Annotated in this window: 100 protein-coding genes, 1 tRNA gene and 1 pseudogene (1 of these 102 only partly in view); 69 read left to right on the top strand and 33 right to left on the bottom strand. The window is 63.8% G+C overall.

Going from position 1 to position 115,001, the window contains the following annotated elements:
- Positions 1-2,844, bottom strand: partial view of an FAD-binding and (Fe-S)-binding domain-containing protein gene (locus HXS65_RS01020; RefSeq protein WP_176492911.1) — the 5' portion only. It extends 384 nt beyond the left edge of the window; the window shows 2,844 of its 3,228 coding nt (coding positions 1-2,844); its start codon is at positions 2,842-2,844; the stop codon falls past the left edge of the window.
- A 350-nt stretch (positions 2,845-3,194) separates the two neighbouring features.
- On the opposite strand from HXS65_RS01020, the gene HXS65_RS01025 reads away from it, so the two are divergent.
- The 5 genes from HXS65_RS01025 to HXS65_RS01045 all read left to right on the top strand — a co-directional run bounded on the left by HXS65_RS01025 (position 3,195) and on the right by HXS65_RS01045 (position 9,593).
- On the top strand, positions 3,195-4,052 hold the full coding sequence (locus HXS65_RS01025) for a pyrroline-5-carboxylate reductase (RefSeq protein ID WP_077371804.1): 858 nt from the start codon (positions 3,195-3,197) through the stop codon (positions 4,050-4,052).
- Between the two features lie 206 nt (positions 4,053-4,258).
- The gene (crcB, locus tag HXS65_RS01030) at positions 4,259-4,636 is read left to right on the top strand and encodes a fluoride efflux transporter CrcB (RefSeq protein WP_176492912.1); all 378 of its coding nucleotides are present in this window, start codon (positions 4,259-4,261) and stop codon (positions 4,634-4,636) included.
- Between the two features lie 135 nt (positions 4,637-4,771).
- Complete coding sequence (serS, locus tag HXS65_RS01035; protein WP_077371807.1) at positions 4,772-6,049, top strand: serine--tRNA ligase; 1,278 nt, start codon at positions 4,772-4,774, stop codon at positions 6,047-6,049.
- 604 nt (positions 6,050-6,653) lie between these two features.
- Complete coding sequence (gene cobA, locus HXS65_RS01040; protein WP_255304421.1) at positions 6,654-7,451, top strand: uroporphyrinogen-III C-methyltransferase; 798 nt, start codon at positions 6,654-6,656, stop codon at positions 7,449-7,451.
- Positions 7,452-7,763: 312 nt separating this feature from the next.
- Entirely contained in the window at positions 7,764-9,593 is a 1,830-nt protein-coding gene (locus tag HXS65_RS01045; RefSeq protein WP_176492914.1) for an acyl-CoA dehydrogenase C-terminal domain-containing protein, read from the top strand.
- Positions 9,594-9,758: 165 nt separating this feature from the next.
- Here the strand turns inward: HXS65_RS01045 and HXS65_RS01050 are convergent, their stop codons facing one another.
- Together HXS65_RS01050 and HXS65_RS01055 are read right to left on the bottom strand one after the other, a co-directional pair.
- Complete coding sequence (locus HXS65_RS01050; RefSeq protein ID WP_205632710.1) at positions 9,759-10,304, bottom strand: DUF962 domain-containing protein; 546 nt, start codon at positions 10,302-10,304, stop codon at positions 9,759-9,761.
- Between the two features lie 232 nt (positions 10,305-10,536).
- On the bottom strand, positions 10,537-10,989 hold the full coding sequence (locus tag HXS65_RS01055; protein ID WP_077371816.1) for a hypothetical protein: 453 nt from the start codon (positions 10,987-10,989) through the stop codon (positions 10,537-10,539).
- Between the two features lie 216 nt (positions 10,990-11,205).
- On the opposite strand from HXS65_RS01055, the gene HXS65_RS01060 reads away from it, so the two are divergent.
- Both HXS65_RS01060 and HXS65_RS01065 read left to right on the top strand, forming a co-directional pair.
- A complete protein-coding gene (locus tag HXS65_RS01060) occupies positions 11,206-11,532 on the top strand; it encodes a YnfA family protein (protein ID WP_077371819.1) in 327 nt (108 codons plus the stop codon).
- Positions 11,533-11,864: 332 nt separating this feature from the next.
- Positions 11,865-12,131, top strand: a complete 267-nt coding sequence (locus tag HXS65_RS01065; protein WP_136938304.1) for a hypothetical protein — start codon at positions 11,865-11,867, stop codon at positions 12,129-12,131.
- Positions 12,132-12,509: 378 nt separating this feature from the next.
- Here HXS65_RS01065 and HXS65_RS01070 read toward each other — a convergent pair.
- The 6 genes from HXS65_RS01070 to bioB all read right to left on the bottom strand — a co-directional run bounded on the left by HXS65_RS01070 (position 12,510) and on the right by bioB (position 17,696).
- A tRNA-Leu gene (locus HXS65_RS01070) sits at positions 12,510-12,594 on the bottom strand.
- 90 nt (positions 12,595-12,684) lie between these two features.
- A complete protein-coding gene (gene bioD / locus HXS65_RS01075; protein ID WP_077371825.1) occupies positions 12,685-13,476 on the bottom strand; it encodes a dethiobiotin synthase in 792 nt (263 codons plus the stop codon).
- A 38-nt stretch (positions 13,477-13,514) separates the two neighbouring features.
- A complete protein-coding gene (locus tag HXS65_RS01080; protein ID WP_176492915.1) occupies positions 13,515-14,342 on the bottom strand; it encodes a methyltransferase domain-containing protein in 828 nt (275 codons plus the stop codon).
- Between the two features lies 1 nt (position 14,343).
- Positions 14,344-15,165: a hypothetical protein gene (locus tag HXS65_RS01085; RefSeq protein WP_176492916.1), complete on the bottom strand. Its 822-nt coding sequence runs from the start codon at positions 15,163-15,165 to the stop codon at positions 14,344-14,346.
- Positions 15,162-16,511 carry an 8-amino-7-oxononanoate synthase gene (locus HXS65_RS01090; RefSeq protein WP_255304384.1) on the bottom strand — a complete coding sequence of 450 codons (1,350 nt, stop codon included), beginning with the start codon at positions 16,509-16,511 and terminating at the stop codon, positions 15,162-15,164. The genes HXS65_RS01085 and HXS65_RS01090 overlap by 4 nt, the downstream gene beginning before the upstream one ends.
- Before the next feature lie 6 nt (positions 16,512-16,517).
- Positions 16,518-17,696 carry a biotin synthase BioB gene (gene bioB, locus HXS65_RS01095; RefSeq protein ID WP_176492917.1) on the bottom strand — a complete coding sequence of 393 codons (1,179 nt, stop codon included), beginning with the start codon at positions 17,694-17,696 and terminating at the stop codon, positions 16,518-16,520.
- Positions 17,697-18,024: 328 nt separating this feature from the next.
- Between bioB and HXS65_RS01100 the strand changes: the two genes are divergently transcribed.
- The 6 genes from HXS65_RS01100 (at position 18,025) to HXS65_RS01125 (ending at position 23,124) form a co-directional block, all read left to right on the top strand.
- Positions 18,025-18,642: a ComF family protein gene (locus HXS65_RS01100; RefSeq protein WP_139345415.1), complete on the top strand. Its 618-nt coding sequence runs from the start codon at positions 18,025-18,027 to the stop codon at positions 18,640-18,642.
- 215 nt (positions 18,643-18,857) lie between these two features.
- Positions 18,858-19,841: a serine/threonine protein kinase gene (locus HXS65_RS01105; protein WP_373996117.1), complete on the top strand. Its 984-nt coding sequence runs from the start codon at positions 18,858-18,860 to the stop codon at positions 19,839-19,841.
- Between the two features lie 269 nt (positions 19,842-20,110).
- The gene (gene folE, locus HXS65_RS01110; protein WP_077371842.1) at positions 20,111-20,662 is read left to right on the top strand and encodes a GTP cyclohydrolase I FolE; all 552 of its coding nucleotides are present in this window, start codon (positions 20,111-20,113) and stop codon (positions 20,660-20,662) included.
- A gap of 86 nt (positions 20,663-20,748) precedes the next feature.
- Positions 20,749-21,174: a dihydroneopterin triphosphate 2'-epimerase gene (gene folX / locus HXS65_RS01115; RefSeq protein ID WP_176492918.1), complete on the top strand. Its 426-nt coding sequence runs from the start codon at positions 20,749-20,751 to the stop codon at positions 21,172-21,174.
- 35 nt (positions 21,175-21,209) lie between these two features.
- The gene (locus tag HXS65_RS01120) at positions 21,210-21,575 is read left to right on the top strand and encodes a hypothetical protein (protein WP_084209171.1); all 366 of its coding nucleotides are present in this window, start codon (positions 21,210-21,212) and stop codon (positions 21,573-21,575) included.
- Between the two features lie 91 nt (positions 21,576-21,666).
- Positions 21,667-23,124, top strand: coding sequence for an NAD-dependent succinate-semialdehyde dehydrogenase (locus HXS65_RS01125; protein WP_176492919.1), 1,458 nt, complete (start codon positions 21,667-21,669; stop codon positions 23,122-23,124).
- 607 nt (positions 23,125-23,731) lie between these two features.
- Here HXS65_RS01125 and glsB read toward each other — a convergent pair.
- A complete protein-coding gene (glsB, locus tag HXS65_RS01130; protein ID WP_254696424.1) occupies positions 23,732-24,730 on the bottom strand; it encodes a glutaminase B in 999 nt (332 codons plus the stop codon).
- Positions 24,731-24,941: 211 nt separating this feature from the next.
- On the opposite strand from glsB, the gene HXS65_RS01135 reads away from it, so the two are divergent.
- Both HXS65_RS01135 and HXS65_RS01140 read left to right on the top strand, forming a co-directional pair.
- Positions 24,942-25,181 carry a DUF2061 domain-containing protein gene (locus tag HXS65_RS01135; RefSeq protein ID WP_077371853.1) on the top strand — a complete coding sequence of 80 codons (240 nt, stop codon included), beginning with the start codon at positions 24,942-24,944 and terminating at the stop codon, positions 25,179-25,181.
- Positions 25,182-25,243: 62 nt separating this feature from the next.
- Entirely contained in the window at positions 25,244-26,335 is a 1,092-nt protein-coding gene (locus HXS65_RS01140) for an amidohydrolase family protein (protein WP_176492920.1), read from the top strand.
- Between the two features lie 110 nt (positions 26,336-26,445).
- On the opposite strand, the gene purH is transcribed toward HXS65_RS01140, so the two are convergent.
- From purH to dsbD, 8 genes are all read right to left on the bottom strand, one after another.
- Positions 26,446-28,023: a bifunctional phosphoribosylaminoimidazolecarboxamide formyltransferase/IMP cyclohydrolase gene (gene purH / locus HXS65_RS01145; protein WP_077371859.1), complete on the bottom strand. Its 1,578-nt coding sequence runs from the start codon at positions 28,021-28,023 to the stop codon at positions 26,446-26,448.
- A 62-nt stretch (positions 28,024-28,085) separates the two neighbouring features.
- Positions 28,086-28,382, bottom strand: a complete 297-nt coding sequence (gene fis / locus HXS65_RS01150) for a DNA-binding transcriptional regulator Fis (protein ID WP_043331993.1) — start codon at positions 28,380-28,382, stop codon at positions 28,086-28,088.
- Positions 28,379-29,413, bottom strand: coding sequence for a tRNA dihydrouridine synthase DusB (dusB, locus tag HXS65_RS01155; RefSeq protein WP_077373125.1), 1,035 nt, complete (start codon positions 29,411-29,413; stop codon positions 28,379-28,381). Before dusB ends, fis begins: the two co-directional genes overlap by 4 nt.
- Before the next feature lie 168 nt (positions 29,414-29,581).
- Positions 29,582-30,496: a 50S ribosomal protein L11 methyltransferase gene (gene prmA, locus HXS65_RS01160; RefSeq protein ID WP_176492921.1), complete on the bottom strand. Its 915-nt coding sequence runs from the start codon at positions 30,494-30,496 to the stop codon at positions 29,582-29,584.
- Between the two features lie 184 nt (positions 30,497-30,680).
- On the bottom strand, positions 30,681-32,021 hold the full coding sequence (gene accC, locus HXS65_RS01165; protein WP_077371866.1) for an acetyl-CoA carboxylase biotin carboxylase subunit: 1,341 nt from the start codon (positions 32,019-32,021) through the stop codon (positions 30,681-30,683).
- A 19-nt stretch (positions 32,022-32,040) separates the two neighbouring features.
- Entirely contained in the window at positions 32,041-32,511 is a 471-nt protein-coding gene (accB, locus tag HXS65_RS01170) for an acetyl-CoA carboxylase biotin carboxyl carrier protein (RefSeq protein ID WP_077371869.1), read from the bottom strand.
- A gap of 166 nt (positions 32,512-32,677) precedes the next feature.
- The gene (gene aroQ, locus HXS65_RS01175; protein ID WP_077371872.1) at positions 32,678-33,115 is read right to left on the bottom strand and encodes a type II 3-dehydroquinate dehydratase; all 438 of its coding nucleotides are present in this window, start codon (positions 33,113-33,115) and stop codon (positions 32,678-32,680) included.
- A 284-nt stretch (positions 33,116-33,399) separates the two neighbouring features.
- The gene (dsbD, locus tag HXS65_RS01180; RefSeq protein WP_255304385.1) at positions 33,400-35,430 is read right to left on the bottom strand and encodes a protein-disulfide reductase DsbD; all 2,031 of its coding nucleotides are present in this window, start codon (positions 35,428-35,430) and stop codon (positions 33,400-33,402) included.
- 355 nt (positions 35,431-35,785) lie between these two features.
- Between dsbD and HXS65_RS01185 the strand changes: the two genes are divergently transcribed.
- Positions 35,786-36,889, top strand: a complete 1,104-nt coding sequence (locus HXS65_RS01185) for a DUF2333 family protein (RefSeq protein ID WP_077371875.1) — start codon at positions 35,786-35,788, stop codon at positions 36,887-36,889.
- Between the two features lie 169 nt (positions 36,890-37,058).
- On the opposite strand, the gene ppa is transcribed toward HXS65_RS01185, so the two are convergent.
- Positions 37,059-37,589 (bottom strand): inorganic diphosphatase, encoded by a 531-nt coding sequence (ppa, locus tag HXS65_RS01190; protein WP_176492922.1) that lies wholly within the window; start codon positions 37,587-37,589, stop codon positions 37,059-37,061.
- 329 nt (positions 37,590-37,918) lie between these two features.
- On the opposite strand from ppa, the gene HXS65_RS01195 reads away from it, so the two are divergent.
- Complete coding sequence (locus HXS65_RS01195) at positions 37,919-39,646, top strand: bifunctional protein-serine/threonine kinase/phosphatase (RefSeq protein ID WP_077371878.1); 1,728 nt, start codon at positions 37,919-37,921, stop codon at positions 39,644-39,646.
- Positions 39,647-39,795: 149 nt separating this feature from the next.
- Here HXS65_RS01195 and HXS65_RS01200 read toward each other — a convergent pair whose 3' ends face one another.
- Positions 39,796-41,058 carry a 6-phosphofructokinase gene (locus HXS65_RS01200; protein WP_077371881.1) on the bottom strand — a complete coding sequence of 421 codons (1,263 nt, stop codon included), beginning with the start codon at positions 41,056-41,058 and terminating at the stop codon, positions 39,796-39,798.
- Positions 41,059-41,250: 192 nt separating this feature from the next.
- On the opposite strand from HXS65_RS01200, the gene mpl reads away from it, so the two are divergent.
- From mpl to HXS65_RS01215, 3 genes are read left to right on the top strand one after another with little or no spacing between them, the layout of a single operon-like run.
- Complete coding sequence (mpl, locus tag HXS65_RS01205; RefSeq protein WP_176492923.1) at positions 41,251-42,693, top strand: UDP-N-acetylmuramate:L-alanyl-gamma-D-glutamyl-meso-diaminopimelate ligase; 1,443 nt, start codon at positions 41,251-41,253, stop codon at positions 42,691-42,693.
- A complete protein-coding gene (locus tag HXS65_RS01210) occupies positions 42,690-43,343 on the top strand; it encodes a flavin prenyltransferase UbiX (RefSeq protein WP_077371887.1) in 654 nt (217 codons plus the stop codon). Before mpl ends, HXS65_RS01210 begins: the two co-directional genes overlap by 4 nt.
- 42 nt (positions 43,344-43,385) lie before the next feature.
- Positions 43,386-44,015, top strand: a complete 630-nt coding sequence (locus tag HXS65_RS01215) for a LysE family translocator (protein WP_077371890.1) — start codon at positions 43,386-43,388, stop codon at positions 44,013-44,015.
- Between the two features lie 157 nt (positions 44,016-44,172).
- Here HXS65_RS01215 and HXS65_RS01220 read toward each other — a convergent pair whose 3' ends face one another.
- The 4 genes from HXS65_RS01220 to HXS65_RS01235 all read right to left on the bottom strand — a co-directional run bounded on the left by HXS65_RS01220 (position 44,173) and on the right by HXS65_RS01235 (position 48,489).
- Complete coding sequence (locus tag HXS65_RS01220) at positions 44,173-45,051, bottom strand: DMT family transporter (protein ID WP_084209164.1); 879 nt, start codon at positions 45,049-45,051, stop codon at positions 44,173-44,175.
- Positions 45,052-45,134: 83 nt separating this feature from the next.
- A complete protein-coding gene (locus HXS65_RS01225) occupies positions 45,135-46,589 on the bottom strand; it encodes a bifunctional DedA family/phosphatase PAP2 family protein (protein WP_240704178.1) in 1,455 nt (484 codons plus the stop codon).
- Positions 46,586-47,548 carry a diguanylate cyclase domain-containing protein gene (locus HXS65_RS01230; RefSeq protein ID WP_176492924.1) on the bottom strand — a complete coding sequence of 321 codons (963 nt, stop codon included), beginning with the start codon at positions 47,546-47,548 and terminating at the stop codon, positions 46,586-46,588. The genes HXS65_RS01225 and HXS65_RS01230 overlap by 4 nt, the downstream gene beginning before the upstream one ends.
- Entirely contained in the window at positions 47,548-48,489 is a 942-nt protein-coding gene (locus HXS65_RS01235) for a hypothetical protein (RefSeq protein WP_141392698.1), read from the bottom strand. Before HXS65_RS01235 ends, HXS65_RS01230 begins: the two co-directional genes overlap by 1 nt.
- Before the next feature lie 291 nt (positions 48,490-48,780).
- Between HXS65_RS01235 and HXS65_RS01240 the strand changes: the two genes are divergently transcribed.
- The 12 genes from HXS65_RS01240 (at position 48,781) to lipA (ending at position 60,772) form a co-directional block, all read left to right on the top strand.
- Positions 48,781-50,064, top strand: a complete 1,284-nt coding sequence (locus HXS65_RS01240; protein ID WP_077371902.1) for a glutamate-5-semialdehyde dehydrogenase — start codon at positions 48,781-48,783, stop codon at positions 50,062-50,064.
- A 194-nt stretch (positions 50,065-50,258) separates the two neighbouring features.
- Positions 50,259-50,894 carry a nicotinate-nucleotide adenylyltransferase gene (gene nadD / locus HXS65_RS01245; RefSeq protein WP_077371905.1) on the top strand — a complete coding sequence of 212 codons (636 nt, stop codon included), beginning with the start codon at positions 50,259-50,261 and terminating at the stop codon, positions 50,892-50,894.
- Positions 50,895-50,986: 92 nt separating this feature from the next.
- Positions 50,987-51,346: a ribosome silencing factor gene (gene rsfS, locus HXS65_RS01250; RefSeq protein ID WP_077371908.1), complete on the top strand. Its 360-nt coding sequence runs from the start codon at positions 50,987-50,989 to the stop codon at positions 51,344-51,346.
- Positions 51,347-51,505: 159 nt separating this feature from the next.
- Entirely contained in the window at positions 51,506-51,973 is a 468-nt protein-coding gene (rlmH, locus tag HXS65_RS01255; RefSeq protein ID WP_077371912.1) for a 23S rRNA (pseudouridine(1915)-N(3))-methyltransferase RlmH, read from the top strand.
- Between the two features lie 42 nt (positions 51,974-52,015).
- Positions 52,016-53,968, top strand: coding sequence for a penicillin-binding protein 2 (gene mrdA / locus HXS65_RS01260; protein WP_084209161.1), 1,953 nt, complete (start codon positions 52,016-52,018; stop codon positions 53,966-53,968).
- Positions 53,955-55,106: a rod shape-determining protein RodA gene (rodA, locus tag HXS65_RS01265; protein ID WP_371861119.1), complete on the top strand. Its 1,152-nt coding sequence runs from the start codon at positions 53,955-53,957 to the stop codon at positions 55,104-55,106. Before mrdA ends, rodA begins: the two co-directional genes overlap by 14 nt.
- Positions 55,107-55,179: 73 nt before the next feature.
- Complete coding sequence (gene mltB, locus HXS65_RS01270; RefSeq protein ID WP_077371920.1) at positions 55,180-56,220, top strand: lytic murein transglycosylase B; 1,041 nt, start codon at positions 55,180-55,182, stop codon at positions 56,218-56,220.
- Positions 56,217-57,245, top strand: a complete 1,029-nt coding sequence (locus tag HXS65_RS01275; protein WP_176492925.1) for a septal ring lytic transglycosylase RlpA family protein — start codon at positions 56,217-56,219, stop codon at positions 57,243-57,245. The genes mltB and HXS65_RS01275 overlap by 4 nt, the downstream gene beginning before the upstream one ends.
- Positions 57,246-57,343: 98 nt before the next feature.
- Complete coding sequence (locus HXS65_RS01280) at positions 57,344-58,546, top strand: D-alanyl-D-alanine carboxypeptidase family protein (protein WP_084209159.1); 1,203 nt, start codon at positions 57,344-57,346, stop codon at positions 58,544-58,546.
- Between the two features lie 163 nt (positions 58,547-58,709).
- Positions 58,710-58,997 carry a YbeD family protein gene (locus HXS65_RS01285; RefSeq protein ID WP_077371930.1) on the top strand — a complete coding sequence of 96 codons (288 nt, stop codon included), beginning with the start codon at positions 58,710-58,712 and terminating at the stop codon, positions 58,995-58,997.
- 57 nt (positions 58,998-59,054) lie between these two features.
- Positions 59,055-59,780: a lipoyl(octanoyl) transferase LipB gene (gene lipB, locus HXS65_RS01290; protein WP_084209158.1), complete on the top strand. Its 726-nt coding sequence runs from the start codon at positions 59,055-59,057 to the stop codon at positions 59,778-59,780.
- Positions 59,780-60,772, top strand: coding sequence for a lipoyl synthase (gene lipA / locus HXS65_RS01295; RefSeq protein WP_077371936.1), 993 nt, complete (start codon positions 59,780-59,782; stop codon positions 60,770-60,772). Before lipB ends, lipA begins: the two co-directional genes overlap by 1 nt.
- Before the next feature lie 87 nt (positions 60,773-60,859).
- Here the strand turns inward: lipA and HXS65_RS01300 are convergent, their stop codons facing one another.
- Positions 60,860-61,849 carry a LysR family transcriptional regulator gene (locus HXS65_RS01300; protein ID WP_077371939.1) on the bottom strand — a complete coding sequence of 330 codons (990 nt, stop codon included), beginning with the start codon at positions 61,847-61,849 and terminating at the stop codon, positions 60,860-60,862.
- A 186-nt stretch (positions 61,850-62,035) separates the two neighbouring features.
- On the opposite strand from HXS65_RS01300, the gene HXS65_RS01305 reads away from it, so the two are divergent.
- The 6 genes from HXS65_RS01305 to HXS65_RS01330 all read left to right on the top strand — a co-directional run bounded on the left by HXS65_RS01305 (position 62,036) and on the right by HXS65_RS01330 (position 68,686).
- Positions 62,036-63,451: an acetyl-CoA carboxylase biotin carboxylase subunit gene (locus HXS65_RS01305; RefSeq protein ID WP_176492926.1), complete on the top strand. Its 1,416-nt coding sequence runs from the start codon at positions 62,036-62,038 to the stop codon at positions 63,449-63,451.
- A gap of 69 nt (positions 63,452-63,520) precedes the next feature.
- Positions 63,521-65,359, top strand: a complete 1,839-nt coding sequence (gene oadA, locus HXS65_RS01310) for a sodium-extruding oxaloacetate decarboxylase subunit alpha (RefSeq protein ID WP_176492927.1) — start codon at positions 63,521-63,523, stop codon at positions 65,357-65,359.
- 118 nt (positions 65,360-65,477) lie between these two features.
- A complete protein-coding gene (gloA, locus tag HXS65_RS01315) occupies positions 65,478-66,029 on the top strand; it encodes a lactoylglutathione lyase (RefSeq protein WP_077371949.1) in 552 nt (183 codons plus the stop codon).
- 211 nt (positions 66,030-66,240) lie between these two features.
- The gene (locus tag HXS65_RS01320) at positions 66,241-66,993 is read left to right on the top strand and encodes an SDR family oxidoreductase (protein ID WP_176492928.1); all 753 of its coding nucleotides are present in this window, start codon (positions 66,241-66,243) and stop codon (positions 66,991-66,993) included.
- A 67-nt stretch (positions 66,994-67,060) separates the two neighbouring features.
- Positions 67,061-67,750 (top strand): prephenate dehydratase domain-containing protein, encoded by a 690-nt coding sequence (locus HXS65_RS01325; RefSeq protein WP_176492929.1) that lies wholly within the window; start codon positions 67,061-67,063, stop codon positions 67,748-67,750.
- 183 nt (positions 67,751-67,933) lie between these two features.
- Positions 67,934-68,686, top strand: coding sequence for an isochorismatase family protein (locus HXS65_RS01330; protein ID WP_218015031.1), 753 nt, complete (start codon positions 67,934-67,936; stop codon positions 68,684-68,686).
- Positions 68,687-68,907: 221 nt separating this feature from the next.
- Here HXS65_RS01330 and HXS65_RS01335 read toward each other — a convergent pair whose 3' ends face one another.
- Positions 68,908-69,381: a methylglyoxal synthase gene (locus tag HXS65_RS01335; protein WP_077371960.1), complete on the bottom strand. Its 474-nt coding sequence runs from the start codon at positions 69,379-69,381 to the stop codon at positions 68,908-68,910.
- A 79-nt stretch (positions 69,382-69,460) separates the two neighbouring features.
- Positions 69,461-70,930: a pyruvate kinase gene (gene pyk, locus HXS65_RS01340; protein WP_077371963.1), complete on the bottom strand. Its 1,470-nt coding sequence runs from the start codon at positions 70,928-70,930 to the stop codon at positions 69,461-69,463.
- Between the two features lie 607 nt (positions 70,931-71,537).
- Here pyk and topA point away from each other — a divergent pair.
- The 3 genes from topA to HXS65_RS01355 all read left to right on the top strand — a co-directional run bounded on the left by topA (position 71,538) and on the right by HXS65_RS01355 (position 75,152).
- Complete coding sequence (gene topA, locus HXS65_RS01345; protein WP_077371966.1) at positions 71,538-74,180, top strand: type I DNA topoisomerase; 2,643 nt, start codon at positions 71,538-71,540, stop codon at positions 74,178-74,180.
- Complete coding sequence (locus tag HXS65_RS01350; RefSeq protein WP_077371969.1) at positions 74,180-74,659, top strand: DUF6586 family protein; 480 nt, start codon at positions 74,180-74,182, stop codon at positions 74,657-74,659. The genes topA and HXS65_RS01350 overlap by 1 nt, the downstream gene beginning before the upstream one ends.
- A gap of 253 nt (positions 74,660-74,912) precedes the next feature.
- Positions 74,913-75,152, top strand: coding sequence for a hypothetical protein (locus HXS65_RS01355; protein ID WP_103751365.1), 240 nt, complete (start codon positions 74,913-74,915; stop codon positions 75,150-75,152).
- Positions 75,153-75,282: 130 nt separating this feature from the next.
- Here HXS65_RS01355 and lexA read toward each other — a convergent pair whose 3' ends face one another.
- On the bottom strand, positions 75,283-75,912 hold the full coding sequence (lexA, locus tag HXS65_RS01360) for a transcriptional repressor LexA (RefSeq protein ID WP_077371975.1): 630 nt from the start codon (positions 75,910-75,912) through the stop codon (positions 75,283-75,285).
- A 563-nt stretch (positions 75,913-76,475) separates the two neighbouring features.
- Here lexA and HXS65_RS01365 point away from each other — a divergent pair.
- From HXS65_RS01365 to HXS65_RS01390, 6 genes are all read left to right on the top strand, one after another.
- Positions 76,476-77,153 carry a TetR/AcrR family transcriptional regulator gene (locus tag HXS65_RS01365; protein ID WP_077371978.1) on the top strand — a complete coding sequence of 226 codons (678 nt, stop codon included), beginning with the start codon at positions 76,476-76,478 and terminating at the stop codon, positions 77,151-77,153.
- The gene (locus tag HXS65_RS01370) at positions 77,153-77,695 is read left to right on the top strand and encodes a L,D-transpeptidase (RefSeq protein WP_176492931.1); all 543 of its coding nucleotides are present in this window, start codon (positions 77,153-77,155) and stop codon (positions 77,693-77,695) included. Before HXS65_RS01365 ends, HXS65_RS01370 begins: the two co-directional genes overlap by 1 nt.
- Positions 77,696-77,897: 202 nt before the next feature.
- Positions 77,898-78,992, top strand: coding sequence for a beta-N-acetylhexosaminidase (gene nagZ, locus HXS65_RS01375; RefSeq protein ID WP_084209151.1), 1,095 nt, complete (start codon positions 77,898-77,900; stop codon positions 78,990-78,992).
- 47 nt (positions 78,993-79,039) lie between these two features.
- Complete coding sequence (locus HXS65_RS01380; protein ID WP_240499577.1) at positions 79,040-80,431, top strand: mechanosensitive ion channel family protein; 1,392 nt, start codon at positions 79,040-79,042, stop codon at positions 80,429-80,431.
- Positions 80,412-80,993 (top strand): hypoxanthine-guanine phosphoribosyltransferase, encoded by a 582-nt coding sequence (locus HXS65_RS01385; protein ID WP_077371987.1) that lies wholly within the window; start codon positions 80,412-80,414, stop codon positions 80,991-80,993. The genes HXS65_RS01380 and HXS65_RS01385 overlap by 20 nt, the downstream gene beginning before the upstream one ends.
- Positions 80,994-81,244: 251 nt before the next feature.
- On the top strand, positions 81,245-81,982 hold the full coding sequence (locus HXS65_RS01390) for an S-methyl-5'-thioinosine phosphorylase (protein ID WP_176492932.1): 738 nt from the start codon (positions 81,245-81,247) through the stop codon (positions 81,980-81,982).
- A gap of 115 nt (positions 81,983-82,097) precedes the next feature.
- On the opposite strand, the gene mfd is transcribed toward HXS65_RS01390, so the two are convergent.
- Positions 82,098-85,625 (bottom strand): transcription-repair coupling factor, encoded by a 3,528-nt coding sequence (mfd, locus tag HXS65_RS01395; protein WP_176492933.1) that lies wholly within the window; start codon positions 85,623-85,625, stop codon positions 82,098-82,100.
- A gap of 548 nt (positions 85,626-86,173) precedes the next feature.
- Between mfd and HXS65_RS01400 the strand changes: the two genes are divergently transcribed.
- From HXS65_RS01400 to HXS65_RS01450, 11 genes are all read left to right on the top strand, one after another.
- Positions 86,174-87,622, top strand: a complete 1,449-nt coding sequence (locus HXS65_RS01400) for a glyceraldehyde-3-phosphate dehydrogenase (RefSeq protein ID WP_077371996.1) — start codon at positions 86,174-86,176, stop codon at positions 87,620-87,622.
- Positions 87,623-87,963: 341 nt separating this feature from the next.
- Positions 87,964-89,313, top strand: a complete 1,350-nt coding sequence (locus HXS65_RS01405) for a Na(+)-translocating NADH-quinone reductase subunit A (protein WP_084209148.1) — start codon at positions 87,964-87,966, stop codon at positions 89,311-89,313.
- A complete protein-coding gene (locus HXS65_RS01410; RefSeq protein ID WP_077372002.1) occupies positions 89,313-90,545 on the top strand; it encodes an NADH:ubiquinone reductase (Na(+)-transporting) subunit B in 1,233 nt (410 codons plus the stop codon). Before HXS65_RS01405 ends, HXS65_RS01410 begins: the two co-directional genes overlap by 1 nt.
- Before the next feature lies 1 nt (position 90,546).
- The gene (locus tag HXS65_RS01415; RefSeq protein ID WP_077372005.1) at positions 90,547-91,329 is read left to right on the top strand and encodes a Na(+)-translocating NADH-quinone reductase subunit C; all 783 of its coding nucleotides are present in this window, start codon (positions 90,547-90,549) and stop codon (positions 91,327-91,329) included.
- 2 nt (positions 91,330-91,331) lie between these two features.
- A complete protein-coding gene (locus tag HXS65_RS01420; protein WP_077372008.1) occupies positions 91,332-92,000 on the top strand; it encodes an NADH:ubiquinone reductase (Na(+)-transporting) subunit D in 669 nt (222 codons plus the stop codon).
- A 1-nt stretch (position 92,001) separates the two neighbouring features.
- Positions 92,002-92,622, top strand: a complete 621-nt coding sequence (gene nqrE / locus HXS65_RS01425; RefSeq protein WP_077372011.1) for an NADH:ubiquinone reductase (Na(+)-transporting) subunit E — start codon at positions 92,002-92,004, stop codon at positions 92,620-92,622.
- A gap of 25 nt (positions 92,623-92,647) precedes the next feature.
- Positions 92,648-93,880: an NADH:ubiquinone reductase (Na(+)-transporting) subunit F gene (nqrF, locus tag HXS65_RS01430; RefSeq protein ID WP_077372013.1), complete on the top strand. Its 1,233-nt coding sequence runs from the start codon at positions 92,648-92,650 to the stop codon at positions 93,878-93,880.
- Between the two features lie 3 nt (positions 93,881-93,883).
- Positions 93,884-94,957, top strand: coding sequence for an FAD:protein FMN transferase (locus HXS65_RS01435; RefSeq protein WP_240499576.1), 1,074 nt, complete (start codon positions 93,884-93,886; stop codon positions 94,955-94,957).
- Between the two features lie 183 nt (positions 94,958-95,140).
- Entirely contained in the window at positions 95,141-95,392 is a 252-nt protein-coding gene (gene nqrM, locus HXS65_RS01440; RefSeq protein WP_077372016.1) for a (Na+)-NQR maturation NqrM, read from the top strand.
- A 131-nt stretch (positions 95,393-95,523) separates the two neighbouring features.
- Positions 95,524-96,915, top strand: coding sequence for a Si-specific NAD(P)(+) transhydrogenase (gene sthA / locus HXS65_RS01445; protein ID WP_077372019.1), 1,392 nt, complete (start codon positions 95,524-95,526; stop codon positions 96,913-96,915).
- Positions 96,916-97,031: 116 nt separating this feature from the next.
- The gene (locus HXS65_RS01450) at positions 97,032-97,397 is read left to right on the top strand and encodes a YrhK family protein (protein ID WP_084209146.1); all 366 of its coding nucleotides are present in this window, start codon (positions 97,032-97,034) and stop codon (positions 97,395-97,397) included.
- A 49-nt stretch (positions 97,398-97,446) separates the two neighbouring features.
- Here HXS65_RS01450 and HXS65_RS01455 read toward each other — a convergent pair whose 3' ends face one another.
- From HXS65_RS01455 to HXS65_RS01465, 3 genes are all read right to left on the bottom strand, one after another.
- A complete protein-coding gene (locus tag HXS65_RS01455) occupies positions 97,447-98,316 on the bottom strand; it encodes a DNA replication terminus site-binding protein (RefSeq protein WP_176492934.1) in 870 nt (289 codons plus the stop codon).
- Positions 98,317-98,518: 202 nt separating this feature from the next.
- Positions 98,519-99,439 (bottom strand): carbon-nitrogen hydrolase, encoded by a 921-nt coding sequence (locus HXS65_RS01460; protein ID WP_176492935.1) that lies wholly within the window; start codon positions 99,437-99,439, stop codon positions 98,519-98,521.
- On the bottom strand, positions 99,439-100,500 hold the full coding sequence (locus HXS65_RS01465) for an agmatine/peptidylarginine deiminase (protein WP_176492936.1): 1,062 nt from the start codon (positions 100,498-100,500) through the stop codon (positions 99,439-99,441). The genes HXS65_RS01460 and HXS65_RS01465 overlap by 1 nt, the downstream gene beginning before the upstream one ends.
- 245 nt (positions 100,501-100,745) lie before the next feature.
- Between HXS65_RS01465 and HXS65_RS01470 the strand changes: the two genes are divergently transcribed.
- The gene (locus HXS65_RS01470) at positions 100,746-101,990 is read left to right on the top strand and encodes a lipoprotein-releasing ABC transporter permease subunit (protein WP_077373141.1); all 1,245 of its coding nucleotides are present in this window, start codon (positions 100,746-100,748) and stop codon (positions 101,988-101,990) included.
- A gap of 52 nt (positions 101,991-102,042) precedes the next feature.
- Positions 102,043-102,765 carry an ABC transporter ATP-binding protein gene (locus HXS65_RS01475; RefSeq protein WP_176492937.1) on the top strand — a complete coding sequence of 241 codons (723 nt, stop codon included), beginning with the start codon at positions 102,043-102,045 and terminating at the stop codon, positions 102,763-102,765.
- Positions 102,766-102,870: 105 nt separating this feature from the next.
- Here HXS65_RS01475 and HXS65_RS01480 read toward each other — a convergent pair whose 3' ends face one another.
- A complete protein-coding gene (locus HXS65_RS01480) occupies positions 102,871-103,452 on the bottom strand; it encodes a DUF2062 domain-containing protein (protein WP_176492938.1) in 582 nt (193 codons plus the stop codon).
- A gap of 168 nt (positions 103,453-103,620) precedes the next feature.
- Here HXS65_RS01480 and HXS65_RS01485 point away from each other — a divergent pair, with 168 nt between their 5' ends.
- From HXS65_RS01485 to murB, 9 genes and pseudogenes are all read left to right on the top strand, one after another.
- On the top strand, positions 103,621-106,458 hold the full coding sequence (locus HXS65_RS01485) for a ComEC/Rec2 family competence protein (protein WP_176492939.1): 2,838 nt from the start codon (positions 103,621-103,623) through the stop codon (positions 106,456-106,458).
- Positions 106,459-106,578: 120 nt separating this feature from the next.
- Positions 106,579-107,163, top strand: a pseudogene (locus HXS65_RS01490) (MotA/TolQ/ExbB proton channel family protein); the annotation flags it as partial.
- 194 nt (positions 107,164-107,357) lie between these two features.
- Positions 107,358-107,783 (top strand): biopolymer transporter ExbD, encoded by a 426-nt coding sequence (locus tag HXS65_RS01495; RefSeq protein ID WP_176492940.1) that lies wholly within the window; start codon positions 107,358-107,360, stop codon positions 107,781-107,783.
- A 28-nt stretch (positions 107,784-107,811) separates the two neighbouring features.
- The gene (msbA, locus tag HXS65_RS01500) at positions 107,812-109,560 is read left to right on the top strand and encodes a lipid A export permease/ATP-binding protein MsbA (RefSeq protein ID WP_254696427.1); all 1,749 of its coding nucleotides are present in this window, start codon (positions 107,812-107,814) and stop codon (positions 109,558-109,560) included.
- Positions 109,557-110,546 (top strand): tetraacyldisaccharide 4'-kinase, encoded by a 990-nt coding sequence (gene lpxK, locus HXS65_RS01505; RefSeq protein WP_077372052.1) that lies wholly within the window; start codon positions 109,557-109,559, stop codon positions 110,544-110,546. The genes msbA and lpxK overlap by 4 nt, the downstream gene beginning before the upstream one ends.
- A 52-nt stretch (positions 110,547-110,598) precedes the next feature.
- Positions 110,599-110,793 carry a Trm112 family protein gene (locus HXS65_RS01510; protein WP_077372055.1) on the top strand — a complete coding sequence of 65 codons (195 nt, stop codon included), beginning with the start codon at positions 110,599-110,601 and terminating at the stop codon, positions 110,791-110,793.
- The gene (gene kdsB, locus HXS65_RS01515; protein WP_077372058.1) at positions 110,793-111,599 is read left to right on the top strand and encodes a 3-deoxy-manno-octulosonate cytidylyltransferase; all 807 of its coding nucleotides are present in this window, start codon (positions 110,793-110,795) and stop codon (positions 111,597-111,599) included. The genes HXS65_RS01510 and kdsB overlap by 1 nt, the downstream gene beginning before the upstream one ends.
- A complete protein-coding gene (locus HXS65_RS01520; protein ID WP_176492941.1) occupies positions 111,592-112,134 on the top strand; it encodes a low molecular weight protein-tyrosine-phosphatase in 543 nt (180 codons plus the stop codon). The genes kdsB and HXS65_RS01520 overlap by 8 nt, the downstream gene beginning before the upstream one ends.
- Entirely contained in the window at positions 112,131-113,192 is a 1,062-nt protein-coding gene (gene murB / locus HXS65_RS01525; protein ID WP_255304386.1) for a UDP-N-acetylmuramate dehydrogenase, read from the top strand. The genes HXS65_RS01520 and murB overlap by 4 nt, the downstream gene beginning before the upstream one ends.
- Positions 113,193-115,001: the final 1,809 nt, after the last annotated feature.

The raw sequence follows: 115,001 nt of genomic DNA on the forward strand, positions 1-115,001 counted from the left end.
CTTGCGCAGGCTGATCAGCCACTCCTGAAGCAGCAGGACATCCGGCACGGCGTCCGGGCCGAGGGTCTTCACGTACTCCTGACGATAGGTCAGGGTCATCGCCGGGTCGATGCCGACCAGCGGCACGCCGAAATCGGCGATCGCCTTGAGACGCTTGGCCTGGGCGCGCGCGGTGCGCTGGAAGGCGCCGGTGAAGCCCTGTACCTGCAGCGGCTTGCCATTGGGGGCGAAGGGCGCGACGAACACCCGAATGTCGAGTCGTGACAGCAGCTCGATGATGTCCATCACCAGCTGGGCCTCGAAGTGGCTGGTGAAGGCGTCCTGCACCAGGATCACGCTTCTGGCCTTCTGGGACTCGGTCAGGCGGCCGAGCTGGGTCGGGGTCGCCTCCGAGACGCCCCAGCTCTTGAGCTGCTTGCGCAGACTGGCGCGCGACAGGCGTGGGGCATCGACCATGCCGATCGGGCCTTCCAGCAGACGACTGACCAGGCGATTGGACAGCAGGCCGTTGTAGAGCGGCGTGACGCGCTCGGCCCACGGCAGCACGAACTCGAGGCTGCCGATCAGGTAATCGCGCAGCGGACGCTGATAGCGATGGTGATAGACCTCGAGGAAGCGGCTGCGGAAGTCCGGCACGTTGACCTTGATCGGACACTGGCCCGCGCAGGACTTGCACGCCAGACAGCCGGCCATCGCCTGATAGACCTGCTGATCGAAGCCGGCCTCCTGAGCGCCAGTCTGCGTCTGTCCACCACGACGCGCCTTCAGCGAAGCGCCGATACGCGCCGGCAGACGCGCCAGCCACAGGCCGGCCCCCTTGAGGCCCGGCGTCCGGGCGGCCTGCGCCTCGGCGATCACGTCCCGTCCGGCATTGCCTTCCAGACGCAGCCATTCACGCATCAGGCTGGCGCGCCCCTTGGGCGAATGGATGCGCTGACGCGTCGCCTTCCAGGACGGGCACATGGCGTCGTTGGGGTCGTAGTTGTAGCAGGCACCGTTGCCGTTGCAGTAGACGGCGCTGGCGTATTCCTGCCACACGCGTTCATCGATCTGGCGATCGAGATCGCCGCGCATGGTCACGTCATCGATGCGCATCAGGTGGGGGTCGAAGGCCTCGACGGCGCTGTCAGCGTGATCACGCTTGTCGCTCTCGCTCTCGCTCTCGCTCCCACCTTCGCTGGCGCCAGCGTCATCGACCAGCGTCACTGACAGGCGGGGCGAGGTGATCTTGCCCGGGTTGAGCTGATTGCGCGGGTCGAAGGCCGCCTTCACGTCCTGCAGCGCACCATAGAGGCTGCCGAAGAAGCGGGGGGCATATTCCGAGCGCACGCCCTTGCCGTGTTCGCCCCACAGCAGGCCACCGTACTTGTGGGTGAGGGCGGCGACCTCGTCGGAGATCTCGCGAATCATCGCCTGCTGGGCGGGGTCCTTCATGTCGAGTGCCGGGCGTACGTGCAGCACGCCGGCATCGACATGCCCGAACATGCCATAACGCAGGCCGCGGGCATCGAGAGCGGCGCGGAATTCGGCGATGTAGTCCGCCAGATGCTCCGGCGGAACGGCCGTGTCCTCGACGAAGGGCAGCGGACGGGCTTCCCCCTCGACATTGCCCAGCAAGCCCACCGAGCGCTTGCGCATGCCATAGACGCGACTGATCTGCGCACGCCCACGCGCCTCGGTGAAGCCGAGGCGCTCGACGCTGGTGTCACTGGCCAGATGCTCGCTGAAGGCGGCCACCTTGGCGTCCAGTGCCGCTTCGCTGTCGGCATTGAATTCAATCAGGTTGATGCCGCCGATGGCCGGGGAGCCCTCGGCACTGGCCGGGAAGAATTCCTCGACGCTGTCCCACACGAAATCCTGCATGGCCAGGTTGAGCACGGTGTCATCCACCGTCTCGATGGAAGTCGGACGGTTGCCCTCGACCGCCATCAGCGTCTTGGCGTCGCGCAGCGCGTCCATGAAGCTCGCGTAGCGCAGGTTGATCAGCGTCGAGCAGGGCGCGATGGGCAGGGCATTCAATTCGGCCTCGACCACGAAGCCCAGCGTGCCCTCGGCGCCGCACAGCAGACTGTTGAGGTTGAAGCGCCCATCGGCCTCGCGCAGGTGGGCGAGGTCGTAGCCGGTCAGGCAGCGATTGAGCGGCGGGAAGATGTCGGCGATTTCCTCGGCACGCTCATCGGCGATGGCGCGCGCGGTGCGGTAGATTTCACCGACGCGATCCTCACGTGCGCACAGTGCCTCGAGCTCGGCATCGTCGATGGCATGGCTCGCCAGTCGCGTGCCATCCAGCAGCACGCTGTCGAGCGTGATCACGTGGTCACGAGTCTTGCCGTATTCACAGCTCCCCTGGCCGGACGCATCGGTATTGATCATGCCGCCGATGGTGGCACGATTGGAGGTCGAGAGTTCCGGGGCGAAGAACAGTCCATGCGGCTTGAGCGCGGCATTGAGCTGATCCTTCACCACCCCGGCCTCGACCCGTACGCGACGCTTCTCGACATCGATCTCGAGAATGCGGTTCATGTGGCGCGACACATCCACCAGCACACCATCATTGAGTGACTGGCCATTGGTGCCGGTACCGCCGCCACGTGGTGCCAGGGTGACCGCCGCGAAGCGGGGGTCGTTGGACAGCCGCGCGATGCACTGGATGTCCTCGGCATGACGTGGATAGACCACGGCCTGAGGCAGTACCTGATACAGTGAGTTGTCAGTCGACAACACGGTACGGTTGGCGTAGTCCGGACTGATGTCACCGGCAAAGCCTGCATCGCGCAGGGCGGCCAGGAAGTCCAGGTAGAGGGCATCGACGGGGGCAGGCGTATCCAGCAGGCGTTCGGTCATGATCTCGCTCGGGCAGTGAGTCGCGTCAGGCAGGCCACGTGGGCCGATGTGCCTAAGCTTACCTGAGCTGAAGGCGTGGCCCCAGCCTCAAGGGGCATCCTGCGCTGTTCCGTCAGGATAATCCGGTCATCCGAGTCAGGACTGACTACGCTAGAAAGGGGCTAGATCGCCGGGAAGTTCCCGCCACGTCTCGTTGTGGCACGCCCCTTCATGCGGGAGCTTCTCGAGGCAATCCCCCTTGCCGCATCCTCTGCCGTGAAGGAGCTACCGATGCAGGATATCGGCAGAGGCACCATCGACCGACACCCTTGTGGTTTGCTCGTTTCCTTTCTCTCAGCAGGAGCCGTTCCATGGCATCGTCATCCTATCCCTCGACCTCCACCTGCCATCGCGAATCCCGTCAGCCTCCTACGCGATTGGGGGTGCTGGGCGTGGGAGAACTGGCGGAGTCTCTTCTGGTCGCGCTGGCGCGAGGCTGCCTGCGCGATGGGCGCTCGCGGCATGATCTGGAGTTCCACCTCTCGCCGCGCAATGATGTCCGCAGCCACCGCCTGGGCTGGCGTTTCGGTGCCGTCCGCCACGCCAGCAACGTCGCGGTGTGCGAAGCCAGCCTCTGCGTGCTGGTCGGGGTCCGACCGCAGCAGCTGGAAGCGCTGGCCATGGAACTGCGTGAAAGCCGCGCTCTGAGCAAGGACCATCATCTGATGGTGATGGCGGCCGGTGTCTCACTCGCCAACCTGCAGCGCTGGTTCGCGCCGGCCAGGGTGGTGCGCGTGATGACGGGGCTGGCGGTATCCGAGGGGCAGAGCGCGCTCACGCTCTATCCGGAAGACCCCCTCACGCGGGACCTGCTCAGTCCGGCAGTCCGGCAGGTGATTGCCTTCGAGGAAGAGGCCGCCTTCGAGGCCAGCATGCTGGCAGTCTGCGTGAATGCCTGGCAGCTGGCCCAGCAGCAGGCGCTGCTTGACTGGTTCCAGACCGTCCCCGGCATCACCGGGCCGCAGGCCCGCCAGTTGTTGATGACCCAGATGCGTGATGCCCTTGCCCTGATGGAAGCCCATCCCGATACCCCGCCGGGCGAGCTTGCCTCGCGCATCGGCACGCCCGGCACCTGGACGGCACGCGGGCTTGAGCAACTGGGCGGCAAGGACGGTGCCCACCATCGGTGGCAGCAAGTGCTGGATGGGCTGAGAAGCGAGCTGAACTGATTCCATGGCCGTCGGTCATCACGGGCGGCGAGTCATGCTTTGCTGAACCCGTCTTTCCCGTGACCCGAGTTCCCCGCGTCCCGCGATTTTCTTACACTGGCAGTCAATGACATGCCTCAGGTGCGGCTGCGTACCTGAGGCATGGTCTTGTATTTCGACAGCTGGACGAGCCGTTGGCGGCTCATGACATGAGGCAGATGCGAGACATGGGAACCTGGTTGGCAGTAGCAGCGGGCGGCGCCATCGGCGCTCTTGGACGTTATCTGGTCAGTGGCTGGATCACGGGAACGGCGGGTCGAGGGTTCCCCTGGGGGACGCTCGGGGTCAATCTCCTCGGCAGCTGCCTGATGGGCTTCCTGTTCATCTGGGTCACCCAGGAGCTCAAGCTTGCGCCTGTCTGGCAGGCGATCATGGTGGCCGGCTTCACCGGCGCCTTCACCACCTTTTCCACCTTCGCCCTCGAAGCGCTCAATCTGATGATCAGCGGGCGCATGCTGGCAGGGCTGATCTACGTCGCGGTGAGCGTGGTGGCCTGTCTGGGCATGGTGGCGCTCGGCATGAAGCTCGCCCGCGTCCTGCTGTGAGCGACGGCCTGCCCCCGGGTGGCTGCCTCGGCATTGCGGCGGCTGCGAAGCGGGGCGTGGCTGAGGTAGACTAGTGCGCATGACCTTACCGTGCCGCGATGCGGCCTGAGTGAACTGACGAGAGAGCCTTCCCACATGCTGGACCCGAAACTTCTGCGCGCCGATCTTGACGCGACCGCCGAGCGCCTCGCACGTCGTGGCTATCAGCTGGATACCGAGGCCTTCGCCGCCCTGGAAGCGCGTCGCCGTGATCTGCAGATCGAGACCGAATCGCTGCAGAACGAGCGCAACACTCGCTCCAAGTCCATCGGCAATGCCAAGGCTCGCGGTGAAGATATCGCACCGCTGCTGGCGGAAGTCAGTGATCTGGGCGAGCGCCTCGACGCCGCCAAGAAAGAGCTCTCCGAGCTGCAGAGCAAGGCGGAGGCCATGGCCGCCAGCATCCCGAACCTGCCCAACGCCGACGTGCCGGAAGGCGCCGACGAGAATGACAATGTCGAGCTGCATCGCTGGGGCACCCCGCGTGAGTTCGATTTCGAGGTGCGTGATCACGTTGACCTCGGGGAACTCAAGGGGCAGCTCAACTTCGAGCTCGCCGCCAAGATCACCGGTTCACGCTTTGCCATCATGCACGGCTCCATCGCACGCCTGCATCGTGCGCTGGTGCAGTTCATGCTCGACAAGCAGACCCTCGAGCACGGTTACGAAGAGTTCTACGTGCCCTACATCGTCAACCGTGATTCCTTGATGGGCACCAGCCAGCTGCCCAAGTTCGAGGAAGACCTGTTCAAGCTCAATGACGATCGCGAATTCTTCCTGATCCCGACCGCCGAAGTGCCGCTGACCAACATGGTGCGCGACGAGATTCTCGACGCCAGCGACCTGCCGCTCAAGTTCACCGCGCATACGCCGTGCTTCCGCAGCGAGGCGGGTGCCTATGGTCGCGATACCCGCGGCATGATTCGCCAGCACCAGTTCGACAAGGTCGAGATGGTGCAGGTGGTCGAGGCGGACAAGAGCTATGACGCGCTGGAAGAGATGCGCGGCCATGCCGAGGCCATCCTGCAGGCGCTGGAGCTGCCGTACCGTGCCGTGACGCTGTGCACCGGCGACATGGGCTTCGCGGCGGCCAAGACCTATGACCTGGAAGTCTGGCTGCCGAGCCAGAATACCTATCGCGAGATTTCCTCCATCTCCAACTGCGAAGACTTCCAGGCACGTCGCATGCAGGCACGCGCCCGTGTCGAAGGACAGAAGAAGCCGCAGCTGGTACACACACTGAATGGCTCCGGCCTGGCGGTGGGACGTTGTCTGGTCGCGGTGCTCGAGAACCATCAGAATGCGGATGGTTCCATCAGCGTGCCGCAGGCGCTGCGCAGCTACATGGGCGGTGTGGACACCCTCAACGTCTGAGGCCCGCCGCGCAGCTCCGCTCGCGCCCCGAACCCCCGCTTCCTGCCGGAAGCGGGGGTTTTTCGTCTGCGGCTCTGCTACAACGTGCCTTCGGGGTCGTTATGCTTATTGGTTATTTTAGAGAGTGTTTCTTATGCTCTAAAATGCCGTTCATCGAAGGCTGCTACCCAGCCTCGCCCCGTTTGTGGATATGCCCATGGAATTTCTCAATCTCTCTTGTGATCCTTCACGACTCCAGCTGTGCCTGATCGGCGGTGGCCAGGAGGCGCTGGCGCTGGCCGAGCGCTTTGCCGGCCTGGGGACGGATCTGTGTGTCTACGGCGATGCCCGAATGCCGGCGCTGGAGAGACTGTGCGGTCAAGAGGGTTGGGAAGTGGCCGATACGCTGTTGCCGGTGCCTGCACCCGGCCAGCTGTGGCTGGTCGTCACGGGCAGCGAGGGCCGGGACCGCGGTATCCTGCGCCACGCGCGTGAGCAGCATGTCATGGTGTTTGCGCCGCGTCATCCGGCGGACTCCAGCGTGCGTCTTCCGCCCCGGCTGGTCGCGGGCGAGGCGGTGTTGCCGGTGAAGGAGGAGGATCGCTTCACCGGCACGCATGGTCAGGTGGCGCTGGTCAGCGCCGGCCCCGGCGACCCGGAGCTTCTGACCCTCAAGGCATTGCGTCATCTGCAGCAGGCCGATGTGATCATCCATGACCGGCTGGTGAGTCACGAGATTCTGGCGCTGGCCAGGCCTGAAGCCCGCCGGCTGTATGTCGGCAAGGCGCGCAGTGACCACAGCGTGCCCCAGGAAGGCATCAATCAGGCACTGGTGGACTATGCGCGCGCTGGCCATCGTGTCGTGCGCCTCAAGGGCGGTGATGCCTTCATCTTCGGGCGTGGTGGTGAGGAACTCGAGACGCTGGCGGATGCCGGGATCAGTTTCGAGGTGGTGCCAGGTATCACCGCGGCCTCCGGTTGCGCCGCCTACGCCGGGATTCCGCTGACCCACCGCGATCATGCCCAGTCGGTGCGTTTCGTCACCGGGCACCTCAAGGATGGCAGCTGTGACCTTGACTGGGAGGCGCTGGCACGCCCCGCCCAGACCCTGGTGTTCTACATGGGGCTGGGCAGTCTGGCGCTGATCTGTGAGCAGTTGATCCACCATGGTCTGGCGGCCAGCACGCCGATCGCTCTGGTGGAGCAGGGCACTACTGCGCGTCAGCGCGTGCATGTGGCGACTCTGGCGGAGATGCCGGCACAGGTGGCGGGGCAGGGGCTCAAGCCGCCGACGTTGATCATCGTCGGGGATGTCGTCAGCCTGCATGATTCCCTCAAGTGGTTCTCGCCGACGGCTGACAGCAGCCTTGGCTGGGAAGATGGCAAGCACCCGACGCCGCTGGCCCAGGTGAACACTGCCTGAGAGAGGTGAGGCTTCGAGCATTCAAGTAATCAAGTATTCAAGACGCCGCCCCGGTTCCTGCCGGGGCGGCGTCTTGCGTCATGAGGCCCCGTGGCGCGCAGCGAGCGTCGCGCGGTACGCCTTGGGCCAAGGTCGAGATGACGCAGACAGCGATTGCGCCTATTGTTTCAAGCAATCGTTTGAATCGCGGGTCGGACCCTGTCAGCGCTCCAGCGGCGCAGTGTCACGACGGAAGGCTCGCGGCCGACAGTACGCCATCACGAACCACGCCGTTGCAAGACGTCGTCGGAAGAGACCTGCAAGGAGAGTCACATGGCCAAGTATCAGGCACCGCTCAAGGATGCACGTTTCGTGCTCAACGAGGTATTCGCGGCCGAGCAGGAATGGGCGACCATGGAGGCCACTTCCGAGGTGAATGCGGAACTGGCCGAGGCGATACTCGAGGAAGGCGCGCGCGTGACCCAGGCAGAGCTGCTGCCGCTGAACCTGAGTGGTGACGCCGAGGGCGCGCGCTTCGAAGAGGGGCGTGTCACCACGCCCAAGGGCTTCAAGGAAGCCTATCGGGTGCTCGCCGAGGGTGGCTGGATGGGGTTGGGCGGCAACCCTGAATACGGCGGTCAGGGCATGCCAAAGATGCTCACCGTGGCCTTCGAGGAAATGCTCTACGCCACCAATACCAGCTTCGCGCTCTACCCGGCACTGAATGCCGGGGCCTGTCTGGCGATGGACAGCCATGCCCCTGAATCCGTCAAGCGGGTCTTTCTGCCGCGCATGTACGCCGGCGACTGGCTGGGCACCATGTGTCTGACCGAGCCTCACTGCGGGACGGACCTGGGCATGATCCGCACTCGTGCCGAGCCCCTCGAGGGTGATGACCCACTGCTGGGGCTGCCACGTTATCGCATTACCGGCACCAAGATCTGGATCACCGGTGGCGAGCACGACATGGTCGACAACATCGTGCATCTGGTGCTGGCCAAGCTGCCGGATGCGCCTTCCGGCACCCGCGGCATCTCGCTGTTTCTGGTCTCCAGGCAACTGCTCGATGCCGAGGGACAGCCCGCGGCATCGAATGCGGTCAGCTGTGGGTCCATCGAGCACAAGATGGGCATCAAGGGCAGCGCGACCTGCGTGATGAACTTCGATGGTGCCGAAGGGGTGTTGATCGGCGAGCCGCACCAGGGGCTGGCGGCGATGTTCACCATGATGAACTACGAGCGCCTCTCCATCGGCCTGCAAGGGCTGGGGCTGGGGGAAGTGGCCTATCAGAGTGCGATGGATTTCGCTGCTGAACGTCTGCAGAGCCGCGCACCGACGGGCGCACAGGCACCAGACAAGCCGGCTGATCCGATTCTGGTTCACCCTGATGTTCGCCGCATGGCGCTGGAAACCCGTGTCTGGAATGAGTCCGGACGGGCCTTTGCCGTCTTCGTCGGTCAGCAGCTGGATCGCGTCAAGTATCACGCCGATGAAGCGGTGAAGGCTGATGCGGATGCACTGGTGCAATTCCTGACGCCGATCGCCAAGGCGCTGCTGACGGATCGTGGCTTCGATGCCACCGTCATGGCGCAACAGCTCTATGGCGGCAATGGTTATTGCGTGGAGTGGGGTGCCGAGCAGTACGTGCGCGATGCCCGCATCGCGATGATCTACGAAGGCACCAATGGGATCCAGGCGATGGATCTGGTCGGACGCAAGCTCTACCGCAATCGCGGGGCGTACGTGGCACGCTTTGCCGAGCAGGTCAGGGCCGAGCTTGAGGGGCAGGATGACGACGAGCGGACCCGGCCGTTCGCCAAGGCCTGCCAGCAGGAACTGGCGCGTCTGGAGCGTGTCGCCGAGCAGTTGCTGGCCCGCGCGGATGACAATCCCGAGGAGCTGGGGGCAGCGGCCTGCGATTTCCTCGACCTGGCCGGGCTGTGTGTCTACAGCTATCTGTGGTTGCGCATGGCACGCGCCGCGGTACAGGGATTGGCGACATCGGGTGCCAGCGGGGAGGATTTCTATCGTCGCAAGCTGGCCATGGGCAACTACTTCGTCCAGCGGGTCTTGCCGCGCGCCGTCGCGCTGGAAGCCCAGATCGCGGCAGGTGCTGCACCGCTGATGGCCTTCCGTCTCGAGGATTTCGATCCGGCGCAGTGAGCCGTGCCGGTACGGCGAGCCATGCGATGATTCGGGCAACGGCTCATTCGTGACACTCTGAAACGCAAACGCCCAGCGATCCTTCCGGATCGCTGGGCATTTACGTTTCAGGCCTTTGCGTTTCAGGCCTTTGCATTGCAGACCTTTGCATGGCAGAGGGCGGACTCAGGCGTCGTCAGAGGAGGATTTGGATGCGAGAAGCCAGTCACGCAGGTCGGGAAACAGTTCGACAAGTACGAACAGCGGGCCGATGAGAAGCTGGCGCAGGTCATCGAGAAATGCGGGTTTTCGCCCCTCGAGACGGTGGCCGATGATCTGACCGACCCAGGCAAGCAGGAAGATTGCCACCATCAACGGGACCACTGGCCAGCGTAGGCCCAGCATCGCGAACATCGCGGCAAGACTGATCAGGCTCCAGACCAGCATCACCAGCGATGCGCGCCACGAGAGTCGGGCATAGAACCCGAGCGCAGCGAGGGTCAGCAGGCCGCCGGGCAGCATCCACAGTCCCGCGCCGGGTTCGCTGGACATCCCCTGGCCCCCCAGCAGCCGCCAGACAAGGATCAGCGTCGCGGTGAAGATGAGCGGTACACAGATGAGATGCAGACGAATATTGTCGGGGTGCCGATGGCTGGCCGAGTAGTGGGCCAGCGATTCCTTGAGGCGCGCCTGAGCGCCAAGACCCATGTGCGAGTGCGATGAGATGCCCATGTGAAGATCTCCTGACAGACATGATGAGTGCCCGGCTGGCGCGTGCGCAGCGGGATAGGTGGCGTGGGGAGGTCAGAGAGCATTGGCGTGATGCAGCAAGGTCCGGCAACCCTGCTGACTTTCATCATAGCGTATCGTGTCGGCCGGCAGGGCACAGGGCGGCTGTCAGCCTGGCCGGTCTGGGGTCTGCCGCGCCAGCGCGGGCGAGAAGGCGACAGCGCTGGCGGCGAATTCAGAGGTGGAACTGACCACAGGCCTCTGGCTGATGCAGGATGGCATCGACACGGATGATGTCGCTCAGGCCATCCTCGCAGGGCAGGGTGATCTGCTCGCCGACAGCCAGTCCCAGCAGGGCGATCCCCAGGGGGGACATGATGCATAGCGGGGCTATGGCCGGCTGAAGGGAAGGCGCGGTGGAGCCGAAGGCGAACGGAATGCACTCCTCGCTTGCGGGGTCTGGATAACGCAGCATCAGTTCATGATGGCCAGAGCGAGAGCCGGTGAGGCGCAGATGACTGCGCATGCTGACGTGATTGTTCGGGAAGTCATCCGGTGGCACGATCTCCGCCTGAATCAGGCGGCTTTCCAGGCGGGTTGCCAGCTCGTCATCATGCTGCTGGCTATCGATCAGGCGCTGAATGCGATCCGCATCCAGACGGTTGATGATCAGACGTGGCCGAGTCATCTGCAGGTTCCTTGTCATCACGTCGCGTCGCGCTATGCTGCGCCGCAAGACGTCGCCAATCCTGGCATTGTTTTCGTGGGAAGCGGTTGGCGTCCGGGTGGCCCCGAGGTTCCTGTCAGCCGCAGGTCAATCCTATTCGCTTTTTCTCGTACAGGGGAGTCGTCTGATCACGACAGGTGATGAGGCGCTGTCATCTTTCCCTGCAAGGATATCGTCATGGCAATCGTATGGATCTATCCCTTGGCGGCACTGGCGGAAATTGCCGGCTGTTTCGCCTTCTGGGCGTGGTGGAAACTGGATCGCAGCCCTTTGTGGCTGATCCCGGGCATGATGAGCCTCGGTGCGTTTGCCTGGTTGCTGTCGCTGGTGGATGTCGATCAGGCGGGGCGAGCCTTTGCCATCTATGGTGGGGTATATATCGTCACCTCGCTGCTCTGGCTCTGGCTGGTGGAGCAACAGGTGCCGGGTCGCTGGGATCTGCTCGGCTCGCTGGTCTGCCTGCTGGGCAGTGCGCTGATTCTGTGGGGAGGGCGGGCGCAGTGAGTCCGCGGGCGGGCTCGCTGAGCCGGTCCCTGAACGCCTGGCCCTGATGGCATGATCGTCCGCTGCAGCAGGCCGATCTTGTAGGACGAAGGTCCCATGACGGATGTCGGGAATGGAGGATTCCGTCAAGGCGCTACACTCCGTGCGCACCAGCGCGTTAGTATCAGAAGGACTCATGCTTTATTACCAGGATGCTGGATCACTGATGGATGCACCGAGACACCAACATGACAAGTGAACTGCTGTGGGGCCTTGGTGGGATAGTGCTTGGCGGCCTCGTCGGATTCTTGCTTGCACGCCATTTACCGCGTCGTCACGAGTGGAATGCTGCCGTGAGGCCACTGCTTGCGACACTTCGCGAGGCTGAGCCCGAGGTCATCGCCGGCAGACCGCTTGAGGTGCCCGGAGATCAGCTCGAGGCATTCCGTGCCGTGGCCTCGCACAAGGCGTTCTATCGCTTCACCAGCGGTGTCGAGTATCTGAATCTGCAACTGGCAGCGGCCGGTGAGGCGCATCATGATCGTCATGAGCAACAGGCACTTCTGGACGATGCGCGCCTGACGCTGGCGACGCTGCAGGACAGGCTGAGGCCTCGTTGAGCCAGACAAAGACAGCGAGGATGTCGTTTCCTCGATGCAAGCGGTTGGACGCTGAAAGGGGGCGCTGAAAGGGGGCGCTGAATCCGACAGGGAAACGACTGGAGTGTGACGACAGAGGGAGAAGCCAGGGGGAAACGGCTAGCGAGAACGGCAAGGGGAAATGACGGAGTACACAAGCCCGAAGCCATGGGAATGCAGCGTGCGGCAAGCCACGACGAGAGATCGCGATACGCGTGAGAATCACATGGAAAGTCGTATCCCATGAAAGGTCGCATCACACAGCAAGTCGCATCATGTGGACAGCGGACTGATGGAACAGGGGATAGATCAGGAAAGACAGAGAGGATGCTTCGAGAGGGCATCAGCAGGATGTGCTGATGGTGCGGAAGGGGGGACTCGAACCCCCACACCTTGCGGCACCAGAACCTAAATCTGGCGTGTCTACCAATTCCACCACTTCCGCGAGAAGCTGGCGTGCATTTTACCTGCGATGCCTTTCAAGTCAATCGCTTGTGGCCAATTATCCCTTGAGGGAGGCCACAGCGACGGCTTGTCAGTCATGGTGGCCATGTTGGCTGCGTGACTCGAGTCCGCAGGGCAATTGCAGATAGCTCGCGGCGCGTTCTGCCGCATGGCGGCTGTCAGTGAGGTCATCATCACGCACCCAAGGCACCACGCCGAGACAGGGCGCTTTCAGCGTGCGCGACAACGTCGCCATGTTGTCTTCACTGACTTCCATGTCGGCTTCCAGATGGTTGATGACATAGCCTGCCACCTCAAGCCCATCGCGCTCGATGGCTTCCAGGGTCAAACGTGCATGATTGATGCACCCGAGTCTCAGGCCTACCACCAGGATCACCGGTAGCCCCAAGGCGATGGCCAGATCCGAGAAATCTTCCTCGTCATTGAGCGGAACGCGCCAGCCGCCTGCTCCCTCGATCAAGGTCAGGTCACGTGGGGCCGTCTCGCGCTGGTGACGAATGTGTCGAGAGATCCTGGCCACTTCGAGACTCACACCTGCCTGGCGTGCGGCGATATGCGGCGCGATGGCCGGAGCGAATCGCCAGGGATTGATGCTCTCGTAATCCGCGGGCGGCTCGCACTGTGCCTGCAGCGACAGGGCATCGGCATTGACCAGCCCGTCGTGACTCTCGAAACAATCTGACGCCACGGGCTTGAGCCCGAGAGTGCTCAGGCCCCGCATGCGGGCACGAGCCAGCAAGGCGCTTGCGATGAAGGTCTTGCCGATTTCCGTATCGGTGCCGGTCACGAAGGCCGCGATGCCGTGGGGGATGGCATGGGAGGCGGAAGGCTGGCTGGTATTGCTCAAGTGCGCTGATGGCATTTCGTTATCTTTCTGCAAAGTGTTCGCGTTGATGTCTGTCATTCTGTGACTGATTTTTCCATGACAAGTTCAATGACTTGATAGCTTACAGGTAATCCTTGCGATGTGCGAAGCGCCTCGTGTCGGGCGGTCGCCTGGGCCAGATCCGCACGTGTCAGGCGATACCCGCTCGCTGTCTGGGCGCCTATTCCCTTGATGGAGCGCATGACGGCCGAGACGTCAGGATAATGGAAGACATGACGATGTGTCTGGCAATGCACCTTGAGGCCAGTGCGCCGTGCCCAGTCGATCAGCTGCTCTCGGGAGGGAAAGTGTCGGACCGAGTCATCCTGTCGCTGCCAGGCATGGCGGATCTCTGCCAATGTACCTGGTCCGAGCGTATTGATGTGCGCCCTGCCACCCGGCTTCAGTGCACGCGCAAGCTCCCCCAGCCAGTGGCGGGGGGTGGGGCACCATTGCACTGCCAGGCTCGAGAACACCAGGTCCAGACTGTTGTCGGCCACTGGCAGGCGCTCGGCATCGCCGCGCAACCAGTGGATAGGAGGTTGCACGTTGCCTGGTGTCAAGTGCCGAGGCGGCGTGTCGGGGGATCTCGAGGCCTCTCTGAGCATGGCCATCGACAGATCCAGCCCCAGGCAACGTGCGGTGGGGTAGTGGCACGCCAGCTCACGTGTCCACTGGCCGGGGCCGCACCCCAGATCCAGTACCACCGCAGCATCCGGAAGCGTTGTCGGCAAGGTCTCGAACAATCGACTGGCCATGACATGCTGGGCGCGTGCCAGGGTGAGGTATTCGCTCGCGCCGCGATCGAAGGCCTGAGCGATACGCTGGCGCGATGTCGCGTGGGGCAGGGTCACCATCTGCATCTCAGTCTTCTTCCCTTGCAACGACGACATGGCCCATGCGAGTCAGCAGGGCATCGGCCAGGTCATTATGGTGACTCAGTGGCAGACAATGTCCGCCGCAATATTCCACCACCTGATGGCCGTGATCACGCAGTGCCTCGGCAAGTCCCGGTGCCAGCAATGGATCATCCCGGCCCAGCCAGAACTCGAGATTCGGACCTGCTCGTGTCAGTGACATTCGCCGCGTGGCCAGCTCCTCGAGCCCTGCCGAGAGTGCATCGACAGAGCTTTCAGGGCGAGTGCCGATCAATTCACGCAACTGCCGCAGGCAGTCGCGCGGGTCAGGCTCGCCACTGGCCTGCCAGCGCAGGAAATGCTGCCAGCTGGCGAGCGGAGAGCGGGCAAAGGCTGTCTGGAAAGTGGTGAGCGTGGTGCTGGGCAGTGCCGGAAGGGGCGCCGGGGACCTGCGATGAGCAAGAGTCGTCTCGGGAGTCGCGTGATCCGGCGTGATGAACGCCGGCCCCATGGCCAACGCGATGAGTGCCGCGGGCCGTTGGTCCATCGGCAGCGCAGTCGCGAGTGCCTCGGCGCGTAGCGCACCCAATGACCAGCCCAGCCACAGCGTGTCCGCTCCGCCGAGGTGCGAAGGAGCTGCTTCGGGATCGTCAGGCGCCGCAAGGGGCCAGTCTGCCGTCACGATCTCGATCGGGCGTGTCGCAGGTCCGGCAGTCCGCTCTCGTTCGGCAGCTTGCTGTCGCTCGGCCAGTCGCGTCTTCAAGGGTTGCCAGATGCGGGCATCGATACCCCAGCCGTTGAACAGCACCAGACGTGTCAATCGCGTCATGTCTCGGCCCCCGTGGTGGGTCTGGTAGTGCTCGATTCCAGTACCTCCCTGAGGGCGGCCAGCAGAGTCTCGACATCGTTCTCGCTGTGCGCGGCACTGAAGGTGAAGCGCAGGCGTGAACTGCCGGCAGGGACCGTCGGGGGACGAATGGCAGATACCAGAATGCCTCGCTCGCGCAGTGCCGCGCTCCAGGCAAGGGCACGAGTCTCGCTACCGAGTATCAGTGGCTGGATCGGTGTCATCGGGTCAGTGAGGGGTGAGGGGGTGCCTGCCGTCACCGGGGGCAGGCCGAGCGCCAGACCACTGCCTGCCAGCAGAGCTGCACACCCCTCGCGAAACTGTCGTACGCGCGCTGCCAGGTGCTCGCGTCGCTGTGGTTCCTGCTCGACGATATCCAGCGCTGCCAGGATGGCGGCAGCGACGTGCGGGGGTTGCGCCGTGGTGTAGATATACGGGCGGGCCAGCTGGATCAGGCTTTCGATCAATGCCTCGCTGCCGGCGACGAAGGCGCCAGCGCTGCCCAGGGCCTTGCCCAGCGTGCCCACCAATACCGGCACTTCGGCCAGCGGAGTGTCCCGTCCGACCAGTCCCTCGCCGTGCTCGCCCAGCACGCCCACCCCATGCGCATCGTCGATCATCAGCCAGGCGCCATGGCGAGCACATGCCCGAGCGAGGCCCGTGATATCGGCACAGTCGCCATCCATGCTGAACACGCCATCGCTGATCACCAGCCTGTCGTCGGCCTGTGAGCGTGCCAGCTGGCGCTCGAGATCCTCGAGGTCGCGATGATGGAAGCGGCGCGAGCGCACGGTTGAGTTGCCGGAGGATGCCAGCCGCGCGCCATCGAGGAGGCTGGCGTGGTTGAGACGGTCATGAAAGATCTCGAGAGTGCGCCCGGCCTCGCGCGAGGCGCTCGCGAGCGCATCGATCACGCCGAGATTGGCCATGAAGCCGGTGGAGAACAGCAGCGCACGCGGGCGTCCGGTCAATTCGGCCAGACGGGCTTCCAGTCGGTGATGAAGCGTCTGGTGACCATTGACCAGATGGGCACTGCCGCTGCCGACACCGAATTCATGCGCCGCGCGACAGCCGGCCTCGACCAGTGTCGGGTGGTTGGCCAGCCCCAGGTAGTCGTTGGCGGTGAAGTTGAGCAGCGGACGTACCTCTTCACCTGCTGCCTTTCCGGCGAGGCTGACGTGGGGCCCCTGTGGGGAGTCCAGTGTCAGGCGCCGGCGATAGCGCCCGACCTGCTCGCGTCTGGCGAGCAGGTCGTCCAGGTGGGCGAAGCTTGCGCCGCCACTGGAGCGCGTGCGTGAGCGTGAGCGGGTAGGCGTGTCGGTGGCCACGTGAGATCAGACCACCAGACCGCAGGGCTTGCGTTCACGGACGTGGCCTTCATCGCTGGCGGGCGTCGCCTCGCGGGTGGCATCGTAGAACAGGCTGCCTTCGACGTTGGCGCGCGCCTGTTCTTCCATGGCCGCCTTGAGCGCCGCTTCCCGCACATCGTCACTGGCGACTTCCTGGCGGGTTTCCGGGTGCAGGCCAAGGCGCTCGAACAGCTCGCGGTCACGGTTGGCCTGCGGATTGCCGGTGGTCAGCAGACGCTCGCCATAGAAGATGGAGTTCGCACCGGCGAGGAAGGCCAGCGCCTGGGTGGAATCGTCCATCTGCTCGCGACCGGCGGACAGGCGCACGTGGCTCTTCGGCATCATGATGCGCGCCACGGCGATGGCACGGATGAACTCGATGGGGTCGAGATCCTCGACATTTTCCAGCGGTGTGCCCGCCACCTTGACCAGCATGTTGATCGGCACCGATTCCGGCTGTGGTTGCAGATTGGCCAGCTGGCGCAGCAGGCCGGCACGATCCGTGGTGGTTTCCCCCATGCCGAGAATGCCGCCGGAGCATACCTTCATGCCGGCTTCGCGCACGCTGGCCAGGGTGTCCAGGCGCTCGCTGTAGCTGCGCGTGGTGATGATCTCGCCGTAGTACTCCGGTGAGGTGTCCAGATTGTGGTTGTAGTAGTCGAGGCCGGCATCCGCGAGCTTTCTGGCCTGATCGGTATCGACCATTCCCAGCGTCATGCAGGTTTCCAGTCCCAGTGATTTCACCTGACGCACCATCTCGGTGACCACCTCGAGATCGCGCTCCCGCGGGCTCTTCCAGGCGGCGCCCATGCAGAAACGGCTGGCACCGGCATCCTTGGCGGCGCGGGCCTGCTCGACCACCTTCTGGATCTCCATCAGTTTTTCCTTGCCCAGGCCAGTGTTGTAGTGGCCTGACTGCGGGCAGTACTTGCAGTCCTCCGGGCAGGCGCCGGTCTTGATCGACAGCAGGGTCGAGACCTGGACGGCATTCGGATCGAAGTGCTGGCGGTGGATCTGCTGGGCCCGGAACAGCAGGTCATTGAAGGGCAGGGCGAACAACGCTTCGATTTCCTCGACGCGCCAGTCGTGACGTACCTCGCCATCTGCGTTGGTCCGTTCGTTGTGCGAGGTTTGTGTGGTCACGCTCGGGGCTTCTACGGTCATGGGAGTGAGATCCTTCTTCAGGCAGGCAGTGAGACGCGTCAGGTGGCAGTCAGCGCCGGACGATCGCCAGTGTCTTCGGGTCAGGCGCACGCCGCCATCCAGTCCCGCGAGCGACGGCTGTCGGTCAGTCAACGCGATTCATGAATGAGGGTTGACTGAAATGATAGAGTTTTCGCGAGTGCTGTCAACGCTGGAAGGTCTGCTGGTTGACAGGAGGCGTGTGTCACGCCCCTGTGCCTTCTGCCTGCAGCAGCAACGAGGGCATGAGCATGGCAGGCGCCCGAGGGGACGCCATGGCGACTGGTGCGAGGCCTGTGAAGAGCGGATCGTGCGCAATCGTCATGCCTGCCCGTGCTGTGCCGAGCCGGTGGCCTCCGAGGCATTGAGTCAGGTGGCCTGTGCACGGTGTCTGCGGACGCCACCGGCCTATCAGCACGTGTACGCTCCATTGCGCTATGAGGGGCTGATCGCGGGTCTCTTCCAGCGTTACAAGGACCAGCATCAGAGGCGTGCCGGGCTCCTGCTGCGCCAATTGATGACGCGAGAGCTGGCCCCGTTCTGTCGGGAGTGGCTGGCAGCACGTCCCGAGGCATGGGTCATCCTGGTGCCGGGGGATTCGCGACGGCGACGAACGCGGGGGCATGAGGTGCTGGTGGAGCTGACGCGTGGTCTGCGGGTGCGTGAACGACAACGCGGCGACGTGGTGCGGATTCGCTCGGGACATGCGGCCGATGAGGATCAGCGCCTGCGGGGGCGGCGCGGACGTCTGAAGGCGCAACGCGGACGTTATGACATCAGCGCTCCTCTGCCGGAAAGCGTGCTGTTGATCGATGATGTCATGACCAGTGGCGCGACCCTCGACAGCCTGGCGCAGGCCTGTCAGCGGGCGGGGGCTCGAGAGGTCGTCGCCTGTGTGCTGGCGCGTACGCCACCTGGTTCGCCATGATGCTATTGGTCTATGGCCTGCGGGACTGGCGGTGTGAGGGTCTAATCTCATAGCATGCAAGGTCCGGCAGCCGTTTGCTGGTCCATGCCCGAGGAATTGCCATGCCTATTGATCCTGTTACACCTGCTGATTCGCAATCATCCGGCACCTCGCGCGAGCTTGATGAGCGCGCCAACGGCAACACCTGGGAGGCTGCGTCATCCCGGGAAGGCGAACTGGACAAGCGTTCACATCCCTTTGATGCGCTTGCGCCGGATCGTGTCGTGGCCGCCGTCGAGTCGCTTGGTTTCTGGTTGCCCGGCGAGCCCTTCGCGCTCAACAGTTATGAGAATCGGGTCTATCACCTGGCCGATGATGACCGGCGGCGCTGGGTCGCCAAGTTCTATCGTCCGGATCGCTGGAGCCGCGCCCAGATCCTCGAGGAGCACGCCTTTCTGGCCGAGTTGGAAGCCGAGGGCGTTCCCGGTGCGCCCGCCTGGGCGGATGCCAGGGGTGAGACCCTGCATCATCACGAAGGCTTCGACTTCGCGCTGTTTCCCCATGTGGTCGGGCGGGCTCCCGAACTCGAATCTCCCGAGCACCTCTACCATCTGGGAGAGCTGATCGGTCGCGTGCACGCCGTCGGACGTCAAGGCCTCTTCCAGGAGCGTGAAACGCTCACGCCACTGCGCATCCTCGACGAGAGTCGTGACAGCGTGCTGGCCTCCGACTGGCTGAGTGAGCGTCAGAGTGAAAGCTATCAGCGTGTCATCGAGGCGTTGCGCCCCCTGGTGGCGGAGCAGAGCTGGCCGCAGAGTGGCTTGCTGCGTGCGCATGGTGACTGCCATATCGGCAACATGCTGGGGCGGGATGACAGCTTCGCGCTGGTGGATTTCGATGATTGTCTCAATGCGCCCGCCATTCAGGATCTATGGATGCTGTTGACGGGAGAGAGTGACCCCGAGCTCCACATGCAGTTGTCCGAGGTGCTGGAAGGATATGAGCAGCACTGCGACTTCAATCGCGGGGAGCTGAAGTGGATCGAGACACTGCGTACGCTGCGCATGGTGCGTCACAGTGCCTGGGTGGTACGGCGCTGGACGGACCCCGCCTTCCCGCAGGCCTTCTCGCATGTCGCGAGCCTGGGGTACTGGGATGACCACATCCGCAGTCTTGAGCAGCAACGAGTCGTGCTTGATGCTCCTCGCTGGCTGGCGTGAGCCGCCCGCGCCGGAGACCGGTGGGCCATTCTTGAGTCCCATGACCCGACGCCCTTGACGCCTTGCGTTGAGGGCGTCGTCGTTGCGGCAATGCGGGAAAGACGTGATCAGGCCTGCGTTGGAGGCGGGCCTGAGGTAGAATCTGCGCTGACATTGAACACTAACTTATACAATATCAATTCAACGTTAAAATATTGTATAAGTTATGTGCTTTACCCCTGCTATGCGTGCGCTCATGCGCGCCCCTGACCGATACCATAGGCAGACGGATGACCGAAGAGATTGCCAACCATTACCGCCAGATCATCACTGCATTGGGTGAGGATCCGCAGCGCGAGGGCCTGCAGGACACGCCCATGCGTGCTGCCAAGGCCATGCAGTTCCTGACCCATGGCTATCATCAGTCGCTGGAGGAGATCGTCAACGGCGCCGTCTTCACCTCGGACACCGACGAGATGGTACTGGTCAAGGACATCGAGCTTTACTCGATGTGCGAGCATCACATGCTGCCGTTCATCGGCAAGTGCCATATCGCCTATCTGCCGGCGGGCAAGGTGCTGGGGCTGTCCAAGTTCGCGCGCATCACCGACATGTACTCGCGCCGCATGCAGATCCAGGAAAACCTCACCAAGCAGATCGCTGAGGCGGTCCAGCAGGTGACCGGCGCACGGGGTGTGGCGGTGGTGGTCGAGGCGCGCCACATGTGCATGATGATGCGTGGCGTGGAAAAGCAGAATTCCAGCATGAAGACCTCCGTGATGCTGGGGGCCTTCCGCGAGAATCAGCCGACCCGTCAGGAATTCCTGACCCTGATCAGCTGATCCGATAGCCACGACGCCGCCTCTCGAGGCGGCGTCGTCGTCTGTGAGTCGTTTGTCTGACATCTCTTGTTCAGGAGTCCCCGTCGATGCCGATGCATGCCTTGCACGATGAACATCTCGATCATGATCTTGCCACCATTCGCATCAAGAACCTGCGTCTGCGCACCTATATCGGGATTAACGAGGACGAGATCCAGAATCGTCAGGATGTCGTGATCAATGTGGTGATCCGCTACCGCGCCGCGCGTGCGGTTCAGTTCAACCACATCAGCGAAGCCCTCAACTATCGCACCATCACCAAGCAGCTGATCGCGCATGTCGAGGATGGGCGTTTCGCATTGCTCGAGCGCATGACGCGGGAAGTGCTGGATATCGTGATGCAGCATGAGCAGGTGCTGACGGCTCAGGTCGAGATCGACAAGCCGCATGCGCTGCGCTTCTCCGATTCGGTGTCCATCACCCTGTCGGACAGCCGGGAAGACCATATCCAGACGGCAAGTGTCGGACGCTAGACAGTGAGGAGAGACGGGATGTCAGGAGGGGCAGCATGATCGGAGAGATCACTCGGTTCGATGATGCCACCCAGGAGGGTGTCATCACGGATGACAGGGGCGCCGAGTACGTGTTCGATCTTGTCGGTTGGCGCGGTCGCGGTCTCCCGGGGCCGGGACTGGCGGTGGATTTCGAGGTGCGTGACGGGCGTGCGAGCCAGGTGTTCAATGCGCGGGTCAAGCAGCAGAAGGCGCGGCGTGTCGTGTCGATGCCGCCGGAGTGCGAGCTCGGTGAGGTACCGCCGTCGTCTGTCGAGGCCGGCAAGCAGCCATCCGGCCGACGCGAGTGGCCCATGGGGCGTGTGATCACGGGGCTGGCCATGGCAGCACTGGTGCTGGCAGGGTTGTGGTTCTGGCACTGAACCCGCATCTAGGTTCTATTAGGCTAGTCTTGAATAGTCTCGGCTAGCGCTCAACGCCGCCTCGATCCACCTGCATGCCTCTGGAGTCTTCATGGAACATCTCAACGATACCAGTCTCTTTCGCCCCTTTGCCTATATCGATGGTGGTTGGGTCGCCGCGGATTCCGGTGAGCAGATAGAGGTCGACAATCCGGCCACCGGCGAGATCATCGGCCGAGTGCCTCGCCTGGGCTATGCGGAAACCGAGCGTGCCATCGAGGCGGCCCAGAATGCCTTCGCTGACTGGAAGGAAACCCCCGCGCTGGAACGTGCCGACATCCTGATGAAGTGGTACGCCCTGATGCAGGAGCACAAGGATGACCTGGCGCAGATCATGACCCTGGAGCAGGGCAAGCCACTCGCCGAATCCGCCGGTGAGATCCAGTATGCCGCCAGCTTCCTGCGCTGGTTCGCCGAGGAAGGGCAGCGAGTCTACGGTGACACCATTCCGGCAGCCAAGCGTGATCAGCGCATCATGGTGCTCAAGCAACCCGTGGGTGTCGTGGGGGCGATCACGCCGTGGAACTTCCCGTCATCGATGATCACCCGCAAGGCGGGTGCCGCATTGGCGGCGGGCTGCCCCATCGTGGTCAAGCCTGCCAGTCAGACTCCCTTCTCGGCACTGGCGCTGGCGGTGCTGGCGGAGCGCGCTGGCGTGCCGCGTGGTGTCTTCAACGTGGTGCCGGGCTCGGCCAGGGATATCGCCAAGGCGATGACCGATTCGCGTCTCGTGCGCAAGGTCACCTTCACCGGCTCCACCGAAGTTGGCCGCGGACTGATGGCCAATGCATCACAGCATATCCAGAAGATCTCGCTCGAGCTTGGCGGCAATGCGCCCTTCCTGGTGTTCGAAGACGCCGATCTCGATGCGGCGGTGGAAGGCGCGATGGCAGCCAAGTTCCGCAACGCCGGCCAGACCTGCGTCTGCACCAATCGTTTCCTGGTGCAGTCCAGCGTGGTCAATGCCTTCAGCGAGAAGCTGGCAGCGGCGATGAATGCCGAGTTGACCGTGGGCAACGGCATGGAAGAGGGCGTCAAGGTCGGCCCACTGATTGATGGTGGCGCCGTCGAGAAGGTCACGGATCACGTGCAGGATGCGCTCGACAAGGGGGCCGAGCTGCTGCTGGGCGGCCATCCGCATCCGCTGGGTGGCAGTTTCTTCACCCCGACGTTGATCTCGCAGGTGACGCCGGAGATGAAGGTGGCCCGTGAGGAAACCTTCGGGCCGCTGGCAGCCATCTTCCCCTTCGAGAGCGAGGAAGAGGCCATCGAGATGGCCAACGATACCGAGTTCGGGTTGGCCAGCTATTTCTATAGCACGGATCTCAAGCGTGTCTGGCGCGTCTCGGAAGGTCTGGATTACGGCATGGTCGGTATCAACACCGGACTGATCTCCAACGCCGCCGCGCCCTTCGGCGGCACCAAGGCATCGGGGCTGGGCCGTGAGGGCTCCAAGTATGGCCTCGAGGAGTACATGGAAACCAAGTATCTGTGTCTCTCACTTGGCTGATCCGTTCGTCATCGGATCTGCGACGTTGATCCCTGCTTGAGCCCTTCATCCTTGAACGTGGCATCGTCGATGGATGGCCAGCGCTCAAGGCAATGACCGGACACGACATCAGATGCCAAAAAGCCCGCCCGGGACACCGGGCGGGCTTTTTCATGTCATTCAGTCATTCGGCCTGTTGCCGCCAAGCGTGTCTGCAACCTATGGAATTTTCGCTGCTGCTGAGAGCGATCTTTCGCTGCTGATAAGAGAGCGGCATGCGCGAGAGGGGGCAATCTCGCGACAAGAGGCCCATGCGCCATTGGTCGTAGAGGTGAGGTGTCTTGGGCATTGATCGCGCTGCGCGTGTCAGACCAAAGCGGTATGCCGCTGTCTTTTACCGCGGATCAGGGACAAAGACAGGTGTGCTTTGTCGGCATTCTCTTACTTGTGGATATGCTTATTTACGCTACAGTCTAAGAGCGGGACCTGTGGTGATAGTCTTCAAGGATTGAAGACAGGGCGAGTGGCGTGGCGGACGCGACTTGCCCTTTTTTATGGCCGGTTCCCAGCTCAGTATTGTCAGCCCGCACTTCTCAGTTCTCCCTTCTCAGCCCTCACTCCTCACTCCTCAGCCCAGCGGTGACAGCCCCATTCCCGCCACCAATCCTTCCAATGCATGCCGGCCGGCAATCGAGTTGCCATAGCCGTCCAGGCGCGGCGACCACACACAGATGCTCATCTGTCCCGGCAGGATGGCGATGATGCCGCCGCCGACACCACTCTTGCCCGGCAGGCCCACGCGCCAGGCGAAGTCTCCCGCCGCGTCATAGAGCCCACAGGTCAGCAATAGCGCATTGAGCTGACGTGTCTCCAAGGGCGAGACCACTTCCTTGCCATCCAGCGGATTGACGCCACGATTGGCCAGGAAGGCGAAGCTGCGGGCCAGCTCCACGCAGTTCATCGATACCGAACAGCTGTGGAAGTAAGTGTCCAGCAGGTCATCCACATCGGAGTGCACGTTGCCATAGGCCTGCATCAGGTAGGCGAGCGAGGCATTGCGTGCCTTGTGGTCCATCTCGGAGCGCGCCACCTTCTCGTCGAAGCCGATGTCGGGGCTGCCGGACAGGCGTCTGAGCTGTTCACGCAGCGTGTTCTGGATCGAGACGATGCGCGAGACCAGCAGGTCCGTGATCAGCAGTGCCCCGGCATTGATGAACGGGTTGCGTGGAATGCCGTTCTCGACCTCCAGCTGCATGATCGAATTGAACGCCTGGCCAGAGGGTTCACGTCCCACGCGTGACCAGATCTCGTCGCTTTCCAGACGCTGCATCGCCAGTACCAGTGCGTGGACCTTGGAGATCGACTGGATCGAGAAGCGCGTGTGTGCATCCCCGGCATACTGGACGCGGCCATCGACATGACAGACGGCAATCCCGAACTGATCCGGGTCCACCTGCGCCAGGGCCGGGATGTAATCCGCGACCTTGCCCTCGTTGAAGCAGCGGCTGGCATCATTGGACAGGCGTTCAAGCAGCGTCTGGAGGGCATCAGAGTCGAGTGGCGGCGTCATGGCGACCTTGAGGAGACAGAGTGGATGGGAATGCAATCGCATGGTACGGCTGCGCATTCTACCCAATCCTGTGGGCTGTGGCGCGTGGTGATCCGAGCGCTTGATAGCCAGCCCTTATCAGCGGGGTAGGGCAAAGTGATTTCAAGTTGCAGATGAGACTCACTATCATTCATTGCATCGAGGCAACAACAGGTTGCCCACCAAGAGACACGCGACGCGCTGGGGTTCAGCGTCTCGCTGAGCACAGACCGCCCGGAGGGCAGCCAACATGATCAAGACATTGACCTTTGCCAGCATGCACTTCTCCATCGCCTTCGGTGTCACCTACCTGCTGACCGGTGACATCGTGGTCGGCGGTCTGGTCGCCATCGTCGAGCCTGCGGTCAACACCGTCGCCTTCTTCTTCCACGAGAAGGTCTGGAATCGTGTGACTGCCCGTCGTCAGCAGGCAGCTGAACAACAGGCCAGCCGCCCCTCCGGCATGAATGGTGCGGTATTGGCGAGCTGAGGACACTTGCGTCGGCAAGGGTGGGCACCGCAGAATCGAGCGATCTTTCCTCGGAGCCACCCATGCTGAAGCTTGCCTCTCGCCCCGTCCGTTTCTCTCGCCTGTCCTGTCTGCGCCAGCGTCCTCTCCTCCAGGGGGCGCTGGCGTTGCTGTTGGGGCTTGCCGGCAGCATGGCTGTCGCCGAGCCCGTGGCTGCCGATGAGACGCGCGATTATCACTACAGCGACGCCCACCTGCACTTCGTCGACTTCTTCCAGCAGGGCGATGGCTTGGGGGCCTTGCTGGATGCCATGGATGAGGCGCAGGTGGATCATGCCCTGATCACGGGCATCGGTGTCGCCAAGAAATGGCAGCAGGACGCGCCCAAGAAGCCGCGTTACTACATGGGTGATGATGGGCCGGTCTACTGGTACTCCGGTACCGATTACATTCTGGCCGAGGCGTTGACTCGCGCTCCCGAGCCGGTCCAGGCGCGTTTCTCGCCGTTCATCACCGGCTTCAACCCCACTGATCTGAATGCTGCCGATGAGATTCGCCAGTTGATGGCGATCTATCCCGGCTTCTGGAAAGGCATCGGCGAGGTCTTCACGCGTCATGATGACCTGACGCGCCTGACCGAGGGCGAGACGCCACGAGCCAATCATCCCGCCTTGAGAAAGGTCTATGCGCTGGCGGCGGAGAAGGGCCTGCCGGTGATGGTGCATTCCAATGTCACCAGCAAGCGTGAGGGGCATGAGGGGCTGTATCTCGAGGAATTCGAGAGTGCGGTGCGCGACAATCCGGACACGACCTTCATCTGGGCACATGCGGGTACCAGTGCCGAGCTCAATCGTCGCCTGGGGCGCATGACATGGCTGCACGGCGAGATCGAGCGCATGCTGGAAACCTATCCCAACCTGAATATCGACCTGTCCTGGTCAGTGCTGGAGCCGTATCTGCTGGATGACAAGGGCCAGCCGCGCCCGCGCTGGGTCAAGCTGGTCGAGCGCTTCCCACAGCGCTTCGTGCTTGGCAGTGACGTGGTCGGGCGCTTCGGCTCGGTGGGCGATATCCTGGCAAGTTACACGCCATTCCTCGATGCCCTGTCGCCACAGACGGCGCACAATGTCGCCCGTGACAACTTCCTGCGCCTGGTCAGACTGCCTGTCGAATAGGGGCAGGCGTTGATGCCCCGGCATACGAAAAGCCCCCGTCAGCGATTCGCTGGCGGGGGCTTTTTCGTGAGCGTCAGAGAGGCTCACACATCATGTGTCAGAGCCGTCGATCAGTGACGGAAGTGACGCATGCCGGTGAAGACCATGGCGATGCCGGCTTCGTTGGCCGCATCGATGACTTCCTGATCACGCATGGAGCCACCCGGCTGGATGACGGCCGTGATACCGGCCGCCGCCGCGGCGTCGATGCCGTCACGGAACGGGAAGAAGGCATCGGAGGCCATCACGGAGCCCGGCACTTTGAGCCCTTCATCGGCGGCCTTGATGCCGGCGATCTTGGCCGAATAGACGCGGCTCATCTGACCGGCGCCCACACCGATGGTCTGGCCATCCTTGATGTAGACGATGGCGTTGGACTTGACGAACTTGGCCACTTTCCAGGCGAAGGTCAGGTCGTTGAGTTCCTGCTCGCTCGGCGCGCGCTCGGTGACGACCTTGAGTTCATCACGGCCGACCATGCCCTGATCGCGGTCCTGCACCAGCAGACCGCCGGTGACGCGCTTGAAGTCGTGACCGCCGGTACGCTCGGCCGCCCAGGCATCCGCGACGTCGAGCAGACGCACGTTGGCCTTGGTGGCGACGATGGCAGCGGCTTCGTCGCTGATTCCCGGGGCGATGATCACCTCGACGAACTGGCGCGAGACGATGGCCTGCGCGGTCTCGGCGTCCAGCGGCACGTTGAAGGCGATGATGCCGCCGAAGGCGCTGGTCGGGTCGGTCTGATAGGCGCGCTCGTAGGCGGCCAGGGCAGACTCGCCGATGGCGACGCCACACGGGTTGGCGTGCTTGACGATGACACAGGCGGTCTCGTCGAAGGCCTTGACGCACTCGAAGGCGGCATCGGTATCGGCGACGTTGTTGTAGGACAACGCCTTGCCCTGGACCTGCACGGCCGTGGCGACGCTGGCCTCGGTGGCACCGTCCTCGACGTAGAAGGCCGCTTGCTGATGCGGGTTCTCGCCGTAACGCATGTCCTGCTTCTTGCTCAGGCTGACGTTGTACTGACGCGGCAGACCTTCACTGCCACCCTCGACCCGCTGACCCAGCCAGTTGGCGATGGCGCCGTCGTAGGCGGCGGTGTGCTCGAAGGCTGCCACGGCCAGGTCGAAGCGCGCCTCGTCGCTGACGGCGTTGTCATTGGCATCCATCTCGGCGATCACGCGGTCGTAGTCGGCCGCGTTGACGACGATGGTGGTGTGCGCGTGGTTCTTGGCGCAGGAACGCACCATGGTCGGGCCGCCGATATCGATGTTCTCGATGGCGTCTTCCAGCGAGCAATCCGGGTTGGCCACGGTGGCGGCGAACGGATACAGGTTGACGATGACCATGTCGATGGGGTCGATGCCGTGCTCGGCCATCACCGCATCATCCTGACCGCGTCGACCGAGAATACCGCCGTGGATCTTGGGATGCAGGGTCTTGACCCGGCCATCCATCATTTCCGGGAAGCCGGTGTGCTCGGAGACTTCGGTCACGGCCAGGCCGTTGTCCTTGAGCAGACGGAAGGTGCCGCCGGTAGACAGCAGGGCGACGCCACGGGCGTCGAGGGCACGGGCGAATTCGACGATGCCGGTCTTGTCGGAAACGCTCAGGAGGGCGCGACGGATGGCTTGGGGCTTGGCTTGCATGATGCTCCACTCGTGGATCAACAAAAAGACGCCGGGGCACCTGTGAGGATGCCCCGGCGGGGTCAGATCAGATCAAACTGCTTGAGCTTCTTGCGCAGCGTGCCTCGATTGAGGCCCAGCATATCGGCGGCGCGGGTCTGGTTGCCCTGGGCGTGGGCCATCACCGCTTCCAGCAGCGGCGCCTCGACCTCGGCCATCACCATGGCATGCAGGTCGGTGACCTGCTCGCCATCCAGGTGGGCGAAGTAGCGCGCCATGGAATGCTCGACGGCTTCGCGCAGGGTCTGATGGTGCCGAACGGGCGTCATCAGCGTGGCCTGGCTTGCGTCGTCAGGGGATAGAGGGTGCCTGCTGGTCATGCTGCGTGACTTCCTTGCGTCTCGGTGCGGGCGATGCCTTCCGGCTCGCCGAACAGGCGGGTCAGGAACTGGCGCTGTTCATCGGGCTCCTCGAGAGGATTGAAGCTGCGCTTCAACTCACTGCCATCCTCGCGGGTCGCCAGGTACCAGCCCACATGCTTGCGCGCGATGCGCACGCCCATGTAGTCACCGTAGAATTCATACAGGGCCTCGAGATGGGTGCGCATCACCTGGGCACGCTCCGCATCGCTCGGGCCGGAAGCTACCTGGCCAGTGGCCAGATAGTGATTGATCTCGCGGAAGATCCAGGGGTTGCCCTGGGCCGCACGGCCGACCATCACGGCATCGGCGCCCGTATAGTCAAGCACATGTCGCGCTTTCTCGCCGCTGTCGATATCGCCATTGGCGAAGACCGGAATCGAGACTGCCGCCTTCACCGCAGCGATGGTGTCGTATTCGGCCTCACCGGTATATTTCTGCTGACGGGTGCGACCATGCACGGAGAGCGCCTGGATGCCGGCACTCTCGGCCATGCGCGCGATGGTGATGGCGTTGCGTGTTTCCTCGCACCAGCCGGTGCGCATCTTCAGCGTGACCGGCACCTTCACGGCACGCACCACGGCCTCGAGAATCTCACCGACCAGACGCTCATCGCGCATCAGGGCAGACCCGGCGGCCTTGTTGCAGACCTTCTTGGCCGGGCAGCCCATGTTGATGTCGATGATCTCGGCGCCCATCTCGGCATTCAGCGCGGCGGCCTCGGCCAGCATCGCGGCATCGCCCCCGGCGATCTGCACGGCACGCGGGCCGGGTTCACCGGCATGATTCATGCGCGTGCGCGACTTGACGGTGTTCCACAGGCGCTTGTCACTGGTCACCATCTCCGAGACCACGAGCCCCGCGCCCAGCTCACGACATTGCTGTCGGAACGGGCGATCGGTGACGCCGGCCATCGGGGCCAGAATCACGCGATTGGGCAACTGGTGCACACCGATGCGCGGGAGCTCGGCGTGAAGGGATGTCTCGGTCATGGGGCTCGTGTCATGCAGTGGGGTGGCGCGCGATGCAGGCATCACGGGGGCGTCATGATACCTAGAGCGCCGCAGGGTTTGAAGGGCTATTTCATCCGTGGCGCGTTCCGGAGGTCTTCCTTTGCGCCGTGGATTCCCTGCGCTGCGGCACTCATGGTATCGCGTGGCTCAGCCCTCGAGCGGGCGCTGGCCGTTGAGGCGCACCCAGCCATCGCGCTCGGTGGGCTCTTCCATGATCAGGCCGGCCTCACGATAGGCCTCGAGCACGTCTCCCGCCTGGGGCGCGAGAATGCCGGAGAGCGTCAGGAGGCCACCCGGGGCCACACTGCCCGCGATCTGCGGGGCCAGCTCGACCAGCGGGCCGGCCAGGATGTTGGCGACCACGATCTGATAGCCCGCGTCCGGCAGGCGGTCCGGGTAGCACAGTGTCAGCCTGTCGCTGACCTCGTTGCGCTGGGCGTTGTCGCGGGAGGCCTGCAGGGCCTGGGGATCGATATCGGTGCCCATGGCATCCACCGCGCCGAGCTTGAGTGCGGCGATGGCCAGGATGCCGGAGCCGCAGCCGAAGTCCAGCACGCTGTGCCGGGCGAGCTTGCCCTCCACGGCCAGGCCATCGAGCCATTCCAGGCACAGGGCGGTGGTCGGGTGAGTGCCGGTGCCGAAGGCCAGGCCCGGGTCGAGCATCAGGTTGACGGCGTCCTGTTCCGGCGCGTCATGCCAGCTGGGCACGATCCACAGCCGCTGGCCCATCTTGAGCGGCTCGAAGCCGTCCATCCACTCACGTGTCCAGTCGCGGTCCTCGAGAATCTCGACCTCGATCTCCGGGCAGGGCTCATCGGGAATCAGCGCTGCCCAGCCGGCCTTGACCCGCTCGCGCATGGTCTCGATGCCTTCGGTGCCATCCCACAGGCCGGTAAGCACTGTCTCGCTCCACAGCGGCGTGCTGCCGAGGTCCGGCTCGAACAGTGGCTGATCCTCGGCGTCCTGCAGGGTGATGGCACAGGCACCTTCTTCCATCAGCAGATGCTCGAGAATCTCGGCGTGGTCGGGGGCGATACGCGCCTTGAGTTGCAGCCAGGACATGGTGGCTCCTGTCGAATAGGTAGGGAGTGAAGAGAATAGACGAAGCGGCAGTGGGGGCAGGGGCGCTCGGATGCCGGCATGAACCTGAGCGCACTCAAGGGCCCCTGCGCAAACGACAGAAGGGCGGCCGAGGCCACCCTTCTGTCATGTGTCGACCGATGCTGCCAGTCTCAAGCAGGGCAGATTACAGGCCCAGCTTCTTCTCCAGATAATGGATGTTGACGCCACCTTCCTGGAAGCCGGCATCACGCACCAGATCCTTCTGCAGGTCAGTGTTGGTCTTGATGCCTTCCACCAGCAGCTCATCGAGGGCATTGCGCATGCGCGTCAATGCGATCTCGCGGCTCTCGCCCCAGGTGATCAGCTTGCCGATCAGGGAGTCGTAGTGCGGCGGCACGGTGTAGCCGGAGTACAGGTGCGAGTCCATGCGCACGCCCAGACCGCCCGGCGCGTGATAGAGCTCGACCTTGCCCGGAGACGGCATGAAGGTGCGCGAGTCTTCGGCATTGATGCGGCATTCGAAGGCGTGGCCACGCAGCTTGACGTCTTCCTGCTTGATGGAGAGCGGCAGGCCGGAGGCGATGCGCAGCTGCTCCTTGACGATGTCGACGCCCGTGACCATCTCGGTCACCGGGTGCTCGACCTGAACGCGGGTGTTCATCTCGATGAAGTAGAACCCGCCGTTCTCGTACAGGAATTCGAAGGTGCCGGCGCCACGATAGCCGATCTCGATGCAGGCATCGGTGCACGACTTGAGGACCTTGGCACGGGCTTCCTCATCCAGCTGCGGTGCCGGCGCTTCTTCCAGCACCTTCTGGTGACGACGCTGCAGGGAGCAGTCGCGGTCATACAGGTGAATGGCGTTGCCCTGGCCATCGGCCAGCACCTGGACTTCGACGTGACGCGGGTTCTGGAGGAATTTCTCCATGTACACCGTGCCGTCGCCGAAGGCCGCGGCGGCTTCACCCTGGGTGATGCTCACCGAGGACAGCAGGCTGGCCTTGGAGTGCACCACGCGCATGCCGCGACCACCACCGCCAGCGGCGGCCTTGATGATCACGGGGTAGCCGATGCGCTCGGCGATGGCGAACATCTCGTCTTCATCCTGTGGCACCGGACCATCGGAGCCCGGTACGGTCGGGACGCCGGCCAGCTTCATCGCTTCGATGGCCGCGACCTTGTCACCCATCATGCGGATGGTGTCAGCGCGCGGGCCGATGAAGGCGAAGCCGGAGCGTTCGACCTGCTCGGCGAAGTTGGCGTTTTCCGACAGGAAGCCGTAGCCCGGATGGATGGCGTCGGCGTCCGTCACCTCGGCGGCTGCGATCAGCGCCGGGATGTGCAGATAGGATTTGGCAGAGGAGGCCGGGCCGATGCAGACAGCTTCGTCGGCCAGGCGGACGTGCATCAGATCGCGGTCGGCCTTGGAGTGCACCGCTACCGTCTTGATGCCCAGTTCCTTGCAGGCGCGAAGGATGCGAAGTGCAATCTCGCCGCGGTTGGCAATCAGTACCTTGTCGAGCATGGTGACGTGTCCGTTGGGATCAGGAAATGACGATCATGGGCTGGTCGAATTCAACCGGCTCGCCGTCTTCGATCAGAATGGCTTCCACCACACCATCCTTGTCGGCTTCGATCTGGTTCATCATCTTCATGGCTTCGACGATGCAGACGGTATCACCTTTCTTGACGCTCTGGCCGACTTCGATGAAGGCCTTGGAGCCCGGCGCCGGAGAGCGATAGAAGGAGCCGACCATCGGCGAATTGATGGTGTGGCCCTGCGGCGCTGCCGGAGCGGCGGCTGCCGGTGCCTCGACGCTGCCGGCTGCCGGTGCGGCCTGCTGCTGCATCGGTTGCTGCTGCATCATCATCGGGGCCTGCATCATCGGCTGCTGGGCGAAGCCCTGCGGATGGCGGCTGATGCGAACGGACTCTTCGCCTTCCTGGATCTCGATTTCGCTGATGTTGGACTCTTCGAGCAGCTCGATCAGCTTCTTGACCTTGCGGATATCCATGAAATTCATCCCGATATAAAGGTGGCTGGAAATGGGGTGTGCAACCGAGACGTCACTGGTTGCGGGTGACAGCGATATTGGCTGTCCCGACCGATGGGCCGGTCAATCCTTGTCTCAGGCAGCTATGAGGCCTGCCGTGCCTGAAGGCTGCGCCGGGACTCTCCTGCTAGGCAAGATCGGCCAGGGCGGCATCAAGCGCCATGTCGTAACTTCGAGCGCCAAACCCCATGATCACGCCGCGTGCCACATCGGAAAGATAGGAATGATGGCGGAACGCCTCGCGGGCATGGGTATTGGACAGGTGCAGCTCGATGAAGGGCAGTGCGACCCCCAGCAGGGCATCGCGCAGCGCTACGCTGGTATGGGTAAAGGCCGCGGGATTGATCAGGATGATGGCGGTGCCATCCTCACGGGCCGCATGCACGCGATCTACCAGCACATGCTCGGCATTCGATTGCAGCCAGTCCAGCTGGTGGCCAGCCTGGCTGGCCCGTGTCTCCAGACGTGAGCGGATATCTTCCAGGGTGGTCGTGCCGTACACCTCGGGCTCGCGGGTGCCCAGCAGATTGAGGTTGGGGCCGTTGAGTACCAGGATGCGCGCCATGAAAGTCCTCTTGTCAGCGGAAGCAAGTGCGTGACTTGCTGAGCTGTTAACCCTGGGTGAAAATGCAAAGATACCGTCACTATCCGCGACGTTTACCTATTGAGCCTAGACTGTTGTCGCAGTGACGCGGATTCTGCCGAAATTCTCGAACGCTGTCCAGTTTGGCACCGAACCGGATTTCCTGCCGCTTTTATCCTGATTGCCACGCCGACTCTCCCGCGCTGCCATCCCGTCAACATCGCGACGTCATCTGCCGGTGTCCGGCATGGCTGACTCCCGCCAGATCATGCACCCGCGGCAGTGCGATGGTGACGCAGTACCTCGTCGAGATGCTCGCCCAGCTGCTCGGCATCGACCTCTCCCTGAATCCGCGCTTCGGTCATTTCCTGTTGTCCTGCGAAGAACAGCAGGCTGGGCGGTCCGAAGAGGCCGAACGATGACAGCAGCTCACGGGTGGTGGCATCCGTCTGGGTGACATCGGCGCGAATCAGATGAAACTGTCGCAGCTGACTCGCGACGCGCGGAAAGACCTCGCGCTCCATCACCTTGCAGGAGATGCACCAGTCGGCGTAGTAATCGACGAAGACCGGCTGCCCGCGACGGTCAGCCAGTGCCAGCTCGCGCTTGAGGGCAGCCATGTCAGTGACGGTGGTGAAGTCCAGCGTCTGCTCGGTTGCCTGTCCCGAGGCAGTTCCGCCTCCGGTGAAGGGGGCCAATGGGCGTAGCGGATCGCTTGCGCCGCCGGCCACGCCCAGCAGGCTGATCATCCCCCAGCCGAGTGCCAGCAGCCCCAGTGCCTGACGGGCGCGGGCCCAGCCGTGGCTCGAGGAGCTGATCGCGCCGAGCGCCACCCCGGTGCCGATGGCCAATGTCGCCCAGCCCAGCACCGTCAGCGAGGCCGGCAGCAAGCGCTCTACCAGCCACAGCGCCACGCCCAGCAGCAGAATGCCGAAGGCCTGCTTGATGCCTTCCATCCAGCCGCCGGCCCTGGGCAGGAGACTGGCGCCGAAGGTGCCGACCAGTACCAGCGGCACCCCCATGCCGAGCCCGAGCGCGAACAGCGCCAACCCGCCACTGGTGGCATCGCCACTGGCGGAGAGATAGACCAGCGCTCCGGCCAGAGGTGCCGACACGCAGGGCGATACCACGAGTACCGACAACGCGCCTGCCAGCGCCAATCCCCCCGGGCCGGTATTCATCAGGCGCCCCTGCAGCGTGTCGAGGCGCGAATGCAGGCGGCCGGGCAGGCGCAGATTGAAGGTGCCGAACATGGCCAGCGCGAACAGCACGAACAGGGCGGCAAAGGGAATCAGCACGACGGGAGATTGCAGTTGGGCCTGCAGGTTGAGGCCGGCGCCGAACAGACCCATCAGCGTGCCGGCCGCGGCGTAGGTGAGCGCCATGCCCAGGGCGTAGCTTGACGACAGCAGCAAGGCGCGCGGGCGGCTGGGGCGCTGGCCGACGATGATCGAGCTGAGAATCGGGATCATCGGCAGCACGCAGGGCGTGAAGGTCAGTCCGAGGCCTGCCAGGAAGAACAGCCCGAGCAAGGTGACGAGGCCGGCATCCGTGAACAATGCTCGAAAGCTGCCATCCGTCCCCGGGATGGCGGTGGGCTCGCCGGCACGATGTGCGCCAGTGTCGTCGGCAGCGCCGCTCTCCAGGGTGGCGGCATCAGGCATCAGGTGGGCAAAGGCATCGGGCGCACTCTGCTCACCGGCCTCGAGCGTGACGGTCTCGGGGGGGTAGCAGAGGCCGGCGTCGGCACACCCCTGGAAAGTGATGGATATCGGTACCGGACCACTGATCGATGACGCCTCGTCCGGGGCATTCTGACGGTCTGCGGCTGTCAGAGGCAGGCGAATGACCAGTGGGTCATGGAAGACGTGCACGTCGCCCAGATAGGGGTCCTGCTTGAATTCGCCGGGGGGCAGGTCCGCGGCACCAAGCCGGAGATCGTCACGGGAGGTCGCGAAGTCGAATTGATGGCGATAGAGGTAATAGCCCTCGGCACTGGTGAAGCCGACATAGAGAGTGTCGCCTTCACGCCATGCGCGGGGCGTGAAGGCCTCGTTGACCGGCAGGAAGTCGCTGCTGGATGCCTGACTCGTGAACAGCCCGGTAGACGATTCGCTGCTGGAGGAGGTGGCCGGACTGCTGCCGAACAGCCCGGCATGGGCTGGCAGGGCGAAAGTGGTCAGGCTGAGGAGCAGCACAATGACCAGTAGCACCCCGGGGCGCATCGGTCGGGCGAGGGCGAGACTGGCGCGAATCTGGCGGGAGATCGCGTCATTTGCGGGAAACGGACGAAGCACGAAGGCATCCTTTTGCAGTGCCGGGAGAAGAAGCCGATCTTGCGAGTGCCTGTGCCCTCTGCGCGATCAGCTCGCTTGAGGTGTTCGTCACGGAGAGAGGGCCGGCAATGATGCCCACGATGATCACGGGTCGCGACTTGCACCAGGATGAATGCGCCACCATGTAGCGATGATCTCCCCCCGGTTCTGACGTCGCGATGAGCGCGACTGGCACACGCAGGGACGCATGATAGGATAGGACGTACGTCATGAGTACCGGCGCTGGAGGCAACGCGGGTATCGACACCGGTTCACGGTCTTCTGACTCGTCTTTTTTCACACGGCTTTTTACAAGGCTTCATACAAGGAAGAACGCATGGCCCTATTCGGTAAAGGCAGCAAGCGTGGCGCGGGTCGCGACGTGCTGGAAACACCTCAGTATGGCTGGATCTGGAAACCACTGGTCGGGCTGTTCGTCATTTACCTGCTGGTCTGCGTTGGCCTTGGGATCTACTGGAGCAGCGAGCCGGACGAATTCAATGTCGACCAGGCCACGCGCACCGAACTGGCCCGCGTACATGGGCTGGCGGCACCCGTTGCCAGTGTCGATGGCGAGCAGCCGGCACCGGCCTTCGAGGTGCTGCCGACGGGCACGGCGACCGTCGCGACCCTGATGAAACTCAACGATACCCTGCTGCACAAGCCCGGTGGCTATCTGAAGAATGACGTGGCACCCCCCGGGCTGTGGCTGGACAACATGCCCAACTGGGAATATGGGGTACTGGTGCAGGTGCGCGACATGACGCGCGAGCTGCGCAAGGAATTCAGTCGTTCACAGTCCCAGTCCAGTGATGACAAGGCGCTGGGCAAGGCGGAATCGCTGCTGTTCATCGACGCCAATGCCTGGATGCTGCCGGAAGCCGAGCATGAATATGCCGATGCCAACCGCCAGCTGGGGGACTACCTCAAGCGTCTGAGCGATGACACTCAGAACAATGGCCAGTTCTATGCGCGCGCCGACAATCTGGTGGCCTGGCTGTCGGATGTCGAGAATCGTCTCGGTTCCCTGTCACAGCGACTGTCCGCGAGCGTCGGCAAGTCTCAGCTCAATCTGAGTCTGGCCGGTGACAAGAACGCGACCTCGGCCAAGAGCACCCAGACGGAAGAAGAGATCAAGACGCCGTGGCTCGAGATCGACGATGTCTTCTATCAGGCGCGCGGCACCTCCTGGGCGTTGATTCATCTGCTCAAGGCGGTGCGTCATGACTTCCAGGGCGTTCTGGAAGACAAGAATGCCCTGACCTCCATCGACCAGATCATCCGTGAGCTGGAGTCGACCCAGACCGATATCGGCAGCCCGGTGATCCTCAACGGTTCCGGCTTCGGCTTCTTCGCCAATCACTCGCTGGTCATGGCCAACTACATCGCACGTGCCAATTCCGCGATCAGTGACCTGCGCAGCCTGCTCGAGAAGGGCTGAAGTCTGACAGCGAGGCTGGCGGACCCTGACGGAGGTCATGTCCCGCCAGTCTCGTCAGCCTGAGCTGGATCGGGCTGAGCCCAGAAAACGAAAAGCCCCCGTCAATGACGGGGGCTTTTTCATGAGCGGTCAGCAAATGAGGGTCAGTTGGCGACCGTCACGGGAAGGATCAGTCCTTCTGGTAGGCAGCCGCTGCCTTCTCGATCGCGGCACGCGCGGCATCAGCGCCGTCCCAGGAATCGATCTTGACCCACTTGCCCTTCTCGAGATCCTTGTAGTTCTCGAAGAAGTGCGCGATCTGCTGACGCAGCAGTTCCGGCAGATCAGTGACTTCCTGGACCTCGTCGTACAGGGAGGTCAGCTTCTGGTGCGGTACGCAGACCAGCTTGGCGTCTTCGCCAGCTTCGTCGCTCATGTTGAGCACGCCGACCGGACGCGCACGGATGACGCTGCCCGGCGCGACCGGATACGGAGTCACGACCAGCGCGTCGAGGGCATCGCCATCGTCAGCCAGGGTGTTCGGGATGTAACCGTAGTTGGCCGGGTAGAACATCGGAGTGGCCATGAAACGATCCACCATGAGTGCATCGATGTCCTTGTCGATCTCGTACTTGATCGGCGCGTGATTGGCCGGAATCTCGATCGCTACGTAGACGTCGTTCGGCAATTCCTTGCCAGCGGGGATCTTGTCGAAACTCATTGTCGAGTCCTTGGGTTTGCGGGTTGAAGGCCTGCGGGTCAAAATTCCGCTGAATTATACGAACTGGCAGACCGTTTTGCCATTATGCCACGCTCGATCGCCTTGCGTTGCACCAACGAGTGGTGGCACTGCAGGCTGACTCGGGTAACACTTGGCAGCGCGCGAGCCCATGTGGAGGCCATCCCTCGATACTCTGGCCGATGGTGTGCCCGTTGTTCAAGGATCGCCGCGCGACTCGCGGTGCCGTGCAGACACTGTGACGAGGCCTGTCGTGGCCGGCATGCACCAGCAGGGTCGTCACCGCAGGACAGACATGCAAGGAGACCGCCTTGGCGGATGCAGAGCTTTCACTCAGTTATGGTCAGGCCTTCGTGGCACCGGACCGCAAGCGCCACCGCAGCTCGATGTCGCTGGAAATTCCTGTCGAGCGTGGCCCGCTGGCGACCAAGGGCGGCTGTGCGTTGATCGCGGATACCACCAGCAAGAACGCCATCGCCAAGCAGGCGGGCGATCTGGCCGTGCGTGGCTTTCTGGCCGACTACTTCGCCACGCCCGACAACTGGAGCGTCAAGTATTCCGCGACTCGTGTGCTGCGAGCGCTGAACAGCTGGTGCTACAGCCAGAGTCGCTTCGTGCGTGGCGGCAGTTACGTCACCTCGATTTCCGCGGTCATCTTCCGTGGCCAGTCGGCGCATCTGTTCCATGCCGGCGATACCGTGGTGTTCCGTCTGCGTGGTGGCGAGTTCGAACAGATCTCGCGTGATCATGTCACGGACCTGGGCGGTTATCGCTATCCCTCACGGGCTCTGGGCATGGATGTCAGTCTCGACATCGATTACATCGAATTGCCGCTCAAGCAGGGCGACATCTTCCTGCTGACCACCCAGGCGGTGCGCGGCACCTTGCTGCCCTCGGACTTCGTGTCACTGATTCGTGACGATGTCTCGGATCTGGACGCCGCCAGCGAGCGTCTCGCGCATGCCGCGGCGGACCGTGCCGACGAACGTGGCTATACCGCGGATCAGTTCTGCTTCCAGCTGGTGCGTATCGATCGCCTGGCCAGTGCCAGCGAGGACACGCCGGGGCGCATCTATGGGGATCTGCCGGTGCCGCGCGAGCTGGAGCCGGGGGATCGCATCGATGGGCTGGAAGTGCTGGAAGTCATGTCACGCAGTGCGCGGGTGCGCGTCTACAAGGTCCGCGATCTCAAGAGCCGGCGCGTGATGGTGATGAAGGCGCCGAGTCCGGAGCTCTCGCTCAAGAACGCCTATCTCGAGCACTTCCTGCTCCAGCAGTGGGTGGTGGATCGCGTCAACTCGCCCTTCGTCGTCAAGGTGGTGGAACCCTCGCGTCCGCGGGATCACCTCTACTATCTGCTCGAGCATCTGGAGGCGCAGACGCTGACCGACTGGGCGCGCCAGCATCCCCAGGCCAATCTCGAGCAGCGCCTGGATATCGCCCGCCAGCTGGGCAAGGCGGTCCACGCACTCAATCGGCGTGAAGTGCTGCATCAGTTGATCCACCCCGACAACGTGATGATCGACCGTCACGGCAAGGTGGTGCTGGTGGACTTCGGGGCCTGTCATCTGCGCGAAGGGGATGGGCACGAGAGTGCCGGTCCCCTGGTGCGCCAGGTCGGGCTGACCGAGCACAGTGCGCCGGAATATGCGCTGGGGGCCGAGGTCAGTCGCCGCAGCGATCAGTACGGGCTGGCGTCGGTGATCTACTGGCTGCTGACCGGCATGCAGCCCTACGCTCAGTCGATGGATCAGCTGCGCACCCAGACGGACCTCGAGCTGCTGGAGTATCAGCCGGCACGCATGCGCAATCCGCAGGTTCCCCAGATGCTGGACGATGCCCTGAGGCGTGCGCTGGACCCCCAGCGCACCTTGCGCTTCCGGCGGCTGTCGGAGCTGCTCTATGCACTGCGCCTGCCACAGCAGGACCCCGGCAAGGCCATCACGCCATCCGAGGCCATGCGCGAACCAGCCAATTTCTGGCAGGGCGTCGCCGGCATCCTGCTGTTGCTGCTGGTGCTGTCCTGGTTGCTCAAATAGCCTTGCGTGTGTCGGTGGCGTGCGGTTGTCGAGAGCAGCCTCGCGTCATGAACGAGAAAGCCCCGCACAGTGATCTGTGCGGGGCTTTCTCATGGGTGCCGCAACGGCGTTGGCACAGCGCTGCCCGGGAAAACGGGCAGCGCGATCGATCAGATCGAGAACGGCGTGAGCTTCTTCTCGACCTTGGCCAGCGTGAGGCGGGCGACCGCCGGCAGACCATTGACGAAGGGCGGGAAGTCCTCGCCCTGGATCAGCGGTGACAGGTACTGGCGGCAGGCGTCAGTGATGTAGAAGCCGTCTTCGCTGATGAACTCCAGCGGCATGAACTTCTCATGGTTGGCGATCTGCTCCAGCGGCGCCTCGATGATGTCCCAGGCGTAGTCAGCGCCATCGCCGAGGCGACGGATCGCCGGCATCACGGCGTTCTTGCCGGCCAGGGCCATTTCCACGGCAGCACGACCCGTGGCGTACGCCTGCTCGACGTCGGTCTTCGAGGCGATGTGGCGTGCCGCGCGCTGCAGATAATCGGCCACGGCCCAGTGATACTTGTAGCCGAGATCCTGCTTGACCATGCCGGCCAGCGTCGGCGCCACGCCGCCCAGCTGACGGTGGCCGAAGGCATCGGTGTTGCCGGCATCGGCCAGGAAGGTGCCGTCTTCATAGCGGGCACCCTCGGAGACCACCACCACGCAGTAGCCGTGGTCCTTGACGCACTGGTCGACACGCGCCATGAAGTCCTTGCGGTGGAAGGCGACTTCCGGGAAGACCACGATGTGCGGCGGCTGGGTGGCATCTTCACCAGCCAGGGCTCCGGCGGCGGCGATCCAGCCAGCGTGACGTCCCATGACCTCAAGGATGAACACCTTGGTGGAAGTGGCGCACATGGAGGCGATGTCGAGGCCGGCCTCGCGGGTGGAGGTGGCGATGTACTTGGCCACGCTGCCGAAGCCCGGCGAGTTGTCGGTGATCGGCAGGTCGTTGTCCACGGTCTTGGGTACGTGGATGGCCTGGATCGGGTAGCCCATGGTCTCGGCCAGCTGGGAGACCTTCAGGCAGGTGTCGGCGCTGTCGCCGCCACCGTTGTAGAAGAAGTAGCGGATATCGTGGGCCTTGAACACCTCGATCAGACGCTCGTACTGGGTACGGTGATCCTCGATGCTCTTGAGCTTGTAACGGCAGGAGCCGAAGGCACCGCCCGGGGTGTGGCGCAAGGCGGCGATGTTCTCGTCGCTTTCCTGGCTGACATCGATCAGATCTTCGGTCAGGGCGCCGATGATGCCGTTGTGACCGGCGTAGAGCTTGCCGATCTGGTCGCCGTGTTCACGCACGGCTTCGATCACGCCACAGGCGCTGGCATTGATGACGGCGGTAACGCCACCGGACTGGGCGTAGAAGGCATTGTGCTGGGGCATGGGCTTCTCGTCTCTGCTTCCTTGTCATGGTCTTGAACGGGCTGGCGCTTACCCGCCGCATCATATCCGAAAGACATGACCCCTGCACGACGCCCGGATGCCACGTGTCTGTCGTTCTGCCCCGACACGCCCGTGCTACTCGCCGCCTGGCGGGCATGCTAGGCTGCTCGGGCTTCCGGATTGGAGAAACAGATGCACCTTCACGTCATCGGTATTTGCGGTACCTTCATGGGCTCTCTGGCACTGCTTGCGCGTGCGCGCGGCCATCGCGTCACCGGCAGCGATGCCAATGTCTATCCGCCCATGAGCACACAGCTGGCCGAGGCCGGTATCACCCTGATGGAAGGGTATGCCGCCGACAATCTCGAGCCCGCGCCAGAGCTCACGGTGGTCGGCAATGCCGTCTCGCGCGGCAATCCTGAAGTCGAGGCGCTGCTCGAGCGCGGCCTGGCCTACACCTCCGGCCCGCAATGGCTGTGTGACGAGGTGCTGACGGGACGACCGGTGATCGCCATCGCCGGCACCCACGGCAAGACCACCACCGCGACCATGACCGCCTGGATTCTCGAATGCGCGGGCCTCACGCCGGGCTATCTGATCGGGGGCGTGCCGCCGCAGCTGGGCGATTCCGCGCGTATCGGCGACCCGCAGGCACCCTTCGTGGTCGAGGCCGATGAGTACGACACGGCCTTCTTCGACAAGCGCTCCAAGTTCGTGCATTACCGTCCGCGCATCGCCGTGCTCAACAATCTCGAATTCGACCACGCCGACATCTTCCCGGATCTCGCGGCCATTGAACGGCAGTTCCATCACCTGGTGCGTACCGTGCCGGCTGGCGGCAAGCTGGTGGTCGCGGCCGACGCCGTCGCCGGTGCCGAGGCGCTGGAACGCGTGCTGGATCAAGGCTGCTGGACGCCGGTGACACGCTTCGGCGATGAAGGTGGCATCGAGAACGCCGGTGGCGACTGGCGCTATCGTCTGATCAGTGCCGATGGCAGCCACTTCGCGCTGGCGGCGCCGGCCGCCGTGTCCGGCGAGGCGGATCGCTTCGTCGAGTGCCAGTGGGCGATGCGCGGACGCCACAACGTGGCCAATGCCTGTGCCGCGGTGGCCGCTGCCGTCGAGTGCGGCGTGAGTGTCGAGGCGGCGCTGCAGGCGCTCGCGTGCTTCGCGCCGCCCAGGCGCCGCCAGGAGCTGCGCGGTGAGGTGGCCGGTGTCAAGGTCATCGATGACTTCGCGCACCACCCGACCGCCATCGCCACCACGCTTGAGGGCCTGGCGCCGGGCGTGGCAGCCGAAGGGCAGGGCGGTCGTCTGTGGGCGGTGATCGAGCCGCGTTCCAACACCATGAAGCTTGGCACCATGAAGGCGCGCCTGCCGGCAGCGGTCACCGCAGCGGATCGGGTCAGCTGGTTCGCGGGCCCGACACTGGGCTGGTCACTGGACGAGACGGTCAGCGAGTGTCGTGCCCTCGGCGTTGAAGCCGATGTCGAGCAGGACCTCGACGCCCTGATCGCCAAGATCGCCAATGACTCCCGCGCCGGCGACTGGGTGGTGGTGATGTCCAATGGTGGCTTCGGCGGTATCCACGAACGTCTGTTGAGTGCACTGGCAGCACGGGAAGGTGAGGCATGAGCCAGCAAGCGAAAGCCCCCGAAGGGGAGTTCAAGTCAGCGGTCACCGTCGCGCTGACCGGGGCCTCGGGTGCCCAGTATGGCCTGCGGTTGATCGAATGCCTGGTCGCGGCGGGTCATGAGGTGATGGTGATGGTCTCCAAGGCCGCCCACATGGTGATCGCCACCGAGACCGATGAAGAACTGCCGGCGCGCCCGGCTCGCCTCACCGAGGTGCTCACCCAGCGCTACGCCGCCAGGCCCGGTCAGATTCGCTGCTTCGGCCGCGAGGACTGGATGGCGCCCGTGGCGTCCGGCTCCGGCGCGCCGAGTGCCATGGTGGTATGTCCATGTTCCACCGGCTCGCTCTCGTCCATCGCGACCGGCGCCAGCAACAATCTGATCGAACGCGCCGCCGACGTCGCCCTCAAGGAGCGTCGCACGCTGATTCTGGTGCCGCGCGAGACGCCGTTCTCGGCGATCCATCTCGAACACATGCTGAGCCTGACGCGCATGGGGGCCGTCATCCTGCCCGCCGCCCCCGGCTTCTATCACCGCCCGCAGACACTCGATGACATGATCGACTTCATCGTCGCGCGCATTCTCAATCAGCTGGGAATCGCGCATGCGCTGATGCCGCGCTGGGGCGAAGGGCATGTCAGTGGTGACTAGTGTCGTCATCTTGATCATCGGATTGTGCAGGGAGAGCAGGGAATGCTGAATTGGTCATTGTTGTCGGTGTTCGTGCCGACCTTCTTTCTGGTGTCGCTGACACCGGGCATGTGCATGACGCTGGCCATGACCCTGGGGATGACGCAAGGGGTGCGCCGCACCCTGTGGATGATGGTGGGCGAGCTGCTGGGGGTCGGGCTGGTGGCGGTCTCGGCCGTGATCGGGGTCGCGACCATCATGCTGCGCTATCCGCTGGTGTTCTCGGCCTTCAAGCTGGCTGGGGGCGCCTATCTGGTGTGGCTCGGCATCCAGATGTGGCGCTCGCGAGGGCGCCTGGCGCTGGGGGCCGTGGGCGAGGCCAGTGCTGCACCACGCGCCTCGCGGCGGACATTGGCGGCACAGGGCTTCGTCACCGCCATCGCCAATCCCAAGGGCTGGGCGTTCTTCATCGCGCTGCTGCCACCGTTTCTGGACGCGAGCCTGCCGATGACGCCACAGCTGGTGGCGCTGGTGGGCATCATTCTCACGCTCGAATTCAGCTGTCTGATGCTGTATGCCGGTGGCGGCAGTGGACTGGCGCGCTGGCTCGGTCGTGGTTCGCGCGTGCGGCTCATGAACCGGGTCGCGGGGACCCTGATGGTCGGCGTGGGCATCTGGCTCGCCACCGGCTGACCTCGGCATGCCAAGGCGCTGACCGACACACCCCGAACACACGAAGGCCCGCCAATGGCGGGCCTTCGTGTGTTCGCCGTCTGGAACAACCGCGACGACGGGGACAACCGGGGCGGCTGGCGCAACGTCGGCAGCTGTCTCAACGGTGGTGTGCGAGTCAATTGCGTCGCAGGGTTTCCAGTGCCGCCGCCGCCACGATGAAACTGCCGCCCACCAGCGTCATCCAGGTGGGGGCCTCGCCGAGAATCAACCAGGCAAGCAGCACCCCATACACCGGCTGCAGACAGCCGATCATGCCGACGGTCTTGGCCCTGAGACCACCCAGGGCGAAGGTCATCAGGGCATGGGGGGTGGCCGTGAACACGACGGCCAGTACCAGCATGGCGATGCCTGTTCCCGGGCTTGCGTCCATGATCTCGCCGGAGGCGAACGGCAATGTCAGCACCACCACGCCCAGCGCCTGCAGGCTCATCGACAGCACCGGGTTGAGGTGGCTGAGACGGTAGCGCACCAGCAGATTGCGCGCCGCGAACAGCAGGCCCGAGAACACGCCCCACAATACTCCCGCCAGGCTATCGCCCTGCGCGCTGCTGTCGCCGCCGGGAACCAGCAGCCAGACGCCGATGCACACCAGCCCCGCTGCCGCCAGATCCCCGGCTTTCAGGCGCGTGCCCTCCACCCAGGGTTCCAGCAGCACGATGAAGATGGGATAGGTGAACAGTGCCAGCATGCCGGTGGCCACGGACGAGACCTGCATCGCGTGGAAGTAGCTGACCCAGTGAGCGGCCATCAGCGCCGCGGCCACGCCCACCAGCGCCCAGTCGCGGCCGCTCAGGCGCAGCGAGACCTGCCACTTCAGCCGTGCGATCCACAGAAGGAACAGGCCGGCCAGCAGGCTGCGCCAGGTGGTGATGTCGAGCGCCGAGAGTGGCAGGCCCTTCGAGAACAGCGCCGTGCCGCCGAGCAGCGCGATACCGAGATGAATCGACATGAGCGCCTGGGGCTGGTTGGCAGGGGGAGCGGCAGGACCGGGCATGGGTATCCTCTTGGGCAGAAGGCGAAGGTGGCGGTGGTGATGACGTGCAGCGATCACCTTGAGGGTCGATCGTGAATGTCGGGCTAGAGCGGTAGCCACAGCAGGCGCGCCGTCAGCAGACCCAGACTCGCCAGGCTCAACCACACCACGGGGGCGGCCGGCGAGGGGCAGGGTTGCTGGACGAAGGCAGGGTAGCTGATGCGCACCAGAGCACACGCCAGCAGTCCCAGACAGGCGCCGCCCAGGATATCGCTCAGATAGTGCACGCCGAGGAAGATGCGAGACAGCCCGATCACGCTACAGGCGATGATGGCGCTCCAGTAGATCCAGCGTCGGCGTGGAGAGGGTTGCCGTTCGGCGATGAAGGCGGCTGCCAGGCCGAATACCGCGACGGCACCGGCCGTGTGGGCACTGGGGAACGACATCGAGCCCTCGAGAAAGGCGGGAGTGTCCGGACGGGGGCGCTGGATCAGATACTTGAGCACGGTATTGGCGCAGGCGATGCCGACCCAGGCGGCGCTCAGATGGATCCATATCGCATGGCGGCGCGTGAGTGCCAGCCACACGAGCCAGGGCGCCACGAGTGCCGCGAGCCCCGTGCCATCGCCGAGCTGCGACAGCCACAGGCTGGCCTGGTGCAGAAGGTTCTCGGGCAGCAGGGTGTGGAGTCTGTCGGCGAGCGAGGCCGCAACGACGTCGATCTGCCAGGGCCCGGGGTGAGCGAGTGCCGCCAGACTCATCGCGGGCACGCTGATGACGGCAAAGACCAGCAGTGCCATCGAGGCCAGCGGGAACTCGCCTTCCGGGTCGGGGTGGCGCAGCTGCCACCACAGGCGACGGCCGGATGCCGAGCGACGCATGCGGCGCGCCAGCCAGTGATAGAGGCGGCCTTCGCGGCCCAGCTGGCGGCGCAGAAAGGAGAAGGCAAAGGCGCAGGCGATCAGGCCGCTGGCCAGGCCGATCAGCAGGCCGTTGGCGCCCGGTGGCAGCGTGAACAGTGATTGCCAGGTCTGGCCCAGCAGGTAGCCCGGCAACAGATAGGCGGGAGACCACGCCAGTGCCGAGAGACCATTGACCATGAAGAAGCGCGAGGCCGGCATGTCCAGCATGCCCGCGACCAGCGGGATGATCGGGCGTACCGGGCCGACGAAACGCCCGAAGGCGATAGACCAGCTGCCGTGACGATGGAAGAAGCGCTGACCGTGTTCGATCCATTCGGGGTGGCGCGAGAAGGGCCAGCGTTGCGGTAACTGATCCCGATGATGGACGCCGAGCCAGAAGCTCACGCCATCGCCGATCACGGCCCCCAGCGCACCGGAAAGCAGCACCAGTGGCAGGGAAAGCTCAAGATGCCCCGCCAGCGAGGCGCCGGCCGTCAGCATGACCACGCCGGGGACCAGCAGTCCGACGATGGCGAGGGATTCGAGCAGGGAGATGAAGCCGATGATGACAATCAGCGCCACGGGGTGCTCGCTCAGCGTGGCCATCAGGGAAGTGGGGTCCAGCCAGTGAGTCAGTGTGGCAAGGGTGTTGCTCATTCATTGAGGTCCATCAGGGTGAGTTGGGCGGCCAGCAGGCGTTGTTCGAGTTTCTGTACCGTGTCGCCCGCCTTGTAGTTGACGAGACGAGCGTGAGCGATGATCGAGCCGGTCTCGGGCTGTGTCGTCGCCGCCAGGGCGGCCGTCAGGCGTTCACGCATGATCAGGGCGCCGGCCTCGCCGGTATTGGGGAGCATCAGCCAGAACGTGGCCTTGTCACTGCGACACAGCAGATCGCCCTGACGCGAGATGCCCTGCATGACATCGCAGGCCGAGGAGAGACACTCGATACGGCGGTCTTCCCCGAATTGCTCACCGAGCATCTCCAGCTGCGGCAGGTAGATGACCAGGATGCTCAACGGCTGCTCCAGCGCACTGGCGCGTGCGGCCTCGCTGGTCAGCCGCTGCTGGCCGGTGCGCGCATTGTAGGCATTGCACTCGACTTCCTCGCTGGCGGTCATGCGCATGACACCTGACTGCAGGTTGTTGATCACGAAGGGCTGGCTGGCGACCAGCAGCAGGCAGACATAGCGCAGTACCTCGCCGAAGTTGTCATCCGGCTGACCCAGCAGCCATAGCCACAGCGGGGCCAGTACCACGTTCAAGAGCATCGCCGGCGCCAATGGCAGCAGCAGCAGCGTCAGGATGCTCGGCAATCCCAGCCACAGCGACATTCCGATGTGCGCGCTGGGGGCCTCCAGCGCCAGCATCAGATAACCGCCGATCAGCGCCAGATAGTCGGGAAGCGGCTGCTCTTCATCCAGAAGGTGCAGAGCGGTCGCGATCCCCATCAGCAAGGTGGCCAGCACCGGTGTCAGGATGTGGGAGTAGTCCCCGACCAGATAACGCCAGAGCGCGTAGGTGGCCAGCACCAGGGTCGCCAGCAGCATGATCAGGGTCTTGCGATTGGCCAGCCGGCGGCGCTCTCTGGCGCGCGTGGCCGTCGTTGACGAGGACATCAGTCTTCAGCCTCCGCCTGGGGGGTGTCGGCGAGTGCCGCCTTTCGGGAGGGGAGCGCGGGCAGGTGAGTGATCGGCTCGCGCTCCTCGCTGAGGTTGGCACTCGCCGCCTGCAGGTCGAGATGGTCGGCCTCGGTATCGTTCAGCGGCTGGACCCGCGCCCGCACTGGCATGGCAAGATGCTCCATGAGCTGCCGACGCCGCAGGTTGGCAGCGTGTTCGCTGCGTGCCACCAACAGCAACGCCAGGCAGCCGTCGTCAAGCTGATAGCGTGTCTCATGGGGCAGCGCCGCGCTGTCCAGCGTATTCAGCAGACGGCGACGCGTGAGGCGGGTGGGCGTGGCTGGCTCCAGCAGGATCAGTTCGATGTGGATGCCTTCACGATCTGCCCGGGAAATTTCCCGCGGCAGATCCCGGAGCAGCTGGTATTGTGACCAGATGGCACGATTCGCGTCACGGCGACCGCGCCGCTCCAGCTGACGCCAGACCTCCTGCTGACGCTGCCCGGCGATGGCGCCCAGCGCCATCAAGGTGGCCGTGATGCCGATGCCAAGGCTCAGCCAGTCACTGCCCAGCGGCGTGAGTGCCAGCCAGGTGGTGATCAGCCCGATGATGGCGCAGGCCGGCGCCAGCCACGAGGGGCGCGGATAGAGCAGCAGCACGGCAAACCCCCATAGCCACATCATGTGCTGCTCGGGTGCCAGCAGCACCAGCAGCGCCATGATCACCGCCACGCTGAGCATGGCCGTGGTCCGGAACCAGCCCAGCGTGAAGAGTTCGTGCGCCAGGGAGACCACCAGCAGCAAGGTGCCGCCGATGGCCAGCAGCAGTCCGGTGATGGTCAGGGCGAGGCTGATCTGGCGCGCCGCTTCCAGCAGCAACAGCACAGAGCCGAGCAGACAGATGAACTGACTGACCCGGACTTTGAACTTGATCTCCATGGTGACTTATATTGGCACCTTTCCCGTGGATGACATGAATCCGACCAGACTCCCCGGTCGGATGGGGCGCAGCGCATTGAGCCATGCCATGACAGGATGTGCGAGCGTGATGCCGCCTGCCTGTCCCGGCTCTGCCAGGCGCTGATACGGGCCAGCATACCCCAAACCATGATTTTCCGAAGTGTCGAGGTGATCCGGCGCTTTCGCTTCACCCCTCCCTCGGCTGATCCACAGGCGCCAGAGCGGGCGGAAGGCATTTTCCTACATCTTTCTACGAATGAGACAAGGCACATGAGCGAGCTGGGCAAGCACGACACCACGGACGTCGTGGCTTACATGAACGGTCTGGGCGGCGATGCCCGCGCAGCGAGCGTGGTGATGCGTCGTGTCGACAGCGGCCTCAAGAACCGGGCGCTGCAGATCATGGCACGACTGATCGACGAGCGCCGCGAGTCGCTGACCGCCGCCAACGCCGATGACCTGACGCGAGCGCGTGACAATGGCCTGTCGGAGGCGATGGTCGACCGCCTCGCCCTCACGCCGGCGCGTATCGACGCCATGATCGAGGGGCTCGAGCAGGTCGCGGCCCTGCCGGACCCGGTCGGTGAGATCGATGGCCTGAAATATCGTCCCAGTGGCATCCAGGTCGGTCACATGCGTGTGCCACTGGGCGTGATCGGCATCATCTTCGAATCACGGCCCAACGTCACCATCGAAGCCGCCAGCCTGTGCCTCAAGTCCGGCAATGCCTGCATCCTGCGTGGTGGTTCCGAAGCGGCGTCCAGCAACCGTGCGCTGGGTGAGATCATCCGCGAGGCGCTGGTGGCGGCCGGGCTGCCGGCGACGGCGGTGCAGGTGGTGGCCACCACGGACCGTGCCGCGGTGGGCCGTCTGATCGCGATGCCCGAGTACGTCGATGTCATCATCCCGCGTGGGGGCAAGAGTCTGGTCGAGCGCATCACCAATGAGGCGCGCGTGCCGGTCATCAAGCATCTCGACGGTATCTGCCACGTCTATATCGACGCCACGGCAGATCTCGACATGGCGGTGAGCATCGCCGAGAACGCCAAGACGCACCGTTACGGTACCTGCAACACCATGGAGACCCTGCTGGTGGATGTGGCGGTCGCGGCCGAGGTGCTGCCGCGCATCGCCGAGCGTCTGGCGGTCCATGAGGTCGAGATTCGTGGCTGTGAACGCACCTGTGACATCCTGTCCGAGGCCGTGGCCGCCACGGATCAGGACTGGGATACCGAGTATCTGGCACCGATTCTGGCGATTCGGGTCGTCGAGGGCGTGGAAGCGGCGATGGCGCATATCGAGCGTCACAGCTCCGGGCATACCGAAGCCATCATCACCGACAACTATGCGCTGGCGCGTCGGTTCATGGCCGAAGTGGATTCCAGCTCCGTGATGGTCAATGCCTCCACCCGCTTTGCCGATGGCTTCGAATACGGATTGGGTGCCGAGATCGGCATTTCCACCGACAAGCTGCACGCTCGCGGGCCCGTGGGGCTGGAAGGGCTCACCACACGCAAGTATGTCGTGTTCGGCGATGGGCAGATTCGTCAGTGAGATCTCCAGACCCTTCCTCGGTCAGCGCATCGCCCCGGGCGCTGGACGATAGCCAGTGCCCGCTGAATGTCGACGGCGACGCCGCGCAGCGCGAACCCGCCGCACAGCCGGGTGGGGAGGCCTGCGACACTCTGCCTGACGAGAAGCCACAGCCCGGTTTCGAGGGCTGTCTCGGGCCGGTCCCCCGGGTGGCGATGCTCGGGGGCACCTTCGACCCGGTACACCACGGGCACCTTCGCAGCGCCATCGAACTGCGTGAGGCGCTGGGCCTGGATCATGTGTTGATGATTCCCTGCCATCAGCCGCCACATCGTGCCGCACCCGGGGTGAGCAGCGAGGAGCGTCTGGCCATGCTGGAGGCGGCGATTGCCGGTGAGCCGGGGCTCAAGGCGGACGCCCGCGAGCTTTTCCGGGATGGGCCGTCCTACAGTGCCGACACCCTGGCGAGCCTGCGCGGCGAATATGGCCCTCAGGCGCGGCTGGTGATGGCCATCGGCCATGATGCCTTTCTCAAGCTTGGCGAATGGCATGCCGCCGAGCGATTGTTCGATGATGCCCATGTCGTGGTGATCGAGCGCCCTGATCATGATGCTCCTCTGCCAGAGGCGTTGAAGGCCTTGATCGAGGGGCGGGAAGTGCAGACGGTGGCCGAGCTGATGGCGCGTCCCGGCGGCCTGTTGCTGCGGTTGTCATTGCCGACCCGCATGGCGATCAGCGCGACCTTCGTGCGCGAGCGGCTCGCGCTGGGGGATAGCGTGCGCTACCTGCTGCCCGAGACGGTCATCCGCCATATCGAGGCCCGGTCGCTTTACTGCCCGCCCTGTGAGTGAGGGTTCGTGACGCGTAGATTGACGATGCCCATAGGCGAGCGCATCACCAACGGGTAGAATGCGCCCCCTGCCGAACAAACTTCCGAGGAATCATGCAGACCGAAGCTCTTAAAAACCTGGTGATCGACGCCCTTGACGACCTCAAGGCCCAGGAAATCAGCGAGATCGATGTCTCCAAGCTGACCAGCGTCACCGATGTCATGGTGATCGCGACGGGGACTTCCAGCCGTCATATCGCCGCTCTGGCCAACAATGTGCAGGTCACGGTGAAAGAAGCCGGCGTCAAGCCGCTGGGTTGCGAAGGCGACAACGGTTCCGACTGGGTGTTGCTGGATCTGGGCGATGTCGTCGTCCACGTCATGCTGGCCGAAACCCGTGCCCTGTATGACCTCGAGCGCCTGTGGAGCGATCTGCCCCGCGAGACGAGCGAAGAGTTCGAACAGCGCAGCTGATTCCGCTCTTGCCTACCTCAAGAGGCGGAGTGATGCGGCACGGCGGTGCCACCGGCGCCGGTTGCGGGCAGCATGCTGACAGGGCGGGCCCGTGGTGGTTGGACGGAAGGAGAGGGTCAGCGGGCATGCCCGTTGGCCACTGACGACACGGGACAGGACATGAAGATCCGAGTACTGGCGGTCGGGCAGAAGATGCCTGACTGGGTGGAGAAGGGTAGCCGGGAATATCTCAAGCGCATGCCAAGAGACTTTTCCCTCGAATTCATCGAACTGGCGCCCGGAAACCGTGGCAAGAACGCGGACATTGCCCGTGCCATGGCCAGTGAAGGTGATCGGATGCTCGAAAAACTCAAGGGAAATGAACATGTTGTCGCCCTTGATGTCCTAGGTAAGTCGTGGAGCACGGAGCAGCTGGCTCAGCACGCCGATGACTGGCGCCTGGGCGGTCGCGATGTGGCCATCCTGATCGGCGGTCCTGACGGGCTCGATCCACGCCTGCTGGCCCGCGCGGATCAGCGCTGGTCGCTCTCCGCGCTGACCCTGCCGCACCCGCTGGTGCGCATCGTATTGGCGGAGCAGCTCTACCGCGCCTGGACACTGCTGGTCGGGCATCCTTATCACCGTTAAGCGCCTGCCGCTTGCGACAAGACACGAGTTGCGAGACCCGCCATGCGCCAACGCCGGGCGACGATCAAGAATCCCCAACAGGAAGTGCGGATCTTTCGCCTTCGCAGTATCGTGGCCGCCGGCCTGGTGCTGGTGCTGGCCGGTTGCCTGCTGGCACGGCTGGTCTTTCTTCAGGTCGTGGAACACGATATCTATACCACGCGCTCGGACAAGAACCGTGTGCGTGTCGAACCGCTGCCGCCGACGCGCGGCCTGATCTATGACCGCAACGGTCGCCTGCTTGCCGAGAATCGTCCCAATTACAATTTGACCATCGTGCGCGAACGCGCCGGTGATCTGGAGACGACGCTTGAGCGTCTGGTCGAGATTCTCGATCTCCCCCCTGATGAAATCGAAGACTTCAAGGAACGCTCGCGTCAGCGACAGCGCCCCTATCAGCCAGCCCTGTTGATGAGTGAACTGAGCCAGGAGCAGATCGCGCGTCTGGCGGTCAATCGCTATCGCCTGCCGGGTGTCGAGGTCGAGGCCCAGCTGCTGCGTTACTACCCGGATGCCAAGCCGCTCTCGCACACGCTGGGCTATGTCGGGCGCATCAACCAGGCGGAGCTCAAGACCCTCGACAAGGGCAACTATTCGGGAACGCACTTCATCGGCAAGACCGGGATCGAGCGCTTCTATGAAGAGGCGCTGCATGGTCAGGCCGGGCTGCGCAAGGTGGAAACCAATGCGCGCGGCCGCGTGCTGCGTGAGCTGTCGCGTATCGACCCGCAGCCCGGCAAGGACTTGACGCTGACCATCGACCGTGGCCTGCAGGATCTGGCCTATCGACTGCTCAAGGGGCGCCGTGGGGCGATCGTGGCCATCGAGCCGGAGAGCGGCGAGATCCTCGCCATGGCCTCGGTGCCGGGCTTTGATTCCAACGAGTTCGTCACCGGCATCAGCGTCAAGAGTTACCGTGCGTTGCAGTCCGACATCGACCTGCCGCTGTTCAATCGGGCGATACGGGGACAGTATCCGCCTGCCTCGACGGTCAAGCCCTTCATGTCGCTGGCGGGGCTGGACAATGGCGTCATCACGCCGCAGACCACCTTCTTCGACCCGGGGTATTTCCAGCTGCCCAATGACAGCCACAAGTATCGCAACTGGCTGCGCTGGGGGCATGGACGGGTCAACATGCGGCGCGGTATCGCCGTCTCCAATGACACCTACTTCTACAATGTCGCCTATCGACTGGGCATCGATCGCATCAGCGAGTACATGCACAAGTTCGGGTTCGGTGAGCAGACCGCGCTGGACGTGCAGGGTGCCTTGCCGGGGTTGATGCCGTCCAAGGAATGGAAGCGCAATCGCTACGACAAGCCCTGGTATCCCGGCGAGACCATCTCCATCGGGATCGGCCAGGGCTACTGGTTGACGACGCCCCTGCAGCTCGCCTCCGCCGAGGCGGTGCTGGCCAATCGTGGCCGGCATGTGACGCCTCATCTGGCCAAGCGCATCGGCGATGAGACGGTGCTGTTGCCGCGCAGCGAAGAGAAGCCTGACGTGGTGGTGGAGAATCCTGCCTGGTGGGACGAGGTCATCGGCGCGCTTGAGGACGTGGTCAATGGCCGCGAGGGCACGGCGCGCAAGTACGTCGGGCCCGGGCTCAAGTATCGCATGGCCGGCAAGTCCGGTACGGCGCAGGTCTTCACCCTGGGGCAGGACCAGAAGTACAACGGTCACGAGCTGGCGGAACGTCTGCGCGACCATGCCCTGTTTGCGGCGTTCGCGCCGGTCGAGAATCCCGAGATCGCCGTGTCCGTGGTGGTGGAGAACGGTCAGGGCGGAAGCTCGGTGGCCGGCCCCATGGCACGTGCCATCACGGATTACTGGTTGTTGCCGCGCATTGATCCTGTCGCCCGTGATGCCGCCCTGACGCTGGCGGCGGCCCTGGAAGAGACGGCGGCGCAGGCCGAGCAGAGCGAAACCCCTGCAGGAGTCAATGATGCCGACTGATTATCAGCGCTCGATGCGCAGCGTGGGAGGCGAGCTCAATCGCCGGCGTCGCACCAGTCTGTGGGAGCGGATCCATCTGGACCCCTGGCTGCTGCTGTTGCTGCTGATCGTGCTGGGGTGCGGTCTGATCGTGCTCTACAGCGCCAGCGGTCAGGATATCGATTTCACGCTGCGCCAGGCGTCACGTCAGGCGTTGGCGCTGGGGGTCATGATCGGCCTTGCGCAGCTCTCTCCGAGCACGCTGTATCGCTGGGCACCTGTCGCCTATGGCGGCGGTTTCCTGATGCTGGTGGCGGTGGAGGTGCTGGGGGATGTCGGCATGGGGGCCCAGCGCTGGCTGGTGATTCCCGGCGTCGTGCGCTTCCAGCCGTCGGAGCTCATGAAGCTGGCGATGCCGATGATGGTCGCCTGCTGGCTGGGGCAGCGGCCGCTGCCGCCACGCTGGCGCGATCTGGTCATCTGTGGGGTGATCATCGTCACGCCGGTGCTGCTGATCGCTCGGCAGCCGGACCTGGGAACCTCGCTGCTGGTCGCGGCGGCCGGGGTCTTCGTCATCCTGCTGGCGGGACTCTCCTGGAAACTGATCGCCTTCTTCGGGGCGTTGATCGCCTCGGCGCTGCCGCTTCTGTGGATGGTGATGCATGACTATCAACGCCGGCGTGTGCTGACCTTCCTGAATCCGGAGTCCGACCCGCTGGGAGCCGGCTGGAACATCATCCAGTCCAAGACTGCCATCGGCTCCGGAGGCCTGCTGGGCAAGGGCTATACCCTGGGGACCCAATCGCAGCTGGAATTTCTGCCTGAGCGGCATACCGACTTCATCGTCGCGGTGATCGGGGAGGAACTCGGGCTGCTGGGCATGAGCTTCTTCCTTGCCCTCTACGTGTTGATCGTGCTGCGCGGGCTGGTGATGGCCAACCATGGTCAGGACAGCTTCGCGCGTCTGACAGGGGGGGCCATCATCCTGACCTTCTTCGTCTATGTGTTCGTCAACATCGGCATGGTGTCAGGCATTCTCCCGGTGGTGGGCGTTCCACTGCCGCTGGTCAGTTATGGTGGGACCTCCAGCGTGACCTTGCTGGCGGGCTTCGGTATTCTCATGAGCATTCATACCCACCGGCGCCTGCTGTCGCGTTGACGCGGCCTTTGCAGCTACCGGATGGCAAGGACATTCGCGGGCCGACGCCCGCAGACAGGCAAGGAGAGAGTCGATGACGGTGATTAACGCACGTGGGCGGCGTCTGAAGCACTGGGGCGCAGCCCTGATGATCGCGCCGTTGCTGGGCATGTCAGGGGCGGCCATGGCGGCGCCGGATGGCTTTGCTCCCGCAACTCACCCGGAGACGGCCAAGCTGGTGGATGAGCTGGTGGCCAAGGGGCTGGATCGCGCTCGCGTGACCGAGCTGATGAATCAGGCCGATTACAGCCAGAAAGTGCTGGATGCCATGTCGCGCCCGGCGGAAGGGCACCTGCGCTGGGACCAGTACCGCGCCATCTTCATGAAGGAATCTCGCATCGAAGCCGGCGTGAAGTTCATCGCCGAGCATCGCGAGACCTTCGATCGCGCCCAGGCCGAATATGGCGTGCCGCCGGAAGTCATCGCCGCCATCATTGGCGTCGAGACCTTCTTCGGCAAGCACACCGGTACCCACCGCGTGATCGACTCACTCTCCACGCTGGCCTTCGATCATCCGCGTCGTGGCAAGTTCTTCCGTGGTGAGCTGTCCGCCTTCCTGCAGCTGACGTTGGAGCAGGGCATCGACCCGCTCTCCATCAAGGGATCCTATGCCGGTGCGATGGGCTACCCACAGTTCATCCCTACCAGCTATCAGGCCTATGCCGTCGATTTCGATGGCGATGGCGTGCGGGACCTGTGGCACAACCCCGTCGATGCCATCGGCAGTGTCGGCAACTATTTCGCCCGTCACGGCTGGAAGGCCGGTGCACCGGTCGTCAGCGCAGCCGATGGCCCCGGTACTCCGCCGTCTTCCGTCACCTTCAACAAGACCAAGAAGCCCTACATGAGCGTCTCGGCACTTGAGGCGGCAGGGGTCGAGGTCGCGGGTGGCGTGGCAGGCAATACCCAGATCATCCCGCTGGCGCTGGACCTCAAGCAGGGGTATCGCTACGCCGTGGGCTATGACAACTTCTACGTCATCACTCGCTACAACCACAGTCATCTGTATGCGATGGCCGTGAATGAGCTGTCCCAGGCGATCAAGCGCCGTCTCGAGGATGGGGGTGCCGGATGAGCTGGTCACGCGCGCTGCCGTTGACGTTGGCGCTTGCCCTGCTGGCCGGTTGTGCCAGCAGTGGTGGCACCACGGTCAGCGACGGTGCTTCGCCGAGCACGGGCAAGAAGGCGGGCAAGAATGGGCGTTACGAGATGGATTCGGATGCCTATCCCGACGACGCGCCGGACGTCTCCGCGGTGCCGGATGCCGTGCCGAAGCCCGAGTCCTATACGCGCAGCGGCAACCGCAGCGAGTATGAGGTGTGGGGCAAGACCTATCATGTGATGGATGACCCGCGCGGCTACGTGGCGGAAGGTACCGCCTCCTGGTATGGCAAGAAGTTCCATGGCTACGCCACCGCCAGCGGCGAGATCTATGACATGTACACCATGACGGCGGCCCACAAGTCGCTGCCGCTGCCGACCTACGCGCGAATCACCAATCTGGACAACGGCAAGCAGGTCATCGTCAGGGTCAACGATCGTGGGCCCTTCCATGATGATCGCCTGATCGACCTGTCCTACAGTGCGGCGTGGCGTCTCGACATGCTTGGCCATGGTACCGGTCATGTGCGCGTCGAGACGCTGGATGCCAGCACCTGGCGGCCGGGGCCGAGCCCGACCCAGGGCACGGCCGAGTCCGAGCGCCTGCTGGCCCGCAGTCAGGCGGTGCGTCGCGAGCAGGGCATCGCAGGGCTTGAGGAAATGGGCGCAACCGGCGATTCCGTGGCGGCGAAGACGTCCAGCACGAGCGTTGCCGCCAAGCCCGTGGTAGCCTCTGCGGCGCGCGCGACCGACACCACGGCCAGCGGCGCTGATGCCAGCTTCCTGCAGGTGGCGGCGGTCAGTGACCTGCAAACGGCAGACCGCATCAGCAAGCGCGTCAGCGCGGCGCTTGATCGCCCGGTCCGAGTGCTGGGCAGTGGCAATCTTTACAAGGTGCAGGTGGGCCCGCTTGAAGAAAGCGTGCGTATCGAGTCGCTCAAGTCCGCGATCGCCGATGCCGGCTTCTCCGGCGCCTTCAGCGTACAGGCACCGCGCTAGCGGCGGTGATCTGGCGCATCCATCATGCATCCCACGAGGGTGCAACATGGCCGGGGCTTGTGCCCCGGCTAACGCATGAGTGTCAAAGAGATTTCAACATGTCCCTGAAAGCCAGACTTCTTCCATTGCGGCGCCGTCTTGCCGGGCTGATGGCGGCCAGCGGTATCGCGCTGCTGACCAGCGTCACCTCCACGCCGGCCCGGGCCATCGAGGCCGACACCCTGATTCCGGCGGCGCCGCAACTGGCCGCGTCCTCCTGGATTCTGATGGATGCCAATTCCGGTCGCATCCTGGTCGAGCACAATGCCGACAAGCGTCTGCCGCCGGCAAGTCTGACCAAGATGATGACGGCCTATCTGGTCGAGAATGAAATCGATGACGGCAAGCTGACGCCGGACGAGAACGTGCGTATCAGCGTCAACGCCTGGAAGACCGGCGGCTCGCGCATGTTCATCCGCGAGGGCACCAGTGTCTCGGTCGATGATCTGCTGCACGGCGTGATCATCCAGTCAGGCAACGACGCCAGCGTCGCGCTTGCCGAGCACATCGGCGGCAGCGAGGGCTCCTTCGCCGACCTGATGAACCAGCACGCCAAGCGTCTGGGCATGAACAATACCCATTACATGAACGCCACCGGTCTGCCGCACGCGGAGCACTACTCCACGGCACATGATCTCGCGATTCTGGCGCGCCACATTATCCGCGACTATCCGGATCACTATCAGATCTATTCCCAGAAGTACTTCACCTGGAATGGCATCAAGCAGCCCAATCGCAACAAGCTGCTGTGGCGTGACAAGGATGTCGACGGCCTGAAGACCGGTCATACCGATGAAGCGGGTTACTGCCTGGTGGCGTCTGCCAAGAAGGAAGACACGCGTCTGATCAGCGTGGTGATGGGCACCAGCTCCGAAGAGGCGCGTGCCCAGGAATCCCAGAAGCTCCTGACCTACGGCTTCCGCTACTTCGAGAGCAAGAAGCTCTATGACAAGGGTGCCGTGCTCAATCAGGCCCGTGTCTGGGGCGGCGAGAAGGATCAGGTGCGTCTTGGCATGGCCAAGGAAGTCTATCTGACCCTGCCGAGTGGCCAGGCCGACAAGCTGACTGCCCGTCTTGATCTGAAGGACACCATCAAGGCACCGGTGCAGGTCGGCGAGCAGTACGGCACCCTGCAGATCAAGCTCGAGGACAAGGTGCTGGCGGAAGAGCCGCTGGTTGCCCTGGAATCAGTCGAGCAGGGCGGTCTCTTCAAGCGTCTGTGGGACGCCCTGATGCTGTTCTTCCACGGCCTGTTCAACTGAGGCTGGTGCCGTCCGCCCTGGCCAGCGAGCAAGGTGATGCGACGGTGCCCGCCACGCGCCCCTGAAACCCGGGGGTGCGTCTTTCACGAAGGGCGATCCGGCTGACGGATCGCCCTTTGTTGAGTAGAATGGTCGGAAATAGAATCACTGGAAGGGCTTTCCCATGGCCAACACGCCAAAAGCGGGTGAGAAGACACCCCCCAAGATCGAATTCCCCTGCGATTTCTCCCTCAAGATCGTCGGCAATGCCGCCGAAGATCTCGTCGAAGTGGTCTGCAATGTCCTGGAAGTGCATGCGCCCGGTTTCGACGCCACGGCCATCACCTGGCAGGACAGCAAGAACGGCAACTATCGCAGCATCCGCGTGGTGATCCGAGCCACCGGAACCGACCAGCTGGATGCCTTGCACCGTGACCTCAAGGCCACCGGTCGCATCCACATGGTATTGTGACGTTCGCGTGAGACGAGCGACTTCACTGGCTTGCGCCATGAGCACAGGAGCGCATGCATGAACACGATTCACGTCCACCACCTCGGCGTGCTGCCGTATGAGGAAGTGTGGTCGGCGATGCGTGACTTCACCGATACCCGTTCGCCGGAGGCCCCGGATGAGCTGTGGGTAGTGGAGCACGCCCCCGTCTTTACCCAGGGACAGGCTGGCAAGCCGGAACATCTGCTGATGCCGGGTGATATCCCGGTGGTGCAGACCGACCGGGGTGGCCAGGTGACCTATCACGGCCCCGGCCAGCTGGTGCTCTACCCGTTGCTCAACGTCAAGCGTGGCGGCATCGGTGTTCGCCAGCTGGTGACTGCGCTGGAAGAGACGGTGGTGGCGGCGTTGGCCGAGCACGGCATCGAGGCGTATCCACGCCCCGATGCCCCGGGGGTCTACGTGAAGAAATCGGCGCAGCGCATGGATGATCCGCGCCGCTCGATGGAAGAGGCCAAGATTGCCTCGCTGGGGTTGCGCATCCGACGTGGATGCAGTTTCCATGGCGTGGCGATCAATCTGGACATGGACCTTGCGCCTTTCGGGCGCATCAATCCCTGCGGCTATGCCGGCATGGCGATGACCCAGCTACGCGACCTGACGCGCGAGCCAGTGGATCTTGCCGCTGAGCGTGACCGCCTGGTGCGTTGTCTGGGCGCAAGCCTGGGGGACGTGACCCTGACTCCGGTGAGCGGGCTGCCCGCGGCACTGGCTGACATTTCTCGAACAGCAGGACAGAACTGATGACCGAGACCACCGCTACCCCGAAGCCCGCTCCCTCCGCTGCTCCTGCTCGCAAGGAGCGTGGCGTGAAGCTGCGTGGCGCCGAGAAGGTCGCTCGCATTCCGGTGAAGGTGATTCCCACCGAGACCTTGCCGAAGAAGCCGGACTGGCTGCGCGTGCGCATGCCTGCCTCCCCTGAGGTGAGCCGCATCAAGCAGACCCTGCGCAAGCACGGCCTGCACACGGTGTGTGAAGAAGCCTCCTGCCCGAACCTGGGCGAGTGCTTCAGCGGCGGCACCGCGACCTTCATGATCATGGGCGATATCTGTACCCGTCGCTGCCCGTTCTGTGACGTGGCCCACGGTCGTCCCAATGCGCTGAATGCCGACGAGCCGCGCGAGCTGGCCGAAGCCATCGCCGAGATGCGCCTGAATTACGTCGTCGTGACCTCCGTTGACCGTGATGACCTGCGTGACGGTGGCTCCAACCACATCGCCGAGTGCATCCGCGAGATCCGCGAGAAGTGTGAAGGTACCGAGATCGAAGTGCTGGTGCCGGACTTCCGTGGCCGCATGCAGGTCGCGCTGGACGTGCTCGAGCAGACGCCGCCGGATGTCTTCAACCACAATCTGGAGACCGTGCCGAGCCTGTACCGCCGCGTGCGTCCGGGCGCCGACTATCAGTGGTCGCTGGATCTGCTCAAGGGCTACAAGGAGCGTCGCCCGGAAGTGAAGACCAAATCCGGTCTGATGCTGGGGGTGGGCGAGACTGACGAGCAGGTGCTCGAGGTCATGCAGGACCTGCGCAATCACGGCGTCGACATGCTGACCCTCGGGCAGTACATGCAGCCGTCACGCAGCCACCTGCCGATCGATCGTTGGGTCCACCCGGATACCTTCGACTGGCTCGGTCAGAAGGCGCGCGAGATGGGCTTCTCGCATGTCGCCTCCGGTCCGCTGGTGCGCTCTTCCTATCACGCCGACAAGCAGGCGCATGGTGTGGAAGTGAAATAAGCCGGACTGGCCCGACAAAAACCGCCGCGGAGATCATCTCCGCGGCGGTTTTTTTGGTTCATGAGCACAGGGGCGTGTGGTGGAGCGTCATTGCTCCGTGGCCAGCGGCAGGCAGGCGACGCTGTGCCCGGGAATCGGCTCCATCGGCGCGCTGAAGTGTGCGTTGAGCTCCGGCAGCAGCTCGCGCACGAAACGCAGGAACAGCTCGGTGACCGGCGTGGGGTAGCGATCCTTGGGATAGACCGTGCACCAGGAGCGTCTGAGCGGGAAGCCCGGCAGGGACGGCGAGGCCAGCAGGCCGGAGGCCAGCTCCAACTGGACGGCCAGCCGCGGCAGGATCGCCACGCCCAGATGCGCCATCACGCCCTGCTTGATGGCCTCGTTGGAGCCCAGCTCCAGCGTATGGCGCAGCGAGACGCGCTCGCGGGCGGCGAATTCCTCGAAGGCGGTACGCGTGCCGGAGCCAGGCTCGCGCATCAGCATGTAGTACTGGGCGAGATCCTCCAGCGTGACGCCCTTGACGTCCAGCAGCGGGTGGCCGGGCCAGACGATGGGGATCAGCTCGTTGTCCAGGATCGGCATGAAGGCCAGGTTGGCGTCATCGGGCACCATGCCCATGATCACCAGGTCATCGCGTCGCTCGGCGAGGCGTTCCAGTGCCTGGCCGCGATTGCAGACGCGCAGGCGCACCGAGACTTCCGGGTAGCGGGCACGAAAGCGCGCCAGAATGTGGGGCACCACATACTGGGCCGTGGACACGGCCGCCAGATTCAGCTCGCCACGGATGGTGCCGGCGATTTCCGACAGCTCCATCTGCAGGCTCGAGACTTCCCCGAAGATCGACTGTACCGAGCTTGCCAGCGCATCCGCCGCCGGCAGGATATGCAGCGTCTTGCCGGCATATTTGAACAGCGATTGCTCGAGCGCCTGCTCCAATTGGCGAATCTGGGCACTGACGGCGGGCTGTGTCAGTCCGAGTTGCTCAGCCGCACGCGAGTAGGACTGCTGGCGATGGACGGCCTGAAATACCTGTAACTGTCTGAAAGTTAATCGGTTTAGCAGATTTGGACGCGACATGACACACCCAGTCATAAGGTTTTACTTATAGATTGGCAAAAAAATATCAACTTTTCTATTGGTCTCTCGCTGGGTAGCGTGGAAAGCCTGAGAACATGACTGCCCTCGCAAGCCTCCAGGGTTGCAGGAGAGTCAGACGCAAGCCGTCAACAACAAGATCACCGCGTTCCGTCAGGGAGAGTCACCATGTTCCGCAAGTTGCTGATCGCCAACCGAGGGGAAATCGCAGTGCGCATTGTACGCGCCTGTGCCGAGATGGACATCCGCTCTGTCGCGGTCTACACCGAAGCCGATCGTTTCTCGCTTCACGTCAAGCGTGCCGATGAAGCGCATTTCATCGGCGAAGACCCGCTGGCCGGCTACCTGGACCCCCGTCGCCTGGTGGATCTGGCCCGCGAGACAGGCTGTGATGCCATTCATCCGGGCTATGGTTTCCTTTCCGAGAATGCTGAGTTCGCGAGAATCTGCGAAGCGGTGGGCATTGCCTTCGTGGGCCCGTCCAGTGATGTCATCGCGCGCATGGGAGACAAGACCGAAGCCCGCGCCGCCATGAAGGCGGCTGGCGTGCCGGTTACGCCGGGCTCGAAGGGCAATCTGGCCGATGTCGAGGAAGCCTTGAGCGTGGCGGAACAGGTGGGGTATCCGGTGATGCTCAAGGCTACCTCAGGTGGTGGGGGGCGGGGTATCCGGCGTTGTGATGATGCCCAGCAGCTCAAGCAGGCCTGGGGTCGCGTGATCTCGGAGGCTACCAAGGCCTTCGGCAGTGCGGATGTCTTCCTGGAGCGCTGCGTGGTCGACCCGCATCACATCGAGGTCCAGATTCTGGCCGACAGTCACGACAACGTGATCCATCTGTTCGAGCGTGACTGCTCCATCCAGCGCCGCAACCAGAAGCTGATCGAGATTGCCCCCAGCCCTCAGCTGACGCCGGAGCAGCGCTCCTACGTCGGAGAGATGGCGGTGCGCGCCGCGCGGGCCGTGGGCTATCGCAATGCCGGTACCGTGGAGTTCCTGGTCAAGGGCAACGAGATCTACTTCATGGAGATGAACACCCGCGTCCAGGTGGAGCACACCATCAGCGAGGCGATCACCGGCGTGGACATCGTGCGCGAGCAGATCCGCATCGCCTGGGGCCACAAGCTGGCCTTCCGTCAGGAAGACATCCGCCATCACGGCTATGCCATCCAGTTCCGCATCAATGCCGAGGACCCCAAGAACGACTTCCTGCCCAGCTTCGGGCGCATCACGCGTTACTACGCCCCCGGCGGGCCTGGCGTGCGAACCGATACCGCGATCTATACCGGCTACACCATCCCGCCGTATTTCGATTCCATGTGCCTGAAGCTCATCGTGTGGGGGCTGACATGGGAAGAGGTCATCAATCGCGGGTCACGCGCCCTCAATGACATGCGCCTGCAGGGGGTCAAGACCACCGCGCCTTACTATCAGGAAATCCTCAAGCATCCGGACTTCCGCAACGCGCGCTTCGATACCGGTTTCGTGGCGGCGCATCCGGAGCTGACCCAGTACTCGGTCAAGCGCCTGCCGGAACAGACGGCACTGGCGATCGCGGCGGCGATCGCGGCGCACGCCGGTCTCTGAGTCCACCCCTGACATGCCGTTCGAGTCCTTCCCCCGACTCCTCAACCAACAATGACAAGGACACCTGACATGACTGCTGCTACCTCCACTCCCCATGCCGCGAGCGACTCTGCGGCTGATGCCGTCAAGGTCACCGAAGTCGTCCTGCGTGATGGCCACCAGTCATTGATCGCCACGCGCATGCGCACCGAGGACATGCTGCCCATCGCGGCACGTCTCGATCAGGCCGGCTTCTACAGCCTCGAGGTCTGGGGCGGTGCGACCTTCGATGCCTGTGTGCGCTTTCTGAAGGAAGACCCCTGGGCGCGTCTGAAGTCGCTCAAGGAAGCCATGCCCAACACGCCGCTGCAGATGCTGCTGCGCGGTCAGAACCTGCTCGGCTATCGTCATTATGCCGATGACGTGGTGGAGGCCTTCGTCGAGCGTGCCGCGGCCGGCGGCATCGATATCTTCCGCGTGTTCGATGCCCTGAATGACCTGCGCAACATGGAAACCGCCATGCGCGCGGTCAAGAAGGCCGGCAAGCACGCCCAGGGCACCATCTGCTACACCGTGAGCCCGGTGCATACGCTGGAGATGTATGTCGAGCAGGCGCGCAAGCTGGTCGAGATGGGCGCCGATTCCATCGCGATCAAGGACATGGCCGGGCTGCTGACCCCGTATGCCACCTTCGACCTGGTGAGTGCGCTGGTCGAGGCAGTCGAAGTGCCGATCCACCTGCACAGCCATGCCACGGCAGGTCTGGCACCGCAGTGTCAGATCAAGGCCGTCGAGGCGGGCTGCCGCCACATCGATACCTGCATCTCGGCCTTCGCCGGTGGCACCAGCCACCCGGCCACCGAATCCTTCGTCGCCTCGCTGCGTGACACTCGCTGGGACACCGGACTGGAACTGGAGTCGCTGCGTGAGATCGGTGACTACTTCAGTGAAGTGCGCCGCAAGTATTCGGCCTTCGAGAGTGAATTCACCCGTGAGGATGTCTCGGTCCAGATCAGCCAGATCCCCGGCGGCATGATGTCCAACCTGGCCAGTCAGTTGAAGGAGCAGAATGCGCTGGAGCGCATTCGTGAGGTGTTCGCCGAGATTCCGCGTGTGCGTGCCGATCTGGGCTATCCGCCGCTGGTCACCCCGACCTCACAGATCGTCGGTACCCAGGCGGTGCTCAACGTGCTGACCGGTGAGCGCTACAAGAGCATCACCAATGAAGTGAAGCGCTATCTGCAGGGCGGCTATGGCCAGGCGCCGGCACCGGTCAACGAAGAGGTTCGCTCGCGTGCCATCGGCAACGCACCGGTGGAGGTCGGGCGTCCGGCAGACCTGCTGAGCCCGGAAATGGCGCGTCTCACCGAGGAGCTGGGCGAGCTGGCCGAGTTCCCTGAGGATGTCTTGACCTTCGCCATGTTCCCGGAGCTGGGACGTGACTTTCTCAGCGAGCGCCGCGCCGGCACCCTCACGCCGGAAATCATCCCCCAGGGCGAGGCGGAGCGTCCGGTGTCTTCCGGCGTGCCGACCGAATTCGTCATCGATGTCCACGGCGAGTCCTATGCGGTGCAGATCACCGGCGTCGGCGGTGCCAAGGGCAGCAAGCGTCACGTCTATCTGACTCTGGATGGCATGCCGGAAGAGGTGGTGTTCGAAGCCAAGGACGATTACGTGGCAGGTGGCCAGAGCGGCGGGCGCGCGAGTGCGTCTGCGCCGGGGCACGTCACCACGGCGATGCCGGGCAATATCGTCGAGGTGCTGGTGGCGGTGGGTGACAGCGTCACGGCAGGCCAGTCGGTGCTGATCAGCGAGGCAATGAAGATGGAGACCGAGATCACGGCGCGCGTCGACGGTACCGTCAAGGCCATCCACGTGGCTCGCGGCGATCGCGTCACGCCGGGGGAAGTACTGATCGAAATCGAGTGATGCCGCGGCCGGCGAGGTTGCAAAACCCGCTCGCCGTCTCCATCTGACAGCTATTCGATCACCAGGGACGGCCGGGCATCGTGGATGTCCTGCCGTCCTTTCCTGTGGAAGGACCATCATGGCAACACATTTCGAGCAGGTTCCCGGCCTGAGTGAGCAGATTGATCCGGCTACCCGAGGCTATGTCTTCAACCAGACCATGCTGCGCATCAAGGATCCGACGCGTAGTCTGGACTTCTATACCCGTGTGCTCGGCATGCGCCTGGTGCGCAAGCTCGACTTCCCGGAAATGCAGTTCAGCCTCTATTTCCTCGCCTATCTGGACGACGACCAGGCCAGCGACGTGCCGAGTGATGATCTCAAGCGCACCACCTACACCTTCGGGCGTGAGGCGATGCTGGAGCTGACGCACAACTGGGGGACCGAGGACGACCCGGACTTCGCCTATCATGACGGCAACGCCCAGCCTCAGGGCTTCGGCCACATCGGGGTCAGCGTGCCGGACGTCTACGCCGCCAGCGAGCGCTTCGAATCGCTGGGTGTCGAGTTCGTCAAGCGCCCCGATGATGGCAAGATGAAGGGTCTGGCCTTCGTCAAGGATCCCGACGGCTACTGGATCGAGATCCTGCGTGCCGATACCTTCGAGCGTCAGGCCAACGGCCAAGCCTGAGGCAGGCCTCCGATGTAAAAGAACCGCCACCACCGGCATGCCCGGGGTGGCGGTTCTTTCGTTGATACGAAACCCCGCGTTGCAGGGGTGTCAGTGGCATCCGGTTGCTGCAATGATGAGGTCTGACTGAGACGCTCAAGGTTCGAGATTGAGGGACCTTGAGATTGAGGGACCTTGAAATCGATGGCCCATGACGAAAGGGGAAACAGCCATGTCGGAGAATGCACAGCAGTTGAGCGGCAAGGTGGCGGTGGTGACCGGAGCCTCGCGCGGCATCGGCGCAGGCATCGCTCAGCGTCTGGCGGCGGACGGCGCCCGGGTGGTGGTCAATTACCGCAGTGATGTCGATGGGGCGAATCAGGTGGTGGCCGAGATAGTGGCAGCTGGCGGGCAGGCGCTTGCCGTCCAGGGCGATGTCGGCGACAGCAAGATGGCCAGTCAGCTGTTCACGGTGGCCACTGAGCACTATGGCGGAGTGGATATTCTGGTCAACAATGCCGGGATGAGCCTCTACAAGCCGCTGGCCGAGTTCACGGATGAGGACTTTTCCAGTCTGATGCAGGCCAACCTCACCGGCAGCTTCAACATGATGCGCGAAGCCTCGCGCAAGCTGCGTGATGGGGGCCGCGTGATCAATATCTCCACCTCCGTGACGCGCCAGATGTTCGCCACCTATGGTCCCTATGCGGCATCCAAGGCCGCGGTGGACCAGCTCACTCGCGTGCTGGCCAAGGAGATCGGCGCACGCGGGATTACCGTCAATGCCGTGGCGCCGGGCCCGACGGATACCGGGCTGTTCCGGCATGGCAAGAGCGAGGAGACCATCGAGCGTCTCAAGGGCATGGCAGCGCTGGGACGTATCGCGGATGCCACGGATATCGCGGCCGTCGTGGCCTGGTTGGCCGGTGAGGAATCCGCCTGGGTCACCGGGCAGGTCATCGGCGCCAATGGTGGTTTCGCCTGAGTGCGCCATTTACGGCTATGCTGATGGCAAGTCGGATGTTCATCAGTCGTTGTCATGAGGGGCAGGGATGAAGGTGACGGTAAGCGAAGCTCAGGAAAATGCATCGACAACGCGCGCATCGGCTCATGTGCTGCGGGTCGGCTACCCGGGACGGCTCGGGGGGTACTCACGCGAATGCGCCGCCAAGATGTATGCCTCGAATGCCACCTTGAGTGCCTATGCGGGCATCGACGAGGTGGTCAACGCCCTGGTGAGAGGAGAGGTGGAGGCTGCCGTCGTCCCCTGGTCAAGAGGGCATCAGCGACCGGTGACGGCCACCCACGAGGCGTTGGCCTGCTGGCCGGGCATTCGGGTGGAGCGTCGGCTTTTCCGTGCCATCAGCCTCAGCCTGCTGGGGCCACCGGACCTCTGTCCCTCGAAGGTCCAGCGCATCGTGGCGCGCGAGGCTCTGTTCGAGGAGTGCAGTGAGTGGCTTGAGCACAATCTCCCCGGTGTCGCACGCATCGAATGCCTGCACATGGCGGATGCGCTGGACATGGCCGAGGGGCGCCACGATACCCTGGCGATCGCGCCACCGTCTCTCGCACGCAGGCCGGGTCTGGTATGCCTTGCCGAGCGGATCGAGGACGACCCCGGGCGTGTCGCCCAGTTTGCGGTGTTGAAGCGCGATACCAGCAGCGTGCGTGGCCAGGGATATCTGGACGACGCGCCCTCAGCTTCGCCAGATTGTGTGGCAGGCGAGTCTGATCCGAGCTGAGTATCCTTCGACATGGCAGCCATCGCCCGTGCGTCGCTGCCATGTCCGGTGACCTGCTGATACTCTGAAGGCTTTCCTTGCCTCGGGTACGACACGATGCCTCACTCCATTGCTTCCTCAGAGACTGACACGAGAGCGTCAAAGGCCGATGCTACCTCGGCCAGCAGCCCCGACAGCTCGCCGTTGTCGTTTCCTGCATCCCCCGCGCCTCTCGACTCCCCCCTTGCGCTGGATGCGCGCCTGCCGGTACGGCCTGCCCCTTACGAATGTTCGCTGCCGAGTGCCGGACTGATTCTGGTCGATGAGATCAACGGCTTCTGTCAGGTGCAAGGAGGCGCTCTGGCCCCGCAGGCCGACAATGCCCAGGTAACCCGCATGGTGGCGCTCAGTGACGACGTGGCGCGCTGTTTCTCGGCGCACGCCCGCCCGCTGCTGGCCTTCATTGACTCCCACTCACCCGGCGTCCCGGAGCCGCCCTATCCCGCTCACTGTGAGCAGGGTAGTGGTGAGGATGAGCTGGTGGCCGAGCTTGCGTGGCTGGAGAGCGATCCGCATGCCACTCTGGTGCGCAAGGATTGCATCAATGGATATATTGGCGCGATCGACCCGGCAAGCGGTGTCAATGCGCTGCAGGATTGGGTTGGCCGGCAGCGACTGAAGACGCTGGTAGTGGCGGGAATCTGCACGGACATCTGCGTGATGGACCTGGTGCTGACGCTTCTCTCTGCACGCAATCATGGTCTGCTGGGCGAGGTGAGCGACATCGTGGTGCTGGAGCCTGCCTGCGCCACCTATGATCTGAGTGCGGAAAGCGTGGCTGCCCTTGGATTGCCTGCGCCCGCCATCCACCCGCAGCGAGACGCCCATCACATCGGGCTCTATTGCATGGCCTCACGCGGGGCGATCATCGCCAGCCAGCTCAGGATTCAGGCGTGAGGCATCAGACGCCTGGAGGAAGGGGCATGTTGCCGTTAGCTAGCCAGCTAGCCAGTCAGGTAAAGGTCCGAAATGTAGTTTGATTACGACATTTTCGCGGATATTCGCTGTCCTGCATGAAGCCAATGACGGTTTGGATCACGCTGACATGGGTCCATACGTAAACGCCCGCCCACTCAAATGAGGGGCGGGCGTTTACGTGTATCGGCAATGTGCCAGTGTCAGGCGCGGGTGCTGACCCAGTCATTGGCATCGGGGACCGCGATCTCGACCGACTCCGACATCAGTGATGAGTGGAACATGAAGTCGGCACTCGCGACATTGTTGGCCACCGGCACGTTCCACAGTGTCGCCAGGCGCAGCAGCGCCTTGACGTCAGGGTCGTGCGGCATCGGAGCGAACGGGTCCCACAGGAAGATGAGCAGGTCGAGATTGCCTTCGGCGATGCGCGCACCGATCTGCTGATCACCGCCCAGCGGCCCGCTCATCAGGCCTTCGACCTCAAGTCCGAGCTCCTTGCTGATGCGTCGGGCCGTGGTGCCGGTGCCCAGCAGCTGGTGGCGTGACAGCTCATCGCGCCAGCGCATGGCCCAGGCCAGCATCTCATCCTTCTTGCCATCGTGAGCCACCAGCGCAATCCGCTTGCGTTCTGCCAGGGTGCGTCGTGCCTGGCGCTTGGGTCGTTGCTCGCTCATGCCGCTTGATCTCCTGAAGGCGGGGTGTCAGCCCCGCCAGTGATAACGCTGCCGGTGTCGATCCGTCGATGCCGGTCGCTCAGTCGATGGTGCCACCGACAGTGACGATCTTCATGGTGTTGGTGCCACCGTGGGCATTCATCTGATCGCCGCGGGTCAGAATCACCAGATCACCACGGTTGGCGATGCCGCGCGCTTCCAGCTCGGCGATGGCGCGACGGTTGATCTCCTGCGCCGGCAGCTCGCTGGAATCGAAGGGCAGTGACACCACGCCACGATAGAGAGCCATGCGGCGCTGGGTCTTCTGGTCCTGGGCGAGACCGACGATCGGCAGACCCGAGCGGATGCGCGAGGCGATCAGCGGGGTGTAGCCGGATTCGGTCATGCAGACGATGGCCACGACCCCCGTCAGGTGGTTGGCCGCGTACATGGCAGACAGTGCGATGGTCTCGTCTGTCTTGCTGAAGCCTTCGTGGATGCGGTGCTGGGATTCCTGGGCGGCACGTTCACGCTCGGCACCCAGGCAGACACGATCCATGGTCTCGATGGTCTCGACCGGGAAATCGCCTGCCGCGGTCTCGGCCGACAGCATCACGGCGTCGGTGCCGTCGAGCACGGCATTGGCGACGTCGAAGACTTCGGCGCGGGTCGGCAGCGGGGCGCTGATCATCGACTCCATCATCTGGGTCGCGGTGATGACCACGCGGTTGAGGCTGCGGGCACGGCGGATCATGCGCTTCTGCACGCCGATCAGCTGTGCGTCGCCGATCTCCACGCCCAGATCGCCACGCGCCACCATCACGCCTTCACTGGCGAGGATGATGCCGTCGAGCACCGCGTCGTCGGCCACGGCTTCGGCGCGCTCGACCTTGGCGATCAGGCCGATGTCACGACCTTCCTCGCCCAGCAGCTCACGTGCCAGCTGCATGTCGGCGCCACTGCGCGGGAAGGAGACGGCCAGATAGTCCACGCCGATGTCGATGGCGGTCTTGAGGTCTGCCTTGTCCTTCTCGGTCAGCGCCTCGGCGGACAGGCCACCGCCTTGCTTGTTGATGCCCTTGTTGTTGGACAGCTTGCCACCCACCTTGACGGTGGTGTGGATCTCGTTGCCCTTGAGTTCGTTGACCTCGAGCACCACGCGACCGTCATCAAGCAGCAGAACGTCGCCGGCGACCACGTCATCGGCCAGTTGCTGATAGTCGCAGCCGACACGCTCGACGGTACCTTCATCGCGGCCCAGGCCGATGTCCAGGATGAACGGTTGGCCTTCCTGAAGCTGGACAGCGGTGTCCTTGAAGCGGGCGATGCGGATCTTCGGACCTTGCAGATCACCCAGCACGGCGACGCTGCGGCCCTGGGCGGCGGCGGCGGCACGGACGGCCTCGGCACGCATGCGGTGGTCTTCGGGGCTGCCGTGAGAGAAGTTGAGGCGAACCACATCCACTCCGGCACGGATCATCGCGTCGAGGACGCCCGGCTTGTCACTGGCCGGACCGAGTGTGGCGACAATCTTGGTGCGGCGGATCGGGCCGTTGAACGCGTGCGGCATGAGAACATACTCCTTGAACACTTGCGTGAGGGGTCAGGCGGTTTGTGTTGTCATTTTACTACATTGACGACGTAAAGGGAGCCTGTCGAGTGTCGTGGTTGATTGGTGTAGTAGCGCGTGAGTGATTTGGCTGCCATGGCGGCGATGGTAGCGACATGACTTGCGTCTTCACAAGCGCTGGCGTCAGGCTGGTGGCCAGTCAGACATGGCGTGATCCGAGAGGCCCTGGCTGTGAGGATGGCATCTACGTTGACCCGCAGGCCTGCCACTGCCTGTGTCAGTAATGCCACACTGATGTGACGAATCGTGAAAAGGCCACTTATATATAGTCATGGCTTGCCTGTCGTCATGGCGACACATGCACCTGGCGGGTTTGGCAGGTCCGGGTGCCGGTCGATGACCGCGTCATGCCTCGGACGTCGATTCTCGAGATTCGGGGTGGTGTGTGATGTCCGCTGCCACCACCCACATGGCGTGGTGCTGGCAACATTGCTGGTCAGCGCTGAAATGCTGGGGTAGGGTAGGCGCATTTTTAGGCTGGGATAAAACCCAGCGCTACGAGTCATTCGCCGGTGCAGTCAGCGCCGGCCAGGAGATGCGAGCAACCATGGGCAAGTCACTGGTGATCGTCGAGTCGCCTGCCAAGGCCAAGACCATCAACAAGTATCTCGGCAACGACTTCGTGGTGAAGTCGAGTGTCGGGCATATCCGCGATCTGCCGACCAGCGGTAGCGGCAAGCAGGCCACCGATCCCAAGGAGCGTGCCCGTCAGGCAGCCGAGACGCGCAAGATGTCGCCGGAAGCCAAGGCGGCTCACAAGGAAAAGAAGGCCAAGACGCAGCTTATCCGTCGCATGGGGGTAGACCCGGAGAACGGCTGGGAGGCGCATTACGAGATCCTGCCCGGCAAGGAAAAGGTCGTCTCCGAGCTGACGCGCCTGGCCGAGAAGGCCGACACCATCTATCTCGCGACGGATCTGGACCGCGAAGGTGAGGCGATTGCCTGGCACCTGCGCGAGACCATCGGTGGCGACGATACCCGCTACAAGCGCGTGGTGTTCAACGAGATCACCAAGAAGGCGATCACGGCGGCCTTCGATGAGCCGGGCGATCTGAAGATGGACCGCGTGCATGCTCAGCAGGCGCGTCGCTATCTGGATCGTGTCGTCGGTTTCATGGTCTCGCCGCTGCTGTGGGCCAAGGTGGCTCGTGGGCTGTCGGCCGGTCGAGTGCAGTCGGTTGCCGTGCGCTTGATCGTCGAGCGTGAGCGTGAGATCCGTGCCTTCATTCCGGAAGAATTCTGGGATGTGCACGCAGAGCTTGCCGCGACCAGCGGCGAGGCGATCCGTTTCGAACTGGCGCGTCAGGATGGCAAGGCCTTCCGTCCGACCAGCGAGAAGGAAACGCTGGATCGCATCGCGGCGCTGCGTACCGCTCGGCTCGCGATTTCCAATCGCGAAGACAAGCCGACCCGCTCCAAGCCGAATGCCCCCTTCATCACCTCGACCCTGCAGCAGGCGGCCAGCAGTCGTCTCGGCTTCTCGGTCAAGAAGACCATGATGATGGCGCAGCGCCTCTACGAGGCCGGTTACATCACTTACATGCGTACCGACTCGACCAATCTGTCGGCGGACGCGGTGGCCACCGCGCGGGACTTCATCGCTGAGGAATTCGGCGACAACTATCTGCCGCAGGCCGCCAACGTCTACTCCAGCAAGGAAGGCGCCCAGGAAGCTCACGAAGCGATCCGTCCCTCCGAGGTGGCGCGTCGCGCGACGGACCTCACCGGCATGGAGCGTGACGCGGAGCGTCTGTATGAGCTGATCTGGCGTCAGTTCGTCGCCTGCCAGATGGTGCCGGCGGAGTATCTGTCCTCGACCCTGACCATCGAGGTCGATGGCTACGAGCTGCGCGCCAAGGGCCGGGTGCTCAAGTTTGACGGTTATACCCGCGTGATGAAGCCGGCGGGCAAGAAGGAAGAGGACCAGTCACTGCCGGACCTGGCCATCGGCGAGGTGCTGGAGCTGGTCGAGCTGGACCCGCAGCAGCACTTTACCAAGCCGACGGCGCGTTACACCGAAGCCAGTCTGGTCAAGGAGCTGGAGAAGCGCGGCATCGGCCGTCCTTCGACCTATGCGGCGATCATCTCGACCATCCAGGATCGTGGTTACGTGGCGCTGGAAAATCGGCGTTTCTACGCCGAGAAGCTGGGTGACATCGTCACTGATCGTCTCAGTGAATCCTTCAAGGACCTGATGGACTTCGGCTTCACCGCGCGCATGGAAGACTACCTCGATGAGGTGGCCAATGGTCAGCGCAACTGGCGCGAGCTGCTGGATGCCTTCTACGCCGAGTTCAAGGCCGAGCTGGATCACGCCCAGTCAGAAGAGGGCATGCGCCCGAATCAGCCGGTGCCGACCGATATCGCCTGCCCGACCTGTGGCCGCGAGATGCAGATCCGTACCGCCTCCACTGGCGTCTTCCTAGGGTGCTCCGGTTACAACCTTCCGCCCAAGGAGCGCTGCAAGACCACCATCGACCTGTTGCCGGGGGATGAGGCGGTCGCCGCTGACGCGGATGAGAATGCCGAGACCGATGCACTGCGTGCCAAGCGCCGTTGCCCGATCTGCGCCACGGCCATGGACAGCTATCTGATCGACGAGCAGCGCAAGCTGCACGTCTGCGGCAACAGCCCGGACTGCGTGGGACATGAAGTCGAGCAGGGTCAGTTCCGCATCAAGGGCTACGATGGGCCGGTGATCGAGTGCGACAAGTGCGGTGCCGACATGCAGCTCAAGACCGGGCGTTTCGGCAAGTACTTCGGCTGCACCAACGAGGATTGCAAGAACACCCGCAAGCTGCTCAAGTCCGGGGAGGTCGCGCCGCCGAAGATGGACCCGATCCCCATGCCGGAACTTGCCTGCGTGAAGGTCGAGGATCACTACGTGCTGCGTGATGGCGCCAGTGGCCTGTTCCTTGCCGCCAGTCAGTTCCCCAAGAATCGCGAGACGCGTCCGCCGCTGGTCAGCGAGCTCAAGGCGCATGCCGACGAGCTGCCGGAGAAGTATCACTTCATCCTCAAGGCGCCGGAGAAAGACCCCGATGGCCGCCCGACGCAGATTCGTTTCTCGCGCAAGGCCAAGGAGCAGTTCGTGATGACGGACGAAGATGGCAAGGCGACGGGGTGGAAGGCGACCTTCGACAACGGCCGTTGGGTCGTCGAGGACAAGCGCAAGGGAGCCAAGAGCTGATGAGCCAGCGTGGCCGCACCAATCAACTGCTGTATCAGGCCGAGTTGCTGCTGGAGCAGGCGGCCGTCGCGACGCGTGATGAGCATGCCGTCGCACGGCGCATGGCCGGTGAGGAAGGGGCGCTGGCGTTGATGGAGCTGGCATTGGCCTCGTTGATCGAGGAGTGCGCCGCGTCGGCACGCTGGCCTGAGGGCAGCTGGCGCGAGCGGCTGGCCACACCGCCGACTCCCGTGGCGGAAATCGAGCAGTTGCGAAGCCTGCAGGCGCAGCCGGACAGTTGGTTGAGCCAGCTGGTGGCCGATATCACGCGTTTGCATGAAGAGGGCGGTGCTGCCCGGCGTGAGGAAGGCCAGGCGCGTGGCGATGGTCTCATCATCGCCGCGGCGGCCAATGCGCCTCTGGCAGAGCGTCTCGCCACGGCAGTCAGCGCCATGAAGGCGTTGCTGTCACACCTTCGCGAGTCGAATGTGGAGTGGTAGCGTCGCGCCTTGCCTGACCCGAAAGCGCTGGCATGTCACGCACCTGTCATTCAGGTGACGCCCTGGCATGACGGGTGCTAGACTGGCGGCATTGTGGCAAGCCCTGCATTCTCCGGTACGACCATGGCTCTGGCTGTGGTCGTACTTTTTTCTGCATTGTCGCCAGTGACTGCAAGTCGCAGGGCCTGCCCGCCGTCAAGCTGACGATCACAACGACGCCGGTATCCTCAGGATGCCGTGCAGGAGGAATGACGTGTCCGATCCCGCCGTACTTGAAATCGTGCAAATGGAAGATGGGGAAGTGATCCTGCGTGCCGCCGAGAGTGAAGGTGAGCCACTTCTGAGTATCCGCATCTCCGATGAAGCTGCCGATCTGCTGCGTGACAATCGCTTCGAGGTCGCGCGTGAGATGATCGACCACGCCATCACCCGCACCCGCCTGTGGGATGGCGAGGATGATGAAGACGAGCAGTCGGAAGGCATGGTGCACTGAGCACTTCCCGCATGTCTGCCAGCCACGAAAAAACCCGCCAATCGGCGGGTTTTTTCGTGGATGCCCAGATGACGACAATCGTCATCTGCGCGTCAGCGCTGTGAGGACAGACTGCCTGCGAGCCTTGAGATCAGTGCAGGCCGCCATCGCGGATCACGCCCACGCCGAGGCCCTCGATTTCCAGGCTGTCCGTGCGCAGATCCACCTTGATGGGAGCGAAGTCCTCGTTCTCGGCTTCCAGCCATACGTAATGGCCATCGCGACGGAAGCGCTTCACCGTCACTTCATCCCCCAGACGCGCCACCACGATCTGTCCGTCACGCACGCTGCTCGTGCGGTGCACGGCCAGCAGGTCACCTTCCAGAATGCCGACATCCTTCATCGAGACCCCGCGCACGCGCAGCAGATAGTCGGCGGCAGGCGAGAAGTAGTCACTGGGCAGCGGGCAATGGCGATCGATATGCTGGCTGGCCAGGATAGGGCTGCCAGCGGCCACTTCCCCGATGACCGGCAGGCCCTGCTCGCTATCCTCTTCCGCCTCGGCCAGAGACGGCACGCGGATGCCCCGCGAGGTGCCCGGCACCATCTCGATGGCTCCCTTGCGCTTCAGGGCACGCAGATGCTCTTCCGCGGCATTCGGTGAGCGAAAGCCCAGTGCCTGGGCGATTTCGGCACGCGTTGGCGGATAGCCTGAGGACTTGATGGTCTTGATGATGAAATCGAAGACATCCTGCTGGCGCGGAGTAAGCGGCTGAGTCATGGGCATTGCCTTTGGCCTGGGCGGCATCTGAGCTGACGGCACGGGGTGTGCATCCATACAACTGTCATTGTATCCAGTCATGGCGGTCATGCAAGGCATCGTGGGTGCTTTGGCAGCAACGTTGCCGGCATCTTCGTCGACATCGACATGCTGACGCGAGACAGCGGGTGTCCGGGACGCCCCATGACCATCCCGTCCCCGAATGTCCCGCGTGAATGCGCGTCCTGCCGGTCTTGGCTGTCGAGTGTTTGAAACAACCAGCAATTGCCAGTCATGGCATGGACAGCTAGAATTATCTTGTTTCAAACGAATGTTCGTCGGGCGCATCCGGCTACCGGTACACAGGCCCTGTGTGTCCTGTGCGTCTGTCCTGTGCTCGGGACACGGCTCGTGGCAGCCTCCGCCTCGGAGTCGCTGCCTGACACGCGGTGCGTGAAGACCGACATGTCGTTTGATTGACCTGCATGAGAAGAGTCGCCCCCGGGCCACGGCCTTGCCGTTTCCCGGGGGGACAAGGACTCCCGTGCCCCCTCGTGACTGATCACCTGACAAGGCATCCGCCCATGGCCCAGACCGATACCGTTACCCGTATCCTCGATACCGCCGAGGTCCTGTTCGCCGAGCGAGGCTTCGCCGAAACCTCGCTGCGCAATATCACCAGCAAGGCCAAGGTCAACCTGGCGGCGGTCAATTATCACTTCGGCTCAAAGAAGTCATTGATCCAGGCAGTGTTCGCCCGCTATCTCGACCCCTTCAGCGAGCGTTTCCATGCGGCACTCGACAGTGTCGAGCAGCAGCATGCCGGTCGTCAGGTGCCGCTGGAAACGCTGCTGGAAGTGATGGCGCGCACGGTGCTGGAGGTGCCGGCCGAACGCAACAGCCTGCGTACCTTCATGCGCCTGCTCGGGCTTGCCTATACCCAGGGGCAGGGCCACATGCGTCGCTACATCCGCGAGCATTACGGCACGGTCTTCAGCCGCTTCGCCGAGCTCCTGAAGCTTGCGACGCCGGACCTGCCAGACAACGAGCGCTTCTGGCGTCTGCACTTCATGCTCGGCAGCGTGATCTTCACCTTCTCGGGACTGGACGCACTGCGCGATATCGAAGAGGCCGAATACGGCCATCACACCAGTGTGCGCGAGCTGATCCAGCACATGCGTCCGGTGGTGGTGGCGGCGATGGCGGCTCCGCTGCCGGCCTCGCTCGGAGATGGTGAAGCGGTCACCCAGGCGGCAAGCTGATGGCTTGCTGGGTGGCGGTGGATCTCTCGCGCCAGCGTCTTGAGATACGCAATGACGCGCCCAGTGGCAGTCGTGATGCGCCGCCCCCCGCGGCTGACCCTGACACGCTGGTGCATGCCTGTGCGATCTCCAGCGGCCTCAACGGTATCGGCGAGCTCGATGGCAGCGGTTGCACGCCGACCGGCTGGCATGTGGTTCGCGCCGCGATCGGGGAGGGCAATCCGCGTGGTGCCGTCTATCGTGGGCGGCGCTTCACGGGAGAGGTGTTCACGCCTCGACTGGCCGCCGAGCACCCCGAACGCGACTGGATCCTGACGCGTATCCTGTGGCTCAGCGGTCGCGAGCCCGGTATCAACCGTGGCCGCAACGCGGCGGGACAGCGCGTCGACAGCCTGCGGCGCTACATCTACTTCCATGGCACGCCGACCAGCGAGCCGATGGGCACCCCGGCCTCCCATGGGTGCATTCGTCTGCGCGATGAGGATCTGCTGTGCCTTTACTGGCATGCGCCGGCCGGAACGCCAGTGCTGTTGCACGCCTGACGCTGCGTTGCCTGGCGGCTGGTGCTCGCGACTGTTCGAGTCGCGCTCAGTCGGCTAGAATTGCGCCTTTCCTCGCGCCGGCCGCCTGTCCTGAGGCTTGTCTTCCAGGCTGCCGAGCCCCGTAACGACATGAAACCCTGCCGTGCGTGCCATGCCTTGCAGCGCATGACACGGCCAGCAGGCCATGGACAGGAAGGATGTCATGACACAGCCATTGGGCTCCGTAATGCTCGACGTCGAGGGGCATACCCTCACGTCTGACGAACGTGAACTACTGGCACGCCCCGCCGTCGGCGGCGTCATCCTGTTTGCGCGCAACTGTGTTTCTCCCGAGCAGGTGCTGGCGCTGTGCGGTGAGATCCGCCGCGTCAATCCACATCTGTTGATCGCCATCGATCAGGAAGGCGGACGGGTGCAACGGCTGCGCGAAGGCGTGACCCGCCTGCCGCCGATGCGCGCCCTGGCACATTGCTGCCTGGGACGTGACTGTGACGGCTGCGGTGATGATGCCCAGTCGTCAGGGCTCGGGTTTGCCCGTGACGCCGGCTGGTTGCTGGGCATGGAGATGGCTGCCATTGGCTGCGACATCACCTTCGCGCCGGTATTGGATATCGATGTCGCGGGTTCCACCATCATCGGCGACCGCAGCTTTGGGACGACTCCCGAGGACGTGATTGCCGTCGGTACCGCCTTCATCGAGGGCCTGCGCGAAGCTGGCATGGCAGCGGTCGGCAAGCATTATCCCGGTCATGGTGGCATCGCGGCGGATACCCACCGCGAGCGCGTGATCGACCCCCGCCCCTTCCGCGAGCTGCGCGAGCATGATCTCAAGCCCTTCGCGGCGCTGGCGGATCGCCTGGGTGGCGTGATGCCGGCTCATGTCATCTACCCCGATTTCGATGCGCGCCCCGCCGGCTTCTCGCCAAGCTGGCTGGGGCTGCTGCGTGAGGAGTTCGGTTTCAAGGGCGCCATCTTCTCCGATGACCTGGGCATGGCGGCTGCCGTGGCCGAGGGCGAGCCGGAAGTGCGCGCTCGTCTGGCACTGGATGCCGGCTGCGACATGGCGCTGGTGTGCAATGATCCCGCCGCCGCACGTGCCGTGCTCGACAGCCTCGATGGGGATGAGCAGCGCAATGCCGGCAAGCGTCAGGCGCGTCTGCGCTACGGGCGCGCCCGCCCCACGCTCGAGGGCCTTGCGGGGCTGTCTCGCTGGCGGCGTACCCATGCACGTCTCGAGGCGCTGGCGGCCAGTCAGCCGCTCGAGCAGGTGGCCATGCCATCGGGCTTGGCTGAATGAGCCAGCCTTGAGGGGCTTTTCCTCCAGACGTCACCCAAGGACTCCACATGGCTGAGAAATCCGCCACCGAGGCGGCTGCCGACAAGCTGGCGGCGCCTGCCGAAGAGATGATCAATCACTGGGTCGAGCCGCTGCGCAACTGGGTGGAGCAGACCTTCGGTCTGCCACTCTGGGGGATCAACCTCGCCCTGGTGCTGGTGGCCGTGGTCGTGCTGCATCTGAGCGAGCGCATTCTGCTCAGTCGCCTGGCCGTGCATGCCGAGAAGAGTCGCAACCTGTGGGATGACGCGCTGCTGCATGGGCTGCGCCATCCGCTGTCTCTGTGGCTCTACAGCATGGGGTCGCTGGTCGCGCTGGATATTCTTGCCCATCAGTTCGCGCCCGGCAGCCTGGAGGCCTATCTGGGCACGGTGCGCCAGATCATCACCCTGCTGGCGCTGGCCTGGGCGTTGATTCGCATGATCAAGCGCTTCGAGTCGCTGCGTACCACGCCACCGCCCGGCACCAACGTCAATGCGATGGATGCCACCACGGCCTCGGCGATCAGCAAACTGCTGCGTGCCGTCGTGATCGTGCTGGTGGGTCTGGCCATCCTGCAGAATCTCGGTGTGTCACTGTCCGGCGTGATGGCCTTCGGTGGGGTCGGCGGTATCGCGGTGGGCTTCGCCGCGCGTGATCTGCTGGCCAACTTCTTCGGTGCCCTGATGATCCATCTCGACCGCCCATTCAAGGTCGGTGACTGGATTCGCTCGCCGGACCGCGAGATCGAGGGCACCGTCGAGGACATCGGCTGGCGGCTGACGCGCATCCGCACCTTCGACATGCGTCCGCTCTACATCCCCAACGCCATCTTCACCAGCATCGCGGTGGAGAATCCGTCACGGATGTACAACCGGCGCATCTTCGAGACCATCGGCTTGCGTTATGAAGATGCCACCCGGGTCGGTGACATCATCACCGCGGTCCGCGAGATGGTGGAAGGGCATGACGAGATCGACCAGACGCGGACCCAGATCGTGAACTTCAACAGCTACGGTGAACACTCGCTGGACTTCTTCGTGTACGTCTTCACGCGCACCACCGACTGGGTGAAGTATCACGCCATCAAGCAGGATGTGCTGCTGCGCATCCATGACATCATCCGTGAGCACGATGCACGCGTGGCCCTGCCGGGGCAGCGCCTGCACTTCGCTGACGTGCTGTCCCTCGAGGGCGCTGCTCCTCAAGGCGACACGAATGCTGATCGCGAGTCGTCCTCGCGCCGACCGCAAGACGAACAGGACGGCAAGGCCGCTGAAGCCTCGCCGTCACACGCTGCGCAGAGCGGGTCCCGCCGTTCTGCTTCATCCTCCGCTGCTACATCCTCTGCCACGTCCGCCCGACGTGGAGATGAGGCCAGTGATACCCAGGAAACTCCCGATGCTGACTCCGACGCCTGACTCCCTGAGCGCCCTGCATGCCGAAATGCGAGACGTGATGGACAACGCCGACTGCCTGATTCCCCAGGCAGAGCTGGAGGTCGCACTCGATCGCATGGCCGGGGAGTTGACCCGCAGCCTTGGTGATCGCATGCCGATCTTCTACTGCGTGATGAATGGCGGCCTGATTACCGCAGGTCAGCTGTTGACCCGACTCAAGTTCCCGCTGGAAGTCGATTATCTGCACGCGACGCGTTACCGCGGTGCCATGCGCGGCGGCGAGCTGTTCTGGCGCGTCAATCCGGAACTGCCGATGGCCGGTCGTGACGTGGTCATCGTCGATGACATCCTCGATGAGGGTGGCACCCTGGCGGCCATCATCGAGTACTGCCGTGAAGCGGGTGCGCGCAGCGTGTCCAGCTGTGTGCTGGTGGACAAGAAGCACGATCGCAAGGCCTATCCGGGTTTCAAGGCCGACTTCTGTGGTCTGGATGTCGAGGACCGCTTCCTGTTCGGTTTCGGCATGGATTACAAGGGCTACTGGCGCAACGCGCCGGGCATCTACGCGCCCAAGGGGCTGTAGCGTTCCTGAAGACGAGGCGGTTTCGTCGCGCTGCCGTCCTGTCTCACCATCGCAGCCACGCCTGCATGTGATCACCACCCGCCCGGGCCACCGCGGCGGGTGGTGTCGTTTTCGGGGCCTTTTCTCGTCTCTTGGTGCAGAGCGTGACGATTATGCTTGTCGTTGTCGGTTGGCTCGGAGTAGCGTTCGCTCAGGGGCGAAGCGTTCGGCCCTTGAGAGATTCCTGCACATGGGTGGCGAGGAGACAGGGGATGCTGGCAGTCATCGGGGGGACCGGGTTCGGCCATTGGCCGGGGCTGGAGGTGCTCAAGCGGGGTGGTCAGGAAACTCCCTTGGGGGCGGCGTCCTGCGGGGTGGTGCAGGGGCGGCTCGGCGGCAGGTCGATCCTGTTTCTGGCGCGGCATGGTCAACCCCACAAGATGCCGCCGCACCGAATCAATTATCGCGCCAACCTGTGGGCGCTCAAGCAGGCCGGGGCGACTCACGTCGTTGGCGTCAACTGCGTGTCAGGTATCGACCCGACGCTTGCGCCGGGCACGCTGGTGGTCCCGGATCAGTTGATCGATTACACGACGGGGCGCGAGGGCTCGTTCTTCGATGGCCGTTTCAAGCCGTTCCAGCATGTGGCATTCGCCTGGCCGTATCACCGTGTCTGGCGCGAGGAGCTGCATTCGGCGGCGTCTGACGCGGGACTGACGATCCAGGCAGGCGGAGTGCTGGGCGTGGTGCAGGGGCCGAGACTGGAAACCGCGGCCGAGATTCGTCTGATGGCGCGCGATGGCAATACGTTGGTGGGCATGACGGGGATGCCCGAGGCCGTGCTGGCCCGGGAACTCGAGATGGAGTACGCCAGCCTGTGCCTGGTGATCAGTCACGCGGCCGGGGTCGGGGAGGAGGAGCCGACGAGGGCCGGTACGGAGTCGGTGATCGAGGCAGGCATGCCGCAGGTGCAGCGCTTGCTGGAGGCGCTGCTGGCACGCCATGCGTGAGGCGCTTGTCCCTGGGAGGTGAGGCGGTCTGACTGCCAGAAAAACGGCCTGCATCAGCGATGCAGGCCGTTTTCATGTTCTGCGCATTTTCACGTGCACAGAGGTGAATGGGGCGTCAGGCCGCCTGGGTCTTGGCGTTGAGCAGCTCAAGCAGGGATTCGCAGAAGCTGAAGCGCGCCTCGGCGTCTTCCATCTCGGTGGTGAAGCGCAGCGTGTCGGCACCTTCCAGCCTGTAGACATCGGGCTGGCGCTGGATGAGTGTCACCAGCGTCAAGGGATCGACAGGCGTCTGGGCGCCGAAGATGATGCGGCCGCGTGCGGCACCGGCTTCCAGCTTGACGATGCCCAGTGCCTGGGCGCTCTGGCGCAGCCGGGTCTGGCGGAACAGCGTCTTGACCGGCTCCGGCAACAGGCCGAAGCGGTCGATCATCTCGACCTGCAATTCCCGGAGATCGCTGGCGTTCTCGGCGTTGCTGATGCGCTTGTACATCATCAGGCGCTGCTGGACATCGTGGAGGTAGTCACCCGGAATCAGCGCCGGCAGATTGAGTCCGACTTCCACGCCCTCATCCAGCGGCGATTCGATGTTGGGCGTCTTGCCGGCCTTGATGGCCTTCACGGCGCGATCCAGCATCTCCATGTACAGCGAGTAGCCGATGGTTTCCATCTGGCCGGACTGCTCATCACCCAACAGCTCGCCCGCGCCACGGATCTCCATGTCATGGGAGGCCAGGGTGAAGCCGGCTCCCAGGTCATGCGATTCGCTGATTGCCTCCAGACGCTTGACCGCATCGCGGGTCATGGCCTTGGGGTGCGGGGTCAGCAGGTAGGCGTAGGCCTGGTGATGCGAGCGCCCGACGCGCCCACGCAGCTGGTGCAGCTGCGCGAGGCCGAACTTGTCGGCGCGTTCGATGATGATGGTGTTGGCGCTCGGGACGTCGATGCCGGTCTCGATGATGGTCGAGCAGACCAGCACGTTGAAGCGCTTGTGGTAGAAGTCCGACATGCGCCGCTCCAGGCTACGCTCCGGCAGCTGCCCGTGGGCGACACCGACGATGGCCTCCGGCACCAGTTCCGCGATGCGTGCCGCGCTTTCCTCGATGGTCTTGACCTCGTTGTGCAGCACGTAGACCTGTCCGCCGCGCAGCAGCTCACGCAGGATGGCTTCCTTGATCACGCCGTCGTTACGCTGCTGGACGAAGGTCTTCACCGACAGGCGGCGCGCCGGTGGCGTGGCGATGATGGACAGGTCGCGAATGCCGCTCATCGCCATGTTGAGCGTGCGCGGAATCGGCGTGGCGGTCAGGGTCAGGATGTCCACTTCGGCACGCAGGCTCTTGAGTCGCTCCTTCTGGGAGACCCCGAAGCGGTGCTCCTCATCGATGACCAGCAGTCCCATGTTGGGCAATTCCAGCGACTTGGAGAGCAGCTTGTGGGTGCCGATCACGATATCCGCCTGCCCCTTGCGGATGCGCTCCAGTGACGCTTCCTGGCCCTTGCCGCTGGTGAAGCGCGACAGCAGGGCGATCTCCACCGCGGTGTCGGCGAAGCGATCGCGGAAGTTGTCGTAATGCTGCTGGGCCAGCAGGGTGGTGGGTACCAGCACCACCACCTGGCGTCCGGAGTTGACGGCCAGGAAGGCGGCGCGCATCGCGACCTCGGTCTTGCCGAAGCCGACATCGCCGCACACCACGCGATCCATCGGCTGAGGAGAGCACATGTCCTGGATCACCGCGCCGATGGTCTGCGCCTGGTCCGGTGTTTCCTCGAAGGGGAAGCTGGCCGCGAAACGGGCGTAGTCCTCGGCGGGGAAGTCGCAGGCATGGCCGACACGCGCTTCGCGCCGTGCATAGACATCCAGCAGCTCGGCGGCGGTGTCGCGAATCTTCTCGGCCGCCTTGCGCTTGGCCTTCTCCCACTGCTCGGACCCCAGCTTGTGCAGCGGTGCCAGTTCATCGCTGGCGCCGGAATAGCGTGAGATCAGATGCAGGCTGTCCACCGGCACATAGAGCTTGGCGCCGTCGGCGTATTCAAGGGCGAGGAACTCGGCTTCCTGGCCGCCGGCATCGATGGTCTCGAGTCCCAGGTAGCGACCGACCCCGTGGGTGTGGTGTACCACCGGTGCGCCTTCGCGCAGCTCCGAGAGATGACGCACGGCCAGTTCGTTGTCATCGGTGGCACGCGCCTGACGACGGCTCTGGCGGACTACCTCGCCATAGAGCTCGGTCTCGGTGACGATGACCAGCCCCTTGGCGGCGTCTGCGCGCTCGGGGGAGGGCGCCTGGGAGGCCTGCTCACCCGCTACCCAGGCACCACGCGTCAGGCCCCCGACGGTCAGGCCGACCGCGGCGGGACTGTCGACGAAGTGCTGGAAGCTCGCGAAGTCCTCCAGGCTGCGTAGCCCGAAGCTGCGCAGCAGCGGAGCGAGCTGCTCCTCGACGACTTCCCGGCGACCCTGGGTCTCGGCGACGAACAGGATGCGCTGTGCGCTCTGGCCGTTGAGTCGCTGCTTGAGGAAGCTCGCCAGCGCCTGGGTGGGGTCGGCGCTGCGTGCATCGATGGCGAGGCTGGGCAGCGCCTGCTGGCCGAATTCGATGGTGTGCGCATTGGGCTCGCGCAGCAGTTCGATGCGCTCGTGCTGCTTGATCAACGCGAACAGTTCGTTGACCGGCACGAAGGCGCGATGCGGCGGCAGCAGCGGGCGCGTGGGGTCCACGCCGAGATTGGCGTAGCGCGTGGTGATGGCGTCCCAATGATGTTCGGCCGCTTCGCGAGCTCCCGGCAGCATGGCGATCCGCAGGTTGTCGCCCATGTGATCGAACAGCGTCGCGGTCTCCTCGAAGAACAGCGGCAGATACTGCTCGAGCCCCGGTGAGGGAATGCCCTTGATGGCATCGTTGTAGAGGATGCACTGGCGGGGGTCGACATCGAACAGTGTCTCGAAGCCCTCGCGGAAACAGGCGATGGCGCTGCGCGTCAGAGGATATTCGTGGGCAGGCAGGATCTCGATCGCCTCGACCTTGTCGCCGCTGCGCTGGGTGTCGGGGTCGAAGGCGCGCAGGGTGTCGATCTCGTCATCGAACAGATCGATTCGCAGCGGTTGCTCACTGCCCATCGGGAACAGGTCGATCAGCGCGCCGCGCAACGCATACTCTCCGGGCTCGTAGACGGTCTCCACCGCACGGTATCCGGCACGTGAGAGGCGTGAGCGGAAATTCTCGCGGTCGAGAGTGTCTCCCCTGGCGAGACTGAAGACCTGGCCGGCGATGTAATCCGCCGGCGCCAGGCGCTGCATCAGGGTGTTGACCGGCACCGGCACGATGGCGCGGCGGCTGGCCTGCAGGGTGCGCAGCGTGCGCAGGCGCTCCGAGACGATGTCCTGGTGGGGCGAGAAACTGTCGTAGGGCAGTGTCTCCCAGTCAGGGAATGGCAGCAGGCGCTCCGGGTGGCGGGTATAGAAGTGCAGGTCCGCCTCCAGACGCTGGGCGCTGGCGGTGTCCGGCGTGATCACCATCAGTGGCGCTTCATCGGCGTCCGCCAGGCGCGCCAGCGCCAGGGCGGCAGCGCTGCCATCCTGCAGCGTCCAGTAGGTGGTCTCACGGGGAGAGCGTGGCAACGGGGGCGTCAGCGGAGTCTCGAACATGGGCTCTGGTGTCTTATGTCCTGGGCTTGGGCGCACGGGAAGATTTACCGGCGGGAGGGGTGCTCCTCGCCAGTCACGCCAAACGGTGAAAGCCCGCGACGGCGCGAGCGATGGTGATGAAGGCGCAATGGTCGGCGCAGGGCGCTCCTCGTGGCAGCCAGCATGGAGGGGGCGTTCTGACGGCCCGCTCTGATGGTCGCAGATCCAACCCCTTGCCGTGACGGGGCTGCCGAGGCGGTGTCGTCAATGCCCTGCGCCTGATGATAGCAAGTCATTCCCTGTCATGGGGGCGAGGCGTGGCCTTTTCATCGGTGGCGAGGCCAGGAATCTCGCAAGAGCTTGTCCGGCGATCCTCCCCGGGATCCGGACGGTGCTTCAGGAAGGGCTCTTGTAGTCAAATCGTTGATTCTGTAGCACTACTACCCTCCGTGCGACCATCCTTTCATTGTGACCCCGCCCCCCGTTACGCATACTCAGCTGGCCTTGTCCGACGCTGCAAGCTCGCTTGCCGCGTTCGCCTATCGTTCGCCAGTCATAGGAATTCCTCCGTGAGCAAAGAGAATCTCGAAGCCTGTTTCAAGCAGTGGCAAGACAATGAAGCCCTCGCCGAACAGATGATCCCGCTGCTGGGTGACCTCTATCGTCGCTTCAATGTTGTGCCCTCCATCTATGGGCGTTCGCTGATCAACCGCTCCATGGTGCGTATCCTCAAGAACCACCGTTGGGTGCGCAAGGCGGAAGGGGTGGAGCTGTCCGTCGAGGACACCTTCCCGCTGGTGCGAGCCATGATCGAGCTGAATCTCGGGCCGGCCCATGTCGATATCGGCAAGCTGGCGGTGGCCTTCAAGCGCTCCGACGAGACGGACATCACTGCCTTCCTCAAACGCGAGCTTGCCGAGATCGTCGGTGGCTACGTCGAAGGCGGCATGGGCGGCGACCCGAAGGATGTCGTCCTGTATGGCTTCGGACGTATCGGCCGCCTGCTGGCGCGCATCATGATCGAGAAGGCCGGTGGCGGTAATCTGCTGCGTCTGCGCGCCATCGTGGTGCGTGGCAGCAAGGAGGATCTGGAGAAGCGGGCCAGCCTCCTGCGTCGTGATTCCGTGCATGGTCCCTTCGAGGGCAGCATCACGGTCGATCAGGAGAATTCGGCGCTGATCGTCAATGGCAACTACATCAAGATCATCTACGCGAACTCGCCGTCCGAGATCGATTACACCGCGCACGGCATCGACAATGCCATCGTGGTCGACAATACCGGCAAGTGGCGCGACGAGGCCGGCCTGGGGCAGCATCTCGAGTGCAAGGGCGTGGCCAAGGTGCTGCTCACCGCTCCGGGCAAGGGCGATCTGAAGAACATCGTCTATGGCGTCAACCACACCGACATCCGTGACGATGATCGCATCATCTCCGCGGCGTCCTGCACCACCAACGCCATCGTGCCGGTGTTGAAGGTGCTGCACGACGAATACGGCGTCAGTCAGGGGCATGTGGAGACGGTCCACTCCTATACCAACGACCAGAACCTGATCGACAACTTCCACAGCGGGGACCGTCGCGGTCGCGCGGCGGCACTCAACATGGTGCTGACCGAGACCGGTGCCGCCAAGGCCGTCGCCAAGGCGCTGCCGGAGCTTTCCGGCAAGCTGACCGGCAACGCGATCCGTGTGCCGACACCCAACGTCTCGATGGCGATTCTCAATCTGACGCTGGACACCGCAAGTGACGCCGAGCGCATGAATGACTTCCTGCGCACGGCCTCTCTGCACTCTTCACTGCAGAAGCAGATCGATTACGTCGATTCCTGTGAGGTGGTCTCTTCCGACTTCGTCGGCAACCGTCATTCCGGCATCGTCGATGGTCAGGCGACCATCGTCACCGACAAGCAGGCCGTCGTGTATGTGTGGTATGACAACGAGTTCGGTTACAGCTGCCAGGTCGTGCGTATCCTGCAGCACATGTCCAACGTGCGTTTCAGCTATTTCCCCACTCGCTGAGGCAATGGGTCGCGCCATGGCGTGATTCACGCACGGTCAGGAAAAAATGCCTGTCAATACAACGCCCCTGCCGTCCTCGATGGCAGGGGCGTTGGCGTGTTGAATGCCCTCACCACTTTAGTGTCGTATGGTCTTTCGGGGCTCGCATCTTTATAATGAGGCGGATTTTTTTGGGCCGGTCCAATCTCTGGGCTACACCTCCAACCGTCTGATAAGAAAAGCATTCACATCAACTGAAACGCGAATCTCGCGAGGTTGCCTGGCCGTATGTCGGCCTCGAGGCGTGTCATTGATGCGTGATCTTTCCTGAACAACATCAGATCCGACAATTGGGCGAGTCTATGATCGAAGTCAAACGTGGCCTGGATCTCCCCATCGCCGGGGCGCCGGAGCAGCGTATCGAGGATGCGCAGCCCGTTCGTCGCGTAGCGATCCTGGGTGTTGACTACGTCGGCATGAAGCCGACGATGGAAGTCCGTGAAGGGGACAAGGTGAAACTGGGGCAACTCCTGTTCACCGACAAGAAGACCCCGGGCGTCCGTTACACCGCGCCTGCTGCCGGGACCGTGGTCGAGATCAACCGTGGCGAGAAGCGCAAGCTTCTGTCCGTGGTCATCGAGACCGATGCGCAGGGCGAAGCGGTGGAATTCACCGCGCATGGCGAGGCGGCGCTGGCCGGTCTCGAGCGTCAGGTCGTGGTCGACCAGCTGGTCGACTCCGGTCTGTGGACGGCATTCCGTACCCGCCCGTTCTCGCGTGTACCGGCACTGGATGCCACCCCGGCAGCCATCTTCGTCACTGCCATCGATACCCACCCGCTGGCCGCAGATCCGGCCGTGGTGCTCAAGGGGCAGGAAGTTGCGTTCCGTCAGGGTCTCGTCGCATTGACGCGTCTGACCGAAGGCAAGGTGTTCCTGTGCCAGGCACCGGGCGCGGATATCCCGGGCGGCGATGTGGCCGGCGTGGTCAGCGAGTCCTTCAAGGGCCCGCACCCGGCAGGTCTGCCGGGTACGCACATCCATCATCTCGCACCGGTCAGCCTGAAGCGTCATGTCTGGCATGTCGGTTATCAGGATGTCGTTGCCATCGGTACCCTGCTGGCGGAAGGGCGTCTGGACACCACGCGTGTCATCGCCGTCGGTGGCCCGCGTGCGACCAAGCCCCGCCTGCTGCGTACCCGTCTGGGCGCGAGCACTGAAGAACTGCTCAAGGGGGAAGTCGAGCAGCCGGAAGATACCCGTGTGATCTCCGGTTCCGTGTTCTCCGGTCTGACCTGTGAAGGGGCGCTGCGTTTCGTCAGCCGCTATCACACTCAGGTGAGTCTGCTGGAAGAAGGCAACAAGCGTGCCTTCATGGGCTGGCTGTCCACCGGTGCCAATCGTCACTCGGTGCTGGGTATCTACCTGTCGAAGCTGACCGGTCTGCGTGACTATCGCCCCAACACCTCCACCAATGGCTCCGAGCGTGCCATGGTGCCGGTGGGGGCGTACGAGAAGGTCATGCCGCTGGACATTCTGCCGACGCAGCTGCTGCGCTCGCTGATCGTGGGTGATATCGAGACCGGCATGCAGCTTGGCTGCCTGGAGCTTGATGAAGAGGACCTCGCACTGTGCACCTATGTGTGCCCGGGCAAGTACGAGTACGGTCCCATCCTGCGTGACAACCTCACCACGATCGAGAAAGAGGTCTGATGATGGGTATTCGACAGACTCTGGATAACCTGGAGCCGCACTTCCACAAGGGTGGCAAGTACGAGAAGTTCTACGCGCTCTACGAAGCCGTGGACACGATTTTCTATGCGCCGGCGAGTGTCACGCGTACCACCGCGCACGTGCGTGATGGTATCGACCTGAAGCGCATCATGATCACGGTCTGGATGTGTACCTTCCCGGCCATGTTCTTCGGCATGTACAACGCCGGTCTGCAGGCCAACGAGGCCATCGCTGGCGGTTACAGTGCATTGGGCGGCTGGCGTGAAGCCATCGTCATGATGCTGGCGGGCAGCCATGATGCGGGCAGCGTGTGGGCCAACTTCATCCTGGGGGCCACCTACTTCCTGCCCATCTATCTGGTGACCTTCGCGGTCGGCGGCTTCTGGGAAGTGCTGTTCGCGATGCGTCGCGGTCACGAGGTCAACGAAGGCTTCTTCGTCACCTCCGTGCTGTTCGCGCTGACGCTGCCGGCCACCATCCCGCTGTGGCAGGTCGCGCTCGGCATCACCTTCGGTGTGGTGATCGGCAAGGAAGTCTTCGGCGGTACCGGCAAGAACTTCCTCAACCCGGCGCTGTCCGGTCGTGCCTTCCTGTACTTCGCCTATCCGGCCAGCATTTCCGGTGACGCGGTGTGGGTGCCGGCTGACGGCTATACCGGTGCGACCGCACTGTCCACCGCGGCACAGGACGGCATGAGCGCCCTGATGCAGCAGATGAGCTGGACCGATGCCTTCCTGGGCTTCATTCCGGGCTCGTTGGGTGAGGTGTCGACGCTGGCCATCTTCCTCGGCGCGGCGGTACTGCTGTGGACGCGCATCGCCTCCTGGCGAATCATGCTGGGCGTGTTGCTGGGCATGGTCGCGACCTCGGCGCTGTTCAACGCCATCGGCAGTGACACCAATGCCATGTTCGCGATGCCGTGGTACTGGCATCTGGTCATCGGCGGCTTCGCCTTCGGCATGGTCTTCATGGCCACCGATCCGGTCTCGGCTTCCATGACCGACAAGGGCAAGCTGATCTTCGGTGCACTGATCGGCGTGATGACCGTGTTGATCCGTGTCGCCAACCCGGCCTTCCCGGAGGGCATCATGCTGGCGATCCTGTTCGCCAACCTGTTCGCCCCGCTGATCGACCACTTCGTCGTGCAGGCCAACATCAAGCGCCGCGTCAAGCGCGAGGCTGCCGGCATCGCGAACGAGGAGACCGCCTGACATGGCCAGCAACAATTCCATCAAGAAGACCCTCGGCGTCGCGCTCGGGCTGTGCATCGTCTGCTCGGTGGTGGTATCCACCGCAGCGGTCGTGCTGCGTCCGATGCAGATGACCAATGCCGAGCTGGACCGCAAGAGCAACATCCTCGCGGTCGCCGAGCTGCTGCAGCCGGGCGAGGATGTCGGCCAGCAGTTCCGTGACAAGGTCACCGCCAAGGTCGTCGACCTGAACAGCGGTGAGTACGTCGACGACATCGATCCGGAAAAGTACGACCAGGCCAAGATGTCCAAGGACCCGGCCACCTCACGTACCCTGTCCGGTGATGAGGATCTGCCGGGCATCAAGCGTCGTGAGCAGTACTCGGTGGTCTATCTGGTCGGTGATGTCGAGCAGCCGGACGAGATCATCGTCCCGGTGCGTGGCAACGGCCTGTGGTCGATGATGTACGGCTACCTGGCACTCAAGGGTGACGGCAACACCGTGGTGGGTCTGTCCTTCTATCAGCAGGGGGAAACTCCGGGGCTGGGCGGCGAAGTCGACAACCCGAAGTGGAAGGCCCAGTGGGATGGCAAGAAGATCTATCCCGAAGACAGCATGGACCCGGAAGTGCACCTGAAGAAGGGCGGTGTCAATCCGTCATCTCCGGATGCCAAGTACCAGGTTGATGCCCTGTCAGGTGCTACCCTCACCAGCAACGGCGTGACCAACCTGCTGCAGTTCTGGATGGGTGAGAATGGCTTCGCCAAGTACCTGACCCAGTTCCGCGACGTCAAAGGAGCGTAATGATGGCAGCCGAAACTCCTAAAGGTGTCCTGACGACGCCGATCTTCAAGAACAACCCCATCGCGCTGCAGATCCTCGGTATCTGCTCCGCGCTGGCGGTGACCAACTCGATGAACACCGCCCTGATCATGGGGATCGCGGTGTCACTGGTGACGGCGTTCTCCAGTCTGTTCATCTCGTTGATCCGCAATCACATCCCGTCGTCCATCCGCATCATCGTGCAGATGACGATCATCGCCTCGCTGGTCATCGTGGTCGATCAGTCGCTCAAGGCCTTCGCCTTCGAGACCTCCAAGCAGCTGTCGGTCTTCGTCGGTCTGATCATCACCAACTGCATCGTGATGGGCCGCGCGGAAGCCTACGCCATGCAGAATGGCCCGGCGATGAGCTTCATCGACGGTATCGGCAACGGTCTCGGCTACACCGTGATCCTGCTGGTGGTCGGCTTCGTGCGTGAGCTGTTCGGTTCCGGCTCCCTGTTCGGCGTGACCATCCTGCAGACCGTCAACGACGGTGGCTGGTACATCCCGAATGGTCTGATGCTGCTGCCGCCGTCCGCGTTCTTCGTCATCGGTCTGTTCATCTGGGTGCTGCGCAGCGTCTATCCGGAGCAGGTCGAGAAGGCGGAGTACAAGATTACCGCCAACACCAAGATCAAGGAGGCCGTGTAACATGTTCGAACACTACCTGAGCCTGTTCATCAAGGCCGTGTTCGTCGAGAACATGGCGCTGGCCTTCTTCCTGGGCATGTGCACCTTCCTGGCGGTGTCCAAGAAGATCCAGTCCGCGATCGGCCTGGGCGTGGCCGTCATCGTCGTGCTGGCGGTGACCGTCCCGGTCAACAACCTGATCCTGAACTACCTGCTGCGTGAAGGCGCGCTGACCTGGACCGGTCTGGAAGGTGCGGAAAGCATCGACCTGTCCTTCCTGGGTTACCTGTCCTACATCGGCGTCATCGCGGCGATCGTCCAGATCCTCGAGATGTTCCTCGACAAGTTCGTGCCGGCGCTCTACAACGCGCTGGGCGTGTTCCTGCCGCTGATCACGGTCAACTGCGCGATTCTCGGTGCGGCCCTGTTCATGGTGCAGCGTGACTACAGCTTCGGCGAGTCCGTGATCTATGGCGTGGGTGCCGGCTTCGGCTGGGCACTGGCGATCGCCGCACTGGCCGGTATCCGCGAGAAGCTCAAGTACTCTGACGTGCCGGCTGGCCTGCAGGGTCTCGGCATTACCTTCATTACCGTTGGCCTGATGTCGCTGGGCTTCATGTCCTTCTCCGGCGTCCAGCTGTAACGCAACCGAGCATAAGGAAATCGAAATGGTAGATACCTCCATCATCGTGCTCGGCGTCGTCATGTTCACCGTGGTCGTGATCGGCCTGGTGCTCGTGATTCTCGCGGCACGCAGCAAGCTGGTCTCGAGCGGTGACGTCCAGATCGAGATCAATGGCGACCCCGCCAACACCCTGACCACCCAGGCCGGCGGCAAGCTGCTGCAGACCCTGGCGGCCAATGGCATCTTCCTGTCCTCCGCCTGTGGTGGCGGTGGTTCCTGTGCCCAGTGCAAGTGTCGGATCGAGGAGGGCGGCGGCTCCATCCTGCCCACCGAGGAATCCCACTTCACCATGGGTGAGAAGAAGGAAGGCTGGCGCCTGTCATGCCAGGTCCCGGTCAAGCAGGACATGAAGATCGAAGTGCCGGAAGAGATCTTCGGTGTGAAGAAGTGGGAAACCACCGTGACCGCCAACCCGAACGTCGCGACCTTCATCAAGGAGCTGAACCTGCAGCTGCCGGAAGGTGAGGAAGTCAACTTCCGCGCCGGCGGTTACGTGCAGCTGGAAGCGCCGGCCTACGACATCAAGTTCTCCGACTTCGATATCGAAGAAGAGTATCGTGGTGACTGGGAGAAGTTCGGTCTGTTCAACGTTCAGCACAAGAACGAAGAGCCGGTCATCCGCGCCTACTCCATGGCGAACTATCCGGAAGAGTACGGCATCCTGAAGTTCAACATCCGTATCGCCACTCCGCCGCCGAATTCCCAGCATCCGCCGGGGCTGATGTCCACCTATGTCTTCTCGCTGAAGCCGGGTGACAAGGTGACCGTGATGGGGCCGTTCGGTGAGTTCTTCGCCAAGGATACCGACGCCGAGATGGTCTTCATCGGTGGCGGTGCCGGCATGGCGCCGATGCGCAGCCATATCTTCGATCAGCTCAAGCGTCTGAATTCCAAGCGCAAGATGTCGTTCTGGTACGGTGCGCGCTCAATGCGCGAGTCGTTCTACAACGAGGAATACGACCAGCTGGCCGAAGAGAACGAGAACTTCGAGTGGCACCTGGCGCTGTCTGATCCGCAGCCTGAGGACAACTGGGAAGGCCCGACGGGCTTCATCCACAACGTCCTGTACGAAAACTACCTCAAGGACCACCCGGCCCCTGAGGACTGCGAGTACTACATGTGCGGGCCGCCCATGATGAACGCCGCCGTCGTCAAGATGCTGACCGACATGGGTGTGGAGCCGGAGAACATCCTGCTCGATGACTTCGGTGGTTGATCGATGATGTCACGCGTCGCAAGACGACTGGCAGGGCCGGCCCTCATGGGGCTGGCCCTGCTGGTTGCAGGCTGTGAAAATTCCAGCAACCCTGAGTTGCATCGCTTTGCCGGTCCCATCTTCGGCACCGGATTCCATGTCACGGTGGCAGGGGATCTGGATGTCGATGAGGTGGCGTCACTCAAGCAGGCGAGCGTCGAGGCGCTGGACAAGGTCGACTGGCAGATGTCGACCTACAAGGACACCTCGGAGCTCTCGAAGCTCAATCAGGCACCGCTGGATACGCCGATCACGCTGTCGGATGGCCTGGCGCAGGTGCTGGCCGAATCGCAGGATATCGGCAGGCGCTCCGAGGGTGCCTTTGACATCACCGTCGGCCCGGCCGTCAATCTGTGGGGCTTTGGCCCGGATGAGCGTCTCGACAAGGCACCGAGTGATGCACAGATCGCGCAGGCGCTCGAGAAGGTCGATCATCTGGCGCTGGAGCTCGATGGCAATACGGTGATCAAGCGCAAGCCGGTGTATGCCGACCTGTCGGGGATCGCCAAGGGCTATGGGGTGGATCGAGTCGCCGATGTGCTCGAGGCCAATGGCATCGAGAACTATCTGGTCGAGGTCGGTGGCGAGATCCGCGTCAAGGGTGAGAAGCCCGGCCACAAGCCGTGGCGTATCGCCATCGAAGCGCCGAAGTCCTTCGAGCGTTCCGTGCAGCGGATCATCGACCCTGGCAATGCTGCCGTGGCGACTTCCGGTGACTACCGCAACTATTTCGAGCAGGACGGCGTACGTTACTCACACACGATCGATCCGCGTACCGGTCGTCCCATTCAGCACTCCCTGGCATCGGTGACGGTCATCACGCCAGATTGTGCGAGTGCGGACGCCTGGGCCACGGCACTCAACGTACTTGGCGCCGAGAAGGCAATGGCCATCGCAAGACGCGAGAACATTGCCGCCTATTTCATTGTCAAAACGGATGATGGCTTCAAGCAGTCCTGGAGTCCGGCATTCGCGCCCTATCTGAAGGACGCGCCGGCGACAGGCGACACGAAGCCCGCAGGGGAATCCAGCGTCTGAGCCTGTCTGCCGTCAGGCAGACGGGGAGGACGTGATCCGCTGCCACCTGTCGTGACACGCCCCTGACCGGGCCTGCCACTCACGATGCATCGGCACCCTCCCGTCAGGGCGGGTACCGATGTGGCGGTCGAGTCGGGTCGGTCACAGTGGGCCAACATGGGGCCATGCCCCGGGAGAAATGACATGACTATCTGGTTACTGGTGTTCGCCGCCATGCTGCTGTTGATCGGCGCGATGGCTGTCGGGGTGTTGATGGGGCGCAAGCCGATCGCCGGCTCCTGCGGCGGCCTCAACAACCTCGGGCTCAAGGATGGCTGTGATATCTGTGGCGGCAAGGATGACGAGTGCGAGAAGGAGCAGGAGCGCCAGCGTCTGATGGCCGAGAGCGGCGGCAAGCCGGCCAGTGATCTGGCCTACGAAGCCCCGCGTCGCTGATTTCTGCTCTGATGACTCAGAGCCCGCCGGCCGCAAGGCCAGCCGCCGGCCCTGGCATGCCATTCTCTCCCTGAGCAGAGTGTGGCGTGTCAGGGCCGGACTACGAACAACCAAGGAGCAAAGCGAGTCTCATGGCAGTCTACAACTACGATGTGGTCGTGATCGGTACCGGTCCGGCAGGGGAGAGCGCTGCGGTCAATGCGGCCAAGCATGGCAAGCGAGTGGCCGTGATCGAGGCCCAGTCCTCCGTGGGCGGCAACTGCACCCACAAGGGCACCATCCCCTCCAAGGCCCTGCGTCACGCGGTCAAGCAGATCATCGAGTTCAACACCAATCGCATGTTCCGCGACATCGGTGAGCCGCGCTGGTTCTCCTTCCCCAAGGTGCTGGAACGTTCGCGTCGTACCATCGAGCAGCAGGTCGAGATGCGCACGCGCTTCTATGCTCGCAATCGCATCGACGTGTTCTTCGGTACCGCGCGCTTCAAGGACGAGCACACCGTGCTGGTGCGTGATGCCCATGAAGGGACCGAGGAGCTGCACGCGGAGAAGGTCGTGATCGCCACCGGGTCGCGCCCCTACCGCCCGGCAGACGTCAATTTCCGCCACCCGCGTATCTATTGCTCCGATACCATCCTGGGTCTGTCGCACACGCCGCGCACGTTGATCATCTACGGTGCCGGTGTCATCGGGTCCGAGTACGCTTCCATCTTCTCGGGGCTGGGCGTCAAGGTGGACCTGATCGATACCCGTGATCGTCTGTTGTCATTCCTGGACAACGAGATTTCCGACGCGCTGTCCTACCACCTGCGCAACAACGGCGTGCTGGTGCGCCACAATGAGGAATACGAGCGCATCGAGGGCGATGAGTCCGGTGTGGTCGTGCACCTCAAGTCCGGCAAGAAGCTGCGTGCGGACGCCTTCCTGTGGGCCAATGGGCGCACCGGCAACACCGACAGCCTCGGCCTCGAGAACATCGGTCTGCAGGCCAATGGCCGTGGTCAGCTGACGGTCGATGATCAGTACCGCACCGAGCTGGACCACGTCTATGCCGTGGGCGATGTCATCGGCTGGCCGAGCCTGGCCTCTGCTGCCTATGATCAGGGCCGCTTCGCCTCGGCCAATCTGCTGGGCGAGGAGTTCAAGTTCGTCAATGAGGTGCCGACCGGCATCTACACCATCCCCGAGATCAGCTCGGTGGGGCGTGGCGAGAGCGAACTGACCGAAGCGCGCATTCCCTACGAAGTGGGGCAGGCCTTCTTCAAGGACACCGCACGCGCCCAGATCACCGGCGACACCGTTGGCATGCTCAAGATCCTGTTCCATCGCGACACGCTGGAAATCCTCGGCATCCACTGCTTCGGTGATCAGGCATCCGAGATCGTGCACATCGGCCAGGCCATCATGCAGCAGCAAGGTGAGGCGAATACGCTCAAGTACTTCGTCAACACCACCTTCAACTACCCGACCATGGCGGAAGCCTATCGGGTCGCTGCCATGAACGGGCTGAATCGTCTGTTCTGATTACGCTGCGCTTGAAAGCGGTTCACAAGGCCTCGACATCTCTGGTGTCGAGGCCTTGTCGTATCCGGGGCTCTCGCAGGGACCTTTCCATTGACGAACCTTGAGGGCAATGACGCATGCAGCAGCATGATTGCGGGGAAAGCGGCACGCAGGAAAACAGCTCGCAGACAAGCGACACTCGGCAGACAAGCAATCATTCACGCAGGGCGCTGCAGGATGATCCGACCACGGACCTGACCCTGAGGCTGGGGCATGAGGAGCTGGTCATCCACCGCCGTTACGAGCTGGCCAGCATCATCAACGAGCTGGTGCTGGGCCTGTTGTTCACCATCGGCAGCGTGTGCTTCTTCTGGGATGAGTGGATGACGCTGGGGATCTGGCTGTTCGTGATCGGCTCGCTGCAGCTGACGCTCAAGCCGTTGATCCGCCTGGCGCGCCGCATGCACCTCAAGCGCCTGCCGGAATCAGGGCTGGATCTCTAGCAGGCGACTTCACAGTCTCTCTGTCTCACTGGCTCTCCGGCTCTAGAGATCAGCGATAGCGATGCACGCGCAGGCTCTTGAGAAAGGGCGTGTCCTCGATGCGCACATCTCCGCGTCTGGCGCGTGTGCGCTGTGCGGGCGGGGTCGGTGAGGGTTGGTTGAGCGCCGGAAGGCGCAGGTCATCGTGGGGCAGGAACAGCGGTAGCGAGACGTTCATCGCGCGGCGAGTGCGCAGCTCGCCATCCTCGCGCAAGACCGGCTCACGATAGAAGAGATTGGCGCGCATCAGCGGCGCCTGAGGCTGGATGCGTGCCAGTATCTCGTCAGAGGGCAGGCCCGCCAGCAGTCTGAGCTGCAGGCGCACGTGATCGGCCTCGGTATCCAGTTTCATCAGCATCGCCTCGCACTCCGGCACACTGACGCGCTGAATGGAGCGTCCGGAGCTGTACCAGGCGAAACGCACTCGCGCCACCGCTGCTTCCGCGACCGGTACGCGCCGCCAGCATTGCTTCAGATGCAGACGAGCGAGGCCATCGCCCTTCAGGTGCTGGTTGAGGCCAGGGTGGCGGAAGGGCAGGATGGCCTTGAGCTCCGCGAGTTGATCGGGATACGCCTCACGCAGTTCGGCAAACAGTCCCGCCAGATGCTCCTTGGCCAGATTGAGGGTGCAGACTGCCTGGATCACCTGCGGGCCTGCCGCCACCACGCCCAGATAGGGGCGGGTGACACGCCCATCCTGCCCATCCTGATACCACACATCCTGCAGCGCGAGCCGTAGCCAATCGAGATCGGCATGGCCGCCATCCAGCCGCCACAGCGGCGAATTCTCCTCCGCGACGGCAGTGATGACCTGTTCGGCTGCGCTGATCTGTTCATCGAAGGCCGCCTCTATTCTGGCCATCAGCTGATATTCGGGCATGGTCCGCGTCCTGGTTGGCGCTTGAGGGATACACTCTTTTTATCGCGTTATCCTGTTTAGCGCAGCCTGGCGGGAAAGACAAGCGTGCGGATACGACACGAGGCGCCCCGCAGGGCGCCTCGTGGCATGGCTGGCATCTCCCGGGCGGGAAGCGTCGTCAAGAAACACGCGGCTTCCTCAGGAGCTGATCGCGACCTTGCGTCTAGCGATCGCGATAGCGTTCGGTGAGATCGCCATAGGCATCGATGCGGCGGTCACGCAGATAGGGCCAGATGCGGCGCACGTCCTCGCCACGCGCCAGATCCACCTCGACCAGCAACTCCTCGGGCTCGGTGCCGCCATGCGCCAGCAGCTCGCCCTGGGGTCCGCACACGAAGCTGCCCCCCCAGAACTGGATGCCTTCGCTGGCAGGCGTCGGGTCCGCTTCATGGCCGACCCGATTGGCGACGATCACCGGCACGCCATTGGCGACGCCGTGGCTGCGCTGGATCAGGGTCCAGGCATCCTTCTGGCGCGTCTGCTCGGCCGCATCATCGCGCGGGTCCCAGCCGATGGCGGTGGGATAGAGCAGCATCTCGGCACCGGCCAGTGCCATCAGCCGCGCGCCTTCCGGGTACCACTGATCCCAGCAGACCTGCACGCCCAGGCGGCCCACCGAGGTATCGATGGGCTCGAAACCGCGGCGCGGCGACTGAGCGCTGGGCGCATCACCCGGCGTGAAGTAGAACTTCTCGTAGAAGCCGGGATCATCCGGGATGTGCATCTTGCGGAAGGTGCCGACCAGGCCATCGGCCTTGTCGAGCACCACGGCGGTATTGTGATATACGCCCGCCGCGCGGCGCTCGAAGATGGAGCCGACGATGACCAGACCGAGTTCAGCGGCCAGACTGGCCAGGCGCTGGGTGGTCGGGCCTTCGAGGGGTTCGGCGAGATCGAAGATCGCGGTGTCTTCCGTCTGGCAGAAATAGTGGCTGGCATGCAGCTCCTGCAGCATCACCAGCTCAGCACCGCCGGCTGCCAGGCGGCGGATGGCCGCCTCGCTGGCCGCCAGGCTCGTATCCTTGTCGGGCCAGCCCTGCTGCTGGACGACACCGACCTTGAGTGTACGGCGGGAAGTGGTCATCACAGTGCTCCTTGAGTGAGGTTCGAGGTGGCCAGGGTGCCCTTGGGCAGTTGCATGGTCATGCAGTGCAGACTGCCATGCTGGCGAATCACGGCGCGGCAGTCGACCGGGATGATGTCACGTCCCGGGAAGGCGCCCGCCAGGGCCTTGAGCGCGATCATGTCGTGACGATCGGCATAGGTCGGCACCAGCACCGCGCCGTTGATGATCAGGAAGTTGGCATAGGTCGCCGGCAGGCGATGGCCGTCTTCGGGATCGAAGCAGGCCTCTGGCCATGGCAGCGGTACCAGGAAGTACGGATCGCCATTGGCATCCAGCATGCCTTCCAGCTCGGCTTCCATCGCCTTGAGCGCCGGGTAGTGCGGGTCGTCGCGATCATCGCAACGCACGTAGGCGATGGTACGCGGGTCGCAGAAGCGCGCCAGGGTGTCGACATGACTGTCAGTGTCATCGCCTTCCAGATGGCCATTGGCCAGCCACAGGATGCGTGAGACACCGAAATCAGCCGTGAGCTGTGCCTCGACCTGCTCGCGGCTCAGCCCGGCATTGCGATTGTCGTTGAGCAGGCAGGCCTCGGTGGTCAACAGCGTCCCCAGGCCATCCGTCTCGATGCCGCCGCCTTCCAGAATGAAATCGCGACTTTCCACCGGGCTTGCATAGACCCCTTGAGCGGCCAGCGCTCGGGTCAGGGCGTTGTCACGGGCGGCTTCGAACTTGCCGCCCCAGCCGGTGAAGGTGTAGTCGAGCAGTACCGGCTGGCCATCACGTTCGACGGTGATGGGGCCGTGGTCACGCGTCCAGGTGTCATCCAGCGGCGCCACATGCAGATGCAGACGCTCGGCCGGCACGCCGAAACCGGCGAAGCGTGACGTGAGGCGCTCGCGGGTGGCCTCGTCACTGACGCTGATCAGCACGTGCTGATACCGGCTGATGGCGATCACCATGGCCTCGCAGGTGGCTTCGATGCTCTCGAGCATCTCGTTCCAGTCGCTGTGGGGGCTGGGCCAGCTGAGCTGGATGGCATCCTGCGGGTGCCATTCGGCAAGCAGACGGGTGGCCATGGGCATCTCCCTGATGAAGAAGTGACGGTAATGCCGCGATACCGCGGACTCGGCGCGCGATGATAGCAGAGCCATGCGTCGACGCTAGCCCCTGCGTGCGTCATATGGCCAGACACTCGAGACTGGCGGTTCATGCTGTTCTCATGCGAGGGCTGGCAAACTGGGCGCGATTGTGGCCCCATGCGCCGAGCCTGCGGAATGCGTATCATGGCCCGCGACCCTGACCCAAGGAATCGACTTCGATGCTGCTGGATCGCCTACCCTTTCTGATCGGCCTGCGCTATACCCGCGCCAAGCGCCGTAACCATTTCATTTCCTTCATTTCCCTGACCTCGATGCTCGGCCTGTCGTTGGGCGTGGCCGTACTGATTCTGGTGCTGTCCGTCATGAACGGCTTCGACCACGAATTGCGTACCCGCGTACTGGGCATGGTGCCGCATGTGCGGGTCGAGGCGCGCGACAGCGTCACCGACTGGGAGACGCTCGCCGGCATGTTGCGCGAGAAGCCGCATGTCGTCGGTGCCGCTCCCTACATCGAGCAGCAGGGCATGTTCACCACCAATGGTCGCAACAAGGGCGCGCTGGTCACCGGTATCGATCCGTCCGCGGAGGACCAGGTCTCGATCATCAGTGAGCACATGGTGCAAGGAAGTCTGGCAGACCTCACGCCGGGCAGCTGGGGCATCGTGATGGGGGAGCTGCTGGCACGCAATCTCGGGGTCGGCGTCGGGGATCGCGTCACGCTGCTGGTGCCCGAGGCCTCCATCACGCCCGGGGGCATCTTCCCGCGCCTCAAGCGCTTCACGGTGACCGGCATCTTCAAGGTCGGCGCGGACGTGGATGCCAGTCTCGCCTACACCGACATCTCGGACATGGCCAAGCTGGCACGCTTCAAGGAAGGCGAGGTGCAGGGCGTACGCCTGAAACTCGATGACCTGTTCAGTGCCGATGCCGTCACCCGTGACATCATCAGCCAGCTGGGGCCGCAGTATCGCGGCATGGACTGGAAGCGTACCCACGGCAACCTGTTCGCCGCCATCCAGATGGAGAAGAACATGATCGGCCTGCTGCTGATGGTGATCGTCGCCGTGGCAGCCTTCAACATCGTCTCGACGCTGGTGATGATGGTGACCGACAAGCACGCCGACATCGCCATCCTGCGCACCCTCGGGGCCAAGCCCGGCAGCATCATGGGCATCTTCATCGTCCAGGGGCTGACCATCGGCGTGATGGGGATCATCATCGGCGCCATCGCCGGGGTGGCATTGGCATTGAGCGTCTCCGACATCATCGCCTGGGTGCAGTCGACCTTCGGTATCCAGTTCCTGGATCCCAACGTCTACTTCATCAGCTATCTGCCATCCCGTCTCGAACTGTCCGACATGGGTGTCATCATCGGCTCCGCGCTGGTGCTGAGCTTCCTGTCGACACTCTATCCGGCCTGGCGCGCTTCCCGCATCCAGCCGGCCGAGGTGCTGCGCTATGAATGATCTACCGACATCGACCGATGCATCATCCCGCTCTGCTGCTGGAGACTCCGCCATGCCGACCCCGGCTTCTGACACCCGTGCGACTGACCTGGCTCACGGCAAGCCGATGTTGATCTGTGAGCGCCTGAGTCGCAGCTACGACGAAGGCCCGCAGAAGGTGCAGGTTCTGGACGAACTGGAGCTGCGTGTGCACGCCGGCGAACGGGTCGCCGTCGTCGGCAGCTCCGGCTCCGGCAAGACCACGCTGCTCAATCTGCTCGGCGGGCTGGATCATCCCAGTCAGGGCATCGTGAAGGTGGCCGGCCAGCGCCTGTCCGAGCTCAGTGAGTCGGCGCTTGGCAGCTTCCGCAATCAGCACATCGGCTTCGTCTATCAGTTCCATCATCTGCTGGCGGAATTCAGCGCCGAAGAGAATGTGGCGATGCCGTTGATCATCCGGGGCCACAAGCGTGCCGAGGCCGCCGTCAAGGCGCGCAAGCTGCTGGAGCGTGTCGGCATGGCGCCGCGCGCCGATCACAAGCCGGGCGAGCTGTCCGGGGGAGAACGTCAGCGTGTCGCCATCGCGCGAGCGCTGGTGACGGACCCGAGCCTGGTGCTGATGGATGAACCGACCGGCAACCTGGATCAGACCACGGCGGCGCGCATTCTGGAGCTGATGGACGACGTCGCTCGGGAAGCGCAGGCCGCCTTCATCATCGTGACCCACGACAATGGGCTGGCCGCGCACCAGCACCGTGTGCTGCGCCTGGATGGCGGCAAGCTGCACGAGGACTGAGCTTCACCGCTGAGTGGCGGATGTCTGCCTCACGCCATGCCAGAAAGCCAAAAGCCCCGCCATCGAGAGATGGCGGGGCTTTTTCATGGGCGGCGTCGTCAGCCTTCAGGACTTGTCGGTATCCGGGGCAGCGTTCTGGTCGGACCGCTGCGCCCTGGTGCAACGCCTGGCGGCCAGACGCGCCTTGCGGCGACTGCGCCAGCTGCGCACGACCTGATAACGCCACAGCAGCCGGACCAGCACGTTGGCGAGCAAGGCGACCACCACCGCGCTGACCAGCGAGCCCAGCGCAAGTGCCGGCAGGATATCTTCCAGCTGGTTGGCGAACCAGGCCGCGGAGACCTGGTCCGGCATCACCCGGGCAGGCGTATCGAGCATCCAGGCGCCCACGCGATAGGTCGCGTAGTAGACCACGGGCATGGTCAACGGGTTGGTGATCCACACCAGACCTACCGAGAGCGCAAGGTTGCAGCGCAACGCCCAGGCGCCGAAGGCGGCCACCACCATCTGGAAGGGGATCGGCAGCAAGGCACAGAAGAAGCCCACCATGCACGCATTGGCAACGGTTCGACGCGACAACGCCCACAACGCGGGGTCGGCGATCAGGTGATGCATGAAGCGCAGGGATTTCTTGCGCCTGAGGGCATCCGGTTCCGGCATGAACCGCTTGAGTAGACGACGAGGCATGGCTTGGCCATTTGGCATTCAACGCCGGCCATTATCCATACATGTCCCCGGGACTGCCATGCTGTGAGCTCAGTTAAGCGGCCCGCATCGTGCAATCCTGTGTGCTTGAAATGATGCTGAACGCAGGCCAGTCCCCGTCATGCCTGATGAAGAGCGGTATCTGCCTCCTTGAAAGATTCGTCTGAAAAGCTGCCCGTGGGCGCGAACGACGCCACGCGGTTTCGCGGGTCCTGGCTGACACCGGGGGCTCTGATCCAGTGGCTCGCCGGTCTGGTGGCCGGGGTGTGGCTGTCGCGACAGGGGGAGTGGACGGCCGATTGGCAGGGACGCATGCCGGATGGCGCACCCGAAAGCGCAGGGGATGTCTTGAGCGGGATGGCAGACAGCCTGTTGCTGCCATCTCTGGTGCTCAGCCTGCTGGTGATGCTCGCCTTCGCGCGACGCCCGGCAGTTTTGCGGCTGGGGATTGCTCTGTGGGGCGGGCTGCTGCTCGGGCTGGCGCATCAGCCACTCATGCTTGCCGAAGCACTGGCGCGCGAGGATATCTGGCTGGAGGGGCGCATCGAGCAGGCCAGCCGTTCGCTCCCGGCCCCGGGGAAGTCGGTGCGTCTGGTCTTCAGGGTGGAAGCCTGTCGAGCCTCGGGCGCTGACGGCGAAGCAGGCGGAGAGCAAGGTGAGGCGCTCAAGCCCCCCAGGGTGAACGCATCCGGCATGACGAGCGCTGGGCGTGAGCTGGCCTGTCGTCGTCTCGAGGGCCAGCGGGTGCAATTGCGGCGCTACTGGCCGCGGCGTACCGCCTCTGAATCATCAGCTTCGCCTCTTCTCGTTCCCTGGCAAGCAGGGGAGCGGTGGCGGCTGATCGCCAGACTGGTGCCGCCGCATGCTGCCAGCAACCCGGACGCGCTGCAGAGTTTTGATCGGGTCAGCTGGTGGTGGCGCGAGGGGATCGTGGCGACGGGGTACGTGCGAGACCCCGCCCGAGCGCAGCGACTGGCACCACCCCGCGGGGTGGCAGCGTTGCGCCTGGCGGCCGAGCAGCGGCTCTGGCAGGGCTGTGGAGGGCGGAGCGATGACATCCAATGGGCGCATTCGCCCTGCCGCTGGCTGGCGGCGCTGACGCTGGGGCGTGCCTCGGCGCTGACTCGCGATGACTGGGAGTCCTTGAATGCCACCGGGTTGACGCACCTCGCCGTGGTGTCAGGGCTGCATGTCGGGCTGATGGCAAGCCTGGTGCTAGTGGTGAGCTTTGGCGTCCTGCGCCGTCTTCGTCCTGCCGACTGGCGTTTCAGCGTCGCTCCCTGGTGGCTGGCGTGTCTGGCGGCCTGGAGTTTCGCGATACTGGCAGGGCTGGCGCCGCCGGCGCTGCGAGCGGCGCTGATGACAAGTGTTGGGTTGTGGATGGCCAGCGGGCGCAGCGGCCTGGGCGTCTGGCAGATATGGATGTTGGCGTTGTCGCTGGTGATCGGCCTTGATCCGCTGGCCTTGTGGCGACCCGGCACCTGGTATTCGTTCCTTGCCGTGGCAGCGCTGCTGCTGGCCTGGCAGGGGTGTGAGCGTCCCCGCGGTGCGCTGGGCTGGTGTCGCGCCACGCTGCGCAGCCAATGGGTGTTGACGCTGGTGATGGGGGTCGCTCTGCTGGTCGGGCGTGGTCAGCTGTCATGGCTTGCCATGCCGATGAATCTAGTCATTGCCCCGCTCGCGACCCTCCTGGTCGTGCCGTTGGGGATGCTGGGCTGGGGGCTGGCTGGCATCGACTCCCTGCTGGACGCGATGGGTTTGCGGCTGTCGGAAGGGGCGGGAATGAGCGGGGCGCTGTGGCAGTGGCTCGCCGAGCGAGTGGATCATGGCATGGCGTGGCTCGGGACCGTCACGCAGCGCCATGGCCTCTGGCCCGCACGGACAGCGACGGACACCCTGTCCGCTGACATGGCAGCAGCGATGGCGATGATGGTACTGGGCGGCCTGTGGCTGGCAAGTGGAGTGCCGGGGTTGGAGCGCCGTGTCAGAGGGCTGTGCACCGCCCTGGCGATGCTGTGGGGGACGGGGCTTGCCTTGCTGCTGTGGCCGCCTGCGCCATGGCCGTCCAGCGCCCACGCCGGCGAAGGACGCATAGGGCGCGACAGCGAATGGCTTGCCGATTCGCGAGCGGCCCCGTTGGTCGTGACCGTCCATGACGTCGGACAGGGGCTGGCGATATCGCTCAGGGTAGCGGGGCGCGTGCTGTCACCTGAGACGATGGAGGATCTTCCTCGTCATTGGCTCTATGATCTCGGCCCCGGTGCTGCCTTCGGGCCGCCGCGCATGGGGGAGCTGCTGACGGCAGCCGAGGCGCCCTGGGGCGTCATCATCAGTCATGGTGATGGCGATCATGCAGGCGGACTGGCGGCGCTGCGAGCGGAGCAGATCGCGCAGTTGTGGGTGCCTGAGGGACAGAGAGGCCGTCTTGACCGTCAGGTGGGCTGGCTGAAGGACGTGCCGACCGCGTCCTGTGAGGCAGGGCGGCGCATCACGCTCGGCCATCTCGCCGACCGCCCCGTGAAACTGGAGATGCTGTGGCCGCCGCCCGGGTGGAAGGTGCGGCGTGACAATGCCCACTCCTGTGTGGTTCTGATCGCGTGGGGTGAGCGTCCGCTGGCGTTGCTGAGTGGCGATATCGGGGTGCAGGAGGAGCGCCAGCTGGTGGAGCTGCTCTCGCGTCGGCTGGCGGGAAGCCCGCTGCCATTGCTGGTCGTCGCGCACCATGGCAGTCGCAGCAGCAGTGGGGAATCCTGGCTCGCGCGTCTGTCACCGCGCCACGCGATCATCAGTGCCGGACGCTACAATCCGCATGGTCATCCGCATGACGAGGTGGTCGAACGCCTGATGCGGCATGCGCAATGTGTCTGGCACAGTGGCCTGGAGGGAGCGCTGCGCTGGGAGTGGTCCCCTGACGCGGAGCGCCTCATTCCCGCGCGGGGTGCTGCCGGTATCGATACGCAGTGCCTTGGGGTAAAATCCGTTGATTGATCAGGGGCATGGCGAATGTCTGCCTGTCAGCGTGCCAGGGACGCGGTCGCGCAGGCCTGATGACGACAACAATGATCGGCGCCGTTGACGGTGCACCATCAAGACCAAGGGAGAGGTCACATGTTGGAAGCCTTGTACGCAGGGGGGCTGCTGATGCTCCCGATCCTGGGATGTTCGGTCGTGGCACTGGCCATCATCCTCGAACGTCTGTGGACGTTGCGCACGCGCCGTATCGCGCCGCGCGGTCTGGGACAGCAGGTGTGTGAACTGATCAGTCAGGGACAGGTCAATGTCTACTGGTTGGAGAGTCATTCGCCCCTTGGGGGGGTGCTGGCGGCAGGGCTTCGCAATGCGCGCCTGGGCAATGAACAGGTGCGTGCGCGCATTCAGGAATCGGCCGTTGCGGTAATCCACGACATGGAGCGCTTCCTGAGCCCCCTGGGGACCATCGCGGCCATCACCCCGCTGCTGGGCCTTCTGGGCACGGTGGTCGGCATGATCGATGTCTTCGCCGTGATCGTGGACGCCGGGTCCGCCGAGCGTGCCCAGGAGCTGGCCGGCGGGATTTCCCAGGCGCTTGTCACCACGGCGGCGGGTCTGACGGTCGCGATTCCGGCGCTGATGTTCCATCGCTACTTCCAGCGTCGCGTGGAAGACATCACCGTGACCATGGAAGAGCAGGCGGGGCAGGTGGTGGAGTACATCTCGCACCATCAGGGGGAGCTGGGGCTGGCCGAGAGTCATGACGGCTTCGATCGTCGCGCGGGCCAGCGCAACGGGCCAGCGCCGAGGGAGAGTCTGCCGGAAGACCTGCCGGCCTACATGCGTCGGGACGAGGATGATCCGCTCTCGGGCTCCGACACGCTCGCTGATCGAGGCGTGGGGCCCGGGAGGCCGTCATGAGGTTTCCTCGCCGCCAGCGTGAATCGGTCGAGGTCAATCTTACGCCGCTGATCGACGTGGTCTTTCTGCTGCTGATCTTCTTCATGGTCTCGACCACGTTTGACAGTCGACGCGCCCTGGACCTGATTCTGCCGCAATCCAGTCAGGCCAGCGCCGTGGAGCAGGCGCCGCTGATCATGACCATCGGCGCCAAGGGAGATTTCACGCTCGGTGACACCTCGCTCACCGAGTCAGCATTGGGGGCTGCGCTTGCACGACACAGGGACCAGGCTGATCGCTTCGGGTTGATCCTCGAAGCCGATGGCCGTACGCCACATGCGAAGGTGGTGAAAGCGTTGGACGCTGCCGCCGAAGTGGGCATTACCCGAGTGCGCATCAGTACGCGCACCGGGACCGATACATCACCACCGGATGCCCCATGAGGGCGCCGCTCAAGTCTATGGAGACCCCGTGAGTCGCGACTCCACCTGGATTCATTACCGCCGCCTGCTCGGCTATGTCCGTCCGTACTGGAAGATGTTCTTGGCTGCCGTGCTGGGTTACGTCATCTATGGTGCCTCGAGCACGGCGCTGGCCGAGATGATGAAGCGCCTGATCGATGGCATTCAGAATCCTGACGCCCAGTTCAGATTGTTCCTGCCGTTGTTCGTGATCGGCATGTTCGCGATACGCGGTGTGGGGACCTTCCTGGGGACCTACTGCATGAGCGACGTGGCACGCAATGTGGTGCATACCCTGCGTACCACCGTGTTCAACCACATGCTGCATCTGCCGGGACGTTACTTCGACGAGAACTCCACCGGTCACCTGATCACCCGCGTGACCTATCACGTGGAGCAGATCACCGGCGCCGCCACCAAGGCATTGACCATCATCATGCGCGAAGGCTTCTTCGTGCTGGGTCTGCTGAGCTATCTGTTCTGGACCAACTGGAAACTCACGCTGGTATTCATCGCGGTCACGCCGCTGATCGGCTGGGTGGTCAGCTATGCCAGCAAGCGCTTCCGCAAGCTCTCCAAGCGTATCCAGGGCTCGATGGGGGAGGTCACCCATGTGGCATCCGAGGCGCTGTCCGGGCATCGGGTGGTCCGCACCCACGGTGCGGAAGATTACGAGAAGGCGCGCTTCGCTGCGGTCAGTGAGTACAACCGCGAGCAGAAGATGAAGGAGGCGTTGACCAAGGCCACCGCCACGCCGGTGATCCAGCTGTTGATCGCCGTGGCACTGGCGACCCTGGTGTGGCTGGCGATGGCGCCGGAATTGATGGCTGGCATGTCGGCGGGTGAATTCGTCGGCTTCATCACCGCGGCCTCGATGATGGCCAAGCCGGTGCGTCAGCTGACCGAGGTCAACGGCGAGATCCAGAAGGGCATGGCGGCATCCGAGGAGCTGTTCGGGCTGCTCGACATGCCCGCGGAGCCCGACAACGGCAACGTGGTTCCGGACGGTCGCCTGGCGGGTCGGGTGCGCTTCGACAACGTCCACTTCCGCTACGCCGACAATCAGCCGGATGTGCTCAAGGGCATCGATCTGGAAGTGGAGGCCGGGCAGATGGTGGCCATCGTCGGGCGCTCAGGTTCCGGCAAGTCGACGCTGATGAGCCTGCTGCCACGGTTCTACTCGCCTACCACGGGCCGCATCCTGATCGACGACGTGGCCATCGAGGACTACAAGCTGCGCCCGATGCGCCAGCAGATCGCGCTGGTCTCCCAGAACGTGACGCTGTTCAATGCCAACCTCACCGCCAATATCGCCTACGGCACCGGGGAAGCGGATGTCCAGCGGGTCGAGGAGGCGGCGCGCGCCGCCTATGCCCACGAGTTCATCGAACGCATGAGTCAGGGCTATGACACCATCGTCGGTGACAACGGCATCATGCTCTCGGGAGGGCAGCGTCAGCGCATCGCCATCGCGCGTGCCATCTACAAGGATTCGCCGATTCTGGTGCTGGACGAGGCCACCTCGGCGCTGGACACCGAGTCGGAACGCTATATCCAGCGGGCGCTGGAGGAAGTCTGTCAGGGCCGTACCACCTTCGTCATCGCGCACAGGCTGTCCACCATCGAGAAGGCGGATCGCATCCTGGTGATGGATGACGGCGAGATCATCGAAGACGGTACGCATGAAGCGTTGATCGCTCAGGAAGGGGCCTACGCCGCCCTGCATCGCATCCAGTTCCGGGAGACGGCTGACGCATGAGTGAACGACTGGTAGACGCCTGGTATCGGGGCGCCGCCTGGCTCCATCTGTTACGTCCGCTGGAGCATGTCTATAAAGGGGTGGTGGCACGCCGACGTGAGGCCTATCTCACTGGCAAGCGTGAGGTCTGGAAGGCGCCGGTGCCGGTGATCGTGATCGGCAACATCACCGTCGGTGGAACCGGCAAGTCGCCGCTGGTGGCCTGGCTCGGCCGTTGGTTGAGCGAGCAGGGCTGGCGCCCGGGCATCATCTCACGGGGCTATGGTGGCCACGCGCCGCGTTACCCGCTGTATGTCCAGGCCGATACGGACCCGCAGCACGCCGGTGATGAGCCGGTGATGCTGGCTCAGCAGACCGGCCTGCCGGTGGCGGTGGACCCGGACCGTCCCAGTGCCGCGCGTCGTCTGATCGCGGCGGGGTGCGACATCCTGCTCTCCGATGACGGCTTGCAGCACCATGCGCTGGGGCGCGACATCGAGCTGGTGGTGGTGGATGGCGAGCGCGCCTTCGGCAATCAGCGGTGCCTGCCGGCGGGCCCCCTGCGGGAGCCGCTGTCACGGCTGGCGAGTGTCGATGCCGTGATCTCCAATGGGGTGATCGACTGCACCCGCCTGCCGGTGGAATCACATTGCATGACGCTGACGCCGGTCCATTGGCGCCATCTGATCGATGATGTGCGTTATCCCGCCACTCATCAGCCATTCAGTGGCTCGGTGCATGCACTGGCCGGTATCGGCAATCCCCAGCGTTTCTTCCGTACCTTGACCAATCTGGGGGTGGAGCATCAGCCCCATCCCCTGGCGGACCATCATCGCTTCACGCCGACGGATCTGCGTTTTTCCGACAACCTGCCGGTGGTGATGACGGCCAAGGATGCCGTGAAGTGTCGCCGCTTCGCCAACGAGCGTTGCTGGGCACTGGATGTCGAGGCACGGCCGGATCAGGCGCTGGTGGATTGGCTTGCCAACCGCCTCGAGGCGCTGTGAGCGACTGACCGATTGTTTCTTTCTTATTAGCTGTTATCCCGGAGATGTCTCGATGGACAAGGAATTGCTCGCGCTGCTGGTCTGCCCGCTTTGTCAGGCCAAGCTGACCTATGATGCGGCGAATGCCGAGCTCAAGTGCTTCTATGATGGGCTGGCCTATCCCGTGCGTGACGGCATCCCCGTCATGCTGGAAGAAGAAGCGCGCGTGATGGATGCCGACGAGAAGCTCAAGGGGAGTCGCGGCTGATGAGCGATGTGGCGCACAGCAGTGATGTGACAGGTCGTGGCGCCGTGGTGGTGATTCCGGCTCGCTTCAACTCCTCGCGCCTGCCCGGCAAGCCGTTGGCGGACATCCATGGTCGGCCGATGATCGAGCATGTCTGGCGCAATGCCTGTGCCAGTCAGGCAAGCCGTGTGGTGATCGCCACGGACGACGAGCGTATCCGCACCGTCTGTGAGGGCTTCGGTGCCGAGGTCGTGATGACTCGTGCCGATCACCCCAGTGGCACCGATCGTCTCGCGGAAGTGGTCGAGCGGCTGGCACTGGCTCCCGAGACGCTGGTCGTCAACGTGCAAGGAGATGAGCCGCTGTTGCCTGCCGCGCTGATCGATCAGGTCACCTTGCGTCTCGAGGAAGACGAGGGGGCTTCCATCGCGACCCTGGCCGAGCCCATCACCAGTGTCGATAGCCTGTTCAATCCCAATGTGGTCAAGGTGGTGCGTGATCTGCGTGGTCGCGCGCTGTACTTCTCGCGCGCACCGCTGCCGTGGGATCGGGAGCACTTCACCACGCCGCCGACCGTGCTGGCCACCGACTCCTGGTTGCGCCATATCGGTCTCTACGCCTATCGCGCCAGCTTTCTGAGCGAATATGTCGATTGGCTGCCGGCGCCGCTGGAGCAGCTCGAGCAGCTCGAGCAATTGCGCGCACTGCATCATGGTCATGCGATTCAGGTCGCCATCGCCTGCACCTCCCATCCTGCCGGTGTGGATACCCAGGAAGATCTCGAGCGCGTGCGTGACTGGCTGACGCAAGAGGCCGGTGATGAGTGAATTGCTTGAGCGGATAGCGGCGCGCAGACCGCCGGTCAGACGAATTCTGATGGTCTGTCTGGGCAATATCTGTCGCTCCCCCAGCGCGGAAGGCGTACTGCGTGCCGCGCTGGCACGCCATGGGCTGGATGAGCTCATCGAGGTCGACAGCTGTGGTACCAGTGACTGGCATGTGGGCGCTCCGCCGGATTCACGTGCCATCGCGCATGCGGCTGAGCGTGGGTACGACATCAGTGGCCTGCGCGCCCGCCAGCTGTGCGTGCAGGACTTTTATGGCGTCGATCTGATCCTGGTGATGGATGATGCCAACCTGAGTGACGCGCGGCGTCTGGCACCCCAGGACAGTCCGGCACTGCTTGGCCGTCTGCTGGACCTGCTGCCGACGCCGCTGCCGACTCTGGCGCGAGGCAGTCGCGAAGTGCCGGACCCCTATACCGGGGGGGCTGAGGCCTTCGAGCAGGTGCTGGACCTGATCGACATCGCCTGTGAGGCATTGATCGATGCCCTGCCACCTGTCACGCGGACCCCTTCATGATGGCGTCCGACAAGACATCGACGAGAGCATCACTGACGGCCTGCAATACCCTGGGCTTTGCCGCCACCGCACGTGCCTTCAGTGAGCCACGCAGCGTGGCCGAGGCGCGTCGCCAGATTCTGGACTCGCGTGCGGCCGATGAGCGTCTGGTGGTGATCGGTGGGGGCAGCAATCTGGTGTTGCTGCCCTGGCTGGATGCCCATGTGATGCGCCCGGCCTTCGAGGCCATGACGATCACGCCGGCAGCGGATGGTAGAACCGCCACCGTGAGTGTCGAGGCGGGCAAGCGCTGGCACGCCCTGGTGATGGAGCTGGCGACAGCTGGCTGGTGGGGCTATGAGAATCTGGCCTTGATTCCCGGCTGCTGTGGCGCAGCCCCGATCCAGAACATCGGTGCCTATGGTGTCGAGCTGGCCGACCATCTGCTGCGACTGGAAGTCATGTCGCTGGAGGATGGCAGCACGCGCTGGCTGAGTCGCGAGGAGTGCGCCTTCGGCTACCGTGACAGTCTCTTCAAGGGGTCGCTTGAGCATCGCGTCCTGATCACTCGCCTGGAGTTCGTGGTGACGCGTGAAGCGACACCGCAACTGGCCTATGGGGACCTCGCTCAGCGCGTCAATGCCGCCACACCGCAAGGGCAGGCCATCACGCCATTGAGCGTGGCGAATGCCGTGATTGCCACGCGCAGTGAAAAGCTGCCGGACCCTGCGGTGCTCGGCAATGCGGGAAGCTTCTTCAAGAACCCCCAGCTTGCCGCCGACGAGGCTCGCGAGCTATTGGCGCATCATCCGACCTTGCCGCACTACCCGCAGGCCGATGGCAGCGTGAAATTGGCGGCCGGCTGGCTGATCGACCAATGTGGCCTCAAGGGGGCACGTCGGGGACATGTCGGCGTGCATGATCGCCAGGCGCTGGTGCTGGTTCACTTTGGGGGCGGGCAGGTCTCGGAGCTGCTGGCGCTGGCACAGGAGGTGCGTGAGAGCGTTCATGCGCGCTTCGGGGTCTGGCTGGAGCAGGAACCGCGCGTACTGGGAGAGATGGCCGCGACGCCTTCCTGACGGTTGGTCGGTTTGTCGAAGGCATTCCGTCACGAAAAAGCCCCGCAGAGTGATCTGCGGGGCTTTTTCGTGACGGGTCAATCCCCTGCCTGCACCGATGAAGCCGGTGAGGCAGGGGGCAGGGCTCAACGTGTCGTGCTGTCGTCGTTGTCCTGCGAGCTGACTTCTGCCTGACCCTCTGTCGCCTGAGCATCGGCGGCCGCTTTCTCGGCGGCCTCACGCTCACGACGACGAACTTCGCGCGGGTCATTGTAGGCGCGAGCACCACGGCGGCGACGTGAAGCGTTGGCGGTCCCGGCTGCCTCATCTTGCTTGTCATCGCTTGCAGGTGCCTGAGCGTCTGCCGCGGCGATGTCGTCATCCTGTGCTGGCGTTTCCGTCTGCACGGAGGCGGTCGCCTCGACATCTTCCAGAGCGGGCTCTGCTGGCGCAGCCTCTGCCTGAGACGCATCAGGCTGTGCATCGGCCTGAGTCGACGCCAGCGGGGTCGCGGCAGATTGGGTCTGTGGCTGCTGCACTTCCGGCTTGGCGGCTTCAGACTGTCCTGCATCGTGCTCGGCAGGTGCAGCCTCCGGAGTCGCTTCTACCTGAGCTGTCGCCTCTGGCTGCGTCGCCGCTTCGCTGACGTCTTCTGCTGTCGCAGTCGGCGCAGCATCGCTGGCGTGCTCAGTGCGATGGGGGGTGTCTGCTTCCACGCAAGCTTTGGTCTCGGCCACGGGCGCCGTCTCCTGCGGCATCACGCTGTCCTTCAGCGCCTGGCTGTCGACGGCCGCTTCCGGTGCGGTCTCCACCGCGACCTGCGCCTGTACCGCGCTGTCATCCGCCTTGACGTCCGTTGCTGCCACATCGGCCTCGGCATCGGACACGGTTTCAGAGGTGTCGGCATCGGTATCGGTCGTTGCGCTCAGCGTCTCGGCCTGCGCTTGATGAGCGCTGGCCTGCTGCGGTGCATGCTGCTCAGTACGCTGGGTGGCGTGCTGTTCAGTGCGCTGAGCCTGATGGGGCGTGGCAGACGCGGTGCTGGAGTCGTTGACCTCGGCAGAGTCATCCCGTGTCATCACGTCCTGTTGCAGGGCTTGCGTGCTGGGCGCACTGATTTCCGGCGCCTCTGGCGTCTCGGCGACCGACGGCTGCTCATCAGGCGAGGCGTTGTCAGCGGTCACTGCCACGGCCGGCGTCACCTCCGTCTCCACCTTGGCGCTGACGTCGGCACTGGTGTCGGCAGGTGCTGCCTTGTCGCCATCGCTGTCAGCGACGACAGCTTGCGCTTGCGGTTCACTGCTCTCGACCGTCTCAGGCGCGACCTTCACGCCTTCGGCACCTTCCTCGGCAACAGCGGGAACCGGTTGCTGCGGTGCTGCGGTCGAGGCGACGTCATCGAGCACGGCGTCAGCTGGCTGAGCGCTCTGCGCCTGCGGGCCGGCCAGTGCCATGGCCTTCAGGGACTGCTGCTGAGCGATGGCGTCGGGGTTGAGTGCATGGCTGCGGCTACGAGCGCGCGGATTGTTGCGCGTCGGCTGCTGGACATCGTCTGCCTGCTGCTCGCTCTGCTGGGCCTGTTCTGCCGCCTTGATGGACTCGCGAGCATGATGGCTGTTGACCTGCTCTGCCTTGTCCGCCTTGGAAGGCTTCTCACGGCGCGCCGGCTTGTCATCACGCTTGGCAGCATTGTCCTGCTTGGCCTCGTTCTGCTTGGCATCGTTCTGCTTGGCATCGTTCTGCTTGGCATCGCTCTTGGCATCATTGCCGGACGGCGCCTTGGCAGGCGTCTGTGCGTCGGATGTCTTCTCCGTCGCTTCTGCCTGCGGT

The sequence above is a fragment of the Cobetia sp. 5-25-4-2 genome (assembly GCF_013374075.1).
Lineage (GTDB): Bacteria > Pseudomonadota > Gammaproteobacteria > Pseudomonadales > Halomonadaceae > Cobetia > Cobetia marina.

Coding starts and splice junctions, on each gene's coding strand:
- HXS65_RS01025 (WP_077371804.1), top strand. CDS start 3,195: ATGGCATCGTCATCCTATCCCTCGACCTCCACCTGCCATCGCGAATCC.
- crcB (WP_176492912.1), top strand. CDS start 4,259: ATGGGAACCTGGTTGGCAGTAGCAGCGGGCGGCGCCATCGGCGCTCTT.
- serS (WP_077371807.1), top strand. CDS start 4,772: ATGCTGGACCCGAAACTTCTGCGCGCCGATCTTGACGCGACCGCCGAG.
- HXS65_RS01045 (WP_176492914.1), top strand. CDS start 7,764: ATGGCCAAGTATCAGGCACCGCTCAAGGATGCACGTTTCGTGCTCAAC.
- HXS65_RS01050 (WP_205632710.1), bottom strand. CDS start 10,304: ATGGGCATCTCATCGCACTCGCACATGGGTCTTGGCGCTCAGGCGCGC.
- HXS65_RS01055 (WP_077371816.1), bottom strand. CDS start 10,989: ATGACTCGGCCACGTCTGATCATCAACCGTCTGGATGCGGATCGCATT.
- HXS65_RS01060 (WP_077371819.1), top strand. CDS start 11,206: ATGGCAATCGTATGGATCTATCCCTTGGCGGCACTGGCGGAAATTGCC.
- bioD (WP_077371825.1), bottom strand. CDS start 13,476: ATGCCATCAGCGCACTTGAGCAATACCAGCCAGCCTTCCGCCTCCCAT.
- HXS65_RS01080 (WP_176492915.1), bottom strand. CDS start 14,342: ATGCAGATGGTGACCCTGCCCCACGCGACATCGCGCCAGCGTATCGCT.
- HXS65_RS01085 (WP_176492916.1), bottom strand. CDS start 15,165: ATGACGCGATTGACACGTCTGGTGCTGTTCAACGGCTGGGGTATCGAT.
- bioB (WP_176492917.1), bottom strand. CDS start 17,696: ATGACCGTAGAAGCCCCGAGCGTGACCACACAAACCTCGCACAACGAA.
- folE (WP_077371842.1), top strand. CDS start 20,111: ATGACCGAAGAGATTGCCAACCATTACCGCCAGATCATCACTGCATTG.
- folX (WP_176492918.1), top strand. CDS start 20,749: ATGCCGATGCATGCCTTGCACGATGAACATCTCGATCATGATCTTGCC.
- HXS65_RS01120 (WP_084209171.1), top strand. CDS start 21,210: ATGATCGGAGAGATCACTCGGTTCGATGATGCCACCCAGGAGGGTGTC.
- HXS65_RS01125 (WP_176492919.1), top strand. CDS start 21,667: ATGGAACATCTCAACGATACCAGTCTCTTTCGCCCCTTTGCCTATATC.
- glsB (WP_254696424.1), bottom strand. CDS start 24,730: ATGCGCAGCCGTACCATGCGATTGCATTCCCATCCACTCTGTCTCCTC.
- HXS65_RS01135 (WP_077371853.1), top strand. CDS start 24,942: ATGATCAAGACATTGACCTTTGCCAGCATGCACTTCTCCATCGCCTTC.
- HXS65_RS01140 (WP_176492920.1), top strand. CDS start 25,244: ATGCTGAAGCTTGCCTCTCGCCCCGTCCGTTTCTCTCGCCTGTCCTGT.
- purH (WP_077371859.1), bottom strand. CDS start 28,023: ATGCAAGCCAAGCCCCAAGCCATCCGTCGCGCCCTCCTGAGCGTTTCC.
- fis (WP_043331993.1), bottom strand. CDS start 28,382: ATGACCAGCAGGCACCCTCTATCCCCTGACGACGCAAGCCAGGCCACG.
- dusB (WP_077373125.1), bottom strand. CDS start 29,413: ATGACCGAGACATCCCTTCACGCCGAGCTCCCGCGCATCGGTGTGCAC.
- prmA (WP_176492921.1), bottom strand. CDS start 30,496: ATGTCCTGGCTGCAACTCAAGGCGCGTATCGCCCCCGACCACGCCGAG.
- accC (WP_077371866.1), bottom strand. CDS start 32,021: ATGCTCGACAAGGTACTGATTGCCAACCGCGGCGAGATTGCACTTCGC.
- accB (WP_077371869.1), bottom strand. CDS start 32,511: ATGGATATCCGCAAGGTCAAGAAGCTGATCGAGCTGCTCGAAGAGTCC.
- aroQ (WP_077371872.1), bottom strand. CDS start 33,115: ATGGCGCGCATCCTGGTACTCAACGGCCCCAACCTCAATCTGCTGGGC.
- HXS65_RS01185 (WP_077371875.1), top strand. CDS start 35,786: ATGGCCCTATTCGGTAAAGGCAGCAAGCGTGGCGCGGGTCGCGACGTG.
- ppa (WP_176492922.1), bottom strand. CDS start 37,589: ATGAGTTTCGACAAGATCCCCGCTGGCAAGGAATTGCCGAACGACGTC.
- HXS65_RS01200 (WP_077371881.1), bottom strand. CDS start 41,058: ATGCCCCAGCACAATGCCTTCTACGCCCAGTCCGGTGGCGTTACCGCC.
- mpl (WP_176492923.1), top strand. CDS start 41,251: ATGCACCTTCACGTCATCGGTATTTGCGGTACCTTCATGGGCTCTCTG.
- HXS65_RS01210 (WP_077371887.1), top strand. CDS start 42,690: ATGAGCCAGCAAGCGAAAGCCCCCGAAGGGGAGTTCAAGTCAGCGGTC.
- HXS65_RS01215 (WP_077371890.1), top strand. CDS start 43,386: ATGCTGAATTGGTCATTGTTGTCGGTGTTCGTGCCGACCTTCTTTCTG.
- HXS65_RS01220 (WP_084209164.1), bottom strand. CDS start 45,051: ATGCCCGGTCCTGCCGCTCCCCCTGCCAACCAGCCCCAGGCGCTCATG.
- HXS65_RS01225 (WP_240704178.1), bottom strand. CDS start 46,589: ATGAGCAACACCCTTGCCACACTGACTCACTGGCTGGACCCCACTTCC.
- HXS65_RS01230 (WP_176492924.1), bottom strand. CDS start 47,548: ATGTCCTCGTCAACGACGGCCACGCGCGCCAGAGAGCGCCGCCGGCTG.
- HXS65_RS01235 (WP_141392698.1), bottom strand. CDS start 48,489: ATGGAGATCAAGTTCAAAGTCCGGGTCAGTCAGTTCATCTGTCTGCTC.
- HXS65_RS01240 (WP_077371902.1), top strand. CDS start 48,781: ATGAGCGAGCTGGGCAAGCACGACACCACGGACGTCGTGGCTTACATG.
- nadD (WP_077371905.1), top strand. CDS start 50,259: ATGCTCGGGGGCACCTTCGACCCGGTACACCACGGGCACCTTCGCAGC.
- rsfS (WP_077371908.1), top strand. CDS start 50,987: ATGCAGACCGAAGCTCTTAAAAACCTGGTGATCGACGCCCTTGACGAC.
- rlmH (WP_077371912.1), top strand. CDS start 51,506: ATGAAGATCCGAGTACTGGCGGTCGGGCAGAAGATGCCTGACTGGGTG.
- mrdA (WP_084209161.1), top strand. CDS start 52,016: ATGCGCCAACGCCGGGCGACGATCAAGAATCCCCAACAGGAAGTGCGG.
- rodA (WP_371861119.1), top strand. CDS start 53,955: ATGATGCCGACTGATTATCAGCGCTCGATGCGCAGCGTGGGAGGCGAG.
- mltB (WP_077371920.1), top strand. CDS start 55,180: ATGACGGTGATTAACGCACGTGGGCGGCGTCTGAAGCACTGGGGCGCA.
- HXS65_RS01275 (WP_176492925.1), top strand. CDS start 56,217: ATGAGCTGGTCACGCGCGCTGCCGTTGACGTTGGCGCTTGCCCTGCTG.
- HXS65_RS01280 (WP_084209159.1), top strand. CDS start 57,344: ATGTCCCTGAAAGCCAGACTTCTTCCATTGCGGCGCCGTCTTGCCGGG.
- HXS65_RS01285 (WP_077371930.1), top strand. CDS start 58,710: ATGGCCAACACGCCAAAAGCGGGTGAGAAGACACCCCCCAAGATCGAA.
- lipB (WP_084209158.1), top strand. CDS start 59,055: ATGAACACGATTCACGTCCACCACCTCGGCGTGCTGCCGTATGAGGAA.
- lipA (WP_077371936.1), top strand. CDS start 59,780: ATGACCGAGACCACCGCTACCCCGAAGCCCGCTCCCTCCGCTGCTCCT.
- HXS65_RS01300 (WP_077371939.1), bottom strand. CDS start 61,849: ATGTCGCGTCCAAATCTGCTAAACCGATTAACTTTCAGACAGTTACAG.
- HXS65_RS01305 (WP_176492926.1), top strand. CDS start 62,036: ATGTTCCGCAAGTTGCTGATCGCCAACCGAGGGGAAATCGCAGTGCGC.
- oadA (WP_176492927.1), top strand. CDS start 63,521: ATGACTGCTGCTACCTCCACTCCCCATGCCGCGAGCGACTCTGCGGCT.
- gloA (WP_077371949.1), top strand. CDS start 65,478: ATGGCAACACATTTCGAGCAGGTTCCCGGCCTGAGTGAGCAGATTGAT.
- HXS65_RS01320 (WP_176492928.1), top strand. CDS start 66,241: ATGTCGGAGAATGCACAGCAGTTGAGCGGCAAGGTGGCGGTGGTGACC.
- HXS65_RS01325 (WP_176492929.1), top strand. CDS start 67,061: ATGAAGGTGACGGTAAGCGAAGCTCAGGAAAATGCATCGACAACGCGC.
- HXS65_RS01335 (WP_077371960.1), bottom strand. CDS start 69,381: ATGAGCGAGCAACGACCCAAGCGCCAGGCACGACGCACCCTGGCAGAA.
- pyk (WP_077371963.1), bottom strand. CDS start 70,930: ATGCCGCACGCGTTCAACGGCCCGATCCGCCGCACCAAGATTGTCGCC.
- topA (WP_077371966.1), top strand. CDS start 71,538: ATGGGCAAGTCACTGGTGATCGTCGAGTCGCCTGCCAAGGCCAAGACC.
- HXS65_RS01350 (WP_077371969.1), top strand. CDS start 74,180: ATGAGCCAGCGTGGCCGCACCAATCAACTGCTGTATCAGGCCGAGTTG.
- lexA (WP_077371975.1), bottom strand. CDS start 75,912: ATGACTCAGCCGCTTACTCCGCGCCAGCAGGATGTCTTCGATTTCATC.
- HXS65_RS01365 (WP_077371978.1), top strand. CDS start 76,476: ATGGCCCAGACCGATACCGTTACCCGTATCCTCGATACCGCCGAGGTC.
- HXS65_RS01370 (WP_176492931.1), top strand. CDS start 77,153: ATGGCTTGCTGGGTGGCGGTGGATCTCTCGCGCCAGCGTCTTGAGATA.
- nagZ (WP_084209151.1), top strand. CDS start 77,898: ATGACACAGCCATTGGGCTCCGTAATGCTCGACGTCGAGGGGCATACC.
- HXS65_RS01380 (WP_240499577.1), top strand. CDS start 79,040: ATGGCTGAGAAATCCGCCACCGAGGCGGCTGCCGACAAGCTGGCGGCG.
- HXS65_RS01385 (WP_077371987.1), top strand. CDS start 80,412: ATGCTGACTCCGACGCCTGACTCCCTGAGCGCCCTGCATGCCGAAATG.
- HXS65_RS01390 (WP_176492932.1), top strand. CDS start 81,245: ATGCTGGCAGTCATCGGGGGGACCGGGTTCGGCCATTGGCCGGGGCTG.
- mfd (WP_176492933.1), bottom strand. CDS start 85,625: ATGTTCGAGACTCCGCTGACGCCCCCGTTGCCACGCTCTCCCCGTGAG.
- HXS65_RS01405 (WP_084209148.1), top strand. CDS start 87,964: ATGATCGAAGTCAAACGTGGCCTGGATCTCCCCATCGCCGGGGCGCCG.
- HXS65_RS01410 (WP_077372002.1), top strand. CDS start 89,313: ATGATGGGTATTCGACAGACTCTGGATAACCTGGAGCCGCACTTCCAC.
- HXS65_RS01415 (WP_077372005.1), top strand. CDS start 90,547: ATGGCCAGCAACAATTCCATCAAGAAGACCCTCGGCGTCGCGCTCGGG.
- HXS65_RS01420 (WP_077372008.1), top strand. CDS start 91,332: ATGGCAGCCGAAACTCCTAAAGGTGTCCTGACGACGCCGATCTTCAAG.
- nqrE (WP_077372011.1), top strand. CDS start 92,002: ATGTTCGAACACTACCTGAGCCTGTTCATCAAGGCCGTGTTCGTCGAG.
- nqrF (WP_077372013.1), top strand. CDS start 92,648: ATGGTAGATACCTCCATCATCGTGCTCGGCGTCGTCATGTTCACCGTG.
- HXS65_RS01435 (WP_240499576.1), top strand. CDS start 93,884: ATGATGTCACGCGTCGCAAGACGACTGGCAGGGCCGGCCCTCATGGGG.
- nqrM (WP_077372016.1), top strand. CDS start 95,141: ATGACTATCTGGTTACTGGTGTTCGCCGCCATGCTGCTGTTGATCGGC.
- sthA (WP_077372019.1), top strand. CDS start 95,524: ATGGCAGTCTACAACTACGATGTGGTCGTGATCGGTACCGGTCCGGCA.
- HXS65_RS01450 (WP_084209146.1), top strand. CDS start 97,032: ATGCAGCAGCATGATTGCGGGGAAAGCGGCACGCAGGAAAACAGCTCG.
- HXS65_RS01455 (WP_176492934.1), bottom strand. CDS start 98,316: ATGCCCGAATATCAGCTGATGGCCAGAATAGAGGCGGCCTTCGATGAA.
- HXS65_RS01460 (WP_176492935.1), bottom strand. CDS start 99,439: ATGACCACTTCCCGCCGTACACTCAAGGTCGGTGTCGTCCAGCAGCAG.
- HXS65_RS01465 (WP_176492936.1), bottom strand. CDS start 100,500: ATGGCCACCCGTCTGCTTGCCGAATGGCACCCGCAGGATGCCATCCAG.
- HXS65_RS01475 (WP_176492937.1), top strand. CDS start 102,043: ATGCCGACCCCGGCTTCTGACACCCGTGCGACTGACCTGGCTCACGGC.
- HXS65_RS01480 (WP_176492938.1), bottom strand. CDS start 103,452: ATGCCTCGTCGTCTACTCAAGCGGTTCATGCCGGAACCGGATGCCCTC.
- HXS65_RS01495 (WP_176492940.1), top strand. CDS start 107,358: ATGAGGTTTCCTCGCCGCCAGCGTGAATCGGTCGAGGTCAATCTTACG.
- lpxK (WP_077372052.1), top strand. CDS start 109,557: ATGAGTGAACGACTGGTAGACGCCTGGTATCGGGGCGCCGCCTGGCTC.
- HXS65_RS01510 (WP_077372055.1), top strand. CDS start 110,599: ATGGACAAGGAATTGCTCGCGCTGCTGGTCTGCCCGCTTTGTCAGGCC.
- kdsB (WP_077372058.1), top strand. CDS start 110,793: ATGAGCGATGTGGCGCACAGCAGTGATGTGACAGGTCGTGGCGCCGTG.
- HXS65_RS01520 (WP_176492941.1), top strand. CDS start 111,592: ATGAGTGAATTGCTTGAGCGGATAGCGGCGCGCAGACCGCCGGTCAGA.
- murB (WP_255304386.1), top strand. CDS start 112,131: ATGATGGCGTCCGACAAGACATCGACGAGAGCATCACTGACGGCCTGC.